Genomic DNA, 115,343 nt, shown 5'->3' on the forward strand with positions numbered 1-115,343 from the left:
TAAAAGAAATTAATAATAGCTTAGACATGATCCAAAGCGGAGTATAGGTATTTGGCAAAAATGGAACTTGAATAGACGCTTCACTATTGAATAAATTAGAAAATTGAAAAAATAGTAAAATAAAACCAATAGTTGTAATAACGGTTAAACCTCCAAATAGCAACATGTTTCTTTTATGTGCTTTTTGCTTGTCTTTCCAATAGGTTACGGGTGCTTCAAGTGAAAGCTTAGTTCTGTATATTTTCTCTAATTCTTTAGCTTGCTGTTTTGAACTTTCGATAACCTCTTTAAAAGCATCGGTTTGAGTTGCAATTTCTTTTTTAATGTTATCATTTTGAGATGCTATCTCTTTTTCAAAATCTTCTCTACGTTGATTCAAATCCTTAATTATTTCTTGGTGGTCTTCTCTGATCTCTTCAAATTGAATTTTATAATTTTTAAGAAATGTATCTATTATCCGTTTATTGGCTTAACAAGTGAACGACAATTGAGGTGTCTAATTTTTTTGAAATTAACGATTTTATTTGACCAACATAGCTATTCATTAACTATACTCACCAAAAAAGTTAAATTTCAATATAAGTCTTTAAGACATTATATATTTTATGCCATGATCATGCGCTAAACGTAATAATTTAAGGTTAGCTCCTCTTGGACGTACTTCACCTCTTTCCCATTTTTGATAAGTGGAAGGAGTAACATTTAATATTCTAGCCATAACTGATTGACTTAATTTTTCTTTAATACGCATTTGCTTTATTTCAGCAGCCTCAAGAATTTTTACCTCATCCAAATTTAATGATTCAATTTCTCTAATTGTAACTGGATTCATTCTTAAATCTTTGGCTGTTTCAAGCATTGTATTAATAATATCGCTTTTACTCATTGCTCAACCTCCACTAATACACCTTCTTTTATTAGATTTAAAATTTCAGATTCAGAATAATCAAATAATGATTTAGCAACTAATTTCAATGCTTTTTCCTCATTCGCTGAAATATTACTTTTGGCATTTTTCTCAAATCCATAAACAAAAAAACAATTCGTACCTTTTTTAAATGCTACAATTGTTCTGACACTACCACTCTTGCCCCTTCCTTTGGTTGCTATTCTTTTTTTTAGAATTCCTCCACCATAATTTGCCTCGAATTTACCATCTCTGATTTCTTTACCTGCTAAGATTAACGCAGTGTCACTCACTTCATTTTTATTTGCCCATTTAGTAAATAGTTTGGTTTTTATTATTTTCATTATGTGACTCTACTATAGTAATTTTTACTATAGTAAAGATTGCTATAGCAGTCAAGTCTAGAGTCTACTTTATTTAATAAATCTTTTTTTTAAATTTTAATTTTTTTTGAAAATTGAGTAAAAAGTATGTTTACTATAAATTTATAAGGATTATGGAATTCTCATAAATTTAAAGAAACATTAATTAAAAAAAGCCAAGAGCTAGATGAAATGGATATCAAAAAATATATATTGAAAATAATTAAGGATGAGGAAACCAAAAACAGGTATCTGGCGAAGTTTAAGATAACTGGCTTGTCAGAAGATCAAAAAATATATCTTATTGCTAAAATGCTAAGAAGCATGAATGAAGAGGAATCTGACAATAAAGAATTTGCAAAAAATTTCGATGAAATACATTTATCAAAATCACCAATTAGAGAGACCATCCTATTATCCCATATGGCCATTGAGCATTTTTTAGATAAATACTTAGATATATTACTTCCAAACAATTTTAAGATACCTAAACAACGCCTTAATTTCGACCTTAAACTTTATTTATGCAGCGCCTCAGACAGCGGAATAGGCTTTTTATATAATGAAATCAAAACAATTAATAATATGAGAAATAAATTAGCACATAATCCTAATTATAATGTTTTAAATGGTTTAAAGATGCTAGTTAACAGTGATTGGATTAAATCTATAATTTCTGAAATTGAAACAATTAAAGAAGAAACCGATATAATAAATCTTTCTTGCAGAGCTATCTGCTCCATTATTCATGGAATAATATGTGAAGCTCTTCGTGATAAAAGGGATAATAGGTATCCTTCTTATAAACAATTTGTTCAATAAAATTAAGCGAATAAATTCTCTAATGTTTCTTGAATCTCTTCTGCGCTGGGTTTGGCATAACGAAAAATTTCTTTAATTGAAACATTTCCACTAAGTTCTTGAGCAAAATGCACCCCATGTTTATCGGTGACTTTTTTTAAAAAGGTATGCCTCAATTTATGTGGAGTAAATTCAAATTTCTCATTCTCAGGCAAAAAAGCTAAAGCCTGTTTTAAAACTCGCTGGCATATTCTATAAACATCTAACGTTTGCAAGCGTGTCCCATAGCGCGTAATAAATAATGGTTCATCTTCTTGGGCATCTCTTTTTTCTAGATATTGATCTAGATACACCCTACTTTCTTGCGGCAAAGGAATTTTTTGACTGATACGTTTTGACTTATGGCGCAGTACATCACATAAGCCCTTTAGGCGGTATTGCCCAACATTTAATGAAACCACTTCGGATTCACGAAGACCCGTGCCTAATAATAAATAAAAAAGTGCCGTCTCCATTAATGGATTTTGACTCTTGCGAGTACAGCTTTTAATCCGTTGCTCACAAGCAGATTTCAGTCTCATTAATTGGCGAGATGTTAATCCATTCCAATCAGGTGCATCTGTCTGTAAATCTTTGACTTGGGCTAATGGGTCACCAGCTAACAAAGGTCGCTGTTGATGAAACCAGCGACCTACGTGGCGAATTGTTGCCATCGTTCTATTTATTGATGTAGCTTTGTAAGGTTTTCCCGTTTTCTCGGAAATTGTTTTACATAAATGCTTTTGAAAATGCTTGCTTACAGCCGGTGTCCAACTATCAACCAAGTCATGCCCTACTTCCATTTGAAAGAAATTTATAAATTTAGACAAGTCTTTCATTTTTGCTTGTTCAGTTTTTTCAGGAGCCCCCTTCACATGCACTGTGTAATAATAGGACAACCATGCTGAAAGTGAATTGGTGTCAAAATGAACATCAAGAGGATGGAAAATCTTATCTATCACAAACTTTCGATTTTTTGAATTTTGCTCATCGAGGAAATTCATAGGGTCTCTTTTTTATTTTTTCCTGATTATACCCTGTTTGTGATGGATAAGGTACGTTATTTATTGCAAATTGCATTTGGTATTAATATCACCAATTCTTATTAAGGCTGCTTTAATATCGCATTGCAAGGAGAGCTCTGGAATTAGTCCAGTAAACCTGCTTTGACTGGAAGGATAACCTCATTGTAAATGAGGTTATCCTTCCTTTTTAATGCGTTGCTTTAACATCTTTCATAAAGAAAGCAAGGATAGTCACAACAAGTAATGAGATAGGTAAAATGGAAAGGGCAATTTGGTAATCGACAACCGTATAAATATATTCGCCACCAACAATGCCTCTATCACCAAAGGTATCCAAAAGTTTACCAACGAGTGGTTGGAATACTACACCACCTAAGGTAACTATCATGTTAACTGCAGCGAAAACAGTTCCAGACAATTTTGCCCCGCTGTTTTCTTTACCCATAATAAAGACAATAATTTCTGTTGCACTGAATGCTCCGTATAAAAACAGGAGAACATTTAACCAAAAATACGATAGCCCTGGGTAATAAAGAACGAAGCTTATGCAAATAAAAGCTAAAACGGCCCCGATTGTTAAAGGAAGAACGCGACGGCCACTACGATCAGATAAATATCCCGCTACGGGTGCACCCACGGCCCAACCTAAAAACATAGCGGAAACTGTTCTAGCTGCTTCAACTTTTGTTAAGTGATGCGCCTGCTCCAAATAACTCTTACCCCATAGCTCGCCAAACACAGAGAGTGAAGTATACAAACAGGCCCCCACAAAACCAATTAGCCAAACCTGCGGCGAGGTTAAGACTGACCAGACATTCGAAAAAAACTCTGGTAAAGCATATTTATGAGAAGAATGCCCTTCAGGTCCATCACGAACGATAAAGAAAGTGACGAACGTTAAAACAGCACCAATAACTACCATAAGATTTAGCACATGGTGCCATCCCATAGTAATTGCTATATCGGTAATCTTAACTTCACCATAAACAAGCCCTAACATCCCCAAAGTCGTTATTAATCCCGCCACCAATGAAAAATACTGTCTTGGCAACCAATGCAAAGCGAGTGATAAAACCCCGACAAAAGCAAACGATGACCCAAAGCCCACCAGAAAACGTCCACTACCAGCAATGAACATGGAGGAGGTGATGGTAAACATCCAGGAACCCAAGGCACAACAAAGGCAGGCGAACGTCAATAAACGACGAGGCCCATAGCGGTCCATGAGCATACCTACAGGTAACTGCATGGGTGAGTAAGCAAAATAATAAAGGGCTGAAAGCTGGCCAAATGTCGTTGCCGAAATATGGCCAAACGCTGCACTTAACTCGCTTTGAAGAGCACCAGGAATAATTCTTAAAACAAATTCATAACAATAAAAGAAAGCCCCTACTGCACACATCAAGCTGCCGAATAGCGCTTGTCTTCTACTGATAGTAATATTATTAGTTATCTGCATTAGCATAAGTTTCTTTAAGGAAAAAGGTTAATATTGCAGCGATAATAATTCCTATAGGAATAATCGATAACGCGAACTGGTAATCATCTGCTGTATACATTTGCTGTAATTTATCGACAGGAATGTCTTGCAAAGGGATATTGGCTAAATGACTTGATAAACTTAAGTCGAGCAAACGTCCTACCAAAGGCTGTAAAAACATGGCACCGAGCATGACGATCATATTTGTCATCGCCATAGCAGTCCCCGCAGCTTCATTTGGGCTTAACTCGCGGCCTACTGCAAAAACGATACACTGCACACTATAAAGCAAACCTAAAACAAACATAAGCATATTAACATGCATTGAGGATAATCCAGGCAAATAAAGAATTATCATCATTATAATGCCTGCTCCTGTGGCACCAAACAACATAGGCGCTTTACGACGTTTTATTTTGTCAGAGACATAGCCCATTAGAGGTGCGCCAATAGTAAAGCCCAAGAATAATAAAGAGTTCGCAAAATCAGCAGCTTCGGGGGTAAGGCTGTGAGCATGCTTTAAATAAGGTATACCCCATAGTTCTGCAAATACTGTGGTCGGTAGATAAACCAAGCAACCAAACAAGCCATTGATCCAGATTTGCTTATTTTTAGCAATAATTCCTAGATCAATCATACTCTTTTTAAAATTATCAACTGTACTGCTTTTACGTTGATGACTTTTTTTGTCCCTAATTCCAAACCACAAGATGAAAGCCAAACCAATACCAAAGAAAGCCGTTAAATTCACCGTTTCCCGCCAGCCAATCCTTATGACAAGGCTTCCCAATAAATTATCGCCAATCATAGCGCCAATAGTGCCCAAAGCAGCGGCCATACCCGAAACCATGGCTAATTTGTCTTCAGGTAACCAAATAGTAGCTAATTTGAGAACACCAACGAAGGCAAAAGCAGAACCAAAACCGACTAAAAAACGTCCTAGCGCCGCAATCCAGAAAACAGTCGTACTAGCAAAAATAAAAGTACCTACGACACAAACAAGACAGGCCAATGTGATTAAAAGTCTGGGGCCATAGCGATCTAAAAGAACGCCAACAGGTAACTGCAAGGGGACATAAGCATAATAATAAAATGCCGAAAGCAAACCAAAACCAGTGGCTGATAAATTAAAATGATCACGCAGTGCATGTTCCATAACACTAGGTGAAATACGTAAAAAATATTCATAACTGTAGTATACAGCACCTAGAGCGCAAATCGCCCAGGCCATCAACATATAATGTCTTTCATTTTTACTATACAAAATGAGCTCCTTCATTTCTTCTAGGGTTAAGCACGGCTGATTTAATCGGCAGGCGAAACAGACCGGCTGACACCACTTGCTATGGCTGCTTTGGCAACAGCAAGCGCGACCCTTTCCTTCAGGCGAGGGTCTATAGGTTTGGGGATAATATAATGGGGTCCAAATTCCCAGTTTGTTACACCAGGGTAATTGTCCTTAACAATTTGAGGCACTGGTTCTTGTACCAGTTGACGGATCGCTTCAACAGCAGCAATCTGCATTGATTGATTAATGCATGTAGCACGAACATCTAGCGCTCCGCGAAAGATATAGGGAAAACAAAGTACATTATTAACCTGGTTAGGAAAATCGCTACGTCCTGTTGCAATGATTAAATCATCACGCACCTTGTGAGCAATTTCCGGACGTATTTCCGGATCAGGATTCGATAGTGCAAAAATAACTGGTTTTGGAGCCATGAGTTTCAACAGATCGGCATTGAGAAGGTCAGGTTTGGCTACTCCAATAAACACATCCGCATCTTGCAAAGCATCTGCAAGTGTACGGCGCTCAGTTTTTCGAGCAAAAGCAAATTTATAAGGGTTTAGATCTGTTCGTCCAGAATGAATAACGCCTTTACTATCCAAAAGTAACATCTTTTCTTTATCAGCACCTAAAGCAACAAGCAGGCGCATAGAGGCGATGCCTGCAGCACCCGCGCCAATACAAACAATATTGACCTCAGAAAGTTTCTTTTGCTGCAACTCAAGTGCATTGAGCAAACCAGCGGCAACTACAATTGCTGTGCCATGTTGATCATCGTGGAAAACTGGAATATTTAACTGTTCGATTAAAGCGTGCTCAATCTCAAAACACTCAGGGGCTTTTATATCTTCAAGATTTATACCGCCAAATGTGGGAGCTATCCGCTTTGCTGTAGCGATAAACGCTTGGGAGTCCTCTGCGTCAACCTCTATATCAAAAACATCGATATCGGCAAAACGTTTAAATAATACAGCTTTACCTTCCATTACGGGTTTACTGGCCAAAGGTCCCACATCCCCCAGACCAAGTACGGCTGTTCCATTTGTCATAACAGCGACTAGATTTCCTTTACTGGTGTAGCGAAACGCGTTTTCAGGATTTTCAGCAATAGCAAGAACAGGCGCAGCCACACCAGGTGTATAAGCAAGTGATAAATCATCTTGCGAATTGGTGGATTTAGTGACATGAACAGCCAGTTTCCCTGGTATAGGGAATTCATGGTATTCCAATGCGCGTTCTTTTAATACATCTTTATCCAAAATATTTACTCTCTTTGGTACATCTCGGCGAAAAATCATATAGAAAAATGTTAACGATGAACAGTCATTTTGAAAAAAAAAGGCGCACTTTTGTTGCGCCTGTAACATTTTTCATTAACCGTTAATTGAAATGATAGATAATTACTTCGCCTTATCTTTTTTAAGATTATAACGGTCACGGAATTTCTGAACTCGACCACCAGTATCTACCAGTTTCTGTTTTCCTGTGTAAAATGGATGGCAATTTGCACAGACTTCAATGGTTAAGTCCTGAGTTAAAGTTGAGCGAGTTTCAAAAGTATGGCCACAACTGCAGGTCACATTAATCGCTTTATACTCGGGATGAATAGACGTTTTCATAAATACCACTCTCTAAAGTTAAACGAGTATCGCCACCTGAACGCATGTCAGGCACCATACTCTTATACAAGACGCGCAACATTATCAGATTTTCAATTATAGATCAATTTCTCTTGGCAGGCATTGGAGCAAAATCATACTTTCACCGAAATATAAACAAAAACGGTGTCACCCTGAATGCAGCGTGAGCCGCATGAAGAATCCCCTTGAAATAAAATCCGAACCACATTGAGAGGATTCTTCACTTCGTTCAGAATGACGTTTTTATGGTTTTCCTACCTATTCGAAGTAGGTTGATTTTGATTTTTCTGGGTAGAAGGTATCAGCCGCTCTTCTTCAAAAAACGTTACTTTTCCTGTTCTTAAATCATGAACCCCAGCCACAATACCAATTTGACCTTTGTCGAGCAGATTGCGAATGATAGGACTTTGTTCCCGAATTTCGCGCGCAACATTTAATGCATTATTTTTAGCAATAGCATTAATTAACTCTGGTTTTGAACAATCTTTAATGCCTGTTTCTTTTTCTGTAGGACCAACAACCGGTTTTATTTTGTCCAGTACATGGTCCAAATGTCCTAGACTTACATCATTACATGCGCCCGCTACAGCACCACAAGAGGTATGTCCTAGCACCACAATTAAACGCGAACCTGCCGCTTTTGTTGCAAACTCCAGACTCCCTAAAATATCTTCATTTAAAACGTTTCCAGCAACCCGCAAAATAAATAAATCAGCTAGCCCCTGGTCAAAAAACAACTCAGGTACAGAGCGTGAATCCATACAATTTAAAACAACTGCCCAGGGAAATTGTCCATAAGAGGAACGTTTCGCTTGTGCAAGATAATCACGGCTTAGTTTTGTTTGACTTAAAAAACGCTGATTACCCTCTTTTAAGCGTTGGAGCGCTTCTTTGGGGGTCATGGATTGTTGTGTGGCAGCTGAGGTAATCTTTCCCATTGTTAATACTTCTTCGGCTGTTTCAGCAAAACCTGGCACGGTAAAGAAGCAAGTTAACAACCCTAACATTCCGCTGGCTATTATTTTATTCATTGAATTATTTCCTTATTTTTATTAATTTCTTGCCTAATTTGAAATTTCAATCCAGACAGGCGCATGATCAGAAGGTCGCTCCCATTTACGAGGGATTTTATCGATATTTGAAGAAGTACATAAACAATTTAATTCAGCACTTAATAACACATGGTCAATACGTAAGCCTCGATTACGCCTAAAAGCCCCTGCTCGATAATCCCACCAAGTAAAAGACTGCTCTTCCTGAGGAAAATTGCGAAAACTGTCTGTCAATCCTAAAGCTAACAAGTCTGCAAAAGCTTGTCTTTCTGCTGGACTAACCATCACGCAATTTTGCCATTCTAATGGATCATGCACGTCTTTATCTTCAGGTGCAATATTGAAATCACCCAAAACCACTAATTTGGGGTATAAGCTTAATTGTTGTTTAATAAATGCTTTCGTTTTTTCTAGCCAGGTCAGCTTGTAAGAATATTTTTCAGATGCCAATTCTGAACCATTAGGCACATAGAGATTGATTAAACGAATGTCGCCAATCGTTGCAGCCAGTACGCGCCTCTGGGAGTCTTCGAAATCAGGAAGATCTTTAATAATATCTGAAATGGGATGCCTGCTAACAAGGGCCACGCCGTTATAACTTTTTTGGCCAGCAAAAGTCACATGAAAGCCCAACTCAGTAAATATATTTGCGGGAAAGAGCTCATCAACTAGCTTCGTTTCCTGCATTGCTAGAATATCAATGTCGGTGGATTGCAACCAATTCAATACATGCTCAAGACGTATTTTAATAGAATTAACATTCCAGCTCGCGATCTTAAGCATACCAATCCCCTGCGTATTCAATCATTAATGGCGCATGATCAGACCAACGCGTATCGCGATATACTATAGCCTGCTTCACACTATTTGTTAATCCCGGTGTTATTACTTGATAATCAATTCTCCAACCCACGTTTTTTTCACGAGCGGTTGGACTACGATAGGACCACCACGTATATTGTCCTTCTTCCTGATTCACAACACGGAATGCGTCAATAAACCCCATAGAATCAAATAACTGATCCATCCAGGCTCTTTCTTCAGGCAGAAATCCTGAATTTTTTTGATTTCCACGCCAATTTTTTAAATCAATTTTCTTATGGGCAATATTATAATCACCACAAAGAATTAATTCACGCCCCTCATTTTTCAAGCTTAGCAAATGTTTGGCAAAACGCTCCAAAAAATCAAACTTAACTGCCTGACGAACTTCACCACTTGTACCCGAAGGGAGATAAAGAGAAATTACACTCAAATTAGGATAATCAAATTGCAGGTATCGGCCTTCATTATCACAATAATCAAACCCCAATCCTTTTATTATTCGTAATGGTTTATGGCGTGCGTAAATTGCAACACCACTGTATCCTTTTTTTTGCGCGTCATAATATTCACAAAAATACCCCTTAGGATAAAAAAGTTCATCTGCGCTTTCACTCATTTGAGCTTTTGTTTCCTGAATGCAAACAAAATCGACATCTTGCTCGGCTAGCCAATCATAAAACCCATTTCGTGCGGCAGACCGAATTCCATTTGCATTAAAAGTAATTACTTTCACTACTTCACCTAAAAGAAAAAATAGTCACCTTACTGACTCTTTTTTGCAATTACAAGTAATTACAATTATAAAGCTGTCCGCAAACTAACTGTTGCCAACCGTTTTCCTAGTTGTTTAGCCAGCGAAATCTCATCCTGACTCAAAGGATTGTTGCTTAAAGCCCCTGCTACATGAGTTACCCCATACGGTGTCCCCCCGGTTTGCGTGGTATTGAGCGCAGGTTCTGTATAAGGCAAACCTATTATCATCATTCCATGGTGTAATAAGGGTAATATCATACTAACCAACGTTGTTTCCTGACCACCATGCATGGACGCCGTAGAGGAAAAAACACAGGCAGGTTTATCTACCAAATCGCCAGCAAGCCATAAGGGTGTTGTTGTATCTAAAAAGTATTTCAAAGGGGATGCCATATTGCCAAAGCGCGTTGGGCTACCAAGTGCCAACCCATGACAATCGCGTAAATCATCCAAAGTAACATAAATCGCACCACTGTCAGGGATAGTCTTGTCCACTGCCTCACAAGTTGGTGAAACGGGGGGAACCGTACGTAATCGTGCTTCAACACCTTCAACCGCCTCGACTCCTCGAGCAATATACTGAGCAAGTTGTGCTGTAGCACCATGACGCGAATAGTATAGAACAAGTATATAAGGTTTACTCATGAACAAGCTCCCCTATTTTTTCAGGGGGACGTGCCAGAACCATTTTTTCACCTAAAACGGCAATGGGTCTTTGCAAAAGCTGTGGATGGTTTATCACCGCACGCAAAACTGTCTTTTTGTCTGCCGCAGACAAATTTAATTCCTTATAGATAGCCTCATTTTTTCGAATTATAGTATCCAGGCTTAATTTATCTGCAAAGTGCTCCAAGAGTTCATAGGACAAACCTTGACGCGTATAATCTACCACGGTTACAGGAATAGAGGCTTCTTGCAATAATTGCAAGCAAGCACGCGATTTAGAACAGCGTGGGTTATGATAAAGAGTCAACATCTTTTTTATTCCTTATTTTTCTGAGAGAAAATGTCAACATACCCTGATAAAAATAGCAAGGCTAAATGCTTTTTTCATTAGCTATTAGTGGCTGAATACCACTTTTCAAAAAGTTACATTAATTTGAATTTACTATTGACGAATTAAACTCATCCTAAGAATATGATCTGCTACGTTTTCTACATAAATGGAATTAACAATGTCTATCGGATCGTTATACTTGTCTCTATGTGCTATTTTTATATCTTTGTTTTTTCCTAGTATAACCAATGCAACTTTAAAAAATAACTGGTCCCCTTATGTTAATTTAGAGGGAGGAATGGGGGCGCAAAACGTTAATAATGTCATTTTTGAAAATCCGAGACAACCACAACTTATTCAAAATAGTAACCATTCTGCTATCCATTTGGGATCTTGTGCATTGGGAACTTATTTTTCTTCCATACCCTTGCATATCGAAGTTCGTGCCACCTTTAATAGTCAAAGTAATTTTAATCGTGAATACTTCTTTCCCTCTTTTTTCTCCGTAGTGGGCGTCCAAAAAATAAAAATTCAATCAAATTATCTAATGGCAAGAGGCTACTACAGCCTACCTCTGGAGATTATTACTCCCTATATCAGTCTAGGTGCGGGTACTTCATGGAATAAAACAACTGCAACCCAATACGCCCCTCAATTACCCGGGTGGATTTATAATTTTAAAGGCACCACTCAGTCAGGTTTTGTTTGGTCAGCCGGGATTGGTCTTTCAAAACCTATTCATGACAATTGGGTATTAAACGTTGGCTATAATTATGTTGCTTTAGGAACATTTGATACCGGAGTTTTACCTAAGACAGGTGATGAACATCTATTTGGTAAGATACAATCTAATGAATTAGTCTTTGGTTTTACGTATTTCATATAATTTGTACCAATGGTATATAAATTAAAAAACTTATCTATTTGGACATAAAAATTAAATCTACGATGAGAAACTTATTGAAAGCCTAGCAATTTTGGCTCGACTCATGCAGCATTAAAAATATCTTTTTCCTAATAAATCAATTTGGTGATGAATAATACGATGACTACTCTTTTCAAGGACTGGAAAACTGTTGCATACACTAAATTCCATGAAGCGAAACGCTTTGTGTTATTTGTGGTCGAACATTTTATTAATGACGATTGTACGTATAGAGCATCTGCCCTGGCTTTTACCAGCCTTCTTGCTGTAGTCCCTCTGATGAGCGTAGGGTTGGCACTTTTATCTTCCTTCCCTGTGTTTCAGAATTTATCAGGTCCTGTTCAAGATTTTATTTTTGAAAATTTTGTACCAACAACAGGCAAAATTATCCAGGATTATTTACAACAATTTTCCGCACAAGTTTCCAAATTGTCCATTTGGGGGGTCGCATTTTTATTTGTAACAGCTTTGTTAGTCATGGTTACGATAGAAAAAGCAATGAATAAAATCTGGAAAACACATACTTCAAGACGCGGTGTGGCTGCTTTTTTACTTTATTGGGCCATTCTATCCCTTGGCCCTGTATTGCTTGGTTTAAGTTTAGCCGCTAGTTCTTATGTGTTATCAATGCCTATCGTACAAACACATCAGGCACCCCCTTTTATACTCAACAGCGTGCCTTTTTTCTTATCACTGATTGGTTTTACTTTTTTGTATGTAGTGGTACCTAATTGTCCTGTCAAGCTTGTGCATGGTCTGTGGGGAGGTGTGGTGGCAGCGATCTTATTTGAATCCGCCAAACAAGCCTTTGCCTATTATTTATCCCAATATGATACATATCAGTTGCTTTATGGGGCTTTTGCAACCGTTCCGATTTTTTTTGTTTGGGTGTATTGGGTATGGGTGATTACACTTTTGGGTGCTGAAATAAGTTATGCGCTTTCAGTACATTATAAACGACGCCCAGGAATTCCCATTGATGGATTTTCTCATGCCTTACTTTGGTTACACCAACTTTGGCTTGCCCAAAAAAAAGGCGAAGGCTTAAGTCGTGAGGCATTGATTTATTCAAGCTCACAGCCCTTCGCTGTCAATGTGGATGATATGATTAATGAATTAATGAATGCGGGCCTTATTCATAACACCATTACAGACGAGTTAATGCTCAGCCGCAACCTAAGTCAGGTTAGCCTTTACTGGCTAACCCAACATCTACCTTATCCGCTCCCTACTCATGATGAGTTGGAACGAGAAGCATCACCCCAGTCAATTCCCTGGCGGCAGGTATTAAGCAAGACAGATATTGAACTACAAAAAACATTGTCTGTTAGCTTAGCCGAGCTTTTTAGCCAATCCCATGCAGACTCGGTTTAAGTATTAACTGCTTAGGAGAATGGAGTAGTTGCGCACAAACACGTAATGCTGAAGAAAAATCTTGCAGCACATTTTCTTTGCCTATTAGCTCAATAATTCCTGCCTTTTCCAGCTTAACCTGCACTTGAGGGTTTACCCCTGTTAACATGACATGGACATGGCGCTTGTGTAGATTAACAATTACTTCTTCCAGGGTTTGTAAACCGGTTATATCCATAAAGGGTACCCATCCCAACCGGATGATTAGAAATTTAGGTTCAGTGTGGGTATTTTCCAGGGCATATTCAAATTTTTCAGCAGCCCCAAAGAAAAAAGGGCCTTCAACTGCATAGACCAAAACATCTTGCGGCAGCATTGATAATCCCAGCTCCTGAATAGCCTGTTGCAATTTATCTTCTTTTACCGGCTGAACTTCTACACTCCGAGCCATGCGACGTAAAAATTGCACCATAGCCAAAAAGACACCTACATAGACCGCAATGATCAAATCAACACTGATGGTTAAAAAGAAAGTAACCAACAAAATAGCAACATCAGCACGTGGTGCACGTTGAAGCATTTTAATAAAATGTTTTGCTTCGCTCATATTCCAGGCGACAACAAATAAAATTGCGGCCAGAACTGCCAGTGGAACGTGAACTGCCAGTGGTGCAAGACAAAGAATAATTACAAGCAATGTAATTGTATGCACAATTCCAGCTAAGGGAGAATTACCACCGTTACGGATATTGGTTGCGGTTCGTGCAATTGCCCCAGTTGCAGCAAACCCGCCAAATAATGGGGCTGCGATATTTGCCAAACCTTGGCCAATTAATTCTTGATTTGAATTGTGCCTGGTCCCTGCCATGCCGTCAGCTACCACCGCAGATAACAGGGATTCAATGGCTCCAAGCATTGCAATAGCAAACGCAGGTCCCATGAGTTCACTTAAGCGAGTAAGGGTAATCTCTGGCCAATGAAAATTTGGCAACCCTTGGGGAATGCCGCCAAAAGTACTGCCGATTGTAGCAACCCCCTCAAAATGAAAAATAGCTTGCAAACTTGTCGCTACCACTAATGCCACTAAAGGCCCAGGAACACGTTTTAATCCCGGTAATTTGAATGAATATTTTACTAACAATAAGGATAAAAGAGCTAAAGCAGTCGTTGTCAAACTAAGTTGCGGGAATACCTGCAACAGATGCCACAGTTTTTCATGAAAATGCTCACCGGTTACTGCTGGCAAACCGAAAAAATCCTTCCACTGGCCGACCCAAATAATAACAGCAATACCCGCAGTAAAACCCACGATAACTGGATCAGGAATGAATTTAATGACTGAACCAAGCCTTGCGATACCAAGGACAAGCAAAATTATACCTGCCAGGATGGTCGCGATTTGCAGCCCATCAATACCGTATTTGGCAGTAATTCCTGACAGAATAACAATAAAAGCGCCGGTAGGACCTGCAATTTGCAAGCGGCTACCACCGAAAACTGAGACTAATAAGCCTGCCACAATTGCTGTATAAAGACCTTGTTCAGGCTTAGCTCCTGAGGCAATGGCAAACGCCATTGCCAGTGGTAGAGCAACAACACCAACAATAATCCCTGAAATAATATTACGCAACCAATGGTGTTTTTGTAACAATCCCGCACGATAAGCTTCCAATACAGCAATCATGATAGCCTTTAGATTTATCAAAATATTGCCATTATACCTGAACGCTTAACAATTTTGCGATAAATATTTACAAAAAAATACAAATCAGTCCACAGTGACTAATAAACTCTCTCTTGCGAACTCCGATTACGCAGCACAATTCTTCTAGTAGGTTTCATTTAGTTTTTAAGTCATCATTTTTTAATTTTATCTACTGCACACTCGTTCCACGTTGGATCGAAAGCACTTACTACAATCTTTAGAGATAAATGGGGGTGAGAAGGATAACGTCTTTAAATAAAGGTTATTCAAGAGGAAGTTAGGCCGCTTTCGACCCAACATTCTTGCTAACTGATTTAATTTATATATTGTATTTTTTATAAAATATAGCGCGTTAAATCATCATCATCGACAAGCTTGCCTAAATGTTTCTCAACATAAGCCGCATCAACATGAACTTTTTCACCTGCTCTGTCCGTAGCTTCAAACGAGATAACCTCTAGTAAGCGTTCCATAACAGTGTATAAACGGCGAGCCCCTATATTTTCCGTACGCTCGTTCACTTTCCAAGCTACCTCAGCAATACGGCGAATACCTGTTTTGTCAAATGTTAGCTCTAACCCTTCAGTCGCCATTAAAGCAGCATATTGTTCGGTTAAAGAAGCACTTGGCTCTGTTAAAATGCGAACGAAATCTTCAACATTTAATGCTGATAATTCAACACGTATCGGTAATCGACCTTGTAATTCAGCAATTAAATCAGAAGGTTTAGCGACATGAAACGCCCCGGAAGCAATAAACAAAATATGATCGGAACGAATCATACCGTACTTAGTGGATACCGTAGTTCCTTCGACAAGCGGTAAAAGATCGCGTTGTACCCCTTCCCGTGAGACATCACCGCCCCCACCATGCTCTGCCCGCTTGGCTACTTTATCCAATTCATCAATAAAGACAATGCCATTTTGCTCCACATTTTCAATGGCGCGCGTTTTAATATCTTCTTCATTAATTAATTTCGCCGCCTCTTCCTCACGCAAAATTTTCATGGCTTTGGCAATCGTCAATTTACGTGTCTTGGTACGTCCTGAGCCAATTTGCTGGAACATCGATTGTAATTGATTTGTCATCTCTTCCATGCCAGGTGGCGCCATGATCTCAACACCAACTTGTGAGGCTGACAATTCAATTTCAATTTCATTGTTGTCAAGAGCACCTTCGCGTAATTGCTTACGGAAAACCTGCCGAGTAGAAGAGTCTTTTTCGCTTGAGGTTAGACCCATTCTTGGTGGCGGTAATAAAACGTCAAGTACACGTTCTTCCGCCGCATCTTCCGCTAAATGCTCTACTTTCTTCATTGCTAATTCACGTTCTTGCTTAACAGAAATATCAATTAAGTCACGCAAGATACCCTCAACGTCGCGTCCAACATACCCAACTTCGGTAAATTTAGTAGCTTCCACTTTAAGGAAAGGGGCGCCCGCTAACTTTGCCAATCTTCTGGCAATCTCTGTTTTACCTACGCCAGTTGGACCTATCATCAAAATATTTTTAGGCATGATTTCATTGCGTAACACGGGATCTTTAATTTGCATGCGCCGCCAGCGATTTCGAAGTGCAATGGCTACTGCCCGCTTGGCTTCATCTTGACCAATGATATGTTTATCTAATTCTTGTACTATCTCACGAGGAGTCATAATTACTGTATTATTCACTATTGCTATCCAATTCTTCTATGGTTAAATTGTGATTCGTATAAATACAAATATCGCCTGCAATTGCCAGGCTCTTACGAACAATCTCAATGGCTGACAGTTTTGTATTTTCTAATAGAGCACGTGCAGCAGACTGAGCAAATGGGCCGCCTGAACCGATGGCAATTAATCCTTCCTCAGGCTCAATGACATCACCATTGCCTGTAATAATTAAAGAAGAATTACTGTCTGCAACAGCTAACAAGGCCTCCAAACGGCGTAAAATTTTATCAGTGCGCCAATCTTTAGCGAGCTCAACCGCAGCCCTTACTAAATGGCCTTGATGCATCTCAAGCTTTCGCTCAAAACGTTCAAACAAAGTAAAGGCATCGGCAGTACCACCAGCAAAACCAGCAATGACTTTATCTTTATATAACCTTCTTACTTTGCGGGCATTGCCTTTCATCACTGTATTACCCATAGTGACTTGTCCATCCCCGCCAATAACAACCTTATTACCTCGCCTTACAGAGAGAATTGTTGTACCGCGATATTGTTCCAAAATGGATATCCTTTGGTTAAAAATAGAATTCGTTGTAAATGGGGATAAGATATAAGAAATCAATAGATCATAATAAAATTTTTATCATTTTCTATGCGCTTTCTGTTTCATTACTAAACAACATTTTTCGCAAAACCCTTTTAATTCAATGGTCTCTTGTCCAAGATGAAAATGATGATTCTGTGTTAACTGTTTTGCCAAAATATGAATTTTACTATCATAGACTTCTTGAACCTGGTAGCAGTGATTACAAACCATCAATATTTCAGAGGATAAATGTTTTTCAGGTTCATGGCAGAGCGTATACGATTGAATGGATTCAATTTTATGAACTACTCCATACCGGCTGAAATAATCAAGCACTCTATAAACTGAAGGGGGAGTCGTATTTTGTTTTGTTAACGTAAGCTTTTCCAGAATCTCATAAGCTTTTAATGGTTTTTTACTTTCCCACAAAATAAATAAAACATTTTTGCGCAGTGAAGTCCACTTAAGATTCATTGAGCCACAGTAAGCAAGAAAAGAAGCTGGATAATTCATGTATTTTCCATGGTACTAAAGAATACTAGCAGTAGCAGTGGATTCACTGCTACTGATTATTAATAAAAGATACACCATGAAGTAAAGGTTGAATAGCCAAATGTTCGGCTAGCGTTTGACCAACATCAGCAAAAGTATCACGGCGACCAATAAATTGGCTCGGACAGGACGGGCCAAACATTAAAACTGGAATATGCTCTCGTGTGTGATCGGAACCCGGCTGGGTTGGATCACACCCATGGTCAGCAGCAATGATTACGACATCTTCTTCATTCAATAACTGTAATAATTCAGGTAAGCGTCCATCAAACTGTTCAAGTGCATGAGCATAACCTGCTACATCACGACGATGGCCATAAGAGGAATCAAAATCAACGAAGTTAGTAAAAATCAAACTACCCGCGGGCGCTGATTTCATTGCCGATAAAGTAGCATCAAAAAGCGCCATATTGCCGTCTGCTTTGATGGTTTGCGTAATACCTTGATGCGCGAAAATATCAGCAGTTTTGCCAATCGCAATCACTTCCCTACCCACTTTTTTTAATTCATCAAGTAAGGTTGGTGCAGGCGGTGGAGTGGCATAATCGCGGCGATTTCCGGTACGCATAAAAGTCCCTGGCTCCCCAATGAAAGGTCGCGCAATAACACGCCCAATTTGATATGCATCAACAAGCTCACGGGCAATTTCGCAAACCTCATATAAACGTTGCAAACCAAAATGCTCTTCATGAGCCGCAATTTGAAATACGCTATCCGCGGAAGTATAGACAATAGGTTTGCCCGTTTTAAGATGCTCTTCCCCCAACTCTTCAATAATAGTGGTTCCAGAGGCATGCTTTTCACCAAGAACGCCTGGCAATCGGGCTTTTTTTAGCAATTCATCGATAAGCGTTTGAGGAAAACAGGGTTCTTCATAGGGAAAATATCCCCAATCAAAACGGACAGGCACGCCGGCTAACTCCCAATGGCCACTGGGCGTGTCTTTACCTAAACTTTGCTCCACTGCATAACCATAATACCCTTCTGGTTTAGCAACTGTGGACAAATCGATTAAAGGAACACCTGAACTTGCTATGGCTGCATGGTATAAACCCAATTTAGTTAAATTAGGGATATATAGGGCTCCTTTGCGTAAATCCCTCTTATCGGCGCGATTTTTACTGCAGGCAATATGAATATGACCAAACGTATTCGCCGCTTCATCACCATAGCGATGTGCATCAAGACTGGCGCCAATACCCAAAGAATCCATTAGTAAAATGCAAGCTCGTCCTGGCATTTTTATTCCTCAACTTGTCTGCAACGCGTTTCTTTTAAACCGAATAATACCAACAATGCTAAAACTAATCCCAATGGTAAGATTATAGCGGCAAATTGGTAGTCTCCAAGAGAATACACAGGGATATCGTTAACCATATGCATCCCCCCATGCCCTATTAACAAAATGCTAAACAGGTTTTGATAAATGATATAACCACCTTGGGTCAAAATAGACACAACGCTCACGGCAGTTGCAGTCATCAATGGTGAACTGCTTTCGGCAACGAGGGCATAACTGATCACTTGTGATGCCGTAAAAAATCCCAATAAGAAGAATAGAATATTCATGGCTGGCAAAGATACAGGGAGATATAAAACAGCCAGAATAGTCACTAAAGAAGCAAGGGCACCCACTTTCATTGGTAATATACGAAGACCTAATTTATCGGAACACCACCCCACAACGGGACCGCCTATTATAGCACCAAGAAATAACATCGTATTGACGATTGCTGCGTCTTCTTTTGCTATTCCCAGGCGCTGAACAAGATAAAGAGAGCCCATCATTGCCCCAAACACAGCAATGGCCATATTCATCAAGCTGGTATATAACGCAGCTCTTAGAGTCTGTGGGTTCAAATAAGCTTTTTTAGCAGCAGTCATGATGGAGATTTTTTGACTAATTTTTTGGTGAGCAATTTTTGCTTTTTCAATAATACCGAAAGACATAAATAGCAACATCGCCATTCCGAGCCAGCCTACCTGCATCAAAGCATCCCGCCAGCCGACTTGTGCAACTAATTTTGTTAATGGGTATTGTGCTAACATACCACCGGTCATTGCCATGGTCACAATGACGCCCGTGACCATTGCCATGCGTTGGGGAGGAAACCAGCGAGAAGCAAGGCGAATAGGCCCTAGAAAACAAAAGGCACTTCCGATTCCTGTAACAAAACGACAAAACAATGCCAGATAAAAAGAGTGTGCATGGGCCAAAATAAACGTGCTCATCACACAAAGTAGCATGGCGAATAATATTGTTTTTTTAGTAGAAAAGCGATCAAGAACAAAACCGGCAACAAAAAGAAAAAGAACATTGGATAAATAATAGATACTGGACAGATAGGCCATTTTGTCAGCCTGGACATGGAAGTCATGCATGATATTATCGGCAATTGATGCAAACATATTGCCCTGAATGAATTCATAAAAGAAGAATAAGGACGCACTAAAACACACTAACCAGGGTAACAATGAAGCAGAAGCTCCCTCATCTTTATACTCTTCCACTATCTGCATTATAAACTCCTAAATTTTAACGTTTGCAGTAAGTTTCGCGGGTTAATAATACTGCCACTAAGGCGGCGACTGCTGTAAGAGGGAACATCCACATTGCATATTGAAAATCAGCTACCGCATAATTTTGAATGAAAGCGCCTGCATGATGTTGCATCAATAAGCCAAACAGCACTTGCCCAACACCAGCCCCTCCCATTATTAATACAGAGGCAATCCCCGTTGCAGCACCTGTATTTTTTAAGGGATTACTTTCTGCAATGAGAGGATAACTAATGACTTGGGTACTGGTGAAAAAACCTAAAGCAAAAAATAAAATGCTTAGCTCTGTCTGTGTTAAAGCAATATTCATGAACAGGGGGATTACCGTGAGCAGCGTTGCTAACGCACCAATAATCATTAACGGTTTACGACGCCCCTGTTGATCTGAAAGCCAGCCAACCAATGGACATCCAACGATACTGCCAATAAATATAAGACTGACCACATTGCTCGCAGCCATTTCTGGCAAGTGATGAACAACCTGTAAATAACTAGCACCCCATAAGGCACAAAGCACCATAATCGGTAAGTTAAGAAAACAGGTATACAATCCAGCAAACCAGTTTTGCCTATTGCTGAGGGCTTGCAAAAAACCTGGGACCACAGGAGTTCGTTCTACGTTTTTTGGTGATTCAACCTGACCAGGAGTATCATGGACAATATAATAAATCCAGACCAACAATACAGCACCGATAACCCCGTCTATAAATAAAGAGCGACGCCAACCGTAGTATTCATTTAAATGGGCAAAAGGGGTATGCGCCATCATCCCACCTAAAAACGCCATTGTCACTAAAGAACCTATTACTAATGCCTGACGATGAGGGGGGAACCACCGTGATACTAAAACAACACACGAGAGGAAACAAAATGCGTTGCCGATTCCTGAAAGAAAATGAAAAAAGCAGGCTAAGGTAAATGAGTTGGTAATAGCAAAACCTAGGGTGCCAATGACGCAAACTAACATGGCAATCAAAATGACCTTGCGCGTAGAAAAACGGTCCAGGATTACCCCTGCGGGCAATAGAAATAAAATATCAGCCCAGAGGTAAGTGCTTGACATCCAGCTTAATTGTGCAGCATCGAGATGAAAATCATCACGTAGCGGCTGATTAATGACATCAAAGATGTTCAGCTGAAAAAATTCATAGAAAAAAAACAATCCTGCAGATAGACATACTATCCATGCCATCATGCTACTGCGAAGTAAAACTACTTCCGAATCCACAGCGACAGAATTTGACAACGTTACTCCTTAAGCAAGGCCCCTGCAAACTGTCGCGGATTATAACAAAAAACGCACTGAATTGGTACCTTTATTGCACAGTTTAGCAAAAAAATTATTTTTGACTGTCGCTATCTGTAATTTTGTTGCGAGCAAGACTCCTGCTTTTATTACTCGTATCCCATGGAATCCTTAGGACCTTCTTTTTCGAAATTTGCTAAGGCTTCAATACGAGATTTAGTTTTATCACTAAGCTCCGTAGCCTTATAATCCTCACTTAAGAGTAACTTAGCCACGCTGTGATGCTTACTTGCAACACTAATAAGAGGGTTCTTTATATCAAAAGTATATCTTTGCATTGTTTTATCTAGACAATTGTTTTCCGCATATTGTTCTTCACTGTATGCTCTCTGAGTCCTTTTGCTGGCATCCCCCCATAAGGGTTGATTTATTTTGTCGACAAGATGAGGAGTTTGAACGATAAATAATGCTAGTCCTTCATGATCTTCAGCCAGGGCCGAAAGATCATGGGCATTCAGTTTGTCGAGCATCTCGGCCAATTTTGTTCTGGCCAACTCACCTAAGTTAGCTTTGTAGAACTTGCTAGTCTGTGACAACCTTGCAGTGTCTTTGGCATCTAAAAATTGTGTGGCAAGATAAAGAAGAAGTTCACGCGGCAGATCTTGAAGAGATGCTTGTTTTAATAGTTGCATAACAGGTTTCATTGCTTCTTTTGAGTTTTCTTCGGGATATTTAGATCTTGTCATGATCATTCCTAAAAGTTATTTGATCATAATTATACACCATGCTCTATTTTTTACCCAATACCCCCTTTTGTCCTGGATTTATCATAATGGGAACTGCAATTACTCGTTTGCATAACAAACTCACCATTTTTAAAAATAAGAAAAGGCAGGAGTTTTGCAAATCCTTACACTTGCCCCTATATTATATTTCCAGTAAGAATTTAACGATAAGGATAATCGCAATGATCCCAGTGAAAGGCTACGCTGCCTCTGCCGCAAAGGCTCCCTTAAAACCCTATTCTTTCGAGCGACGTGATGTGGGTGATAGTGATGTATTAATTGACATTCATTATTGCGGTATTTGTCATTCGGACATTCATCAAGTTCGTGATGAATGGGGAGGGGCTCTTTTTCCCATGGTGCCAGGACATGAAATCACTGGTGTCGTTCACAAAGTAGGTAAAAATGTTAACAATTTTAAATCCGGCGATCATGTAGGTATAGGTTGCATTGTGGATTCTTGCCGTCAATGCTCTAGTTGTGAAGAAGGCCTTGAGCAATATTGTGCGGAAGGTTTAACCCCTACTTACAATGGCATGGAGCGTGACGGAAGCCGTCTTACACAAGGAGGCTATTCAACGCAGATCGTTGTCAACCAAGATTATGTTTTGCGTCTCCCTAACAACTTGCCGCTGGATGCCTCTGCCCCACTTCTTTGCGCTGGTATTACGCTTTACTCCCCACTCAATCATTGGAAAGCAGGCCCTGGTAAAAAAGTGGCCATCGTGGGTTTAGGTGGCTTGGGCCATATGGGCGTAAAACTTGCGCATGCCATGGGTGCTGATGTGACGGTCTTGAGTCATTCCAATAAGAAACAGGAAGACAGCAAACGCCTAGGTGCCAATCATTTTTTTGCGACCTCCGACACAACCACATTTCAAAAATTGGCTGGTAGTTTTGATTTAATTATTTGCACCGTCTCTACAGGCATTGATTGGAATCAATACTTGGCGTTGCTGAAACGTGATGGCACGATGATCGTCGTGGGTGTACCGGATGATCATGTGCCTGTTAATGCCGTTCCTCTTATTTTTGGGCGCCGTAGTCTGGCAGGTTCCTTAATCGGTGGTATTCAAGAAACGCAAGAAATGCTCGATTTTTGTGGTAAACATAACATCACGGCAGATATTGAATTGATTCCTATTCAAAAGGTCAATGACGCTTATGAACGCGTCTTAAAGAGTGATGTCCGCTATCGCTTTGTTATAGACATCGCTTCTTTAGAAAAATAATAGGCTCTTTAATTTCCTACGCCCTGCGGCTTGTGCCGCAGTAGCCAAGAGTTTATATACCCAAGCTCGCATCAGCAGTACTTAGGAATGAGAACCTTTTGCCTTATTTAAATCCAGAGTATACATCCTGTAGCTTTAACTTTCTTTTTTACCCACTAATCCCATTTTTTGCCAAGATATTGGCTTTATACTATTTTAAGAGTAATTAAGCCAAGCGAAGGCTCTCTCTATGAATCGATTATGGAAAGCATGTGCATGCTCTGTCGCGTGTATTTCGACGTTACTATTTTATCCTCTAGCAACTTTTGCAAAACCCGCTACATCACTATCCGAATCTTCACAAACAGTCATTGAAGTTTCAGATAAACAGTTTCAATTAAATGAGAAAAGCAAAGCTACGAAAGCATTTGAACTCTTGTTTATAAATCCAGATGGCTCCACTACTAAAGAGGGCTATTTTGGCACAAAAGGAGAGCTTTTTAACGTGCTGGTCGTCAACAAAACGGCTGAGCCAATCACTATTCATTGGCATGGCCTTATTCTCCCAAACCCTCAAGATGGCGTTCCCGGCGTTACACAAACACCGATTAAGCCGGGAGAAAGTCGTCCTTATCAATATAAACTCGTCCAGTCTGGTACTTATTGGATGCATTCTCACGAGGGTTTTCAAGAACAACAGCAATTATCGGCTCCTTTTATTATTTATGATTCTGATAAGAAAAATCATGATACGGAAGAAGTAATCATGTTTTTAGAGGATTTTACATATCAAAATCCCTGGAAACTTTTTAAAACCTTACGTAACGCTAAAGTACCCGTGGAAAAAATATCAAAGCCAAATGATAAAAATAGGCAATCCACTATGTCCATGAAGATGGATACTGATTACAACGACATTGATTATGATGCATTTCTTACCAATAAAACTACCCTGGAAAATCCGCAAGTAAAACCTGTCACTGCAGGACAAACCGTAAGACTTCGTATTATTAATGCCTCTACTTCCACCAATTATGAAATTAACTTGGGAAAATTAAAGGGCAGTTTGATTGCAGTAGATGGAGAGCGGGTTAAGCCAATTGATGGTAGTCAATTTCCCATTGGCATCGGCAATCGACTAGATATCCTCGTTCGTGTCCCTAATGAGGGTGGCGTTTTTCCTATACTAGCTCAAGCGGAAGGAACCAATAAACAAACAGGGCTAATTATCGCTACCGTAAATCAGCCTATTCCCAAATTCAGTTCGATTGCCTCAGAAACTTCTGGGCGCATCCCCTACTATGAATTAGAAAAGCAACTCCAATCCTTAAACCCCTTACCCAATAAAAAGGGCGATATTAGCTTAAATTATACCTTACAAGGCTCCATGCAAGGTTATCGCTGGACAATGAATAACGAAAGTTGGCCTCATGTCATTCCTCTTATTATTACTAAAGGACAACGGGTGGAAATGATATTTACCAATAAAAACACCATGTCCCACCCCATGCATCTTCATGGGCATGTTTTTCATGTTACTGAGATTGATGGAGTGAAATTAACCAATGGAGCAATGCGTGATACGGTCCTAGTACAGCCCGACAGTACCATTAAAATTCAGTTTGATGCAGACAATCCTGGAATTTGGTTAATGCATTGTCATAATCTCTACCATTTTATGGGTGGTATGGGTACAACCATTGAATACGCAAACTATCCACGGCCACTGTTTTATCTAGAAACCATTGGGCAAGCAACAAAAAAATAATAATCACCCCTTTGAACTCTAAGGGGTGGTATCTAGATTAAGAATTTTAAAGATAATGTATGCCAAACTAATTCAAAAGGGCATTTCGCAATTGATGGGGTAAGGACCGCATAACTTTTTCGCTTAAATATTTTTCAAGTTTTTTAAGTATAGCATTTGCCCCCTATTGCTTTATAATTAAACATCGTCCCTAGCGTCCTCTACTCCACAGGCTCTGGCGCAATTTGCACAACAATAGTAATCGTTTCCAGCTTCAATGCCATGGCCAATAATACGGCACGAACAATGTTTACAAGTGGGAGCAAGCTTTTGAATGGCGCATTCAAACGAGTCAAAAAAATAACTGCTCCCCTTTTGTATTACTTCAAAGCAATTATCGTAACGGTTACCACAGACACTACATTTTTCCATAGGCATAATACTTTTCCTTAAGTCAATTACCTTAGTTTAAGTATAGGTAATTTTACCCATGGAAAATACAAAGAACTCATTGATACCATTTTCGACAATCTACAATGTTTAAAATAGGAAGTTTCAATGCAATTCACGGGCACCATTATCTCCCTTCCAGTTGACATTATTTGCTATTTAGCCTTCCAATATCTCGACTATAATTCTGCGTTTAATTTATTTATAGTCTTGATACCTGAGTATTTTACCCTTCAACATTCCTCAACATCTAAAAGGGATAGAACAGAAAAGATAATCACCTTCATGCATTCTTCCCCTGGTAAGGCGCTTACAAACATCTATAAAAAAATGGCGCCACTACCCAAAATCGTGGCCGAAGATAATACGAATTTTTATTTTTCTCCCCGAGAAGGTTGGTATACTTGGAATGAAAACATTGAGCAGCTTACAGTGGGGGAAAGCAATCCTCCTCAAAAATTTAATCTCACTCTTAAAAGCAATACTTCACAATTGTGGGAAGAAGTAAACTTAAATATTGCTGAGATTGTTAGTCGTAATTCACGAACTTTTTTGTTATCCACTGATGGCAAAATTTATCACAGTGGCCAGGACTTTTTCTTCATGAGTAACAAAGCCATTTTCAACCTCAAACCTATTAAAGAACTCGTTGATGAAAAAATTATTAAACTTGCTTTAGGTTGGGATCACATTCTTGCTCTAACCAGCAATGGCCAAGTCTATAGTTGGGGATATAATCATTTCGGTCAGTTAGGTTTGAGGCATCGAGCCCCTGATAGCACACCGCAATTAATTACAACCTTTAATGAAAAAATTACTGATATTTTTGCTGGCGATTATATTTCTTTTTGTCGTTCAGCAGAGGGAAAGATTTATGCTTTCGGCAAAAACCAATCTGGCCAATTAGGGTTGGGAACTACTGGAGATATCGCCTTCCCCCAAATTATTACTAATTTACAACACCTAAAAATCATCTCTATTGTCAGCAAAAATAGCCATACTCTATTTCTTAGCGAAGCAGGGGAAGTATTTAGTACTGGCGCAAGTTATAAAGGTGCATTAGGGCTTGGAAAAATTCATAATACAAAGACGCCGCTTCAAATCGATTCATTAAGCAATAAAGTAATAAAAAAAATTGCAACCGGTTCATTTCATTCGTTGTGCGTGGACGAAAATGGAATCTTGTATTCCTTTGGTGCCAATACAAAAGGGCAACTGGGTTTACATAAAAATCAAATACAGGGGGAAGCCTCTTTTGTTCCTCAGCCAGTTGGTTTTCTCGAAGAAGAGGCCATTACCGCAGTTGCTGCAGGAGAAGGTCATACTGTATGTCTTACTAAAAAAGGGGATGTTTACAGTTTTGGTAATCAATTAGACCATCCTCAAATCGGTCCTAATAAAGTCAATTTTTTATTTCCATTCAATAACGCCAGAATGCCTCAATCAACCATAAGTAAAATGCGATAGAGAAAAATAGCGTTAGGGTATATCCTACAATTAAACATAATAGTAGTTATAAAAATCACAACAAGATGTCCAGGAGACAACGATGTTTCGTGAATTAATCAATACACTCTCTGTGTGGCAACTCTTTTTAATTAATTTGGTTATGCTTCTTTCATTTTCCGTATTAGCCACTTATATTGCTTCCTATTTAATTTCAAAAGAATCGGTTGATACGGAATATTCACGTAGCACGGACAGTATTTTAAGCATTATGGGTAGTGGTTATGGCGTTTTCTTGGGATTTGTCATCATTACACTTTGGAACCACTATTTGTATGTACAAAAAAATGTTTACAAAGAAGCAGATGATCTTAGTGTCGTGGTGCGTAATTTAAACGTTTTTCCAGAAAAAGAGAGATTACCAATGGAAAACAGTTTAAAACAATATGTGCATCTCATAAGAACGGATGAATGGAAAATGATGCGAGAGGGCAAAGAAAGTGACAAAGCCTGGCGCGCCATGCATGCTATGTTACTGGCATTTCAGAATTACACCCCTAAGACAGCGAAGGAAGCACTATTTTATCGGCAAAATATGAATCACTTGGACTCTTTTTTAAAAGAGCGTCGTGATAGGCTAATTTCCATACATAGTATTCTTAATAATGAGTTGCGCACTGCATTAATTTTAGGAGCCATCGTTATTGTTTTTTTATCAAGTCTTTTAAAGGCTCATGAGGGTGGCACTATGCGTATGTTGGCTAATTTCTGTTTAGCCCTTGTCATTGGCTTTAACTTAACCCTGGCATTTAGTTTTGACTACCCTCTTTCCGGAAGTATCTCTGTCAGCAATGAACCTTTTTTTGAAGGCGTACTTAAAAACTTTTAGCGAGATACTGTATTAAATTTTCAATTCTTCAAAAACTTCTTGGGCAGCTAAAAGAGCATTGGTGGCTGCTGGAAAACCGCCGTAAGCTATCATTTGAGTAATAATTTCTACAATTTCTTCTTTTGTTGCCCCGCAATTAATGCCACAACGGACATGTACTTTTAATTGAGGGATTGAAAAACCTTGCACCGTCAGTGCTGCAATAGTTGCAAGCTCCCGCACTCTTTGATCCAGTGTACTTTCATGTGAATATAAATCGCCAAAAGGAAATTCCACGTTAATTTTTGCAAAAAAAGGTGCTATTTGTTCAATCTTTTTAAGGTACTCTTCGGTGATGTCTTTTCCCAAATGCTCTTGCATTTGCTTAAGACCTTTTTCGTAACGGTTCATTTATTATATCCTTGTTATGAATTGGTAATACTCCATGGTCCAGTACCAAGCAGCATAAAGAAAAAAGAAACGGCAGCAATAACATAATTTTTCTGAGCAGACGTAATATGCCCTACGATGCCAATTGCTTTTGCATCCGCCAATAATTTCTGATCGTCACTTGAAGCGGTTGCAGGTAACTGAATTGACTCGATATGGTGAACACAGGTGTAATGCGCATAAACACCGAGTAAAGAAAACAGCAAAGCGAGTGCCCCACCGATACGCCCGAAGATACCCAATAAAATAGAAATGCTGATTAGTAGCATCAAAACTAGCATGCTCACCGCTTGGAAATTGGGATACTTAGGATAAATTAGTGTTGCAGTTTGTTTTGCGGCCGGCCAATTTCGAACAAAACTGTAAAAAGCATAGATAAAAAAGCCAGCAAAAACGACTCTTAAGACCAACCAGGCGATTGCAGTCAACATGTTTCTTTCCTTAGATTACTTTATCCAAATCAATGGTCGCAAAAAGCTCAGGATTATCTCGATAATCAATAGGGACATCGATTAAGACAGGAACAGTTTTTTGTTCAGCTTCTTTTAATACGGGGATAATATCATCCGCACTTTTTAGGACATAACCTTCAGCACCAAATGCTTTGGCAAAATGCACCAGGTCCAGCTTGCCAAAATCAACACCACTGCGGCGTTTATATTTCATCATTTCCTGTTCCATGACCATATTGTAACATCCATCCGTCCAAACGAAATGGATAAAGTGTAATTTTTCCCTTACGGCTGTCTCAAGCTCTTGTGCCGAAAATAAAAAACCACCGTCCCCGGATATAGAAATTACTTTTTTATGAGGGTAAACCAGCTTCGCCGCCATAGCCCAGGGCATCCCCACCCCTAAGGTTTGTTGCCCATTACTGAACATTAAGTGATGCGGCTTATAAATGAGAAAGTAACGAGCCATCCACATGTATACTGTCCCAATATCACAAGTAATTAGTGTCTCATCATCGACATATTGGCGCAGCTCATAGATAAATCGGAGCGGATGAATGGGAAATTCCGTTTTATTTTTACCCTCTGCAATTTTTTCATTTAATGCGTCATGATAAATTTTGGCATGTGATAAGTCGCCATACACTTTATTTTTTGCAAGCGCCTCTTTAAGCAGAAGAATGTTTTCAGAAATTGCTCCTAAAATCTCCAGCTGCGGTTGATAGGTATAACGGACTTCTGAAAAAGTCGCATCGAGGTGAATAATTATTTTATCATTTTTAGGATTCCAAACTTCGGGATCATATTCAACAGGATTAAATCCTACTGTTAAAACAACATCCGCTTTATCAAGTAGTTTATCAGCCGGTTGATTACAAAAAAGGCCAACGCGTCCTGCGAAACAGGGAAATAACTCCCGTGAAACAACACCAGCCCCTTGGTAAGTACTTATAGTTGCTATTTTAGTCTGACCAAGCAATGCGCGAATTGCCTCTGCATTTTTAGGATTGCTTGCTTCTTCCCCCAGGAATAATACAGGCAGCTTTGCTTCGGTAAGAAGTTTAACCGCTTTGTCGATGGTATTCCCGCAAGCCATTGAAACCTCCATACACTCATGAGGGGCAATCACTGGACTGTCTACTTTTTCAGTTAAAACATCCTGCGGAAAACTAATAAAGCAGGCACCCGCACGTGGATTTAGAGCTTGTCTAAACGCCATTGCTATAATCTCAGGAATATTGGTCGCACTCATGGCTTCTACGCTGTATTTAGTAACAGCTTCCATAAGCTTAGTATTATTAGCTGCCTGGTGTGATTTTTTAAAATGCATAGCGCGAGAGACATTCCCCCCGAGAGCAATTACCGGGTCACCTTCTGTCGTTGCCGTAAGAAGACCTGTTGCCAAGTTGGCAACGCCGGGGCCAGAGGTCACTAACACAACGCCAGGCTTTTGGGTTAATCGCCCATAAGCAGCAGCCATAAAGGCAGCATTTTGTTCGTGCCTACATAAGATCAGTTTAATTTTCGAATCCAGCAAGCCATTAAAAATGGCGTCAATTTTTGCACCCGGAAGGCCAAAAATATACTCAACGCCATGCGCCTCGAGGCATTTGATAACTAACTCTGCTCCATTCACTTTATTTTCCCTTTGATAAGCCTTTTCTTCAGATTAGCACAAGATTCTATCCTCTTCATTTTTCTATAATAAAAGGAGGCAAAACGAGAATTCTTAACTTAAGTCTTATTCCTATGAGGAGATCCCTCAAGCAGCTTATGCTGCTTTCCAATCCTCTGCAGACAAAAATCCAATATTTAACTGCCAGCTACGCTCGTGATTTAAGTCCTGACTCATCACTATTCTGAGGGTATTGCAATTCTCTATCGGTTTTTATATGTTTCTTAAGTGGGAATAATCTAGGGCTATTTGTCTGTTTACCATCGTCTGATTGTTGTGTATGCGAACTATTTTTTGGCTCCAGAGTTGGACTATGCTGCCTTTTGGGCTGACGTTTTGGAGAAGCAATAATGTCCTTATCAATATCGTTTTTTGCACGATAAAGAACTACTGGAAATGTGGTATCCGACATTGATTTTGCGACACTAACACCATCAATATCCAGCAAAATATGATAGAATAAATCTTTAGCAATGCGGTGGACTATGCGCGGTTTACCTGGATTACTGGCGTCATTAGGATCCAGGAAATAAATATAACCACCGTTATCTAAATCTACACCAATGACTTTGATTATATGTGTATCTTCACCAGCGTCTTCTTCCTCTGCAAGAACAACCTCATAAACAAGATATCCTTCTTCATCAAAAGAAGAAAATTCGAGCGCTGGATTTATAGTAAATTGCTTAATTAAATTATAATCAATTTCTGCGAGAAAATGATTTTCATACCTTCTGAATTCTTCAAGTAAAGGCTCTAATCCTTTTGCTGGATGCCAACAAGAAGCAGCATAATGAAACTTCCAAATATGGTGAATCACTGCCCGCTCATAATAAGAAGCTAATTCACTGTTCGACATTTCCTGCGGATTTATATTGCTATTTTTTTCTTTGAGCTCTCTATTAACGACCTCCTCAACATTGAAATCAAGTTGCCGACTGACATTTACTGCCGCCTCAAAAATAGCTTTATCCTGACGACTTAAAATAAAATAGGTAAAGTCACTTGCTGTTCGGCATTCCAAAAACTCTCGCAGGAGGATTGGTATGTTATCAGACTTGAAAGTGTAATTTTGCAATATGAAGGCGGCAAAAACTTTATCTTTTGACACAGTAGCAGCTGCTTCAGAAATTTCACTTTGCTCCAATTGCTCATTAAACCAATCAACAATAGCATTTTCTTCGTATTTAAGTTTTTCTAAACGTTTACAAATTTTATGATAATCAGAAACAATTTTTTCAATCTTACGCTGGTTACCTTGAAAAAAAGGACCATAATATTTATGCTTAAAAGCACCAAACCAACAAATTTTTCCTGCAGATTCAGGTCTTGGTGCTTGATACTCAGGCAGACTAATTATTTCTTCATTTTTAATATAGGTTAAGGCAAGGGACGGTTGTCCAGGTATATTACGCTCAAGTTCCTTGACACCCGAAGCAGCAAGACTATTTTGATAAAGTTTTCCTGGCATAAATTTAAGAATAACTTTTGTTTTTTCATTGACATAAAAAGGCATATTCACACCAAATTTTTAATAGTAACCACTCCTCCTTGGCTAAAATTTCATCCTGCTAAAGTAATGGTTTGGCTTGTATCTGATAGTGATACATTTACCATCTTTTCTAAAAAAATGAGATAGTATCATAGAAAAAAATAAGTAGCATTCACATTATGGTTAGCTAGAATTCTGTAACATTACCGAAGTGGATAAACCATTTAAAAACATTTACTTTTGACCAGTTTCAAAACGCGTACCGGATGTTTAAGACGATAATCATTTGGATGTAATTGATAAATATCTTTCTCCCAATCCGCTTCCAGTTGATAGATGTGCCAATTTTCATCACTGGGTAAGATTCCTGAGTCCAATTGTTCCTTGAGCAACTGACATGCCTGGGTGATAGTACAGGTCCCTTCCCCACCACCGTAAGAACCATCGGCCTCTAAAAAAGATTGAGGTATGGCAGGAGGCACTTTATTCGCAGGTAAAGGCCCAAGTTTCATCACAACAACTTGTTGTTTAAAAGCTTCATCGTAAGCCCCAATCGTGTAAACTTTTTGACATTGATTGACCCAGACTTTGGCAGAACATAGGTTACTTGCTAATAACAAAATCCCAAATAGACCTTTATGCATCACTTAGATACCTATTCATAACAGAGTGAGGGCTAGACTAGACTGTCAAGGTTGATATATCAAGGGCTAAATGTCTTGAAAGGTCTAACTTTCTCTCGCACAGTATAATTGGAGTAATCTTATGCTTTTGAATGGCAACACTGTATTGCGGCACTTAATTTTTGTATTCCTAAACTAATTTCATCTAAAGTAGGATAAGTAAAACTGAGTCGAATGGCTTGTCGACCAGTAGGTTTCCCTACTAAAAATGCGGATTCCGGTATGTAGAGAACGTTTGATTGCTTAAACACCGCTTCATGCGATAACTGAACGTGCGTATTGGGTAATTCTAACCATATAAACATACCATGTTTTGGCATAACATAGCGAAAAGGAATGTCCATATATTCGTCTAGGGCCTTGGCCATATATTCTAGTTTATTTTTATAATGCTTTATTTGAGGATAGGTAATTTCCTCGATTGAATAGTTATTCAATATAGTATTTAAGGCTAAATGATTAGGATTCGAACAGTAAAGATCACTCATGTCTTTGAGTTGTTGTAGTTTTTGAATAATACTTTTTTCTGCAACAATCCAACCGACACGAATAGCCGGCGCAATTGTTTTTGAAAAAGAGCCTATATAAATGGCGTTTTTCGTGTAAGCACGCATTGGTAAAAACTGCTCATCAGTAAAACTTAAATAGCCATAAGGATCATCTTCAACAATAATAAAGTTGTATTTTTCCGCAAGTCCAGCAAGTGCTTTTCTTATTTGAGTATCCAAGGTCAGTCCGAGTGGATTATGACCATTACAGACTACGTATAAAAAAGGCAAGGGTTTGCGAGTTTTTAACAACATTTCCAGGTAATTTAAATCCAAGCCGCAATTAAATATAGAAGGTATAGGCAAATAGTTTAAATCAAACATATTTGCAATCTGCAAAAAGCCAGGATAAACAAATTCCTCAATCATTAAAGAAGCTTTAGGTTTTAAGAATAGATTTGCAGTTAAATAAATGGCTTGTTGAGCACCACCTGTAATCAATATCTCTTCTAAATCGCAGGGCACTGCTTGAGAAATCATCATTTTTTGTATTTTTAGTTTCAGTGCCTCATTAGGTGCCTGATATTGAAATGACTTGGAGTTCTCTACCGACAATTGTGAATAGGCTTCTTTTAACGCTTCAAGCGGCATTACAGAAAGATCAGGTAATCCCGCCGCAAAAGAAATAACGTCATTTCTTTGCGACAATTTGACGTACTTCTGTATTTCTAAGGGCTGAATTCGTTCATTCATCATAGCAGGACAACCTATTTCAATTGAAAGCTATTGCAGTAAGTCGGTTTCACTGCAATAAACTACCAAATCTTATCTTTAATTAAACTTCGAGTGTTTCGTAAAGTGCTTTAATATTTACTGTGCCAAAGCCCTCACAAACTTCACGTTGAACAAACTCCAGAAAAAGTGTTGGGCGTGTCACTACTGGTTTGGTAAATATTTGAAACAGAATTCCTTTATCATCTTGTTCAAGCATAATTCCATAAGGAGCGACTTTTTCTATACGCTTAACTTGTTCGGGATAAAGTTGCTTGACCTCATCGTAATAGCTTGGCGGAGCTTTTCTAAGCTCGCCAAAAAATTGTTCATAATGCTTCACCGAAGCAATAATATCATCCGTTTGAAATGCAATGTGATGTACTCCTGCGCCATGATTGTATTTTAAGTAAGTGTGCAGAGGTGATTTTTCCGAGCTTGGTTCTACCAACGGTAAATTTACCTTTCCATTCGGGGATTTCATGATGGTAATGTGCATTCCACTCTCAGCAGAATGGATGTCTTCATCGGTATTTTCAGAAAAGGAGAAAGTCTCTTTGTAAAATTTTACCCATTTATCAATGGTATTTTTCGGATGACAAGTTGCAATATGATCGATGTTATAAATCATTGGATGCTTATTGCAGGCGTGTTCATCATATTTAAATCCAGGAATTTTGTTATTAGAATTCATTGGTAGAAATTCATGCTCAACTTGATTGAAAACTTCCACTGACGCAGCATAGGTGCCGCTTATTTCTTGAGGTGAAAAAACAGGTATAGCTCCATTATTCACCGCCCCCTCAAAACAGGCAGCTACATCGTGAACAAAAAAACTGATTTTCTTAATACTATCACCGAACTCATTGACATGTTTAGCGATGGGTGTATCTTGATGTAAACTCGAGGTAATAACGATATAAATGTTCCCTTGCTTCATTAAAAAGGTAAGTTTATCGTCTGTTTTTTTCGACGCAATATGTTCAAACTTCAAAGCATTCATGAAGAAATTTTTGCTTTGAAAAATATTTCCTACATACATTTCTACATAGGCAATGCTTTCAATCACTGCGCCAACGGCATTTTGTTGTTTCATTTGATCACCTTACCAACTATAAATTCAGAAGTAATGTCTTTGGTTGTTGAACATCCAGATAAAATCATGGTTTCTTGAAGCTCTTGTTGCAGAATAGACAAGACATGGAAGACGCCTGCACTACCACCTACAGATAGAGCCCATAACGCTGTTCTTCCTATTAAAGTAGCGTCAGCTCCTAAAGCCAGTGCTTTAAAAATATCGCTACCGCGGGCTATGCCCCCATCTAAAAACAGTTTTACTTTGTGGTTTGCTTTTACTCGATGCTCATACATAATTTCCAGAGGAGACAGACTAGAATCAAGCTGTCTTCCACCATGATTAGAAATGACAATACCTTTCACGTTAGGAAAAGTAAGTGCAATTTCAGTATCCCTAGGGTCAATAATTCCTTTCAAAATAATAGGCAACTTAGTGACTCTAGCCAGCCAATCCAGATCATTCCAACTGATGGAGTGATCTAGCAAGGTTGAAAGATGTCTTTTGGATTTCAAACACGCCTCAAAAGGAATTCCTATTTTTTTAAGATGTGGGAATGAGGTGTTTTCAGGAAAGAGAAGAGGATGCGAGCGTTCTCGTTCTTTTTTTGCATAGACCGGAGCATCAACAGTCACAACAAGAGCATCAAAGTTAAGCTCTTCCATCCATTGAATAAAATTTCTATTAATTTCCCTGTCAGTCAGAAAATACATTTGCGACCACACAGGAACTTTTTTGTGTTGAGCTATTAACGCATAATCCATGGAGGAAAACATACTCAGAATCATTGTTGTATTGAATTGGTTAGCTGCTTCGAGCATATCCAACTCTCCATGCTTCGATAAGAGGCCTTGGTAAGCAGCAGGAGCAATGAGCACCGGTGCATTAAGGATATGATCAAACAACTTAATTTGTGTGGAGATTTCACCTAATCTTCGCAAAACCCGTGGAGAAATAAGCACATTATTAAAGCTTTCACGGTTTCTTTTTAAAGCCAATTCATCCAAGCTTCCTCCATCAATAAAAGAAAAAACATCAGGAGGTAAAAATGCTTTTGCCTTTTTATAAAAGGATCGAGTGTTCGTATATTCATCTAGCATGTAGTTACTTCCTTTTAGAAGATGACTCATTTAGGGGACTACGAATTCTTATTGCTACGTTGGTTATTTCTAAACAGAAACTACTAATATCGCGAACGACTAAACTTATTTCTGCAATCTAAAATAGTTTTTGCCACTGTAAAAACTGCAAAATTATACACATACATGACCTAAATAAAAGCATCGTGAATATTTTTTTTTGATAAATACTTGATTAAAGAAAATTTACATATCTTAAACTTAGTATTCTTAAAAGGAATAGTATGAACAAAAAACGCACTTGACATCAATTTAGATCTAAGATGATAATCGCCACGCAACATCTAAATAAGTCTGACTATGCCGCCGAGAGAGCTTATGATACAGGATTCCCACGTGGTTTTTTTGCATCATGAATGAATCCATCATAAATGCTCTTTAAGAGTAAAAATAGGCTAAATAATCCATTTATTAAGATGTTTGACCCTTAACATCCTCAGGAGAGTTATTATGGATAAAAAAGCGCTCAAGCAATTTATTGACGATTTCTATCAAGCCTGGAAAGAGCGTGATGCAACTAAAATCCCTACATTTTACGATAAAAATCTGAAAGCTTATTCTGATTTTACTGAGATAACGCTGGAAGATATTTTGAATCGTTTGGAATTTTCAGAGAGAAAATTTGCCGAGGTTAATTATGGGATTCAAGAAGTGTTTATTGATGAAGACCAAGGAAAAGTTGCTGTGAGAATGAAACAACGACATATTCCAAGAGATGGCTCTGATGTTGTGAAATGGGATGCCATCATGCTTTATACCATCGTTAATCATAAAATCACTGAACTGTGGATGTCTTTTTATCCAAACGCTGATTATTTAAATAATGCTTAATTATGATGTAATTATTGTCGGTGGTGGACCTGTTGGCATTGCTCTTGGTATTGAACTTGGTTTGCGCAATATTCGCACCTTGATTCTCGAAAAGCATGCCCAACCTTTGCGTACACCTCGAGCTCAATCTTTGTCTGCCCGCACCATGGAATTTTTTTTAAGATGGGGGATAGACAAAGCACTTGAAGACAACCTTTTACTCCCTAAAAATTTTCCACAAACAGGCATTTGGTGCTCTAACTTATGTGGAGATTCCTATTTTGTGAGTGCTTGGGGAGATAATCAATTAAAAGAAAATGCATCCCCTAAAGAAGGAGTGCGTATCCCGCTTTGGGTAACGGAAGAGGTTTTAAGAAAACGCTTACTGGATTTTTCTTGTGTTGATTTTTTAAAACATCATGAAGTGCAAGAAATGAGCGTCATTAATGACCAAGTCATTGTTCAAGCTTACGATAAAATAAATCAAACCACTCAAACGTATCAATCTACTTTTTTAGCTTGTTGTGACGGCGCTGCCGGGCCATCTAAAGAATTATTCAATAATCCATTTAACAAACTATCTGAGCAAACGAAAATGCTGGGGACTTTGTTTATTTCAAAAGAAATTATGAATAAAAAAACAGTGGCTGACGGAATCATGTACTTCGTGCTAGATGATGACGCGATGGCTTTTGTCGGACCTATTGATCTTGAGGAAGGCTTATGGCTTGCACAAATCGTTTGGACTGATTCTAACCTTAATCCTGATAAATCCACCTTATCTGCACTCATTGATAAAATGATTGGAACACCAGTGAGTAAGGTAATTGCTGATTCCTATTTTTGGGATATGCAGGTTCAACTTGCCGAATTTGCCAATAAAGATAATCGTATATTTTGGGTGGGAGATTCAGCCCATGCTTTTGCGCCCACAGGTGGCTTAGGACTAAATACTGGCTTTGGTGATGCAGAAAATTTAGGGTGGAAATTGGCGGCTGTTATCAAGCAAGAGGCTCCACTCCAATTACTTGAAACCTATGAGATTGAACGAAGACCCGTTTGGCAAAGTAATTTGAACTTCGCCAAACAAAATGCGGAGCAATTTGTCGAATTAAAGAAAAAATATCCCCCGGAGCACGATTATAATGCCTTTGTGCGTGCTTATGCAGATTTAGGCAATCAATTTTTATGCTCCTCCGGATTGACGCTAGGATATTCATACTTAGATACACCGTTAACTCAAAAATCAGCAGTGAAACAGCAAGAGCACTCTCCCTTTGAATACACACCAAGGGCTGAACCAGGCTATTTTCTTCCTCATGCTTTATTAAAAGAGGAGACAATTTACAAATACTTGTCTCCTACTCAGTGGAATTTGATTATTTGTGGCGAGCAAAAAATGCAAGAATCAGAGCTTAAGTTAATTAATGAGTGTTTCTTGTTAAAACACATCCATCTATTAAAAGTTGACCCGCAGACGTATCCATATACTTATTTGTTAGTCCGACCGGATTGGCATATTTCCAGAGCAGGAAATAGTTTAAACGATATTTCAGGATCTCTGTGGGAGATGATGTAATGAGCCTAACCTGCATCTTAATGGGGCAAGATAATTTATTGATTCAATGTGGTAACTATTTATTAGAAAACCAGCATCAAATTAAATGGGTTATTTCGCCAATAAAATCCATCCAAACCTGGTGTGATAAAAATAATATCCCTTGGGTCAGTTCTCTCGAAGAGTTACCTGATAACAAAGAAAATTTAGTCGACTACTTCTTTAGTATTGTCAATGGCGTCATATTAAAAGACGCTGATTTAAAAATCGCTCGCTTCGGCACAATTAACTACCATGATTCTATTTTGCCTAAATACGCAGGGGTCAATGCGACATCCTGGGCATTAATGAATGGTGAAACCACTCATGGCATTACTTGGCACCTGGTTAATGAAGGCATTGATGAAGGAGATATTGTTTATCAATCAAGCTTTTCACTGTCAGACAATGAAACTGCATTAACACTTAACTTACGTTGTTTTGATGAAGCAACAATTGGGTTTGCCCAAATTATTGAACAGATTCAATCTTCTTCGCTGATAAAGACAAAGCAAAATAGAGCAATGCGAAGTTACTATGGGCTTAGCCATCCATTACCTGATTTAGGCTTTATTAATTGGGAAACAGCAACAGCTCAACAAATTGATTTATATTGTCGTGCGCTTAATTTTGGAAACTACAGCAATAATTTAGGTACATTAAAATTGTATTTAAAAAAGGACTACCTCATCGTGGCCGAGGTGGAAAAATCAATTCTCCCCAACACTAAGATTCAAAGTGGTGTGATTCTTTCAATGGATGAAAAAGGATTGCTCATTTCGACAACGAGTGAAGCTATTTTGCTCAAAAAACTCATGACTTCAGAAAGTAAACTACTTGCTACAGAGGAGCTTATTCGACACTACGGTCTAGTCATTAATCAGCAGTTGCCTCTACTAGATCACGCATTCCTACGGGATGGAAAGGCTTTATACAGTCATGCATTAAGGCATGAGAAATTCTGGGTGAATCAATTAAGGGAGGTAGTCGATCATACAACCTATTGTGATCGCATTTTTGTTAAGAAAAACCAACCAACTGAACTAAAGTCGATTGCCATTGAGCAAGAGATTAAGAACTCAATAAACAATCCCAGTCATTACTTGCTGGCAAGTGTATTAATTTATTTATACCGATTAAATAATTATGAGAATTCTACTATCTTTTTAAGCAATGAGTATTTTTCTGATATTAAAACAACTTCTAACTTATGGGCTACCTTATTGCCAATAACACCCAGTTTGCAAGACAACTTTACTTGTAAACAAGTGTTAGAAGAACTAAATCAAACCCTTGCTTTAATATCTAAACGTGGGGCTTTGCTGAGTGATATTTATACTCGTCAACCTGCTTTAAAGCCTTTAATTAAAGACTGTATCATTACTGTGGATCTCTCAAATGAAACAGTGCATGTACCGAAAAACTCATTGATTCATTTTTATGTTGATCAGAAGTCTCATGAATTAAAAATAGCACATCGGATTGATACAAATTATCAGGGTGGAACGATAACTCCCTTAATTGAAAGAATGCCAGCCCATATTAATAATATTCTTCACTATATTTTGCATCAGCCTGAGACATTAATTAATGAACTCGTTTTTTTGACAGAAGAAGAACAGGAAAAACTATTCACGTGGGGAGTAGGTGAATATCTTCCTTTACCTAGTAATACTATTACCGACTTATTTGAACAATCGGTTTGCCGCACGCCGGATAATCCTGCTATTTATCAAGATAATCAATGTGTCACTTATCATCAATTATGGCAAAAGGCTGAAGCGATCACCTCGTTTCTTTATACGCTCGATTTACCATTACAAAGTCAGGTAGGGATTTATACGGAGCAAGGTGTTGATTTAGTTGCATTAGTCTTGGGAATTGCTAAGGCTGGTTGTATTTGTGTTCCCTTGCCAACAGAGTATTCTGTGGCTCAAATTGATGCGGTTGCAACAAATAGCAAGCTTAATCTAATTATCAGCTCAGAGTACTCTTTTGATAAGTTATCACAGCAACTTAAGGGTAATGCATCACAGTTCCTCTATAAAACTGAAGCGATTTTTTCTGAAAGCAGCGGTTTAGGTGTCTTGCCTAATCGCTCATTAGCTCATCAGCAGTTACTGGTTCTCATCGATAAAGAAAGTAATAAACAACAGATGCTAAGCCAAAAAAATATTATTAATTATGGTTTTTGGTTAAACCGAGCTACTGACTTTACTGCAAAATCTATTTTTGATTTATCTACACCTCTATCGTTTAATGTTTTGTTACCTTGTTTATTAGCGCCTTTATTTGTCGGTGGAATTCTCTCTATTGGTTCGTTCAATTTACAAACGCAGGCTAAACATTATTTGAGTTATTTGCAGATCCAAAAGATAAGTCATGTGAGATTAACTCCTTCCGATTGGGAATTACTGATGAAGTATTCAGTTAAGGTGCGCCAGCTCAATGCACTCAGTCATTTATTACTGACTGCTGATGTTAACCCTACCGAAAAGGTGGCTGAGTGGTTATCCATTTGCCCCAATAGTCAATTGGTCATATTACCTGAGGCTCGCTTTCATTAATTGAGACGAGCCTCTGGAGAAACCCTATGTAGTCCGCTCTACAGTTATCAAAGGCTCAGGATAAGACTGCAATACACTGCCATCGTATAAATAGAAAGAACAACGTTTATGTTTCCTCACATCTGCAATTACAGAAACCATTTGTGAGACGCTTTGTTTCACAGTAAGATCGCCACGTCCACCACCCATGTCAGTTTGCACTAATCCTGGCGATATAGGAAATGCACAAGGTCTATCGTCAGGAGAGTTTCCCTGAGCTAACCAAATGGATGATAACTCAATATTCCAGTTTTGCATGAGAACATTGCCAGCAGCCTTGCTTGCACGATAAGAACTATACCGCCCTTTAAGATTATGGGAGTAGCTGCTTAGTGTAGAACTAACATAAACAGCGCAGCTATTAGAGTGGAGTAATTTTGCAAATAAGGCACGCATGATATTATCATGGGCAAAGGTATTCACTTCCATTGTTTCACGCAGCTGCTCCTCAGTTTCTATAAGTGGATGAGAGCCTGAAGGGCTACGTATAATACCTGCATTCAAAATTAAAATATCAATCGTTCCATTGATTTCTTCGGCTAAACAAATAATCGCTTGTTTATCTCTGACATCTAAAGAAATCAATTCCAGACTGTTAGAATAACTCGATTTCAATGCCATTAACTCATCACGTTTGCTTTGTTCACGATAGGTTGCATACACGAAACAACCCCTGGACAGATATTCTTGAACAAAACCTAAACCAATGCCACGGTTTCCACCAATGATCACCACTTTAGTCGATTGATATTCCATATGTTTAACTCCTTTAACTATAGCTGGCTCCTCGCTCCGTTGTTTGCAATAGAGGTGTGGTAGGTTTCATAGAGCCCATAGAGGTAGCTACCTGTGAATTGTGAAATGAATTTCTATTGTAACCAAGGGGTTGACGCGGTGTTTCAACATCGATGGATGGTGGGCTTAAATCATCATGTTGCTTTTTTAAACTGAAAAAGGTGTGAAAATCAGTTTCAAACTGTTCAGGGTCTATACCCAAAGCACTTTGTTGATTGGAAGCATATTGGTTAATACCATGCATCAATTCCTCACCTTTCATTTGTTGCAAATAATGAACAATCAAAGACATCTTCACCAGCAGTCGAGCGGCAAGTGTATCATCATTTGCTAATGAACCAAATTTAGCTTGTGATTTGCGCACCACTAAACAAAAAAGATCCATTAAAGGAATAAACGAAAGGATTTGCAAGGTGGGTATTGAGATGCCTTCTAAAGCAGGTCTAATATCATCCCACATCTCATCGGCAAAAACAGTTTTAATGAGTTGCGTACCATTAGCAAATGCGAAAAAGGAAATATAGATGTTTACCAAAGTAAATAGCGCAAATGTTTTAGGGTACATTTGTATTTCCGGAGCCACTTTATCGCCAGTCCAGGTTGTAAAATAGCTATAAATTTGATTAAAAATCCCTGTACCATAAAATGCACATAAAACCGCTGTTGAATAAAGAGGAAGAGCGCCTACACCAATGCTTTCAGAAAGATTTAATCCCTCTAAGAAACCAATATAAATAGGATTAGCAATCCATCCCATACACCCAGCAATCATGATGCCAGCACCTAGAATACCAACTCCACCATTCGATAACATGTGATGCGCTTTATTAACAAAACGACGAAAATACGATTGCTGTACGGAAGGAGGAGGAAGTTCAGGCCTAAGTCTTTTTGCCAGCTCAACAAATTCAATGAATGAAGCACTTTCATGTTGAATTGTTCTTAATGGAGATTCCTCTAGTCCTGCATTAGATCGGCCTCTAACGATGGATTGTATCGCCTTCGAAAGCGTTTCTACGAGTTGATTTTTATATTTTGATTCAATGAGTTGTTGTTCACTCGCTAATCTCAATAACTCAAGCTCTTCTGCAGAAGTACGTGATTTTTTGATTAGAGAATAAAGCTTCTCAAAAGGTAAAACGGGAATACGATAATACCAATACTTCTCTGTAAGTATAATTCCCCAGGAAACTCCATGTAAAATAGCAGAGGACAGTGTTGAGTGAGAAACTGTGAGCCCGAGACACCAGGCTGCATCGCAATTAGGTAAGGGAAATAAATAAACTGCGATGGAAAAAGGCACGACACAAACCAAGGAACCTAAACCCATCTTTAGATATTTCGCAATCAAACTTCCTTTACTTGGTGAATTAATTAATTCCTTGATTTCTGGAGGTATATTTGATTCTGCTTGAATAGTATCAATCAAATTATCGGTGGCATTAATTAAAAATAAAGTATTACTGGCTGGGTTTGAGGCCGCAAAACTATAAGCCATCCAGGGAGCAAAATTTTTTCCGTATTCCCAAGCGGGTGGCCAAGCATAAATACCGCCCGTCCCACCTAAAATTTCTAACAATAACCCAATTTTCTCACTTTTACCGAAAGGGATAGGATCGCCATTCGTTTCTTTTATAAAATGATCATAAAGTGCTTCCAGACCATTAGTACGAGGAGCTAATGCTTTCACTTCGCGTGGGGAATTAATAAAGATTTCTTCTAAAGGATCTTCTTCAAAAGGCTGCGTTGGTTCATTAATTGTTGGTGTTTGCTCGGTTAGTATTTTTAAGGTGTCGGAATCTTTAGAATTGGATTTTTCTTTGCTATTAAACAACCTATACATGATAAAAATTTCCCAAACTGGCTCTTTAAAAAGGCGACAAGTATAAATTAAATTCAGCACAAATACTAACCTTATCCAACCCATAAAATGATATAGCTTTTCATTAGGTAACCAATCGGCACGCAAAAAAAATCACTTAAATTAGAATAAGTTAGCATTAAGTTCTGCCATAACCCGAAGTTACTTCCACATTCGGGTTACGCTTTTCATCCTCTGGTGAACAACCTAGATTGAAATGGTTTGAGGACTATCTAAAAAACCGCTTGCTATGAGGAAGTTAAATTGTTGCTCAATCATTTCGAGATAAGGCGGTGTTGTAATAGGATAATCAGGTGTTATTTCTAGTGTTTCCGCAGGCCCTTTATTCATTGATGAATGAAGTTTGTATACATGAGATAATTTATATAAGGCGTTTTGTTCATCTATGTCACTCATAATTCGATTCCATTCTTCTTTATCCGAGATAAAATCAAATCGATACCCTTTATGTTGAGCAATTTTTAAATAATCAAACCATGAAATTGATTCTGAATTATTTAAATTATAAGAAAAACGCTGTGGCGCTTTAGCTATTTCAACGATGGCTGCAGCTAACAAATCAACCGGCATCATTTCTACCCTGTCTTGGTCTACTATAAACCCTTTTTCAAGCTGTAACATTCCTTTAAGTCGCAACAAGGTATGATTTGTTTCAGGCTCATAAATACCATGCATGCCCGAGACAACATTGCCTGGGCGATATACATGAGCAACCACGCCTCTAATCGCTGCTTCTTGTAATAATTGCTCAGCAACCCATTTTGTAGTGAGATAGCCATTCATATTGAGATAGCCCTCCATTGAAGTACTATCTATGGAAGACAAACGTTCAATTGGAGAAATCAAGCGTGTTGCTAACGTTGACACAAAATGAATGGCTTTATTTTTGTTCGTAACTGCCATTTTAATGATTTCAATCACTGATTGAACATTAGTTTTATAAAGCGTGTTGTAATCATAAACATGATGCACCCAAGCTCCAACATGAAATATCGCATCGACTTCCTGCGTTAACCGCTCATAATTCTGTGCTGCCAAACCTAATTTGCGTTCACCGAGATCACCTAATACAGGAACTATTCTTGCCTTGCAAAGACGAGATTCGAGTCTATATTTTCGCAATTTACCAGTTAGCTTTTCTAAAGCCTCATCAACCGTAGCGGCTCTGATTAGACAATAAATAATGGCATCCGTCTTTTTCAGGAGCTCATCAAGTAAATGTGCACCAACAAAACCAGCAGCACCGGTTAGCAAAATAGATTGGGGATGCTGAACGCAAGGACTATCTGGCAATGGTTTAATTGCTGAATCCAAGACTACATCCTGTTCTAATTTCTCTTTAAACAAATGGATCCTTTGCATTGAAGTCAGGCTGGACTCAACTTGCGCTGCTAAGGATGTAATCGTTGGCATGGCAATGAATTGGCTTAGTGATAACTCTTTACCGATTTTATTGCTGACCAAAGTAAGCATTTTAACAACGAGTAAGGAATTGCCACCCAATTCAAAAAAGTTGGATGAGGCACCCAAATCGTCAATACGCAATTTAAAAATATCGGCCCAAACTGCTGCAATATCCACCTCAAGTGGCGTATTTAACGGCACTACATTTTTCTCAATATTGACTTTATCTTCCACAGTGCCGAGCACCTTTCTGTCGATTTTACCATTAACTGTCATGGGGAATGACACCAGTTCAGTAAAGGTACTGGGTACCATATATTCAGGTAAAAAGGCCTTAAGATGACTTTTAAGATTGGCTACATCAACCTGCACGCCAATCTTTAAGGTATAATAGGCAGCCAAATAAGCTGCTTCTCCTTCACCTTTTAATAGAACGGCAGTATGGGTTATCCCAGGATAACTACCAAGTGCGGATTCAATTTCGCCAAGCTCGATGCGAAAACCACGTAATTTGATTTGAAAATCCTTTCTACCGAGGTATTCAATAGAGCCATCTTCCATCCAGCGACCTAAATCACCGGTGCGATACAAGCGGGTATCTTCGGGCAAGCCTAAAAAATTAGCATAGGGATCTTTGACAAATTTTTCTTGAGTCAAGTCATCACGATAGAGATAGCCTCTTGAAAGGCCGCGACCACCAATACAAATTTCACCCACGATACCAACCGGACACCATCGTAAATGTTCATCCATAACGCACATGCTGAACTCTGCAAGTGGCCAACCAATATTATCCCTTCCTTTATCAATATCAGCTTGAGTTACAAATTTATTATTAGTATATACAGTTGTTTCTGTAATACCGTACATATTCGCTAAACGAGGCTTATCCACTCCGTATTTTGCAACCCAGGGTCTTAGAATTGAGACTTTTAAAGATTCACCAACAAAAGAAACGTATCGTAAATAGTTAAGTTTCTTACTGGATCGCAGGTCTTCATTAATAAACATTTGAAACGCAGACGCAGTTTGCGTCAAAACAGTTACTTTTTCAGAGTCAATGAGTTGATAAAATTGCTTGGTATCTCGCGTTACTTCATAAGGAATTACTAACAAAGTACCACCAAATAAAAACGCGCCCCAAATTTCCCAAACAGAAATATCGAAACAAAAAGTATGGAAAAGACTCCAAACATCCTGTGTTGAAAACTCAAATTGTTTTTTTAAGGACTCAAATAAACAAATCACATTTTCATGAGAAACACCCACACCCTTGGGTTTACCTGTTGAACCCGAAGTATAAAGAACATAAGCTAAATCCTGTGGTTTTATTTTATGCTCGAATGGTTGATCCACAAAATGTGGGGAGTTAACAATGCAATCATCATCCATATAGATAATTCGTTCCGCAGCAAAATCTAAATTCAAGGCATCATGTACTTTATGAGTTAATAATAAGGAGGCCTGGCTGTGATTGATAATGTAATTGATACGCTCTTGCGGATATTTTGGATCTACCGGTACGTAAGCCGCTCCTGCCTTGAGAATACCCAGCATACCAAAGATCATATCTTCATTTCTATCCACACAGAGAGCGACTAAAGTATCACCGCATAGTTCACAACCATAGAGCTGTTTGTATTGATGTCTAATATAGGAAGCCCATTGGTTACTGCGTTCTTCAATTGTTGCATAATCATAGCATTGAGACCCAAAAACCAAACCAATTTCTTTGGGGTGTCGAGTAACAGTTTCTTGAAACAATTCGGCCAGTGAGGTCGTAACGACTCGGTCAAGTTTTGCAGTAAAATACTTCTCTTTCATACGTTGCATTTCAGCTGCATCTAATAAACTTAAGGATTGTACTAATTCTTGAGGATTGTTAAGAATATTTTTTAGTAAAATAGTAAAACTACGGGCAATACGCTCAATGGTTTCACGCTCAAATAACGCATCTCTATATTCAAAATAAGCGGTAATATCATCTTTACTTTCTTCCAACATAAACAATGAAAGATCAAACTTCGCAGTCTTGGAAAAATAATGATGTACTGGCTGAACACTTATCCCCTCAAGCCTTAATGTCACTTTAGCTGTATTAGCCCACACGAACATTGTTTGAATAATTGGATGTTGTCCTGACGCTTTTCGGGCTAAATTTAATTGAGACGCTATATGCTCAAAAGCAACCTCTTGCTTACACAATGAAGAAAAAACGAGTGATTTGACACGTGAAGCCAACTCAAGAAAACTTTCCTGTTCTTTTATAGTAACTCGAATGGGGAGAGTATTAATAAAATATCCCATGATTTGTCGCTCAAGATCATGTTCTCTATTGGCAAAAGGAACACCCACAAGAATATCTTGGCTTCGCGTATATTGACTTAAAAATATGCAATATGCAGCATAAAGCACATGAAACACAGTCATTCGATGTGCTTGTGCAAACTCATTCAATCTATTGCAAGTGGTTTTATCTAGCTTAAAGTAGACACGATTACCTGAAAAAATATCAATTTTCTCTTTACCCTGTGGTGTGGTTAAAAAATTTAATCCAGAGTAACCTTTTAATGACTCAGCAACGGTATTTACTTTTTCCTGGTAAGCTTGTGATAAAAACTGCTTCTGCTCGGTTTGAATGTGATCAAAATAAGAGGGTTTGAATTCTGGTTGCTGAATAGCTTCACCGCGCATAGCCTGATTATAAAATTGATTTAAGTCATCAATAAGAATAGAAAATGAGGTACCGTCTGTAATAATGTGATGCAACACAATAAGCAAAGTAAATTCATCTTCATTCATTTTAACAAGCACTACACGCATTAACGGCGCTTGATCTAAGTGAAAGGGTTTGCTTATTTGCTGGTTAATATAATCTTCAAGTTGTTCATGATTGACTTCATTGGTTACAGTAAAATTCAACTCGGCTTGTTGATGCAGCCATTGAGAAACATTTCCTTCAGAATCTTTAACAAAAGAAGTACGCAAGATAGGATGTTTATCTATTAAAGCCTGAAATGCTTTTTTTAAACTATTGATTGACAAAAATCCTTTTAGCTTATAAATGAGTTGTTCGTTATAGGCCGCTTTCGCTGCACCATCCATAGAATGAATGAACCATAACTCTTTCTGCCCAATCGATAAGTCATATTGTTGTACTTCTAGATCTTGTCCATTTGTAAAAACTATATCAGACATGAGCCACCTTCTTTGTACTTAAATAATGAAGCATTTCTCCAAATTCATTATTTTGGACTACTTCTTCCAAATTCATATCAATGAGAAATGACGTTTTAATATGTTTGAGTAAATCAATAAACGATAAGGAGTCACCACCTAGTTCTAAAAAATGGGAATTTTCAGTAAGTTCTTCAGAAGCTACGCCTAGAACTTTTGACCACATAGCCTTTAATTGTTCTTCCAATGAGGAGTCTGTATCAGTTGAGATACTTTCGTTCTGAATGGCTGCTTCACTAACTCTAAATTTTTTAATTTCATAGTGTTTTTTTATAAAACAATAAGTCGGAATACTTATTTTTCTTGAATAGGTTGACGAACTATGAACGCTACTCCAGAGAACAGATAAGCCATTGGCCCATAACCAGCCCATCAAATGTAAGAAAGAAACGTCCGCATCTCGTCCTTTTTCGAGTTGTAGACTTGCAATGTTGAGCTTACTTTTGTCTAAAGTAGAACCTTTACCGAACTCAACATAAATAAAATGGGAGTGGTCCTCTTCTTTCATCAACTCGTTTTCATTGGCATAAAACTTAATACTTGGTTCGGTTAGTTTTAAGGATAAGACCTGAGTATTTTCTTCTAATAAGGCTGCTAATGCGTCCGCAAAAGAAAAATCACCCATAAGTGTTGTAGCCAAGTAAGCGCCATTACCTTGAGCGATTAATCCATAGGGTGCTATCTTTGTTGAAATTAATAATTGTGACAGTGCGTAATAAATTGAGAACGAAACCAGTATTGAATGTTTAACATGCTGAGCATTCAAAGGCTGCTTTATATCGACATGATACTTTTCTTGAATAATTGTCGCACAAGAATCAAAGGTTTCTTTAAATGCAGGATAATTTTTGTATAAACTTTCATATTGTGCCAATGATTCGGCTGCGAAATCTGCCAGGATAAAAATAACCCGTGGTATTTCATGATAGTCTTTATCATGAAGATAAGACAAATAGACACGCTCATTATCTTTTTGTAAGCGCTCATTAACAATGAAAAAACCTCTTTCTTTAAATTCAGCCCGACCTTCTTGCGCAGTAAAAGCAAGATTACCTAAATTAATTGGTTCAGCGCCATTAATATAGTTCTTTAATTGATTAGCCATTGAATACAGTGATTCGCGACTTTTCGCTGAAAATGGGACTAAAAAGTAATTTTTATTTTCGTGACTTAAATTAACTTGGCAAGATTCTTTGTTGTATTCCTCTAAAATAACATGCGCGTTGGTACCACCTAAACCAAACGAGCTTACTGCTGCACGACGAGGAACACCATTCGATTTCCAAGGCATTGTTTGATTGGAAACCGTAAATAATTTATTAAATGAGGCAATTTCGGGATTTAGTGTTTCAAAATTTAGAGTGGCTGGAAGTATTTTATTTTTTAATGCTAAAACAGTTTTCATTAATCCAAACACACCAGCGGCAGAGTCCGTATGCCCTATATTGGTTTTAACTGAACCAATCATGCAGTTGCCTTCCTGCTGTGTATATTTTTGATATACATTATGAAGCGCAGTCCATTCAATCGGGTCACCTAACTGCGTGCCAGTACCGTGTGCTTCAATGTAACTGATTTGATCAGCAGTAAGATGGGCATTTTTAAGGGCTTTTTCAATAACCGCGGCTTGTCCCTCAACGCTTGGTGCAGTAAAAGCCATTTTAGTTGAACCATCATTATTGATAGCGCCACCTTTAATGATTGCATAAATAGTATCTTTTTGAGTAATCGCATCACTCAGTCGTTTTAAAACCACAACACCCACGCCACTCGTTACCACAGTGCCTTTGGCACGAGAATCAAATGCACGGCAGTAACCATCTGGAGATTCAATCATGTCGTCTTGATAGTCGTAACCATAATTATAAAAAAGCGAGACACCACCAGCTAGGGCCATATCCGAACTATGACTTTTAAGGCTTTCACAAGCCATTTGCACTGAAACAAGTGAGCTTGAACAAGCAGTTTGTAAGGTAATACTCGGTCCTGTTAGATTTAACTTATAAGAGACCTTCGTACTCAAAAAATCTTTTTCGTTGCCAAGAATAGCTTGGAATAAATTAGTTTGTGCAAGAGGTGAACCAAAGATATGATTCATGAAATAATCATTTCTTCCTTGAGTAGCAAAAACGGCAATATCGCCATTAAATTTCTCAGGAATATTCCCGCTAAATTCTAAAGCCTCCCAAGCACACTCTAAAAATTGACGCTGTTGTGGATCCATGATTTCAGCATCTTTCACAGAATAACCGAAAAAATTGGCATCAAAACTAAATGGGTCCTCAAAAATAGCACCCCGTTTTACATAGGTATCACTTGTAATCGATGAGTCACTGACTGAATTTGCACGGAGTTCTTCAGTTGAGAGCTGACGCAAATTAGTCTCTTCGTTAATGAGAAGATTCCAAAATGACTCAGGATCTTTCACGCCTGGAATTCGACAAGCCATTCCTATAACAGCTATCGGCTCATTGAATATCGGCTCTGCAGCAGCACATTGTTCAAGCGGTTGTTCTTCTTGTTTAAACTGATTTTTTTGCGTTGACGAAATAAGCTCGGAAATTCGCTCTGTCAGTTGCGTTAGGGTTGTGTATTGGAACAACTCAACAATATTCAATTTTATAGCAAAGGCATCCTCAAGCTCTTTACGGACCATCATGGCTGCAAGCGAATTACCCCCTAAATTGAAAAAAGACTCCTCTTTACCAAAATTATTAAGATTTAAAATTCTGGACCAGATTTTAGAAATCATTTCCTCAATGGAAGCTGGCTTATCTTGGGAGCTAGACGTATTTTCTGGTTGACATTGAGGAACAGGTAATGCTTTTCTATCTAACTTTCCATTCGTAGTGACCGGTAAAGTATCTAAATAGATAAAGATACTGGGTATCATATAATCAGGTAAAATTGCTGCTAAGTGGTTTCGAAGCAGTTGGTCGTCCAATTGGCTATCAGCTACGTAATAGCCTACCAAAAAGGAAAGACTTTCGTTTTTGTGAAGTATTACAACACTATGTTTTACACCAGGATATTCTAACATCCTGGTTTCTATCTCGGCGAGTTCGATTCGATAGCCGCGTAATTTCACTTGGAAGTCATTGCGGCCAGCATATTCGAGATAACCATTGGGTAACCATTTGACTAAATCATTTGTTTTATAAATGCGGGGGTAATGTTCGCCGCTTTGTTGAAAAAAGGGATTCGAAATGAACCGCTCTTGCGTCAATTCTGGCTTATTTAAATACCCTCTTGATAAACTAGGTCCGCCCACATAGATTTCACCAATCATCCCAATCGGTACCAGTTGGAGATGTTTATCAACCACTACGCCTACGCGATTTGAGTAAGGTCTTCCGATGGGAACTGAATTCAATAAACTAAAATCTTCATTAAGCGCATAGGTAGTACAAAAAGTACTGTTTTCAGTGGGACCATAGGCATTAATTAAATTCTTGGGCTTGTAGGGGGAGTTCATTAAATTAAGCATTATATTTTTAGTTAATGCTTCGCCTCCGACTAATAAAAATTTTAATGGAGCAAATACGGTTTCATCCAGCGTATACAGTAAGTCGAACAATGCCCTTGTAATGAGAAGGATAGTAAGATTTTTTTTATCAATCGTTTCTTTAAATAGAATCGGATTAGACAACAGTTCAAAAAAATTATCTGGAATAAATAAGCGAGCTCCATTTAATAAAGAACCCCATAGCTCAAAGGTCGTCGAATCAAAAGAAACGTCGGAAAAAAAGGCCATCGTATCCGATTCGTCGGCGTAAAAATAATTCGCACAAATGACTTGTGCAATGACGTTAGCATGTTGCGCTAAAACCCCTTTGGGTGTGCCAGAGCTTCCAGATGTGTAAATAACATAAGCTAAGTCAGTTGGACTGAGTTGGATATATAAGTTAGCAGCGTTTTCGTTTAAAAATAATCGCTCATCAAGCACAATTTGTTTAAGATAACCATGATCACGCTTAAATTGTGCAGATGAAAGACGCTCGGTCAAAATAATTTTGCTATTAATGTCAGTTAATATATGTTCGATACGACTTGTCGGATAATCAGGATTAATCGGAACATAAGCGCCACCCGCTTTTAGTATGCCTAATATCCCTATAATAAAATCAGCACTGCGTCCGACACTGATTGGAATTAATGTATCGGCTTTTAATTCCTCTTGAGTAATTAATTGGTATTGCTTTCTGATATAACGCGCTAATTGATTCGCCAATTGGTTCAGTTGGGCGAAACTAAGCACGGTGTCTTTGTATTCAATGGCGATATTATTTGGCGCTTTAGCCACTCGTTCTTCAAACAATTGACATAATGTTTTGAATTCATAAGACATTGTTTCAACTGCTTTAGAATCATAAACTAGTTTTTTGTAAGATTTGGCTGACAAACAGGATTCATCAATGCCAATTTTTTCCATGAAATTTATATTATTTGATGACATTTAAAACTCTTCCTGATTGAAATTCCGATGTACTAAAGCCCTCTTGAGTTATCAACACTGCCTAAGACGATTGTCCATTAGCATTTGCAAGGCCTAGGGCTTTATTTTTTGTCATTGATTTACGCAGTGCAACGAGACTTAAAATGATGAGCAAAGCACAAAATAAAAAGGCAATGCCTGCCCCATAAAAATTCAAGCCACCGGTTAGTAAAGGGCCAACACCCCATGTAATGGAAGATAAGGCAGCAACTACACCCATCACTCGTCCTTGCCAATCACTTTCTGTAGTATCTGAAATAAGGGTTAACAGTGCGATATACATTAATCCCGTAAAAGCAGAAATGCAGGTAAATAAAATGACGTTTAAGGTAAAGGATTGAATACTAAGAGAGATAACAAGGTAGGCTAGCAATTGAACAAACAAAGCTAAAAAAATAACTTTTGTCTTTTCAAAATAATTAAAGAGATATTTACCACCAAACATCAAAGTAAGCGAAAAAATAATCGCTTCGAAACTCAATATAAGATCAGTGGATGAGTTTTGAGAAGGAAAATATCGGTTCAAAAAAACTGGAATATCGGAAAAGAATAAACCAAAAGCTACCATGGAAAATAAAACGGCTTGTAAATAATTGCTCAAAATTGGTTTGCAAAAAGCAACTTTAATATTTGCAAAGTCTTTTATTAAATTGAATTGATCTTTTGATTTTTTGGGTGTGTAAGTTTCTTTAAAGAAGAATTGAATACTTAAATACCCTAGGGCACTCATGATTGCTCCAATTAGAAAGGTAGAAGCACCAATAGGTCCCATATTAAAATGCATCAGCCCACTGCCCAGAATAGGTCCCAGAGAAAAGCCCAGGCAGTTCGATAACATTAAAATTGAAAGATAAAATGATTTATTCTGAGGTGTACTGATGTCTACTGCTGCAGCCTGTGCTACAGAGAGAGAGCCCGCTGTCATCCCAGAAATAATTCGACCAAAAATTAAAAACCAAATACTACTTAAGTAACAACCTAGTGCACTCAAAATAAAGCCACTGGTTAAACCTAACATGGAAATTTTTAATCCAGGCTTACGGCCGTAACGATCAGCAATACCACCCAGGACAGGGGCAAAGAAAAACATAAACACACTATAAATAGCTAATAAAAATTCATACAACATGTATCTTGAAGTCGATGACACTGTTTCAGGTATGATATTAGAATTACCTTTAAAAAAGAGTGCGGCAAAAATGGAGAAGGCTATACCCCATCCCATTGAATCTACAAAAACAACCCAAATTAGGGATGCTATACCTTTTTTATTATTCATAGTACATTCTCCATATGCATGCACTTTTTGAACAGTGCGTTCTTAGCGAAGGCATTATATACATTTACAACATTTAGTTGCAACGCAATTGTTCAAGCAGCAAACGGTTGTGAGAGTACATTTTTAGGGTTGCGAGCAGTTTTTTTTTTGAGTATGAATCTCAATGAACAAGGACTTAGCTCTAATTTTTTTGGCTTATGGATTTAATCATGACAAATTTATTTACTTCACAAATTCACCCTCCTACGGCATCAATCGAGCCTGCATTTTGGTTCATTTTTCACGGTGAAGAAATTCTTCTAAAGGCTAATCAAATTCCTCTGCTTTTAAGTCTTGACGAACTCAACCTTACTCTGGAACGTCAAATTTATTTAGGGATGTACGGCTCTATCTCTTGTTTCGCTGTGCAACTTAGTCATTTGCCTGTTTCCTTAGCGCAAGATTTAACTTTTCAGCATATTCGTCAAGCACATGAAACGCTGGAGAATGACGATTTATTTCAAGTGGTTTCGCGAAGTAAACAATTATTACACTGGGACAGGAGTACACAGTTTTGTGGGTATTGCGGGCAAAAAACGCACTATAGCAATAAGGAACGGGCAAAACTCTGCTCTGCCTGTCATACTTTAGTTTTTCCACAAATATCGCCAGTCATGTTGGCGTTAATTTGGCGCGATAATGAGATTTTATTGGCGCGATCTCCGCATTTTCTGCCAGGAATTTATAGTATATTAGCCGGCTTTGTTGAGCCCGGAGAAATGCTTGAGCAGACTGTAAGACGAGAAGTGAAAGAAGAAGTGGGACTTACCATAAAAAACCTGCAGTACTTTTCTTCACAACCTTGGCCCTTTCAAAGTAATTTAATGTTGGGATTTATCGCTGAGTATGACAGCGGGGAAATCCAAATTGATTCGACTGAATTGGAAGACGCACAATGGTTTTCTCTAGATAGGCTGCCTAAGTTGCCTAAACCAATTAGTCTTTCACGACAAATGATTGATAAGTATTTGGCTATTCGGATTAAATAAGCCTAGTCTTAGGCAGGCTATAGAGTGAGTTCCGTGTTCCTTTTTAAAGGGGTTAAATTAAGTTTTTGCTCGACTTCGTCAGGAGTCATTTCTTTATAGCGCACGATAAAATCCTCTTGATGAACAATGCGATAATTACCGTTTTTTAATTGGCATTGTACTAATTCATTGCCAGGAAGTAATTTGCCCACATAGTGTTGACTGACGACTTTTCCTTGAGCCATTTTTAGCTTTGTGGAAACACGACCTTCATTGAGTAAACGCGCATCGATATCTATTTTCATATCGTCTAAGCCAGAAAAAATTTGTAATGTATGAGTAACAGGCCCACGAGTATCATGTGGATCTTTAGCTTCAGTATTGGCATAACCAGTGTCTCCATTAATAAAGACGACTTGATCATCATCACTTCTTAAAATTGCAGGATGATCACCACAAGGTTGATGCCCGGTAAGCACTAAAGAAATCTTATTTTTGGTTAAATAGGTGCTGACCTCGGGAGGTATAGAAATAAATTTTCGGTTATCATCGAGCATTGATGCGGTGACTATGGTTCTAAATGGAGCAGGAATATTCATTGAGAATGTATCTAACGGGGAGCTGGCAGCACGTAATTGTAAAGGTAATTCTCCAGGGCATGAATCAGCCCATTTTTTAACCTCTGCTCGGAACCAGCAATTAAACTGACTTATCCATAGTCGAGCATTACTGATCGGCTCATCAGTAGGGATCATGCCAGGAATGCGACCAATGTTAATGGGTGTTAAGCCGCCATGAACAACTAAAATTTCTGTATTTGGAATAATGGCAGCAACTTGAGCGTGTTTCAGATAATCGCCGATCAGTCCATTGGGTGACGTCATCTCTATAATGCTGTTAAGTATCATACCCTCTGAAATCTCATCGATTCTTTTCCCTAATTGCGTTGCTAATTCTTGCGCATGGTAAGCAAAGGTATGAGAGCAACCTAAATTCTCCTCAAGCATCCAATTCAAATAAATAAGCTGACATTCTTCTATATTTAATGATTGTATATAATCGATTAGTTCAGTATGTCCCTGCGCTGATTTGCCTTTTTTAAGCATGTGCTTTTTCACATAATCTGAGGGAATTGTATGAGGGCGCGATTGCAACCAATAAGGGGCTGTGCCATTGATTAGACGCTCACGAATATATTTGGGGTGTAATTCCGTATGAAATCGAGTTTTACTGGCTTCTCGATTGCCCGCTAACAAAAATACTCGGTCTGGATAACGCTTTTTGAATGAAAGCAACTGCTTAAGTAATTTCACGTCTCCTGGGCCTCGATCAGTCAGGTCACCTCCATAAACAAAGAAAGGATTTACTGCGGAGGGCTGAAAAGTTAGCTGCCCATGCTTATCAAATTCTACGAGATGGCTGCGTGCAATGGAGTTTGCAAAGGATGGGTAATGACCTTCACTATCTGTTATATGAAGAACACTGGTCGAAATACGACGACCATTTAGGCCGACGCTTCGTCGATATACGGCTCGAAACATAGAATAAATCTCCTTAGCTCATTCTAAACCCAATAGCGTTCACGCGATTCTGGTACTATCCACTCATACCTATTCAAGCAAGGCTAGTTTACTTTTTTATTTAATCATTACAGGTCTATTGTCATTAGCAATAATATCTCTACATTAAAAACAACACCACGGAGATTAAGGACAAAATTTTTTCTGCCTTCCGACCGCGAAGTGCCATAAATACAAGACCTAAAAAAACTTTTTCCATTGGCAAAAAATTGTTTGGAAAAAGTGTTTTAAAGGTAGGTTCTAAAGCGAACGCCACTTTAGTGAAATCTATCATCAAAGACATGAAAGCAGAATCTGGGATCCCTGATGCACTAATTCATCACGGTAAATTTTTTAAAACAGAGAAAGGTTTTGCTTCTCATCGTGAACGTCTTTACTCAAAGCTTCTAAAACAAGCTGAACAATATGATCAAGATTACTTAACCTTGATCAATGAAATGTCAGCTATAGATATAAAATTGACCGTTATTAGAATGCAAATGATGAATGAAATTGAAGCACTACATTCTGCCGAACATCAACCGTTAAAAGCAAAAATGATGGCAGTCGATACACAACTGTATTCTCACTCTCGGCAAGTAGAAAAAATTTCGAAGGATATTGAACGTATTAAAGTGCTAAAGGATAGGCTAATTGAAATCCAACTTAAAAAAGATGATATCCGAGCAAAAAAAGTAATTTGCGCAAAAGAAAGCAATAAACTAACTCATGAAATTAAGACGTTGAGCAAACGAAAGGAAAAAATGCTGATCATGTAATTTCTCTACCGACCAGCGAAAGCGGTAAGCACTTTTTTATTGATGAAATTGATGTGCTACAACAAATTAAGGAAAACAGTAAAGGGCACACTAAATACCAATTGTTTGGTGAAAATTGTGCTCGAAATGTGAAAGGTTGTTTGTTGGCTGCTATTCGTAAAAACAAAGAATTAAACAATGCATTGGAAAAAATGGATGATTTACCTAAAGATTTCTTCAGATACAAATTCCTTGAAACCCCAGGCTCTGTCATGAAATGGGTATTGGAACTTTCTAACCGTTTAGACACATTAAATAAAAATTATGACCCTAGTTTAACTTCCTCAAACGGTTGTAATTAAATAATTTATATAAGAACATAAACACTAGCTCAAGATGTCCTTTATGCTACTGCGTCATTTTATTTAAACGCTTAGGGATATCTTATAAATTTATTACAACGGGTAGACCTTTTGATAAATTAATTAGAGATGAAACTTAAACTCTAATATTTATTCCTAAACGCAGTATATTATAATTAAATTTTGAATTTACACTGTATATTACCGAACCAGGCCTCAAAGAATCCGCAGGGGGAATGCTATTGTCTATAGTATTCACACGCAAGCTGCCCAAATCCACATAAAGATATTCTGCTTTTAAAGTAGCACGGTGGGTAATAGAATACTCAACCCCAGTTCCTACACTCAAGCCTGACTTATTCTTTGAAATAGCTCCCTCCGAACACACAAAACTTGCAGAGCATGGTAAACTTACTACTCGTTGATCAAATTTACTATTTACTCTACCAAAGGCTGGACCTCCTGAAAGAAAAATCAACATATTCGAAGACACTAACTTTCCAACTCGCCCACGAATTGTTGAAAGCCACAACAGATCTTTTTCTGTTGTGGTTGTAATATTAGATGTGGATAAGGTAGTGGCATTAGTTCCACCAATCGATGTATAGTTTAAATCCGCCTCAATACCCGCAATAAAATTATTCACTTGCCAGTTATACCCAATCTCCCCGCCTGCTAGAAAACCTTCACTTGACACATTCAGATTTTTAGGTGATCTATCTTGATTTGTAAGGATTAGTGCACTTGGTGAAGAGGGATTAATATATACGTTATTTGTGTTTATACCGTATCCAATATTTCCTCCTACATATAGACCTGGCCATAAATAAGAATCAGATTTAGTAGATAGTAGTTTTAATATATTATCATCCGCATCAAACCTGTAGTTGGTTTGTATCAGTAATCCATAGCTTTTTTGTATATCCTCACTAGGATCAGGTTGCCCACCGGCTGCTGTTTGTTCAAAACGTGTATATCCATTCGTTTTTATATACCAAATACGGCCGCCAGCACCAACGCTTAAATTATTAGACAACATCCAATTTAAAATGGCGTCAACTTGTGCCCCACTTCCTTTGCCATCATACTGAAGACCTTGAAGTGCAGGTCGAAGATTATGATTATCATCCGCTTTAAAATAGCTATAAATATAGGCTGCATCAACTAACACATTTAACGTTTCACTTAGTTGAATAGTCCCATTTGCTCCAATTCGCAATGAATTCCAGATAAGATCATAATTCATGATATTTACACTTTTTGGAATACTTGGGATACAAATCGCGCTTGGCCCCGCTTGGTTACAGCCAAAGGCATTTAAACGCTCGTTCCAAAAATGATAACCGATAAATCCTCCTAACTGCCAATTCATCCCTGAAAACAAAGCATAACCTATATCTGTACTTAGATATTTAAGAGAACCATGGTTTTGTGATGCAATGGCGTTGCTGTAAACATCAATACCGTTAGGGTTACCAGGAAAATCTTCGTTTTGGACATCACCATTATGGATGGAGCCCCCACCTAAATAACCTTTAAGGAAAAAACCATTTTCATGCTTTAATTGCCAAAAACCCTCTGCAGCATTCCCTGTTAAATTATCATAGGTAAGGCGAGACGCTAATAATGAGTTTAATCCAGTCGGCGCTAAAAAATTTCTAGTGGGTCCAAACAGTTTATGTTCGAATGTGTTGGTACTGAGCCAGTATCTTGGTCCAAACTCGAAGGTCCAAGGTGATTTGAAGGTATATTTTTCTCCCATGGTCCCGCTAAAGGTAGTTGAAGTGACTAAACATAAACCGCTTAAAATGGCAACTAACTTCATCTTATTTGTTGTCCTTAACTTCTACATCCTAGAGTTAACACGCATGTTCATTGAAATCGAAACTTATTAATAATCAAGTAATAAGTTTAAAAAAAACTAAAAGCATATAGTAATTATTTGCCTACATCAACAAGGATTTCCGGTAGTCCCCTTCTTTTGTAAGCAGGAATGAAAGATAGTCAAACCAGAAGATATTTCGGAGTACAATAAGTTTAGGATAAAAAAATAATTTAGGTTCTTTATACAGCTTGGCACGCACTTTAGCCAAGCTGTTAATAATTTTGTACTAGGAATTACGGAAATAATAGTACAGCTTCTCTTTAACCACTTACTGGAAAAGAACCATTTTCTGCGTTGCGATAATCGGGGAAAGAGCAGTGGGTATGAGCAATTTTCCAAACTCCTTCCTCTTTTTCAGCGATGAGCGTGCCTCGTAAATGCTCAAATGTATATTTAGTACCATCAATAATCACATAGGCAGTGCAAATTGCGGCAGTCCACAAAGCATTCTGCGACGTAGGTATAAATCTTATAATTTCAATCTCACTATACTCTGACTGATTCCAATCTCTAAGCAATTGCATTTCAATTCCTTTTAAGCCCTCGCGGTATTCATCAAGTCCTGAACCCCACATGGTTGAATTCCTGGTAAATAAATTTATTAAAAAATGTAAATCACGCTTTTTATATCCCTCACAAAACTGTCTAAAAAGTTGCTCTGTAGATTTTTCTACAATTTTCATAATGACCTCCACATCAATAAAAGTTGATGGAGTATGAAATATCTCAGAAGAAAAATCTGTCCGTAACGTATACGGACAATTACCCGTGTATAATCCGTTCAAGCTGAGAATAGGATATGTACCCTGTACGTCGTTTTAATCTGATAAGGTAAGTTTCCACCGTTCGTGGGGAAATTTCTAGTATGTCTGCGATTTGTTTGTAGGAAAATCCTTGCAGAACAAATCTTATGCAAGCCAATTCTTGGGTTGTTATATAAGTCAGTCCTGCTTTACCCCTGACTTGAATTTTTCCTTTACTCAAGCACATGTCTTGATAATTCACATCTCTATAAGCTTTAGGTAATGCAATAGCGCTCTTATCCATAATATGCAGTAAATCCTTATTTTGCTTGTCAAAATCATAAATAAACTGCTCTATGATCTTTACTTTATTTAAATAAAACGAACCAGGATTAGCATGCTCATAGGGTAAAGCAACGGCTATCATGTCGTAGTAGTTTTTAGTACGTCGCACCAAAGTTAAGCCATTATGAAAATTAAGTTTCTCTCTGGCCAATTGTAAAGGTGCTGTCGGAGGTAGCGCTTCATCCCATAGGAACCAATAGAAAGGCAAACTTTCATGCTCGTTTTCATACGAAGAAAAAACGATAGGTTGATCATGATACTCTTTAATGTGCTCAAAAAAACCTGGATTATTCGTTAAGCAGTTGATTGAACCATCAGCATAACACCGAAGGTATTGAAAATAATTAAACCCAAAGGTTTCAAGCAAAAAACAACTTGCTTCTTTCACTTTATCTTTCAGGGTAAAGATAGGATGATCTAAATCTATTTCAATAGGCATGATGGGTCATATTCTTCAATGGAGCTATATTATATTATGGAAAAATTTACCTATAAAAAAGTAGCTAATTAACGGCTAAAAAAAATCGCACTAAGAACTCAATCGTGAAGAGAAAAAAATTGATAGGCAGGTAAGGGGACTCTTAACTGCAGACTTTGGCATTCACGTTTGAACACTACCAAAACTCATCTTGGATAGAAACGTGAAATAAGCTACTTTGCTAAAAATCAGTTTTTTTGGCTGGAATAAACAAAACCGTTTGCAAGCAAACGGACTACCTTGCTGAACGAATTTCTATTTGACAGCTAAATTCGGTTTTTGTATTCTCATTCAGTATTCGCTCTTCCTAAGCGAGCACCCTTCCAGCGCAAAACTCTCAGAGAGTAGGAAATTTCGATTTTATATTTGAAAAATAAATATTAGGAAGGGGGTGTTTATTTTTCGCTAATATAAGGTCGAAGTTATGTCATTATCTAAAACAATTCCTTCAATACAGTCGCTGAAACAAATTGCAAAAAAAATATCGTCAACCAAAAATATTCATTTAAGCCAAGCGCTTGATTTGGTTGCTAATGATTATGGTTTTACTCATTGGACAACTTTGCTTAAGTACTTTAAATCAATTCGTATAAATAATATTGAATCTTTTTGGCAGTCTTTTCTACCTGGCGAAATGATACTATTATCAGCACCTGAAGGTGCAGGAAAATTGTCCTTTGCTTTAAATATTGCTGCATATGCCGCACAAAAAAATTTACACGTTAAATATTTTTCAATGCATATGAATGCCCCTTTCATAATTGAGCGCTTAAATAAAATTGTCAAGACAAAGTTAGTTGGTGATTGGCTAAATAAAGGGTATTTGGTAGTAGAAGAAAGGAATTTTGATCAAAAAACATTAGTAGAAGAAATAGAAAATAATACACCATATACTTTGTTAATTATTGATTATTTACAAGCCATTAAATCACATGGTGGCCGTGAACCGTATAATGATCTTTTACAAAAAATTAAATTAACAGCACAACAGCATGCATCAAGGGTATTAATACTCAGTCAAATTAATGAAGAATGCAGCGTTGATTCCCTGGATTATATTGCGGGGGGGCGATATATTGGTAAACATTTCAGCCATGCTATTCATATAGAACAAAAGCACATAGAAAACCAGGATCACCGGAGTTTAGTTTTGGTAAAATCAATACATTACCAAAAACAAAAATTACTTTTACAGTTTAATAAAGGTAATTATCGTTTTGTTTAATGACTTTCAAAGCTAAAGACAGCTGAGAGTAACAGGGTCAGATCTTGCCTTTGCCCTATCGAAACAGCTTGGGGTCCTGCTAGAGAAAGCAAAAAGCAAGAACTAACCCCCTTACCTTTTTTCCTACCTCCCGCCTCTAAAAACAAGCGACTATCATTATGTAGCGTGCTTTGATTGCCTTTTAATGCAAGAACATAATGGCTTTTTTGTCTATTATTTGGTTAGCATTTCTTTCTGCGACCCCATGGCGTCAATACTAACGATCATCCACCAGCGTATACAGAATGGGACTCTTTGCAGGAGATTTTTCGCTAGGCTCATGAAAGAAGGCATATTTTAATGGAATAGCCGTGACATAGCCCTTCAACTTATTCGACTCTTAGCTGAGTATCATTTTGATTTGAGCCCTTAGGCTTAACCGAAGAATTCGACTGATTAAAATGATGTATGAGCAAAATTCCCAAGAACGGGGCACTCGATTAGTTTAGGAAAAGCAATAATTTTCATTAAATCAACCCTGAAGATTTTGTGCTTTTTTTGCACGACATTCGAAACATGAAAGTGTAGATGAAGCAATCATCGATTTGAAAAAATTAATGAGGAGAATTGACTTTTTTTTTTCAAAATTTGCGATATTTCCAATAATGTCCTACGCCATTCTTCATTATCTATGCTTAACCCAACTTGTCTTCAAGCATAGATTGCAAGTTGTTTACCTTGCATGTCCAATTTCACTATTCAGGTTGTTAGGTTAATTTTAACTAGAATCCAATAGGTACTTTACCTAATAGAACAAGGATCAGATAGATAACCAAGATAAGTCCGATAATTCCCATCGGTGTATATCCCCAGCTCCTACTATACCCCCATCTTGGTACGCTACCCAAAAGTAACAGGATGAGCAGAATTAGTAAAATTGTTCCTAACATGATAACTTCCTTAAAAATCCATTCAAAGTAATTATAGCACAATTCGCATATGCACTTCAGGCTATACTTACATACATGTAGATAATAAAGGTAGGTAAATTATGGAAAATGAACGAATAAGGAAATCTCTTCAAGAGATTATTGAGTATTTGGAGCATTACGAAGAAAAGAACTCACGGGAAGATCAATTCGAAAGGCCAAAAAAAATCAGATTTTCTTCAATACGGGATGTCGTGCGTGAACTAAATGCAATTCTTAATTCATTAAATTAATTTGTAAACATCCCTTTCCTATAAAAAACTTATCTTGTCCTATCCGTTTGATTTCCCCCCTCATTATCCATGGCTCGTTTCGCTTCACTTTCTTCCCTTCCTGGTGTTTGAGTGGGTTCTTTGGAGGGATGATGAGGCATATCACAAACTGGACATGAAGAATGCTTGGATAGGCAAGCATAATGACAAAATCTATTAAACAGACACAGAACAACGCCCGCTGCAAATAAAGCGACTATTCCAAGACCATTACCAGTCGATATTGTCAAACCAGTTGCAATAGCCAATAAGATAACCCCTAGTACTTCAAAGCGCAATGCCCAGAAACATGTACTCATTTTCGAAAATTCCATTTTTCTCATGGTATTACTCCTATACTCTTGATACACCGATGTTAGTGGAAAAATGTCGGCATTGACCGCCGTTGCGACACACATCAACCGTGTGAACCAAGTAGTTTCCTGCTAATTCAAAGACCTCTTTCACGCAAGCCTCAAGGTTGACGGAGTCGGCCGCAATAGCGGTTAGGCCAAAATATCTTTCATTAATTTTAGACTAATATTTGATTTTTCGTGTGTTTACGCAAAAGATAGACCTCAGAGCAGAGCTTTACTTGCGAAAATACTGTTACATCATCTGATCTATTGTAAGACCTACAGGGTCAGATCTTGCTTTTTGTCTATCGAAGCAGCTTGTGGGTCTTTTAGAGAAGCGAAAAGCAAGATCTGACCCCTATCTCCGATAGCTGGGAAAAATGAGGAAGAGCCGCGTCCTATTGGTTTTGATTTTGAAATTTCAAAATACACCGAGAAGTACACCTAGCAGAATTTTTGATTTTTAAGGGGGGCTACAAAATATTCAAATTACTGATTATCTAGGGGGTTTGATGGTCGGGACGGAAGGATTTGAACCTTCGACCACTAGCACCCCATGCTAGTGACAACCAATTTCATTTAATTTCAAACAAATTCAATTATAACCATAACATCCTTTTAAATAAAGGATTATTTGCATTTCAATATTTCAAATGATATAAATTGATTTCATACAAGCAAACAAAAAAGTGTAGCCAGAAGTGTAGCCAATTTCTGATATCCTAATAAGAGCATAATTATGGAAAAGTTTACTCATAACAAAATTGCAAATTTAAGTGCCGAAAAAAATCGTTACCATATTACTGAGGGTAATGGCTTTTGTTTAAGGGTTTCTCCTAAAGGTACGAAAACCTGGTTCTACCGTTATAAATTTGGCGGTAAAGAGAAATGGCTCACTATTGGTAATTTCCCAGTAATGGGTGTTGCTGAAGCTAGAAAAGCCTTTAATGATTTATGGGAGATAAGGCAGTCTGACCAAGACCCAGAAGACATTATCCAAAAAAAATTGCTCCAAAAAAATAATAATGTGAAAACGTTAATTTCTGATTGGTACAACAATTATATTGTTAAACACCGTAAGCAACCTCAACAGATTAAACAACAAATTGATGCTGACATTATCCCTCTATTAGGAACATTAGAAATTGAAAAAATACAGCCTCGAGACATAGCAAAGGCCTTGGATAATATAGTTCAAAGAGGCTCCCCTGTTCACGCCAATAAAGTGCTTAGTACCTTGAAACAAGTATTTAATTACGCGGTAAGTCGAGGAGAAATTACAATTAATCCAGCCATAAATATTCGAGCAAGAGACATAGGTGGAGTAGAAAAACCTCGTGATCGCAATCTCGATCTTGATGAAATAAAAAAAATATGGCTATTTTTGGATAGTGATAATCACTCGATGTCAATTCAGATTAAAAACGCCATTAAAATCATATTATTAACTGGTGCAAGGACTGGTGAACTAAGACTAGCAAAATGGTCTGAATTTAATTTCGAGAAATCTCTTTGGATTATTCCTCCCGAGAATAATAAAATCGGACTTAGCATGAAGATTCATCTGAGCGAGCTTACTAAAAAACTTCTGTTGGAAATAAAAGAAATCAGCTTATCTAATTTTGTTTTAGCTGGGGTCGATGATGATTCCCCACTAGGCGATAAATCGATATCTAAAGCTATTCAACGCATACAAAAACGAGTAGGTATCCCACAATGGACTGCCCATGATCTCAGACGCACTTTTGCCACTCAGCTTGGAGAAACATTGCGAATCGACCCAGTAGTTATAGAAAAATGTCTTGGACATAAAATGCCTAAGATCATGGCGACTTATAACAAAGACGAAATGCTGTACCAGCGCAAAGAGGCTTTAGATAAATGGAGTAGCCTGATAGAAGAACTAACAATAAACAAATTTGAATTTGTGCAACTATAGTGGTACAATTATAATGAATAGAGATATTGAATATATTGCCTATCAAGGCGAAAAGTTTACGATTGAATGGTACTTTGACGAAAAGAAGCATAGCCAATCTCAAGAATATTATTATTCTTTGAATAAAGACGAACGCATTCAGTTGTTGAAGCTATTAAAGAGAATGGGCGATGCCGGTATCATTCACGATAAAACCAAGTTTAGACATGAAGGAGACAAAATTTATGCCTTCAAACCTAAGCCAGATAGATTTTTATGTTTCTTTTTTGAAGACAGAAAAATAATTTTAACTAATGCCTTTAGGAAGAAGCAGGATAAGTTACCTTTAACCGAAAAGGAAAAAGCCTTAAAGGTTATGGATCAATATACCAGTAGAGTAAAAACAGGTGATTATTATGACTAAGAAACATTTATCTACTTTTGAACGAGAAATGCAGGACCCTCTTTTTCGTGAACAATTTGAAAAAGAATATGATGAGTTTCTATTATCTGAAATCATCAAAGCACTCATGAAGAATGGCAAAATGACCGTGAGAAAACTGGCCGAAAAAGCAGGGCTTTCTCCAACTGTAATTCAAAAAATTCGCTCCGGTGAGCAAGAAGATGTAAAGCTTAGTAACTTCCTCAACATCTCTCACACTTGCGGTTTTAAAGTCATTTTAGAAAAAGGGGATGATAAGTATTACTTATAAACCTTTAGAAATTAATCATTGTCTAAAGCAGTCATTGACCACTTCAGGCAATGAAAATGGATTTATCTGACATATTGATTAATCCAGTTATCAATCACGTCTTTATGCCAGGCTAAAGTTCTGCCATGTAATTTTACTGGCTTGGGAAATTTCCCTTCACTCCACCAACGGCGTAAAGTCAATCGGTCCTTTCCGATAATGACTTCTACGTCATTGATAAACAGAATCTGTTGTGTAAATAGATCATTAACTGGTTGCATCATTGATTCTCCAAATCCCTCTGTTATTTAAGTTGTAAACGAGCCTTCCATTCACCCTTGTGTTCCATATCAATGACTGTGATAAACAGCTTCAGCAAATTCAATTCAACCTTACTTTCTTTAGGTAAACGATTGTGCTGGTAGATTAACTGCAAATGAGCAATTGGGGAGTTTGATAAATTAGCGATTCGTTGTAGAGAATAATTGGTTGAATCCAGTAGATACTGAATAATACCCTTATAGATGGTGATCTTTTGATCGTAAAACATGCGATATACTCCTGTAAAACATGTGTAATAAAGTCCAAATCGCGCAAAATGAACATTAAGTATCATTTATCGAAACTAATATTAAAACGATATTAAAATAATTATCAATATGTATTTTTAAGAAATTTAAATTAAGATACGATATGATATTGAATGATACCGTTTTATATGATAATTTTTTTACGACGTTCGATTAAAAGGATAATTTTATGAGTAAGGGACCCTATCAATCGTTTGCAAATCGCTTGATCCATACCCTCAAAGATAAAGGACATACTGCATCTCGTTCACCTAATGGGATCTGTATTAAAGCCCTAGCAGAATTTACAGGTGCATCAGAACAAATCTGCCGTCGCTATATAAGAGGTGATGCTCTACCTGATTATGAGAAAGTTAAACAATTAGCTCATCATCTTCATGTAAACCCAGGCTGGCTATTATTTGGTGAGGAAGGACATGCAGCTCCTAAGAAAAATGAAGTCGATGAAACACTACTTCATTACATCTTGAAGCAAAGCCATCATTTATACCCTGTTTCTCATGGAAGTAATGACGATTACGCCGATTTTGTGTTAGGATTAATCAAAGAAGTACGTGCAATTGACACATCGGAAAATAATTTACTAAAAATCATTGACTTGGCCATTGGTTCCATTTCTTCCTACGAAGAACAAAGAAAAAAGCACAGTCATGCCGTTTAAGAAGTTTGTAGATATGGATGTAACAGCTGTTGAAGTAAGGCTTCACCCTAAAGCAAAAGATTTTCTCTTTGAACATTATATCACCATGCGAAAAGTGTTCTCTGACGTACTCGGGCAAGTAGAAACAGACTATGCTTCCATTGCCCTCATCAATCAAGCAGGACAGATCTTTTTCATGTCCTCCAACCCAGCTATAGAGCAAAATTTAATTGAGAAAAGTCTCTGGCTATTTGATGGTTGCTATCAACCAGAGTTCATCAGCCAGGATCAACCGAAATTATGGAGCGAACTTCCTCATATAGGCTGTATAGAAGCAATTACAAAATACAAACAGATAGAACCTGGACTCATCACAGGTATTTCCATCCCCACTGAATATGATTCTCATAGAGCAATCTTTTCATTTGGATTAAAACGAATAAATCCCTATATCCAAAACAAAAGCTCCATTCATTGCGAAAAACTGTTAGCCATGGGCAAGTTTGCGTTAAGGCAAATTCAAGAGTATTTAACTTTACCAGACAAACAGTCCTGCATGAAGACTAAGCCCAAACTCACATTAATCATCAACAATCAGGTGAACTATGAACACACTCCTGGATAAAAACGATCCTATTTTAAGACAAACCGCTGAGCCAATTAAAGAATCAGAATTTGGTAGCAGTTGGTTAAAAGAGCTGATTAAGACTATGTTCGGCATTATGGCTGACAAAGGTGCCGTAGGGGTAGCTGCTCCCCAAATTGGCATCAGCAAACGAGTTATTGTATTTGGTACTAATTATACCAAACGGAGAAAACCAGAATACCCGATCCCCGATACTGCATTAATTAATCCTGCATTAAAAATCCTGTCCCAAGAAATTCAAACTGGCTACGAGGGATGCCTTAATTGCGGTGAATTAATGGGAGAGGTTCCAAGAGCCATGGAAATTGAATATTCAGGCTTTGACATAGATGGAAATAGAATTACCAAAAAAGCTTCCGGCTTGGAAGCCCGTATTCTTCAGCATGAAATTGATCACCTGAATGGATTTTTATTTTTAGACCGAGTAGAAGATCAGGACTCACTAACCACTCTATCGGCAATGCAAAGTAAAGGATAATCCTATGAAGCATCAAACCCGAATCATACTGGCAGGCACACTAGGCAATTTAATAGAATCTTTTGATATGGCCATTTGCGGCCTACTCTCAGTCTACATTGCCAAATACCTAATTGGTGATGCTTCAAAGGGTTTATTTCTAGTATTTCTTACTTTCTTTGCTGGATATCTAGCCAGACCTATTGGGGCTATGATAATGGGCTTATTATCCGATATCTATGGCAGAAAAATTATCCTTGCAGCGTCCATCTTAACGATGGGCGTGTCAACAACCCTTATCGGGTTTATCCCCCCACACAGCACCATAGGTACTTTTTCTGTTATAACCTTATTAGTGTTAAGAGTTATTCAGAGCTTCTCCTGTGGTGCAGAATATCTAAATTCTTCAGCTTATCTGGTTGAAAATGCAGAAGCCTCCAAAAAAGGCTACTCGGGCAGCTGGGCTTCGTTTGGTGCCATGTCAGGAATGCTCGTAGCATCATTGGTAGCATTATTAGTTACTTATTTTACCAATCACTATCCTGAACACGATTGGCTAGTCTGGCGTGTACCTTTTGTCCTTGCACTACTAGGTTCTTCCATTGGCTTGTATATCCGGTTGTGTATTCCTGAGAGTATGGAGTACATCATGTACTATGCAGACAGGCCAAAACCTAAATTTAAGAGTCTACTTTCAGAATCAGTCAACTACATCAAGGACAATAAAATTCAATCTCTTTATGTATTTGTTTTAAGTTGCCTAGGAGTAACAACGACTTTCCAGATTTACATTTATGGTCCTATGCAAGCCCATTTATATAGTCATTTTCAGGATCATGAAATTATCCTATCAAATATACTTTCATTAATTGTTTTATTAGCTGTATTTCCTTTAGTTGGAAAACTATCTGATAAAATCAATCGAGAAAAAATTGTGATCTTTGCTAGTGTTGGTTTATTGATTCTTTCCCAGCCATTTTTTTATGTTTTATCGCACCATGATATTTATGAGCTCTTATTAGGACAAGCATTAATTGCAATTCCTGCTGGAGCTTATTATGCAACAGTACCGGTGATGTTAGCTGAAATGTTTCCGATTAAGTTACGATGCACTGTTTTATCAATTTTATATTCAACTGCTGCAAGTTTATCAGCTGGACTTGCTCCGTTAGTTTCTTTAATACTGGTTAAAAAAACAGGTATTGCATCATCGCCTTCTATATTAGTATTTACTTTGGTGGCTAGTGCTTTTATTACTATGTATGTGAAGCATTCTAATAATAGACAAAAATACTCTCAGTTACCTGCATAAAATAGTTTAACGATTACATATGCTAAATTTGCACACTCCCCCCATTATTTTTTATATTGGTACATTCATTGGTTAAAGCTGACAAAACCTATTATATTATTCAATCATCGCTTGGGTGGTGATATGAGCATGTTATAGATAAAATATACCCAAAATTAAGAGCCTACAAAGCCAAGACAGAGAGCACTGAATGAACTATATTCCAAGACGAATAGAAATTATTGATGATTCAGACAAGAAAAAAATTTGCTCTGATGCGGATTTTTTTGCTATGGATGGTCCTTTAATCCTACTAGGTGAGCCTGGCAGTGGGAAGTCTACTCTATTAAGAGAATTCAAAGAAAGAACAAATTCTATCTGTTATGATGCAGTATCCATAATGTTATCTCCAGCAATCGAAGCAGTTTCTAAGCCCTCTAAAATTATCATTGATGGAATTGATGAGGTAACAGTATATAAAAAAGAGCTTATATCCGATAATATTTTATCAAAAATCTCGCATCATCATAGCCCAAACTTTATATTGGCATGTCGCACTGCTGACTGGAAGGATGCGGTAAATAGTAAAATCATTCAAAACAGATGGAATAAAAAACCAATTCTTGGGCATTTATTATCCTTAAATGACCGAGAAATTATAGAGTTCATTAACAACGAAGGTAAAGAAATAGATGGTAACGACTTTTTTATAGAAGCTCAAAAACGAGGTGTTGTAGATTTACTAAGAAATCCTAATAATTTGTCATTATTTTTAAAAGCACATCAACAAAATGGTGGATGGCCGAGCTCTAAATTAGATTTGTATGAAAATGCTTGTTTGACTCTTCTTGAGGAACATAGTGAAATTCATGCATCTATTAAAACACCTCCAAATATCCATAAGCTAATTGAAACAGCTGGTTGTATTTGTGCTCAACTTTTGCTTTCAGGAAAAATAGGCGTATCTATTAATAATAAAGATTTATCTGCACCTAAAATTGAAGAATTTTTCGATGAGAATAGTTCTAATGAATTAATGCAACATATCTTATCAACAATGTTATTCCGTTCAGATTCTAATAATATTTTAGTGCCATGCCATAGAACAGTAGCAGAATTTTTAGCTGCAAAATGGCTCGGCAATAAGTTAAATAATAAATTATCTATACGACGTCTAGAAGCGTTGCTTTATGGTGATAGATATATAGTTCCTTCTGCTCTTAGAGGACTCCATGCTTGGCTTGCAGTTTTTTGTCAGCCAGAAAGGAATAGTTTTATTAACCGAGATCCTTACGGATTCTTAAAATATAGTGATCCCACAATTTTAACTACAGAACAGTTAAAATTTCTTCTGAAGTCTTTACAAAAAATTGCAAAGGACGATCCCTATTTCCGAGCCGAAGATTGGCATATCAGCGTGGGAGACGGTCTGTTAAGACCTGAGTTGCGAGACGATGTTTTAAGTATTTTACATACTAAAGATACGCCGTTTCAATTATCTTATTTAATTATTCAATCCATTGAACATACCGCATCTCCTAATTTTATTGATAGTATAAAAGATGAGCTCATATCTATTTTATTAGAACAAACTGTAACTCTTGTAGAAAGAGAAGCTGTTGTAACAGCTTTAAAAAAATGTACGATAGAACCCAATTGGATAATAATATCTGATAAATTACATCACCATGACGAAATTAATTCTCTATATCTCATTTTAGATATATTTAGAGTTGCTACCAAACTGTATAATTCAGACAAAATTTCAGAAATTTTCTTAGAAATATTAAAAAAATCAGCTGAAGATAAACAAATATCTTTGATAGCTTTAGGTTATAAATTATTCGAACAATTGTCTATTGAACAAATTGAAGGATGTATCCGATCTTTTCTGAAGGAATTAGGCTCAGCATCATCAGAAAAAAATGAAAAAATTCAAAACAAAATAAAGAGATTAGTATTACAGTTTACTCAAGAGAGAATGAAACGAATTTCTAAACCTGTACCTCAAGAATTATGGACTTGGTTAAGCATAATTGAAACAAATGCTTCTCGGCATCATAATGAGTATGATGAAATTACTAAATATTTGTCTGAAAATACTGATTATCGTAGATCTCTTCAATCAGTTGCAATTAAAAGCTCAAAGCCAGATAAACTCTGGCTAATATTCTGTTTAAGTCATACATGGTTATGGGTAATAGAGGAAGACATAATATTTCATCTCGATAATATTATGGGACTGCATACGTCGGATAACGAATTAAAATGGAAAGAACTAGTTCGTTGGATATTTGCCTATCAGCCTTTTACTGGTGCTGCTTTGAAACATGCTCAGGATCAAGCCATTCTAAATATAAATTTAAAAAAACATATACATGATATAGAACTGCAAAGAGCTAATGGAAAAAAAGAAATTGAACAATATGAAAAAAAGCAAGCAGCTCATCGTAGTAGACAAAAGAAAAAAGTAATAGAAAGACACCAACAATATCATGAAATTAGAGATCAGTTAGTTTCAGGAAAACATATAAATGGCTTAAATCAAATAGCGAAAGCTTATTTAGGTTGGTTTAGTGATATTCAGGGAAATGAACCGAAAAAACGTGTAGTTGAACTTTTAGGTATAGAGCTCTTACCACTAGCAATAAATGGAATCTGTTCAGCTATTGAAGAAAATAACATACCAACCGTCCATGAGATAATACAACTACGTATTAATCAAAACTTGATTTCCCCCTTTGAGGCTATTCTTTTAGCATACTGCGATATTATTTTATCTCGCAATGAAAAGTTAGACGAAATTCCATTAAATATTGCTCATTCAGCTCTAGCTGCTTGTCATTGGGGAGCTAGCTTCAAAAGCAATGATATATCCTCTTCTGTACAAAAAGAGCTTGAATTTATTCTTTTCAAAGACTCATTGTCAAAAGAAAATTTTATTTATGAAACGATAGAACCTTATTTATATTCTGAAGAAAGATATGTTCCTGGATTATATCGAATTCAAACTGACAGTTTATTCCAGGATATAGCAGGAAAAGTAGCTTTAAAATGGCTTAATAATTACCAAAAATTAGCTTATGATAGCTTGAAAACAGTCCTTACCATAGCTATTTGTTACTCACCTAATGATGTTATTAAGTTAATTCGAGAACAAATTAGTAAGCAAGAATTTGATAAATGCCCTCAACGGGATATTTGGATAAGCACTTGTTTTCTTCTGGACTTTGAATCTCATTTTGAAATACTCAATCAATATACTTCAGAAGATAAAATAAGTATTTGGGTATTAAGTGAGTTTATCTTCGTTGATAAGAAAATTTCAACTTATTGGCCAAAGATGAATGCACAGCAATTATATTTTTTTATTTTGAAATTTGGTTCAATATGGCCACCGGTGCCATACCCCACTGGCAGTTGGGAAGGAAATCAACATCCGTGGGATGCATCCAGACTTATTAAAGGATGTATAACTGAACTTTCTTTAATTACAACGCAAGAAGCACAAGATTTAATTTCTGATCTCATTAACAAAAACGATTTATGTCAATATTGCGATGAACTTAAACATGCGTTAACTGAGAATAAAAAGCATAAATCAGAAAGCTATAAAAAATATTTTTCATTACAAGATGTACAAAATATCTTACTGAGCAAAGAACCCACCGGACACAAGGATTTACAAGCCTTACTAATTGACCAATTAGAAATATTACAGTTAAGACTCAAAGGTAGTGAAACAAGTGATTTTAAATTTTATTGGGATAACGAAAACCCACATAAAGAAAATTATTGTCGTGATCTAATAGCATCAGCACTAACACCGCATCTTGAAAAATATAATGCACGCGCGCACGTAGAGGGCGCTAGATCTGATGATAAACGATGTGATCTTCTTAGTACTTATAATTTATTAGATGTGCCAATAGAAATAAAAGGTCAATGGCATACTGATCTATGGTCTGCCGCAATAGATCAACTACAAAATTATTCAACAGATTATCATGCCAACGGATTTGGTGTTTATTTAGTATTATGGTTTGGAAATAAAACCACATCTAAACTCCCAAAAGCTTGGAAAAGAAAACGTCCTCAATCTCTACAAGAAATGAAAAATAAACTCAATGAATGTTATAAAGATATTTCTGATAAAACTAAAATATTTGTTCTTGATCTTTCAAAATAAGCTCTTGTGAAAACATTTACTCGTATTTTGTGTTGGCAATTATGCTCTTTTCAACTCGTTCACCTAATGGGTCATCTGTCAAACAAAGCAACCAAGAAGCCGCAACCTGCAATTCCTTAGACAAGCTCTTAGCCTCTTCCGGCCCAGGACTCCTGGTTCCCTGCTCCCAATTCCCAATCCTGGCAGCCCCAAATCCTGTCCTATCAGCCAAAACCTTAATCGTCAATCCATTCGCCCTTCTTGCCTGTGCAATCCTACTGCCAATAATTTTTTTCATGTTCATTTAGGTTCATTTGCTATCAAACGGAAATACCCCATTGACACTAAAAAGTGCTTATTTACAATGGGTTATCAACAACACACTTCGTGTTATTGATTGATACTAATTGAAATCATTTGATAGTGCAAGCGCTGTTTTTTGATGGTGCTTTTGAAGGGATGAAATAGAAAAATGGGATTTTTGTTTGTTAATACCGATGAATTATCAGCTCTGATGGGGTTACCTTATATCCAGCAATCAGCCTATTTGCTGGGGATTCGTCCGTATATGGACCGTAATACCTTTCTGGTAGGTGTTAAGCGTAAAATCAGCTATCAACAGCTTGCTGAAGCCCTCTATGTTGAACCCCACCAAGGTTTTGAACATTCAGGTAGCCCTAGTCGTCCGCAATTACGCCGTATCATCTATGCGCTTGAGCGCGCTGGGTTAGTGGAGATCAAATCTATTGGTAAACAACTCATTTTAAAATGCTTATTAGCCAATTCGGATTTGTCTGTTCAAAATAAACCCGACACAAACCCGACACTTCAACCCAGCACAAACCCGAACGATAAAAATAATATTAAATCATCAAGTTACGACAAAAAATATCAAAAACCCAACACAGCGCAAAACACAAAACCCGACACACCTCATAACTCCAAAGATCGTTTTATTTTTTTACAGCAGCAATTTGAAAAATTTTGGTCTCTTTATCCTTTAAAACAAGACCGAACTAAAGCCTGGCGTGAGTTTGGTTATCTGCAACCAGATGAACAGTTGATTGAACAAATACTAACAGGCTTGCAAGCCCAAATTAATAACCGTGAGGAAATGGAGTTTTTCGGCGAGTGGCTGCCAAACTGGAAATACCCAGCCACCTGGCTTTCACGCAAATGTTGGAACGATGAATTACTTACCTTAAAAACCCAAGAGGAGCAGCAAAATGAAGCCAATCAAGCGCGTTCTCGAAAAAAATCAGCAACAGATATCCTTACTGAATCCTGCAAAGATGCAAACTTCGATTTCGACTTTGATGAACCCCCAGAGTCAGGAAGCAATGTCCTCTCATTCGACAACTCCAGAGTACGATAAGAGAATGGATACACTGTTTATGCGCCTTGCAGCAATTTATGGCTATCTGTGGGTCTCAACTTACAGCAACACTAATTTTCTCGAGGTCTCAAAACGTGAATGGTCAGAAGGCTTGAAAGAATTTGACAATCAAGTGTTGAAACTTGCTTTAGAACAAATAAAGAAAAAGCTGGCTGTTCCTCCTTGTCTGCCGATTTTTTATGAGTACTGCACCAACATCCAAAAAGGCATCCAAGCCCGTCAAGAAGTGTTAAAACAAAAAACTGAACCGCATATCCCTACCGATCCCAAAATCGTCCAACTTCATATCGACCAAATGAAAGACTACCTCTTCAAAGAAGCTAAGGAGAAAACATCATGCTAATTCTAATCCGTCGTATGGGCGAAGCAATTTACATTGATAAAGGCAGAATCAAAGTACTTCTTATCTCTGAAAAGGAAGGACTAATCAAATTAGGTATAGATGCTCCCAAACATATTGATGTTGAACGTAAAGAGGTCTTTATCCAAAAAGCAATGGAACAACATGCCCTGGCTCAAAAATTAAGGGATAAATCCACAGAATCAGGAGGCAATCATGCTTAGAAAATTTCTGCTTTGTAGTTTTGTTTTATGTAGCCTAAATGCTCAGGCAGCTAATATAACCCAAGTCGGTCGCTATGCCACGCTCAACAATCAACCTTTGGCAGCTCAGATAAATCCATTGAAAACTGTTCAACAGATTCATTTTCCTGCATCCATACAAACTATAGGAGAAGCAGTGAATTACTGGCTTCGTTATTCAGGGTATCACCTTGCTCCAAAAGAAAAACAAAGCGAAAGCCTACAACAAGTATTTCAACAACCACTACCACAGGTTAGTAGAAATTTAGGACCTTTAACGATTACCGATGGATTGACGGTATTGGTCGGTCAGCATCTATTCAATCTCAAGCAGGATGACCTGTTAAGAGAAATCAATTTTAGTCTGATAGCAAGGAGAGCAGGATGAAAAAGTATTTTGATGCCAAATGGCTTAGTCTTCTTTTGTTAAACGGATTGTTGGTCGTATTCATTTGTTTAAAAAGCCAACCCTCTATTGAGAACAATAAATTTAATACGCTGGATGAGCGATTAACCACTATACAAAAACAACTCAATCAACCTGTTGAACAACCGGATTTATCGCCTATTACCAAAAACATAAAACAATTGGGAGCGTTCATTCAACAAATACAAAATAAAGATGAACACCAATTAGGTGAAATGTTTACAACTGAACAAATCGCAATTAAGAAACAGCTTGAAGGCATTACTGATTTATTACGCCATCTGGATGAGAAAAAGCAACCTGTCAAAATGCTTCCTGCAAATCAACTACCGTTTAAAGTATTAAGCATAGACAGTATCCAAGAAGTTTCTGTTGCCTCTGTTTCCTACCACTACAAAACCCAAGCGTTGGAAAAAGGCGATTCCTTGGCAGGATGGACTGTCTTTGAGATCGACTTTGCGAAGCAAACCATAGAATTTGAAAATGCTGACAATGCGCATCTGCGGGTTCATCTAAGTCAACAAGAGGTGAGCCATGCTTAAGCTGTCCACACTGGCAATCGGGTTACTCCTGGGTCAACAGGCAATTGCCGGTTTGTATATCCCAGGTATTGCCACACCACCTATGCTCAGTGCTGATAATGCGTTGACGAAAGCAGGTCTGGCCGAATTTCATGATGAAGTTATTGAAGACAAAGATTTTCAACTTAACGACTTACAAAAACAGGAAGCCAAAGCATGGGGATTAAGTGAGGCAGAAGAAAAACGCTATCTGCAATTAATACAAAGCAGAAGTGGTATTTACTACAAAGACCTACGTATGACACCCGTTGATATTCTTGGACTAAATGCCAAGAATGACGCTGAACGAGCTCATTTCGCCGAACTTGCTGCCCTTCAAGAAGCCCAAAAGGTCGCGCAAAACATAGCCTGGAATAATGCCTTTTACAAAGCCTATAACCAACTGTTTAAAGATGTGCCTGTAGTCGGTGATTTTGATCCATCTCCTTACTCTCCCTATGCACATCAACCCATTCAATTAAAAGAAAGTGAAACGCTCTATTTCTTTATAAGAGCCGATGACGCTGTAACCACCATTGTACTGCAACTGGTCGATGCTATTAGCCGTACACCAAACACCAAGCTCAATCTTCTCTTTCTGGATATGGACAATAGCGCTATCCAACTTTGGGCTAACAGACATCAAATCCCTATCCATTTGGTGACCAGTCAACAAATCACCTTGAACCCAGGTAGCCAACAGTATGAGGGCTTAAAACTCGACAAGAAACAAACACCCTTGCTCTTACTGGCAAAAGGCAAAACTTCGCAAGTCGTCGATTTAGGGAGATTTTAATGATTAGGATTTTGCTCTTGCTGTTGGTCGCTTTAAATGTTCATAGCATGAATGTGATTCCTTTAACGCTGTCACAAAGTGATGCGTCATTAAGACTTAATCTGTCTAGCCCTATTGGCGTACCAGCAAAGAGCAAAGCCACTGTTGGCAAAGTAAGCCGCAAAAAATTGGATACCAATCTGTTAAACATGGCTCTATTTGTCATAGGCGCGGATAGAGAATCCATCAAATGGTTAGAACAACATCAAGAGCAATTAAAATCCATGCAAGCCACTGGGTTCATCACCAATGTGAATGACTTTGAAACCATTGTAGCTCTGCAAGAAAAGTTTAAATTGCCACTATTACCCGTCAATGTTGATCCATTGCTGAATTACATCCGTGAACAACATTACCCCTTAATCATTGCTGAGGGGGCTGTATGGCAGTAAAACAATATTCCAGACAAATGACTATGCAGCTGACTTTAGTTCTTTTCTTGGGTTGGTTAGCGTTGCTTATCTGGGCTGTAAGTCAATGGATGCTTCATGGCTATCCATTTGCCTTTGATAAGGTCAATGTCCTTGTAAATACTCAACGAGAAGCCATCACCCCTGTTTATCAAGGTTCACTATTGGCAGCCCTACCCTTAGATGCCAAACCTAGCTGGACGCTGACTATTCCCTATTTAAACAAATTAGCGATTAATGAATTTGCAGCAGACTTACTCGAAAAATCACAACAGTTTTTCCAGCTGGTTTTATTAAGCAGTCAATGTCTATTAATCAAACTTATTATTTTATTCGCTGCCATGCCTTTATTTGCCCTGACTATGGTTGCAGGTCTAGTTGATGGTCTTAACCAAAGAGCAATACGCACCGCTTGCTTAGGCCGTGAATCCTCTTATTTATTCCACAGACTTAACCACTATTTAAAAAAGGGACTTGTGATTTTACTCATGCTCTGGCTTGCCCTGCCTGTCAGCATCACCCCTGCTTATGTCTTTGTTCCTATCAGTTTATTGATGGGATTAATGGTGGCCATGACGGCCAGTCGCTTTAAAAAGTATTTATAGGGAGAAACCATGAAACGATTGCTTTGTTTGACCTTTATGATGATAAGCCTACACAGCTGGGCGAATAACCCTGATTTAAATGAAACGCTGGTGCGCATCATTAACCAGATTAACGCCATCATGCCCCTGCTTGATGAAGCACAAACACAGATAACCCCCAATACCCGTATCCAATTACAAATTGAAGGATTTGAAGATGTCCAAGGCCAATATCATGCAGGTTTAAGAGAAGATTTACTGAATATTCGCAATGGCCTGATTGATTACATCAATCAACCAATCATTGCACCACGCAAGATCAAGGCCTTGGAAATGGACTTTGTGAGGAAACCCTAATGAGTAAAGACGAAATAGCCAGAATGTTTGCCACCACCTTTAAACAAGCAAGCAATAACATATCGGCACAAGTCTTTTCCGGCAGTATCCGCTTTATTGCCATAGCCCTGGTGATATTAGCGGTGATGTGGTCTGTCAACCACATGATGGACGCAGAGGAAAAACAACAACATGGATACTTACTGCGTCTGGGTTCTCGGCTCATCAGATTAGTGATTGGTCTGATGATCTTCATTTTAGTTTTATTTGTTAAGGAGACAACATGAAAACAATGCTTCGCTCAATCTGCCTTGGAGTAGTAAATATCTTATATGCCCCTGTGCTATTGGCAGATAACTGGTTCCCTAAAATTTCCGACGCGGACAACATCGGGGACGGCTCTAAAAGCATGATGACCGTGACAGGGAATTACGTCAAACAAGGTCTGGGTTTATTGCTCTTCATTACCGCTGTTGTGACCTTTATTAAATTCATTACCACGGTACAACACGGTATTGAAGAGTCTAAAAAGAACGAAGGATCCATGGTGGCCTTCGGTACTTTTGCCGTAATGGGCATCACCTATTTAGCCATTAGCATTGCTTCTGGTTATGTGGGTTACACCATGATTACCAAGTTCAAAATATAGGAGGTGAAATATGAGTCAGCCTTCTTCGCGCCATCTGTCACACGACTTCCCAGCCTGGAAAGGTTTAAGTCTTCGTGAATTATTTTGGATTGTTATCACCACAACCCCAGCAACTACCCTGTTCTTCGTTCTCTTAGGAGCAATGGTTGAGTTTCCGCTGGCCTCTGGCTGCATCGGTTTTGTGATTGGATTCATTCTGTCTATTACTGTGTGGCCTAAAGGAGTTTCCCGCATCAAAGCAGGTAAGCCCTATGGTTATGTGATGAAGAAAACGATTCAGTGGATGGTGCGATTAAGGCTCAAACATTCACCTTGGATTCATTACCAGGGAACTTGGCAAAAGAATAAATCTGTTGGAGAGCCGCATGTTTAACTACTGGAAAAAAATCGACAGCCTACAACATCACAATCGTTTATTACTGGCTTTTATCGGTGTGTTATCAATCATCATCTTAGCATTAATTATTAACCTGATGATCATGCCCAAACGCTATGAATTCTGGCTTAGTCCTAATATGGCTGCTAATGGCGGTTTAATGAAGGCAAGCGAAATACCGAATGAATACGTGCAAGGATATGTGACTTCCTTAATGCCGACACTCTACAGCTGGTCTAATAAAGGCAAAGAAGAATTCAACCTAAACATTAAAGCCTTTCATTATTACTTCACATCACGGCATGAGCAGTTACTTCGTGAAACCCTGGCAGCTTATAAAAACGCTCAACTCTTTGACCGCACTCAAGTAGCAAGTCTCTATCGCTTTATGGAACCGCAAGACATTAAAAAAATTGGTCCCGATACCTGGGAAGTCAAGCTGATACTACGCATTACGCAAAGGCTCAAAGACAACTCTGCCATGGTCATTGCTGACAAAGTAGTGGCTTATCACCTTCGTGTGGTCAAGCTCAACCTGTCGCGTCTTCACAACCCTTTTCAATTAGCTCTGGATGGCTATACCCGTCCTGAAGAACGTTTACAAGATTTACTGGTCGACACGGAGGAACACCATGAAACTCATTAAAATTAGCTTATTCGCTCTGTGCTTTGCTGTGATGCACCTAAGCCATGCCCTGCAAAGTGAACACCTGGTTTGGGAAAAAGTTCCTTTAACAATTGAATTACCGATCAATAAAGAGCGGTTAGTCCAGTTTCCCCAAGCCATTAAGGTGATTGATCAACAACTCAGTGCCAGCCTCGATATTCTGAAAGTCAAAGGTAGCTTGTATCTTAAAGCCAAAGAATCATTCAAAGATTCTCGCTTGATTGTCCAGTTATTGCCTGAAGGCGAAGTGGTTATTCTTAATCTTAATGCCAATGAGAAAGCAATCAACACCACGCCGATTGAGATTCTGATAGATGATCCCAAAATCAACCTTAATGCAGGAGCCAGTCAATATGAATACAACGCTATTCAATTAACCCGTTTTGCCATTCAAGCCTTGTATTCGCCTGAACGGGTCAGAGAAATTCCAGAGGGAATTTACCGCTCACCTATGCAAACCAATAAAACCATCCCTTTGTTTTATGGTGCAAGCATTGAAGCTCATCCTCTGGCTTCATGGCGTGGCGGCAATCTTTACGTCACCGCAGTCGATTTAAAAAATTTGCTGAATCAACCTATAAAGCTGCCATTCACCAAACTGATGGGGCATTGGCAAACCGCGAGCTTCTATCCCAAAAATGAATTGCCAGCACGCAACCAGCATCAAAGCACCACTGTCTTTTTAGTCTCTGATCAGCCTTTTGCAGCAGCTTTAACTCAACAAGCGAGGTACAGCCGATGAATAAAAACAATGGCATTAAAATTCTGGCAGGCTCGGTGGTTTTTGCGGTCATTATGATTCTTATTAATAGCCGTCATAGCGCACCGGTTAACAACAACACGCCCAATCCTAATAATTTTGGCGAAGCTATAGCAAGCCAATTCAATGACAATATTCGTGATGTTTCCGCGCGATTATTAGAAACAGAAAAGAAATTAGATCAAATGCACAAAGAGAATAAATCGCTGCAAAAACAATTAAAACAACCCAAACAAGAAGCCAGCCATACACTGCAAGATGAGTTACAAGCGCTTAAAGAACAACTGACTGCACTGACTGAACATCAATCACAATCTTATCCAATGGAAGGAAAACCAGTGCCCTTAACAGGTCAAATCAAAGATTTAGATACCTTGCTAGATAAAGCCCCAACTGAAAGCAAAATCTTCAATGAACATGAATCCCCTATCAAGGAAGAAGGTCCAACAAAAACGCCATTCTATACTATTCCAGCTGGCAGCGATTTCAGCAAAATCACGCTCTTATCAGCTTTAATCGGCGAAGTTCCTGTTGAAGGCAAACTCATGCAGCCTTTATTTCCCTTCACAGCAATTGTCAGTCGAGGGGATTTAATGACAGCCAATGGGATGCAACTACCCGAAGAAATCACTGGTATGAAAATCAGCGGTTATTCGATTGGCGTTGGTTCCTTTCTCGATAACATCAGCTGTGTTCGTGCCTATGTCACCTCAGCCTTATTTGTCTTTGAGGATGGGCATTTTGTGAATGTCGGCCAAGAACAAATGAAAAGCTCCGCAGAGCTGGTGAATAACGACAGCATTGGTTACCTGACCACGCAATTCGGTAATCCTTGTATCAAAGGACAATACATCACCAATGCCCCTAGAGTATTAACAGCCTTCATGGCAGCTGGCGGTATTCAAGGTGCAGGAAATGCCCTATCTAAATGGCAAATGAGTTATCAGGCAGACGGAGGTTCTGCCATTGCCACACCTACAGGCGACTTAGCACACTTTGCTGCTGGTGGCGCAATCAACGAAGGCAGCCAAAAGATTACTGACTGGCTTGAGAAAAGAATCCAGGGCAGCTTCGATATGGTCTTTGTTCCTGCAAGTATCCGCGGCCATACAGGGTTTGTCCCTAATCAACTCAGTTTACATTTCAGCCAAACCATAGCCATTGATAAAGAACACCAAGGGAGGGTATTAGATTATGGTTACCATCAACAAAAAAACTTTGATAATGCTTTGCGCTAGTCTGGCATTAAGCGCTTGTTCCACTGCCAGGATGTCGCAAAACGCCATTCCTGAGCAGGGCTTAACAGTCAGCCAATTGTATCAGCAGAGCCTGCAACAACCAATACAAAAGCCTGTTTACCAACAGATGCGTCTTGATGATTCGGGAGAAGAATTTAAGCAACTGCCTAACCCCGAAGTGCCTATCCATGTTTTTGCGCATGTGGCGCAATTGGGTGATGAACAAATCATCAAGCCTGCCTACACGACTCGCTTTTTCCTTTACAAGCAAAACCAGTATGCCTTGGCATCAGAACTGTATTAAGGAGACATGATGAAACGATTATCTAACTGGTTGCTTGGAGAAATGAATCCCCAAGCTATAAAAGAACAAGCTGTTAAAAAGCGTTACGCCAATCCTTTACCTTCTTTTGCCGATAGATTGACTATTGTTGATTTTAATGAACAAGAGCAGGTCTTTTTATTTGCCGATGGCAAAAGTCTAGGCTCAGGATTTGAATTAGGTGATATTCAGGCAGAAGCAGCCTCCTCTGAGTATTTACAAGCGGTATTTCATAAAATTCGGGATACCTTTGCATCCGTAGTTCCACTACATGCCGTTGATCCTTGGGTCATGCAGATGTTTGTTCAAGACGAATATTGCCTTGATCCCGTTATTACTCATATTAAAACCCAAATCCCCCAACAATTTAGAGACAGTCCATTAACGCAAGATTATTTAAAACGCCTGCACGATCTTTACAATAAAATGACCCGACCCGAAGGCTTATTTATTGATCCCAAAACAGGCGCACCCTACCGTGGACGAAGACGAAGAATCAGAGTTTTGTTTTATAGACAATTACACCAAACCAATCTACCCCGAGAGCAAATTCTTCTCGAACATCAAGAAGTCATTAGTCAGATTGAAACCAAACTGCGCTCACCAGGGCTGGAAATCAAACGCCTCAAAGGGCAAGATTATTACCAGTGGTGGATACGTTGGTTTAATCCCAAATCAGCTGACGAGATATTAGAACAATACCCTTATCCGAATCCCATACCAGCAGGATTTAACCTAGCGCAAAATGTATTCTTTACGCCACCTGTAAGCGATGAAGATGGGTTTGTTTTTGAAGGAAACAAACAAAGAATTCTGTATGTTGACGGGTTAAAAGAAGCGCCTATCATTGGATTAGTCTCACGAGAAAGACAGCAAGCTAATCCCAAACATCGATACGCACTTTTAGATACCTTGCCAGAAGGAAGCATCTACACAATCCAAGTCGTCTTTAGTCATGATGAAAATCTTGATTCCCATTTAACGCGATTGGAAAAAGGAATCGTAGGAACCAGTCTAAAACCTCAGGAAGTCCGAGATGATATTAGGACAGCCCGTAATGAGTTAAGTATGGGCAATCGATTGTTCTGGGTTAATCAGGCCATTTTCTATCAAGCTGAAGATGAGCAACAAGCTCAAATCATAGAAAAAAATCTGCACGCGATTTTCAACGATGCCAAAATGCCCTTGATTCATTCCAACTATGATCTCCATCCTCTAAATTCCTGGCTCAATGCTCTGCCCTTTAATTTTGATCCCCACTATGCCCGTAAATATTTATGTTTTGATCGTCTGATGTATGCCACTGAGCTGGCAGCACTGCTTCCGGTCTATGGACGCAACCAAGGTGCAAGGCATTTACCTTGTTTCCCCTTTTTCAATCGTTTGGGTGAACCTGTTTTTTTTGACTTACTGCATCATGATTTTGTTAGCCAAAATTCTCATTGCGCTATTTTTGCAAACTCTGGTGGTGGCAAGTCGGTTTTAACGGGTTGGATGATTCAATCTTTATTAGCCATGAAAAATGCCCGAATAGTGCTTTTTGAAATGGGGAACTCTTTTGACAGGATACTCATTCACGCCAAAGCGCACGGTAAAAAGACCAAACAGTTATTACTAAGCAATAAGAAAGATGAAGCAGTCCCATTAAATCCATTTTGTGAAGCATATAAAGCTATTCCCGAAATCACAGATAATTTAAGTACAAAGCAGGCTACCTTAATTGCTCAAAAAATCATGGAATTAAAGAGCAACCTTCAAGAACCTGCTAATTCAGAAGACGTGGTCTGTGGTGATGGTCACCGCTCCTATCTGGCCGAGCTTGCTTTAGCTTTACGTACCATGATTACTGAGGCTAATGCTTTGGAAGAAGAACAATTTACTTTGGCTGATGAAACTCTATTAATCGAAGTGTTAAGTGATGCGATTTTAACGTCCTTTAACAATGACATACCGCAAATGCTCACTGAGCATATTGTAAGTGCTTTTAAACGACGACTTGATAGAGAAACAGTTGCTCGCAAAAAAGACCGCATCCTTGATATGCACGATCGACTTAACAGTTATGTGATTAACAGTGCCAAATCTCGTTTTTTTAATGTGTCGACAGAGCCTTTAGGTGACTTTGATATTTTTCATGTTGATATTTCAGCCATTAAGGATGATACCGGAAAGCTGGCCTTGGTAATGGTTTCATTATTGCCAAGAATACTGGCTATGGCAGAAGCTACTCAAAACGATAACAGACCAACCTTTCTCTTTATTGATGAATCCCATTTGCAATTTCAAATCCCTTCTGTTGTGACCGTTTGTTTACTGATTGCCAAAGTAGCAAGAAAGCTCGGTCTTTGGCTGGTTGCTATTACCCAAAACGTCACGGACATGAATTCAGAAAAGGCCACCAAAATTTTATCGTTGATTGAAACCTGGATTTTATTGGGACTAGATGAAAAAGAAATCACTGACGTAAAACGCTTTAAATCCCTAACACCACAGCAGGAAACATTAATCAGAGATATTGATTCGCAAAAAGGCTTGTATGCAGAAGCGGTTTTATTAGGGTCACGTTATCAGGGTTTGTTTCGCGTCATTCCACCTCGCTACCTACTAGCACTGTTAATGACCGAAAAATCAGAAAAAGCTCAACGTCACCTTCTGGAGAAAGAACATGATGTACTTGAAGCAGCCGAAATCATGGCTAAAAAACTCGAACAACCTAAAACTGCTATTCACAATAGGACTTATTTTTATGACTAACTTGTCCTTTGCTTTAGAAAGCACTAGCCCTCCTCACCCAGTGAACACCTTCATCATAGCCACACGGGTCTTGCAAAAGCTATTTCAAAACAGCCATTATAAAGTGATTGGTTCTTGTACCTGGGCTGTAGGCCGTCTACCGCCCAGGCTTGAAGTCACGCCCGCGGTTGAGCAATTCTTGCCTGATCTAATCATTACTGTCAGCAATAAGCCAGAAGAAAATCCCTGGCTTGAGGCACGAACGCTTTACGAAAATAAAGCAGCAAGAACACTGTATCAACAAGCTTATAAAGCTGCGACTGGTTCTGAATTAGGTTTTGGCAATGACAGCGGCCAAACCACCGATCTTCATATTAATGATGAACGCACCCGTATCGTTGATGTTATTGGCAGCCCTGCTGCTTTCTATCGTATCCCTTACCTGTCACATAGACCTGAAACAGGTTTTGGTGTTCCTTATTATCTTGCCGAAGCTGATGCAGTCATGGATAGAACAGAAGCCGCTGAGTTGTTGTATATGGGAACTCATCCATACCTATTAATTAATCATGACATTGGCACATTCACCCAAAATTGGGGTTCTGAAATTCCAAGATTAATGCGAGTGACTCAGCCCTATAACTATAGAGCCTCAGTTGTAGCGGCCATGCACGCAGCGGATATCGTCACCAATAAAAATCCCTTACATGTCACCAAATCAACTCGTAATTCCTGTGGGAGAAACTGTGTAGTAGCTAATGCCATTTATGACCCCAGAAACACCAAGGTCATCTGGCAGGAAATCTACCCCATTAACCGAAATATTCACCCAGGGGATGCACAGGACTTTGGTACAGAAGATGACAAAGCGGGTAATGGTAATTATGTATTTGTCCTCTGGCGTAAATACCGCGGCTGTATCCAGCACGAAGGCAAACTCGTGAACTTTTTAACCTTTCCCAAAGTAGAACAACCTCAAAAACGATAGGACGATGCCATGAAGAAATCACTACTACTTAGTTTACTAATCCCCTCTCTGATCCAAGCTGGCAGCTTTATGCCTAGCCAATCTGATTACTATTACGAATTAGGAGGAACATCTAATTTATTTATTCCACCCGTCAATAAAGATCAAACACTGGTTATTGGTGCAGATATAGATGGCCGTATGGGCTTTTCCTGTAGCGGTTTTAATCCTGTGGTATCCATTACCAATACTTTTCAGGATTTAAAGAAATCAGCATTAAATATCCCTGGCGGTGTAATTGATAATTTGAAAGGCTCTGTCGCAGGATTTCCGCTTTATAAGCTACAACAGTCCATGCCTGCTTTATACAATGTTCTACAAAATGCTGCATCTAGCGCGCAAAATGAATTTACCCTCAAAGTTAAAGATTGTCAGGAAGTCAAACAAGCATTGGAACAAAACCAATCTCCTATGGAAGGCATCTTATCAGTATCAGATAGTCAGGGATGGCTCGATGCTGCCAAACGGGCTAAGAAGGAAAACGTCGATGTGACCGAAACGTCAAAAAGTATTGCCCAAAAACGAGATGAATACGGTCTACCCTGGATAGGCAGCGATAAAGGCAATGCTGGCGGTAAATTCCAACGCCCCATTAAGGTGATTAATGATGTAGTCATTGCTGGGTACAACATTCTTTTGGAGAGAAAACCTTTAAATTCCTTGGAGAAACCAAGTACTAAAATCCCTATGACACTAAGCTGGCCAACGCCTACTGATGCTGCCAATTGGGCAGTTAAGGTTCTAGGTGATATTCAAGTCAGCAGCAGTGAAAACAAACAAAATCACGATGCTAAAGCAGGGATAGGCTTATCAGCCTTATTGCAAAGCTGTGCGAACGCTAATACCTGTAGTCAGAACATTGCCAAAGCCTTATGGAATTTAGTCAATGGTACATGGACACTGACCGAAGAAAATCTGCATAAAGTCAGCGCCTCCAATTTACTGATTACTGATGAAGTCATTATCACAATTCAACATTTACCTCGTGAAGAACAGATGCTCACTGTCTCGAAGTTAGCTGAGGAAATTGCTGTCCAAAACATGTTGGATAAAGCCTTAATGATGCGTCGTATTTTACAAGCAGGACTGCAAGTACAAGAAGTACAAAACTTAAAACCTGCTATGAACATGGTCCTTTTTGCACTGAAAAAACTGGATGATGACATTCACTCATTGTCATTTGAAAACGATGTCCGCAAAAAAATGATGAATGAGACTTTGGGAACCATCATGGACATTCGCCACCAAGCACAAAACCAAAATATCCCAGGCCAGGATCATGAACAGCCAACAGTAAAAAATGGTGCAATCTACGTCAAAGAAAATAAAGGAGCTTAATCATGATCGTCTTTAACCCTTTATCCCTCTACACCACCTATCTAGGCTGGCAACAGTATGAGGTTCTATTTAACGCCCTGTGGCAAACAGGGCTGTTATATCTTGGCTTTTTGGCCATTGGCTATCGCTTTCTTAAAAATGTGCTTAATCCAGCTGGCGCTTTTTATGCTGTGGAACATGCTTTAAATAATTTCCTTTATGAATTGGCAGTCACTTTCCTGATATGCAGTTTATTTGTCTATCCTTGCGTACCATTGGAAACCAAAGCCTTACAATTTAAACCCCTATGTGGACTAAAGAACCCAACGACTGCGGTCATTGGCGACAGCGGCACAACTTATGATGAAGCCTTTGCAGATCTACTGACTAACCAGGTCAAAATTCCTATAGGCTTTGCCATTATCCAGAATTTCATGTCGAGCTTCACTTACAGCCTTATGAAGGTAACGGGTTGCACCGATAGTTTGCAATCTATTCAAGGCGATTTGGTATCAACCTATCTACCCCAAAGCGTTCGCAAACAAGCATTGGATTTTCATAGGCAATGTTTTATTGAAGCAAGAACTCAATTCAATAGTGAAAAGCATGAAGCCAGTGAGTTAGATCCTATGCTCAAACGCTATGGTGGTGAAGATGATTTAAACTGGATGGGTTCTAAAATTCTGCAAAAGATGTATTACAGCAAACTTCACGCTCGCCAACCCGTGTCAGGATTTACCTTTCATCAAGCCCCAAATCGCAATCTTGAAAAAGCAGCTAATCGTGGCGATATTCCACCCGAACGATTGCCAGAAGATGGATATCCAAGCTGTCAGCAATGGTGGAACAAAATCAAAACTGACCTGGTTGAAGTCTCTAATCAGGCCAGTGTTTTTAACAAGCATCTAAATTACTACGCCATGCTCGATAGAGTTCGCCAATATAAAGTGAAACACCCAAAAGCCTGGAAAGCAGACATCAGCGCAGAAGATTTTATTGCGAAAATGCTCTTGCAAGAAAGCAAAGACATGCAGACCAGTTCTGTGCAAAACCTCATGGATAATAACAATGGAAAGGTCGCATCTGCCATTACCCATAGCCTGGTCAATGTCGGACAATGGACAAAATCATGGACATCCACCCCATTAAAAAGAGAAGCAATCATGCAAACCCTGCCCGTCATGCAAGCGTTTTTCATGTTCTTTTTAATCATTTTAACGCCAATGGTATTGTCCTTAAGTTGCTATAGTCCAAGAGCGTTGGGCAGTCTGTGCGCCTTGTTTGTTATGGCTATCTTTCTTCAATACCTCTGGCATCTGGTCGGATTTCTCGAACGCTCTGTGCTTGATCCATTAGGGGAAAACGATGCTATTTCGGCCATGAAGAATATGGCTGTAATGTTTTACTTTGTAGCACCCGTTTTGTTACTCAGATTATCTAGTCATTTTGGCGGTGACGCTGGTGCAGGTCTTATGGATTTAGTCAGCGGTACTGAACGCCATAGCGATAACGTAAGTCAATCAGGTATGCAGGTAGCTAAAACAGGCGTTAAAGTGATATCAGGAGGTCTTCGATGAAGACCTTATTTAGACTCAAGGGATTCATTGTATTCACGAATACTAATCAAGCCCTTATCAAATTTTTCTTGAGCCTCATAAACAGTCAAATAGCGTTTAGCAGGTTTATCCTCGGCTACGCCAACAAGGGCATCAAGAACTACCGCCAACAAGCGAAATACCTTTCTCATTTGGAGCTATCCCTATGATTAAACATTACATCCGTTCATTCATTATAGTACTGATTCAAGCCATTTTACCAATCATTGGTTTATTGATAATTGCTCCTTGGATTATCAATACAAATATTCTTACTCGTTGGCAACATACATTCGCTAATATACAACCGTTGTTTCTAGGCTTACATGGACTACTTTATCTGGCTTTGATTTTGTTATGGCCAAAGCTGGTCACACGCATACAGATTAATAATCAACTCTCATCCGAACAACTCAAAACAGCCCTCAAAGTCCGCTGGTATCTACTGGCTATTTTCTTATTTATTGATGCACTGATGATTTGGAGAATGTTATGAGCGAATATCCTATTAATAACCTATTTCGGGAACCAACCGAAGCCTGGTCAGCGATTACCTGTTTGTCTTTGGCTCTACTCGCTTATAGCCAACCACATCTGTTCTTGCTTACGCAAACAATGAGTCTATATGCAGCGATTACACTATCAATCCCTGGTGTCTTTAGAGCATGGCAAGCAATAAAGGTTAAGCGATATCAGCACAGACTTTTAGCCATGCCAACCTATGCCCTATCCACCACAGAAATTCCTTTATCCAAAAACTGGCTATTTCTAGGTAAAGGTTTCCGCTGGCGACCAAGCCATACCCAAAAGCTGCATCAAATCAAACAGGTCAAAAATGAAAAGTTCATGCAAAGGAGCTATAGCTATCAGCTGGCCAGACAATTCTGCCAAAACCATGAACACACTCGATTAGCAAAATGGCTTAACAACCGCTCCAAGTTAAATCCATTCAGACCCGATCCTCCCGTCGGAGGAAGTCCTTTCCTTCACGGAGTTGGAGAAGAAGATAAACCAGTTTACATTCCTCAAGATGTACGTGTAGGTCATACTTTTGTGGTTGGTACTACCAGAGTCGGCAAAACTCGATTAGCCAGTATTCTGATTAACCAGGACATCCGAAACGGTGATGCCGTTATTGTTGTAGACCCTAAAGGCGACCAGGACTTGGTTAGAGACATGATGGCTGCCTGTAAGGTATCAGGCAGAACAGAAGATTTCAAAATCGTTCACTTAGGCTTTCCAGAGAAATCCGCACGATATAATCCTCTCAAAAATTTCGACCAAATCAGTGAAGTGGCTACACGAATCACCGATGCAATATCCGCAGAAGGTGAAGGGAAGCAATTTGCAGCCTTTGCATGGAAATATGTTAATATCGTTGCCATTTGTCTTGAAGAAATGAAACAACCCATTACCTACCAATCCATAGCCTTTTATATCAGTCGATTAGATCAACTATTGATGACATATGCCGACACCATTCTACCCAATCACTATCCCAAATATCATCAAGAGATTGAAGCTATTATAGAGGAACATGACAGCAAGATTGGTAAAAACAATAAAACCAAATCCCCTATGGAACGCCACCAGGCAGTCATTCAATATGTCAAAGACCACATCAACAAAACCATCAAAAGCAACAATGCCGAAGCGCTTCACGACCAAATCCTGATAGACCTTTATGATGCAGCTATTATGGATAAACACTACTATGAAAAAATCACAGCCAGCGTCGGCCCTGTATTGTCTGAAATCAATAAAAGTAATGCTTCAAAAATTCTATCGTCAAAGGCCAAAGCAGGTGACATTGAGCTGATGGATGTGATTAAAAATAAGAAAGTGCTTTATATTGGTTTAGATAGTTTAACTAATCCTAATATTGCCCAAGCAGTGGGTAAAGCTTTTTTGTCAGATCTGGTTTCTACAGCTGGTAAAATTTACAAGGAACCCAATGCTCGTTATATATTGAATCTGCATTGTGATGAGCTGTCAGAGATTATCCAGGATTCTTTTGTGAAGATTCTCAATAAAGCGGGCGGTGCTGGTTTTCAAGTGACCGCTTACGCTCAAACTATTCAAGATATGGAAGTTGCACTGGGTTCCAGGGCTAAAGCAGAAGTATCCGAGGGAAATTTTAATACCCTAATTATGCTGCGTGTTAAAAATGAAGAAACAGCCAATTTACTGGTTAAAGTGCTGCCTCAAGTTGGAGTTATTGGACATACCCAAGTTTCTATGGTTAATGATACACCTCATGGGGAAGATGGGGTTTATTTTAATACAACCAATGAGGACAGAGTACAAACTTCTTCTGTGCCTATGATTGGAGTAGAGGATATTATTTCTTTGCCAAAGGGGCAGGCTTTTGTTTTAGTAAATGGGGGAGAACTTTATAAAGTAAGAGTTCCTTTACCTTTAAGCCACAAAGATAAGTCATCTGATATCTATTCAATGAAATTGAAAATCAATCAACTACCAGAAAATTAACCCACCATGCCAATGGATGGTTTCTCCAGTTTTATTTGTTCAATATGAGATGAATGGATTCGTGATTCAAGTGATGTATCCAGTATTGCGGATCTAATATTGCATTGTATTTTTTACTGGGATTCCAAACGGGGCAAAAAGTGTTTTCCCATTAATTTGTACTTGGGTGAACAATTTAATAAATCCCGCTTTATTGGGCTCAATATGAAATTGTAATTCGGGTCCTCCACGTTCAGCCTTATTTTGGGGTTCTTTCCACATAGGATGAACGTGGGTAACGGTTTTAAAGTCTTCATTAAAACCAACGATGTGAGCATAGGCACCCATAATTGGTTCTAACGTATGAACTGGGTTTCCCTTGGCATCAACAATATCTATTTTACCCATGGCTGGTTGCCCCACTTGTAATGGTGTTTTATCAAAAGATAATTTGAACTGATAGCCATCAACAGTGCTTTCAAATAAAGGCTGGTGATCAATATGACCTCCTAATCCCTTAATGTTTTTAGGAGATGGAAAATCAGCAATAATATATTCCTGAATTTTTGTATTCGCAGGCAATAGATCGGCCCATGCACGATAAGAAGCATTTTTGAGGATAGGCTGCCACTCAAATTGGTAAACACCGGGTGTCGTTGTTTCAACTGGATGAACATGGCTGTAGTCCATGAGATTGTCATCAATAATCAATAAATGAATCTTTTGTGTATGTGCCTCAACAAGATCGTTTAGGGTAACTGGGTTATTATTTGTTGTTTTAGATAACTTGAGGAAGACTAGTTTCTTATCCTTTTTTTCAATTATCCTCTGAATTGATAATCGCATGGTAGCACTTTGCTGTGACTTCGATGAATTTTTTGAGGGATTTTTCATCGCATGATGATGTGAATTTCCAGCAATAGCAATTCCATAATACGAATTGCTTAATAGCAAACCAATGAGGGCAATGATAAATTTTTTCACAATAATTTTGGCTCCAAGGACACTCAACCGTTCTGTATCATTATATCGTAGATAAACACTAACTACCTAGGTTTCAATTAACCGCTTTATATGATTACTGTTTTTTTTAGAGTTTATACAACATCTCATTCAATTGCTTAAATCAGTTTAGCGAATTAAAGTATAAGAAAAATTAGATATGCTTAAGATAATTCACTTTATTTTAAGTTATTATTAGGTAATCTATTTATCGATGGAACTATCATGAGTGATATGGAGATCTTGGAGTATTTTCCTGAAGCAAGAGCCGAAGAGGAAAAAGAAAAAGCTCTCTGTTTTCACCCAAAAAATAGTAATCATGCACAAAATAATCTAGTCTATCTTTTGGATTGGGAAGAAGAGTTTGATGTTATCCGTTCAATCAATTAGAGCTATTTATTTTGACTGGTGATTGAATGACAGTCTATATTTTAATTATTTCCTTTTAAAATCATGGATAAAAATCATCATAAAACAAAGTCATTGGTTTATTTTAGCCTGCTGTTTATTACTTGCTGTTTGTACAAACAGTGGAGCTGCCAACGATAGTACAAAGAATTAAAATATTCATGTCGCGCAAGGCCATGGAGGTGGCAGTGGTCGTTAACATCAGGGGCTTTAGACTGAATTGTAAGGGTTTGTCATGAGTATTGATTCTCTTATAATACCAACTTAGGCGTTTGAATTTTTAGGGAAATTAAACTCACATGAATAATAGGTGAGCAGATTCAAAGGATGGACAATGACGCAGATTTGGCATGACAAGAAGCCCCAAGAAGTGGCCAAAGTACTTAAAACTGATTTATCAGTTGGTTTAACTGAGGAAGAAGCACAACGACGCTTAGAAGAGTCTGGCGCTAATGTATTGGTCAAACAGAAAAAAACTTCTTTTTTGAAAATTCTTTTCCAACAAGTAAACAGTTTAGTCACCTGGGTTCTTTTAGGCGCTGTAGTCATTTCATTTTTACTTGGTGAAACAGTAGATGCCATTGCCATTTTTGCCATTGTGGTTTTGAATGCCATTATCGGCTTTATTATCGAATTTCGAGCTGATCGTGCTATTTTAGCGTTGCAAAAATTGGCTTCCCCTAAAGCCAGGGTAATTCGGGATGGTCATGCCAGGATAATCACTACTTCCGATATAGTGCCAGGCGATATTCTTCTTTTTGAAGGAGGAGATTTAGTTACAGCTGATGCTCGTCTTTTTGAGCTGTCTTCCTTAAAGACGGAGGAAGCCCCTTTAACCGGTGAATCATTGCCTATTGAAAAAAATCTCAATTTTTATAGTGCTGAAACACCGCTGGCTGAGCGCAAAAACATGGTCTTTATGGGAACATCCGTGGCGAATGGTACAGGTCGAGCCATTGTAGTCGCAACCGGTATGAGTACCGAAATGGGACGTATTGCGACCATGTTGAATGAGGCTTCTCGTGATGAATCCCCATTACAAAAAAGGCTTAATCATGTGGGTTCCCGGCTATTATGGCTTTGTTTTTCCATTGTCCTACTGATTTTTATTCTCGGTTGGTTACGTCGTATTCCATTTTTTGAATTGTTTATGAGCTCCGTTAGTCTGGCTGTAGCGGCTATTCCTGAGGGTTTACCTGCGGTAGTCACTGTTGCTTTAGCCTTAGGTGTTCAACGCATGGTACGACGTGCTGTCTTGGTAAGGCGTATGTCAGCTGTGGAAACTCTGGGTTGTCTCCAAGTCATTTGTACGGATAAAACCGGGACATTAACAGTGGGTGAGATGACAGCCCGTAAACTCATTACCGCAGAGGAAGTGTACAGTATCATAGGTGAAGGATATCACTTGGATGGTCATTTTATTTCCCAAGGTCAAGAGAGTGATGTCGCCAAAGATAATTTGTTACAGACTGTTTTGAGCGCCGCTTCGGCGTGTAACAATGCAGAAATTCGTTTGCAACAAGGACAACTATCCACTGTTGGGGACCCAACAGAAATTGCACTATTAGTAGCGGCTGCCAAAGGAGATATTTGGCGTGATATTCTGGAGTCGACTTTTCCTCGCATACGAGAATTGCCTTTCGATTCAGAACGAAAACGTATGACGATAATCCGTAGGCAAGCAGAGCAACTGACTGCGTTTGTCAAAGGGGCACCTGAAGTGATTTTCGAACGCTGTAGCCATATTTTGACTCGAGAGGGCATCAAAAAATTAACCCCTAAAGAACGTGCCCGTATGCAACAATCCTGTCAATTGATGGCCAGTGAAGCATTGCGAATCTTGGCCTTTGCACAACGGCAATGCGATTCTTCATTATTGGAGGCTGCTGATGAAGACATTGAAAATAATCTTGTTTTACTAGGACTCATAGGACTCCAGGATCCGCCGCATGCTGATGCAAAAGCATCGGTTAAGCGTTGTAAAATGGCAGGCATTAAACCAGTCATGATCACAGGCGATCACCCCGATACCGCCAAAGCAATTGCTCGTGAATTAGAGATACTGAATCCAGGCGATCGCCTGATGACAGGTAATGAACTGGATAAGATGTCTGATGATGACTTTATGGCGTGTGTGAAACAGATTGCTGTTTATGCTCGCGTTACTGCTGAACATAAATTAAAAATCGTTCGTGCCTGGAAAAAACATCACATGGTGGTTGCAATGACTGGTGATGGTGTAAACGATGCACCGGCACTAAAAGAAGCTTCGGTTGGTATCGCAATGGGGCTCACAGGCACTGAAGTGACTAAAGAATCTGCCGATATTATTCTCATGGATAATAACTTTACCTCTATTGTCGATGGGATTGAAGAAGGGCGGACAATTTATGACAATATTGCCAAAACGCTTGCTTATTTATTAGCGGGAAATATGGGTGAACTGCTGGTTGTTTTTAGTGTTCTTTTAATCGGCTGGCCCTTACCACTATTGCCAATCCAATTGTTATGGATAAATTTAGTGACGGATGGTTTGCCGGCATTGGCTTTGGCAACCGATCCGGCTGAGCCTGGAATTCTTAAACGTCCGCCAAGATCATCACAACAATCTCTGATGAATTTTTCATTTTTCAAGCAGGTATCTTTTATAGGTTGTTTAACGGCACTGGTCACCTTTGGTGTATTTGCTTACGAATATTTAGTCAATGCGGATTTGATACAGGCTCAGGACGCTGCTTTTTCTGTTTTAGTGACTGCAGAATTATTAAGAGCCTTTGGGGCTCGTAGTCAAACCAAGACCATATGGCAAGTAGGGCTGTTTTCAAACATGCGCTTGTTTTTTATTGTCAGCATTAGTTTTGCGTTGCAGATCTTCATTCATCATGTCCCTTTTTTGCAACGTCTTTTTGGAATTAGTCCAGTGACTTTATCTGAATGCTTGCTTTGGATAGTCTTAGGAACCATCCCTTTACTGATTTTGGAATTGAAGAAAATGATTAAATTAAGGAATTCACCTCATGAGGCGTTTTAATTTTAAAAAAGGCTTCTGGGTCATCCTGATTACCAGCTTGATCAATTACCCTGTTTTCTCTTTAAGCCATGCTGCGCCATTACCAGTTTTAGAGAAGCTGATTGAAGAGGCTAAGGGAAATAACCCACAAATTAAGGCGGCTCATGCGCGCTGGATCGCTGCCAATCGTGTTGCACCCCAAGCCCGTTCACTCCCTGATCCTAAAGTCAGTGTTGGTTCCCCGATGAATATTGATCCCATGCGGCTACAAATGATTGGTGCAAGTCAGGAAATTCCATTTCCAGGGAAGCTGGCAGTTCGTGGGAAAATAGCAGTCGAGAAGGCAAAACGGGCTGCCGCGGACTTCCAGGCCACGTGCCTGGTTGTTATTGCCCAATTAAAGCGTATCTATTACAACCTTTATTCGGTTAATAAATCAATTGAAATCCTGCAAAAAACCCTACTGCTTCTGCAAGAGCTTGAAAAAAGTGCTCAAGTGAATTACAGCGTGGGAAAAGTTCCGCAACAAGATATTTTTCGGGCACAGACCGAAATCGCTCGCCTGGATATGCGTTTGGTTATCTTAAAACAAGAGCGGGAATCGCTTGAGGCGGATATTAACCGTCTTTTAAATCGACCCTTGGATATTGCAATTCATACCCCATCGCAGTTATCTGTAACCCATCATCGTCATAATTTGGCATTTCTCAATAACCTCATCAAACAGCGCTCTCCACAATTAAAAGCACGCGAACGAAGCGTTGAGCAACGACGCCAAACGGTTAAATTAAGTAAAATGAATTATTTTCCTGATGTTGAAATTGAAGGAGGAAAATTACATAACACAGTAACGAATAATGACGGATATATGGTCAACTTGAAAGCCACTATTCCTTTGTATTTTATGGAGAAGCAAAATAATGGCTTGCGAGAATCCCTTTCTCGTTACAATGCTGAAGTAGAAGATTTGCACACCACCTATCAAGCGCTTCTTTTCCAGGTCAAAAACGCTTTTTTAGTGGAACAGCGTTCTGCAAAGTTAATTGAATTGATCCAAGGCTCCATCATTCCTTTGGCCACACTAACGTTTAATTCATCACAAGCCAATTATGGAGTTGGTAAAGTGGATTTTTTAACCTTGCTTAATAACCTGCTGACGTTACAAGAAAATGAAATTGAATTGCATAATGAGTTGGCAAATCACGAAAAAGCCATCACGCAGATAGAAGAAATTACAGGGAAGCTCACATGAAGTCTAGAAAGCCAATCGTCTTATTTATTGTGTTATTGATCGCCGTTCAAATAGGTATTGCGCAATCAACAACAAGTACTCATGACAAGATGGATATGAAAAAATCCACCTCGGACAATTTAATCATGATAGACCCAGTTCGCTTACAAGCCATAGGCATTACATCGGAGCCGGTAAAAAGCCAATGGATTGAAAAAACGATTCGTACGGTGGGTTATGTTGAAGCAGATGAACGGTTGGTTGCCCATATTCATGTGCGTTTTGATGGTTGGATAGAAAAATTATTCGTCAATTTTACCGGAGAGAAAGTCAAAAAAAATCAAGCTTTATTTACTGTTTATAGTCCTGATCTGGTTTCTACTCAACAAGAATATTTATTGGCTTTACAAGCCAAAAAAATTCTTGGTAAAAACAAAAACACTTCAATTATATCAGGCTCTCAGGCGTCTTTTGAGGCAGCCAAACAAAGACTTTTGCTGTGGGGAATTTCTGAGAAGGAAATCGAGCATTTGACAAAAAGCGGTAAAATTACCAATACGATGACCATTAATTCTCCAATTAATGGAACGGTTACTCATAAAATGGCATTAGTCGGCATGCGAATCAAACCAGAAGATGAACTGTATACCATAGCCGATTTATCTCGTTTGTGGATTTTAGGCGACATTTATGAGTATGAATTACCTTATATTAAACTCGATCAAACAGCGGATGTCACCTTGTCGTATTTGCCTAATCAATTGTTTAAAGCCAAACTTGATTTTATTTATCCAACGGTCGATATGAAAACTCGTACCGCCAAGGTTCGTTTTGTGGTGGATAATGCCAAGGATCAATTAAAACCGGGGATGTACGCCAATATTGACTTAAAAATTCCTTTAGGCAAGCGACTTGTAGTGTCCAAAAATGCTGTTTTGATAACGGGTGAGCGTGCCGTGGTGTTTATTTATCATGGGGATGGAAAAATTGAGTGGCGCAATGTGACATTGGGTGTGCGTGCTGGTGATTTGATCGAGGTGGTACAAGGCATCAAAGAGGGAGATAACATTATTACCTCTGCTAACTTCCTCATTGACTCTGAAAGTCAGTTAAAGGCTGCGATGGGTGGTATGCAGCATTAATACGATAAAAGGATTTACATGGTTGAGAAAATAATTGAATTCTGCGCAAACAATCGATTTATCGTGTTGCTATTTGTCGTGGGGTTCTCCTTGGGCGGTTGGTGGGGTTTAAAAAATACTCGCATGGATGCTTTGCCTGATATTTCAGATACGCAAGTGATTGTGTATACCACATGGATGGGCAGAGCACCGGATCTGGTGGAAGATCAAGTCACTTACCCCATTGTAACGGCATTGTTATCCGCACCGAACGTTGTAGCAGTTCGCGGTTTTTCTGATTTTGGTTTTTCTTACGTTTATATCATTTTTAAGGACGGAACCGATATTTATTGGGCGCGCTCACGTGTCTTAGAATACATGAGCCAATTGAGTGGAAAACTGCCTGAAGGCGTGACCCCTCAATTAGGCCCTGATGCCACACCAGTCGGTTGGATTTATCAATACGCCTTAGTGGATGAAAGCGGGAAGCATAATCTGGCCGATTTACGCACTTTTCAAGATTGGTATTTAAGTTATTGGTTAAGAGCTATACCTGGTGTATCAGAGGTCGCCACCGTGGGTGGTTTTGTTAAGCAGTATCAAATTAATTTAGATCCCGTCAAAGTACTTTCCTATAAACTTTCTGTACCCCAAATTATTGAAAAAATTCGTATGAGCAATAATGATACTGGTGGGCGTGTCATTGAATTTTCAGGGACAGAGTACATGGTTCGTGGACGAGGCTATATCACGTCGACAGATGATATTGAAAAAATAGCCATTGGTACGAATGCCAATGGGACGCCGATTTTATTACGAGATGTGGCAACCGTGCAGCTAGGCTCAGACATGCGTCGTGGTGTGGTCGATTTAAATGGTCAAGGCGAAACCGTTGGTGGCATCGTCATCATGCGTTTTGGGGAAGACGTTTTGGAAGTGATTGGTCGAATCAAGGATAAGCTCAAAGAATTGGCTACTGCCATTCCAGAAGGAATAAAAATGGTCAATGTGTATGACCGCAGTAATCTGATTCGAGAAGCCATTTCAACGGCCAACTGGAATTTGATTGAAGAACTTGTGGTGGTTGGGTTATTAATCATTGTTTTCTTGGGGCATTTTCGTTCCGCTTTGATTCCAATTATTACTTTGCCGCTTGCTATTTTGATTTCGTTTATTCCCATTTATTTTTTCAATATTGGCCTTAATATCATGTCCATTGGCGGCATCATTGTGGCGGTTGGGGATATGGTGGATGCGGCCATTATCATGGTCGATAACGCACACAAACGGTTAGCCGATTGGGAAGCAAAAGGAAGTCCCGGCGATCGCAACAAAGTGTTGATTGATTCAGCGAAAGAAGTAGGCCCTGCCATTTTTGCATCATTAGTGGTTATTGCCATATCGTTTATGCCGGTTTTTACCCTGGAGGCCCAAGAAGGACGGTTATTCTCACCCTTGGCCTATACAAAAAATTTAGCCATTTTTATGAGTGCTTTGCTGGCCATTACTTTAATCCCCATGTTATTACCTATTTTGGTGCGTGGGCGTATCATCCCCGAGCAAAAACATCCCATTACCCGCGTGATGCAAAAAATGTACGCACCAGTTTTGAAATTAGCACTGCATTACCGTGGTGTTGTAGTAGCGATTGCTGTGGTAGCAGCATTAGCCACGGTTCCCCTCTATAAACTCATTGGCTCAGAATTCATGCCGCCTCTGTATGAAGGTACGATTTTATATATGCCTGTTACTTTACCTGGCATATCGGTCACACAAGCCACAGAACTGCTCCAGGAAATGGATAAGAAATTAAAATCATTCCCGGAAGTGGCTTATGTGTTTGGAAAAACGGGACGGGCTAATACGTCAACCGATCCTTCTCCTTTTAGCATGATGGAAGTGATTGTTGAACTTAAGCCTAAGAAATTTTGGCGCAAAAGCGTGACCTATGAAAGCCTGGTCGCTGAGATGGACAAAGCCTTGCAATTTCCCGGTGTGAGCAATGCCTGGACTATGCCCATTAAAGCGCGTAATGACATGCTCACCACAGGAATTCGAACCGCTGTAGGGATTAAAGTTTTTGGTCCTGACATTAAAAAAATTGAAGCCATTGGCAAAGAAATCGAAATGGTAGCCAAAGAAGTACCGGGGACAAGTACGGTGTATGCGGAACGGGTGGCTGGAGGGTATTTTCTTGATTTTGACATCCATCGAGACGAGCTTGCGCGCTATGGTTTAACCATTATGGATGTCAATCGTATCATCGAATCAGCCGTGGGTGGTGAAAACATAGCGACCACAATTGAAGGCCGTGAACGTTATCCTGTTAATGTGCGTTATTTGCGAGAATTACGCGATGATCCGGATAAGATCAATCGTATTTTAGTGAAAACACCCAGTGGTGCTGAAATACCTATTGCTCAATTGGTGACTTTAACCTTTCGTTCAGGTCCTGCCATGGTTCGCGATGAGAATGCGATGTTAGCAGGTTATGTGTTCATTGATATTAGCGGACGAGACATTGGAAGCTACGTGGAAGAGTTAAAGCAAGTGGTCAAGGCAAAAGTCACATTACCCCCGGGCTACACGCTTGCCTGGTCAGGTCAATACGAATTCATGCAACGCGTGTATGAACGACTTAAAATTTTTGTACCACTCACCTTAGCCATTATTTTTATTTTGTTTTACTTTACCTTCCGCACCATCACTGAGACATTGATGGTGATGCTAGGTGTACCCTTTGCTCTACTTGGCGGATTTTTGCTGCTCCTTCTATTAGGGTACAACATGAGTATCGCGGTCTGGGTTGGGATGATTGCACTTGCTGGAGTGGCTGCTGAAACGAGTGCGGTGATGCTCGCTTACCTTGATTCTGATTACAACGAGCAAAAAGAAAAAGGATTACTCAAAACCTTGCCGGACTTGATTCAAACGGTGCAGCAATGCGCCGTATCGCGTATTCGCCCTATGGCGATGGCAGGGCTTGCGAATATACTGGGTTTGTTACCGGTGATGTGGGCGACAGGTATTGGTGCTGATGTGATGAAACGCCTCGCGGCTCCCATGGTGGGTGGGATTTTTTCAGCACTATTGCTGACTTTAATTGTGATTCCCGTGGTTTATGTGATGTGGCGCTGGCAAGTGGATTTGAAAAAACAAGGAAGTCTAATGGAGGCAAGATGAAATTAACGTTCTTAGGGGCAACCCAAACCGTTACTGGTTCAAAATACCTTTTGACCATCGATTCTAAAAAAATTCTCATCGATTGTGGTCTTTTTCAAGGGTATAAAGAATTACGATTACGTAACTGGGCTTCATTGCCTATTGACCCGCGCGATATTGATGCTGTGATTATCACTCATGCGCATATTGACCACACCGGTTATTTGCCCCTATTAGTAAAAAATGGATTTCAAGGAAAAATCTATGCAACACCCGGCACAAAAGCATTGTGTGCTATTTTATTACCGGATAGTGGTCATCTTCAGGAAGAAGAAGCACGATTAGCCAATAAATATGGTTTCTCGAAACATAAGCCAGCGCTTCCTCTTTATACCGAAAAAGACGCGAGAACGGCATTAAAACATTTTGAAACCGTTGATTTTAATGCGCCGCACCAATTATTTAATGGATTTAGCTTCGAATTTCATCGTGCAGGACACATCGTGGGTGCCGCGATGATCAAAATAAAAACAAGCAAGTGTTCCCTTTTGTTTAGCGGGGATGTTGGTCGACCTTATGATCCGGTCATGAAGGCACCAACCCCCATTCAAGAAGCGGATTATCTGATCATGGAATCCACTTATGGCGACCGATTGCATGATGCAACTGATCCGTTGCCGCAAATGGGGCAAGTGATTAATACAACCATCAAACGAGGGGGTTCTGTCGTCATTCCAGCCTTTGCCGTAGGGCGTGCGCAAAGTCTTCTTTATTTTATTTATCAACTGAAACAAAAAGGAGAGATTCACAAAGACGTTCCAGTGTTTTTAGACAGCCCAATGGCCATCAATGCGACCCATTTGCTCTGCACTTATAAAGAGGATCATCGTTTAAATGAGGAACAATGCCATGGCTTATGTAACGCAGCTACTTATATCAATACCCCTGAGGAGTCAAAAGAACTCGATCGTCATAAAATGCCTCAAATCATTATAGCCGCCAGTGGGATGGCCCAAGGTGGTCGTATTGTGCATCATTTGAAAGCCTTTGCCCCTGATCCTAAGAGCACCCTTCTTTTTACCGGCTTTCAAGCAGGAGGCACTCGTGGTGCCAGGATTGTCAATGGGGAACGTGAGGTCAAAATTCATGGTAGTATGATTCCTATACGTGCCAAGGTCGTTGTCATGAGCAGTACTTCTGCGCATGCCGATTATCAGGAGCTGTTAGGTTGGCTAAAGCACTTTATTCGGCCACCCAAAAAAGTCTTTATCACTCATGGTGAACCTCACAGTGCACAATCGCTCAAAGACAAGATTGAACAGCAATTTGGTTTCACCTGCATGATTCCTTCTTACCAGCATGTGGAGGATTTGTCGTGACAAAAGAAGTGGGTCATGCCTTGCGTTTAAAATATTTAGGCATCAAGACGTATCATGAAGCCATTATTTACATGCGAGAGGATTGTCATGTGTGTCATGCAGAAGGCTTTGAAGTGCAGACACGTATTCAAGTGACCCTTGGAAAACGCTCCATTATCGCAACGCTTAATGTCGTTACCTCAGAGCTGCTTAAGCCCGGGGAAGCCAGCTTGTCACACTATGCCTGGGATTCTTTAAATGCTAAAGAAGGGGATGAAATCCAATTATCCCATCCTAAACCTCTGGAATCATTAAGTTATGTGCATACGAAGATTTATGGTAATGAACTCTCTTTTAAACAAATCAAAGCCATCGTGGATGACGTTTTAAGTGGTCGTCTTTCTGATTTGCAAATTTCTGCTTTTTTAGCGGCCAGTGCCGCAGAACGTTTAAGCAATACTGAAATCATGAAACTTACAAAAGCCATGATTGACAGTGGCGATCGCTTATCCTGGTCATCTCCTTTGATTGTAGACAAGCATTGTGTTGGTGGTTTGCCAGGAAATCGCACCACCCTTGTTGTGGTTCCCATTGTAGCTGCTTTTGGGTTAACTATCCCAAAAACCTCTTCACGGGCAATTACTTCTCCAGCAGGTACTGCAGATACAATGGAAACTTTAGCACCGGTGTCACTGAGCCCAAAGGCTATGTGTCACGTGGTTGAAAAGGAAAACGGTTGTATCGTTTGGGGAGGTGCTGTGAGCTTAAGCCCTGCCGATGATGTGCTTATTCGGGTGGAGCGTGCTCTTGAGTTAGATAGTGAAGGTCAATTGGTCGCCTCAATCCTTTCTAAAAAAATTGCTACAGGAGCAACCCATGCCGTTATTGATATTCCAGTGGGACCTACCGCAAAAGTCAGGAATAAGTCCAGGGCTTTACTTCTTAAGCAATCCCTTGAAGAAGTAGGAAAACAGTTAGGCCTTGTGGTCCATACTTTAATTACTGATGGCGCACAACCGATAGGAAATGGTATTGGCCCTTCCCTGGAAGCACGCGATGTGTTGGCGGTATTACAAGGATTGCTTCATGCCCCAAAGGATTTGCGCGAAAAATCATTAACTCTTGCAGGAGCAGTACTGGAATTTTCATCAACAGTACAACCTGGCTCAGGTCAATCGATAGCCAAACAATTATTAGATAGCGGCGAAGCGTTTAAAAAATTTCAGGCGATTTGTGAGGCACAAGGAGGCATGCGGGAATTGACGGCGGCACGTTTTACTAACCCTATTGGTGCTGAGAAAGCAGGTAAAGTATCTCTCATTGACAATCGAATGCTCGCAAAAATTGCCAAGCTTGCAGGGGCCCCTAAGTCTAAATCAGCAGGGGTTGATTTGCATGTTCATATTGGCGACCAAGTTGAAAAAGGACAGCCTTTGTTCACCATCCATTCAGAGTCTTCAGGAGAGATGACTTATGCTCGCGATTTTATTCGCGATAAACAAAATACCATTGTTCTGGGAGAGAAGCCTTGAAGCCCATTTTATTTTCATTATTTGATGCTTCAGAAATCAGTAGACACTTAAAAAAAGCGCTTCAAGTGGAGGTGGGTGATGCCACGTTGCATCGTTTTCCAGACACGGAGTGGTACGTAAAAATTAATTCGGAAGTTAAAAATCACAGCCTCATTGTAGTGGATAGCTTAAACCGACCCGATGAAAAAATACTACCTTTGTTGTTTTTTGCTAAAACAGCCAAAGAATTAGGAGCTAAAAAAATTGGTTTGATTGCCCCTTATCTTCCGTATTTACGTCAAGATAAACGTTTTCATCAGGGTGAAGGGATTACCTCGCGTTATTTTGCTGAGTTACTCTCTACTTCATTTGATTGGCTCATAACCATTGACCCCCATTTGCATCGTTATAACTCTTTAGATGAAGTCTACTCCATTCCTACTTTTGTCTTACATGCTACTTCAAATATAGCGAGATGGATTAAGGCTCATGTTATTAAACCAGTGCTTATAGGCCCTGATATGGAAAGTGAGCAATGGGTTGCCGACATTGCAGAAAAGGGCGATTTTCCCTATGTGATTTTGGAAAAAAAGAGACGGGGTGATAAAGAGGTGGCTATTTCAGTACCCAATATTCCGAAGCTTCACTCCTCTACCCCAGTATTAGTCGATGACATCATCTCCACGGCCAGAACCATGGTGGAAACGGTGAAGCATTTGCAAGATTTAGGGGTTAAGTCAGTGACTTGCATTGGTGTGCATGCGCTTTTTGCAGAAGATGCCTATTCCCTATTATCGGAAATGGAAGGTATGCAAATCATTACTTGTAACACGGTAAATCATATAACCAATGCCATTGATGTGAGTGATTTGGTTGTGGATGAGTTAGTAAAACACAATTTGGTAAAGGCTTTAAAAGGATAAGTGGACCAACATTTATTTTCAAGGAGTATCAGATGTCAATTTTTAAAATAACTATGGCATTTATTGTTTTTATTGGGTTAGTTGGGGCAACACTCTTTTTGAGCTCCTGTGATGGGTTGAGAAAGCATAGTTCACAGGAGGTTGATGGAGGCTATGGGGGACACGGTGCTGGTGGCCACGGTGGCCATGGCGGTGGGCATTGAAACGTGTTCTCTGCTTAAGTGAAACTACTAATACGAATAGGTGATCAATGAAACACGACCATCATCAACAAAAGCATACAAATACTGGAAAAGAGGACGCTTGTTGTCATCAGGAACATAGAGTACAGAAGTCACGCAATGCTTCCTCCAAAACAGAGGGTGTAATCATCTATACTTGCCCCATGCATCCTGAAGTACGTCAGACTAATCCCGGGATTTGCCCTCTTTGTGGTATGGCCTTAGAGCCGGAAACAGTGACAGCCGAAGAAGAAACAAATCCTGAATACCTCGATATGAGGCGTCGATTTTGGATGGCAGTAATTCTTACTTTACCTGTTGTGGTATTGGAGATGGGCGGACATTTGTTGCAAAACTTTATATCTGCCAGTGTTTCAAACTGGATTCAACTGCTATTTGCTACACCTGTTGTGTTTTGGTGTGGTTGGCCATTTTTTCAACGTGGCTGGCAAACTCTTAAAACACGTCAATTGAATATGTTTACTCTAATAGCTATGGGTATTGGGGTAGCATGGGTTTATAGTATGGTGGCAGTACTTCTGCCCGGGGTATTTCCCATGACTTTTCGAAGTCCAGAAGGGGTAGTCGCTGTGTATTTTGAAGCCGCAGCTGTTATTACGACCCTTGTCTTATTAGGACAAGTGCTGGAATTAAAAGCAAGAGAGCAGACAGGCAGTGCTATCCGTGCTTTATTGAAATTAGCACCTGACAGTGCGCATCGTATAAAAGAAGATGAGAGTGAAGAGGAAGTATCTCTGGATAAGATTAATGTTGGCGATTTGCTGCGTGTTCGCCCTGGTGAAAAGATACCGGTAGATGGTGAGGTACAGGAAGGCCGAAGTTTTGTAGATGAATCTATGGTGACTGGAGAACCTATTCCGGTTACTAAAGAAGCAGGTGCTAAAGTTATTGGTGCGACAATTAACCAGACGGGTAGTTTTGTTATGAAAGCACTTCACGTTGGTAGTGACACCATGCTTTCACGTATTGTTCAGATGGTGAGTGATGCTCAACGAAGCCGCGCCCCTATTCAACGTTTAGCAGATACTGTATCTGGATGGTTTGTGCCTGCCGTGATTTTAATTGCCATGCTTTCTTTTATTTTGTGGGCATTGTTGGGGCCGCAACCATCACTTAGCTATGGCTTAATTGCTGCTGTATCTGTATTAATCATCGCTTGTCCCTGTGCCTTGGGCTTGGCAACTCCGATGTCTATCATGGTAGGAGTAGGGAAAGGTGCTCAGACTGGTGTATTGATTAAAAACGCGGAAGCGCTTGAGCGAATGGAAAAGGTGAACACGCTTGTTGTAGATAAAACAGGAACACTCACTGAAGGGCACCCCAAATTGACGCAGATTGTATCTGATCAAGGCTTAAATGAGGAAGAGGCATTAGCGCTAGCGGCATCACTTGAACATCAAAGCGAACATCCGCTTGCCAAAGCCATCGTGAGGGCTGCAAAGGAAAAACAGTTGGCTCTTGAACCAGTCCAAAATTTTGACGCCCCAACTGGGAAAGGAGTAGTGGGTAAAGTAAATGGTCATCGTGTTGCCATTGGTAATATCAAATTAATGCAAGAGCATGGGAACGATAATACTTCTCTTTTTACAAAAGCAGATGCGCTCCGTGCCAAAGGTGCCTCTGTGATGTTTATGGCTATCGATGATAAAACAGTAGCCCTTTTGGTAGTGGAAGATCCAATTAAATCAACAACCCCTGAAACCATCCACTCACTTCAACAAAGTGGCATTGAAATTTACATGCTGACAGGGGATAGTAAAAAAACAGCAGAAGCTGTGGCAGGTACACTTGGCATAAAAAAGGTAGTGGCTGAAATCATGCCTGAGGATAAAAGCCGTATTATAAGTGAATTAAAGGATAAAGGACTCACTGTTGCAATGGCAGGAGATGGGGTGAATGACGCACCGGCACTGGCACGAGCTGATATTGGTATTGCCATGGGAACAGGGACTGATGTGGCTATTGAGAGTGCTGGTATTACATTATTGCATGGGGATTTGCGTGGTATTGTCAAGGCTCGTCGTTTATCAGAAGGGACCATGAGTAATATACGCCAGAATCTCTTCTTTGCTTTTATTTATAACATCTTGGGTGTACCTTTGGCTGCAGGAATCTTGTATCCATTCACAGGCTTACTATTAAGTCCAATCATCGCTGCACTTGCTATGGCGCTTTCTTCTGTATCCGTTATTATCAATGCGCTGAGGCTACGGCGGATAACACTGTGAAGAATGTAATTTGGCAAAGAAGATAAAAAGTTGAATTAAAGATAGATGCTAATACTGGTAAAATCACTCACGAATAAAATATTGATTAAACGTCCATTACACACAAAAAACAATACTGTTATCGTGCACCATTCATAGGGCATGGCTATGGAATGTCATTGAAAAATAAGCGAAACTAGAAAGATAGTGATGAGCATTAAAATCTCTATTAATTAACGTTGACTTAACCTAAATACTTAAATATTTTTGGCAGGAGGTATCTATTTATGTGCCATATACGCTCATTAAAAACAAGTCTTTTTTTCATTCTCTTATTCGTTATCTCTTTATGCTCTTCTTGTGCGTCGGTCGACTCCAAAGAAAGCCAAAATAAAGAGCCAAGAAAAGGACGATTTGGAGGTTACCATCCCCATGTGCACGGTCCTGGGCGCCATTAAAGTGAATTTAACCAAAATTTATTGAATCCAGAGAGACGTGTTTTCTTCATGGATACACTAATGGTTTTTTGAAATCATGTTACTTTGATCATAAGCTCTATATCAAAACCAAAGAAATGGCCTTTATCGGCATTTATAGCAAAGGGGGCGTGTCGTCTACCCCAATAATCAATGGTTTGGCCTCCACTATACTGGCCAACACGAGAAATACATCACCTAAAAAAAGAATCCGCATCGAATCATCACCTGGATAGAGCTGTTAATTATTCACTGCATAAAAGAAATTCAATGATTCCAGTGAATTATTAAGCTAATTTTTGCCATTCTATAGGGTACAGAGGGTATTCTCTTAAAGCAAATCAGGATACACTAAATAAGTGATACTGGGCATGGTATTTTTTAAAAGGTGAGGGATGCGTTACATCGGTTTAGCCATTATTCTATTAATACACTTCCTTTGTAATGAAGTGATGGCTGCTGCTCCACTAACGTTTAAGCAAGCATTAGATATTGCTTACCGAAATAACCCTGAATTGCAAGCAGAAATCGATAGAGCCCAAGCGATGCGCGGGGTTTTTATTCAAAGCGGTCTTTATCCCAATCCGCAATTAACTTTAACTGCCGAAAATTTTGGTGGTTCAGGTAGTTATAGTAGTTATGAAGCAGCAGAAACAACTTTTTCCGCCACTCAACCCATTCCTTTGGGGCATCGCCTTCAGTATCTAAAAAAAGCAACTTATGCGGATTACTTAGCATCTCTTGCCCAGATTAAAGTGCAAAAGGCCACCCTGTATGTGGCGGTTGGGGTAGCTTACGTGGACGCGCTGTATGCGGAGCAATGGCATCGCGTGACGAAAAAACTAATTCGACTGAATCTAGACATTGTGGCAGCCATTGAACGACGGGTTAAGGCAGGTGCTGGGTCTGAATTGGACTTGCGATTAGCCCAAATACGGTTGGGTGAGGCTCGAATTCAGGAAAATAAAGCGGCACGTGACGCGTTGTTCCAACGAGCCAAACTGGCTCGGTCATTAGGTGACGGGCTAAGAATAGATAGACCCTTGGTGGATAAGGGCTTGCCGGGCATTTCACTTAATTGGCCCAAATTATTAAAACACTTACCTCAAAGCCCGCAGCTCCTGCAAATGCAACTGCAATTGCAAGCCAAGCGTGCGACGATTACGGCAGTAAAAAAGTCCGTTTGGCCGGATTTAAACATACAACTCGGTGGCCGTCATTTTTCTGATGACGGCAGTAATGCTGCCGTGATGTCCGCTTTTGCGGAAGTGCCAGTTTACAATAGAAATCAAGGCAAAATCCTGACTGCAGAGGCGCAATACACGCAAACGTCCCATGACTTTCAAGGAACGCGACTTGATGTGCGTCAAAATGTGTACAATGCCTTTTTACAAGCCCAGCAAAGTCACTATGAAGCGAGTTTAGTCACCGATTCACTATTACCTTTAGCACGTAAATCAATAACACTCGCGCAAGAGGGTTATCAAATGGGGCGTTACACGTATATTGAGTTATTCACAGCACTCAATACCTTGTATGAAGAAGAGCGTCATTACCAGCAAGCCCATGCGGATTATCATAAAGCACTAATTCAGCTGGTAGGGCTTTTAGGATTAAATCCTGTTAAGGAGAGTCAATGAAATTTCTAAAGTTATTCATTCTCCCGATTCCATTACTGATTCTTTTATTTGGTTTAAGTTCCTTTTCATTATGGGCAAGTGGAGATACTCATGCGGTTGAGGAAAACAATCACCAAGACACCATGGAAAAAGGGCCCAATGGGGGACGTTTGCTAAAAGAAGGGAACATAGCCCTTGAGCTGTTAATATTTGAACGAGGGATGCCTCCTCATTTTCGTGCTTATCTTTATCAAAATGGAGAGTTGATTTCACCCGATAAGGCCCATTTAACGGTTCAATTGCTCCGCTTCAATGACAAAAAAGAAGAGATTACCTTTATTCCTGTTGAGCATTTTTTACAAAGCAATCAAGTGATTCGAGAACCTCATTCTTTTGATGTGACGGTGCAATTAGAGCTTAATGGAACACGTTACAATTGGCGTTACTCAAGCTATGAAGGTCGCGTAAAAATAGTATCAGGCATTCTAAAAGCGGCTGACATTCAAATTGCTACAGCTCAGAGCCAAACCATTAAGACCCAATTAAAGGTGGTCGGAAAAATTGTTCCTAATCGCGACACCCTAACTCCTATTTATGCACGCTATTCGGGCATCATTAAATCAATGACTAAAAATCTCGGTGATGAAGTCACTAAAGGAGACGTATTAGTCACCATTGAAAGCAATGAGAGTTTGCAAAACTACAGCATTACTGCCCCAATGACTGGGACTATTGTGCAAAAATATGCAACGAATGGCGAGTTGGCTCAAAACACCAAACCCATTTATGAGGTGGCCAATTTAGCCACGGTGTGGGCCGATTTTACCTTGTATCGCAAAGAGTCCCCTCTTGTGAAGCAAGGGATGGAAGTGACTGTCACGGGCGATGAAGGACAACCAAAGTCCACCAGCACGATTTCTTACATTGCACCTTTAGGCATCGAAGACAGTCAAACCACGTTAGCACGTGCGGTTTTATCTAACGAACCACGAGTCTGGTTACCAGGAATGTATGTGAATGCGGCCATTACCATTAAAGAAAAAAAAGTACCAGTGGCGGTCCTTCTTTCGGCCATCCAGCGCATGGATAAACAAGAGGTGGTTTTTGTCCAGCAAGGGGATTATTTTGAAGCGACACCCGTTACTTTAGGTGAAAAAGACGACCAATGGGCAGAAGTGGTGTCAGGGCTTGATGCTGGCCAGCGTTATGTCAGTAAAAACAGCTTTTTTATGAAGGCTGAGTTAGGCAAGGAAGGCGCGAGCCATGAGCACTAAGGATTGAGATGCTTGAAAAAATTATTCGCTTTTCTCTAAAACATCGTTGGTTTGTTCTTTTATTCACCTTGGTGATTGCAGCGCTCGGCGTCTACAACTTTCAACGTTTGCCCATTGATGCCGTTCCTGATATTACCAACGTGCAAGTGCAAATTAATACTCAAGCTTCAGGCTATTCGCCCTTTGAGGTGGAGCAACGCATTACTTTTCCTATTGAGTTAGCGATGAGTGGGCTACCTAATCTCGATTATACGCGTTCTTTGTCGCGTTATGGGTTATCGCAAGTCACGGTGGTCTTTAAAGACGGCACGAATATTTATTTTGCGCGTCAGTTAATTAATGAACGTTTGCAAGAGGTTAGGGATAAACTACCGCCCGAAGCGGAAACCACTCTAGGCCCCATATCGACAGGTCTTGGTGAGATTTTTATGTATACTGTCACCAATAAACCTAATGTGCCTGTGTCCCAGCGTTACAATCCCACTGAACTTCGTACCATTCAGGATTGGATTATTAAGCCTCAACTACGAAATGTGGAAGGCGTTGCGGAGGTCAATACCATTGGTGGTTATGAAAAGCAATTTCATATTACGCCCGATCCCATGAAACTGGTTCGCTATCGTTTAAGTTTGAACGATGTGGTAGAAGCGCTTACGCGCAATAATGCCAATGTGGGCGCAGGTTACATTGAAACCAATGGGGAGCAAAACTTAATTCGCGTGCCCGGTCAAGTAAAAAATATTCCGGACATTGAAAATATTGTGATTGCCAGTTTTGAAGGCACACCGGTTCGTATCCGTGATGTGGCAGATGTTGCTTTAGGTAAAGAGTTGCGTACAGGCGCTGCAACAGAGAACAGTAAAGAAGTGGTTTTAGGCACGGTGTTTATGTTGATGGGAGAAAACAGCCGAACCGTTTCTGAGCGCGTGGCCGCCAAAATGAAAGACATTAACAAATCCTTGCCTCAAGGTGTTGAAGCAGTCACGGTGTATAATCGAACCTTGCTGGTGAATGCCACGATTAATACGGTGAAGAACAATCTTCTTGAAGGCGCCTTATTAGTTTGTGTCATTTTATTTTTATTTTTGGGAAATATTAGGGCCGCCCTTATTACGGCGATGGTCATTCCTTTATCCATGTTACTCACCATCACCGGCATGGTGAGTAATCAAATCAGTGCCAATTTAATGAGTTTAGGAGCACTTGATTTTGGTTTGATTGTGGATGGTGCGGTCATTATCGTTGAAAACTGCATTAAACATTTAGGTGAGCAACAGCATGCACTGCAGCGAGTTTTAAATCTGGAAGAGCGCTTAAAAGTGATTGCCTATGCGACCACCGAAGTCATAAGGCCCAGCATCTTTGGCGTGTTCATTATTACGGTGGTTTATTTGCCGATTTTAACGTTAACGGGTGTGGAAGGAAAAATGTTTTTACCGATGGCTCAAACCGTCATCATCGCCTTGTTGGCCTCCATGCTTTTTGCATTGACGTTTATTCCTGCAGCCGTTGCAATTTTTCTTCGAGGACGTGTCCAGGAAAAAGAAAATTGGCTCGTGCATCACCTGTCAAAAGTCTATGCTAAAGTGTTACGCCGTAGTTTTCATGCAAGGCGATGGGTCATTAGTGCGGCAGTGGTTTTAGTGGTCATCAGTTTGCTCCTTGCTTATCGCTTAGGTGGGGAATTTATTCCAAGCCTGGATGAAGGCGATATTGCGATGCATGCGATGCGCATTCCAGGCACCAGTTTGACTCAAGCCCTGGCCATGCAAGATTTGGTGGAAGAACGGGTGCGGCAATTTCCTGAAGTCAAAAACGTGTTTGCAAAACTTGGAACGGCAGAGGTAGCCACCGATCCCATGCCACCGAACGTGGCAGATACTTTTATTATCTTAAAACCTCGAAAAGAGTGGCCCAATCCCAAAAAAACCAAGCAAGAGTTAGTGCAGGAAATTGAACAGGCGGTACAACAAATTCCTGGTAATAATTATGAGTTTACCCAGCCGATTCAAATGCGTTTTAATGAACTTATTTCTGGGGTGCGAAGCGATGTGGCGGTGAAGGTATTCGGCGATGACATGGATACCTTGCTAGAAATAGCTGAATCGATAAGTGCGCAATTAAAAAAGGTACCCGGGGCTGCAGATGTCAAGGTCGAGCAAGTCAGTGGCTTGCCGCTTTTAACCATTGCGATTAATCGCGATATGCTCGCCCGTTACGGTTTACAAATAGGTAGTGTGCAAGATGCGATTGTGATTGCTACAGGCGGCAAAAAAGGTGGGGAGCTTTTTGAGGGAGATAAACGTTTTGATTTAATTGTACGCCTACCTGAATCATTGCGCTCCGATCCGAATGTATTACGACAAATCTTTATTCCTTTGCCTCCTGCTAAAGACGGTGAGCGCCATTTCATTCCTCTGAATGAAGTGGCGAAAATGGTGAGAAGCGAGAGCCCTAATCAAATCAGTCGCGAAAGCGGTAAACGTCGCGTGGTCGTCAGTGCGAACGTAAGAAATCGTGATTTAAGTTCGTTTGTCAATGAGGCCAAACAACGCATTGAGCAAAATGTCAAAATACCCAGTGGGTATTG

General features: G+C 39.1%; 104 protein-coding genes (1 of these 104 cut by a window edge). 58 read left to right on the forward strand and 46 right to left on the reverse strand.

Annotated elements, in window-relative coordinates; genetic code table 11:
* From Ljam_RS07120 to Ljam_RS07130, 3 genes are all read right to left on the reverse strand, one after another.
* Positions 1-379, reverse strand: a 379-nt coding sequence (locus Ljam_RS07120) for a DUF6161 domain-containing protein (RefSeq protein ID WP_193786984.1), incomplete at its 3' end; no start/stop codon positions are given.
* Positions 380-586: 207 nt separating this feature from the next.
* Positions 587-886, reverse strand: a complete 300-nt coding sequence (locus tag Ljam_RS07125; protein ID WP_058449427.1) for a helix-turn-helix domain-containing protein — start codon at positions 884-886, stop codon at positions 587-589.
* Complete coding sequence (locus Ljam_RS07130; RefSeq protein ID WP_082651597.1) at positions 883-1,251, reverse strand: type II toxin-antitoxin system RelE/ParE family toxin; 369 nt, start codon at positions 1,249-1,251, stop codon at positions 883-885. Before Ljam_RS07130 ends, Ljam_RS07125 begins: the two co-directional genes overlap by 4 nt.
* 210 nt (positions 1,252-1,461) lie before the next feature.
* On the opposite strand from Ljam_RS07130, the gene Ljam_RS07135 reads away from it, so the two are divergent.
* A complete protein-coding gene (locus Ljam_RS07135; RefSeq protein WP_058449429.1) occupies positions 1,462-2,091 on the forward strand; it encodes a hypothetical protein in 630 nt (209 codons plus the stop codon).
* A gap of 2 nt (positions 2,092-2,093) precedes the next feature.
* On the opposite strand, the gene Ljam_RS07140 is transcribed toward Ljam_RS07135, so the two are convergent.
* From Ljam_RS07140 to Ljam_RS07185, 10 genes are all read right to left on the reverse strand, one after another.
* On the reverse strand, positions 2,094-3,113 hold the full coding sequence (locus Ljam_RS07140) for a tyrosine-type recombinase/integrase (RefSeq protein WP_058449430.1): 1,020 nt from the start codon (positions 3,111-3,113) through the stop codon (positions 2,094-2,096).
* Between the two features lie 208 nt (positions 3,114-3,321).
* Positions 3,322-4,593, reverse strand: a complete 1,272-nt coding sequence (locus Ljam_RS07145) for an MFS transporter (RefSeq protein WP_074881791.1) — start codon at positions 4,591-4,593, stop codon at positions 3,322-3,324.
* Positions 4,580-5,878: an MFS transporter gene (locus Ljam_RS07150; protein ID WP_058449432.1), complete on the reverse strand. Its 1,299-nt coding sequence runs from the start codon at positions 5,876-5,878 to the stop codon at positions 4,580-4,582. The genes Ljam_RS07145 and Ljam_RS07150 overlap by 14 nt, the downstream gene beginning before the upstream one ends.
* Before the next feature lie 41 nt (positions 5,879-5,919).
* Positions 5,920-7,161: a malic enzyme-like NAD(P)-binding protein gene (locus tag Ljam_RS07155; protein ID WP_058450758.1), complete on the reverse strand. Its 1,242-nt coding sequence runs from the start codon at positions 7,159-7,161 to the stop codon at positions 5,920-5,922.
* A 141-nt stretch (positions 7,162-7,302) separates the two neighbouring features.
* Entirely contained in the window at positions 7,303-7,521 is a 219-nt protein-coding gene (rpmE, locus tag Ljam_RS07160) for a 50S ribosomal protein L31 (RefSeq protein ID WP_058449433.1), read from the reverse strand.
* Positions 7,522-7,796: 275 nt separating this feature from the next.
* A complete protein-coding gene (locus Ljam_RS07165) occupies positions 7,797-8,573 on the reverse strand; it encodes a carbonic anhydrase family protein (protein ID WP_058449434.1) in 777 nt (258 codons plus the stop codon).
* 33 nt (positions 8,574-8,606) lie between these two features.
* Positions 8,607-9,377 (reverse strand): exodeoxyribonuclease III, encoded by a 771-nt coding sequence (gene xth / locus Ljam_RS07170; protein WP_058449435.1) that lies wholly within the window; start codon positions 9,375-9,377, stop codon positions 8,607-8,609.
* Complete coding sequence (locus Ljam_RS07175) at positions 9,370-10,152, reverse strand: exodeoxyribonuclease III (RefSeq protein ID WP_058449436.1); 783 nt, start codon at positions 10,150-10,152, stop codon at positions 9,370-9,372. Before Ljam_RS07175 ends, xth begins: the two co-directional genes overlap by 8 nt.
* Positions 10,153-10,217: 65 nt before the next feature.
* A complete protein-coding gene (wrbA, locus tag Ljam_RS07180) occupies positions 10,218-10,817 on the reverse strand; it encodes an NAD(P)H:quinone oxidoreductase (protein WP_058449437.1) in 600 nt (199 codons plus the stop codon).
* Entirely contained in the window at positions 10,810-11,148 is a 339-nt protein-coding gene (locus tag Ljam_RS07185) for an ArsC/Spx/MgsR family protein (RefSeq protein WP_058449438.1), read from the reverse strand. Before Ljam_RS07185 ends, wrbA begins: the two co-directional genes overlap by 8 nt.
* Before the next feature lie 199 nt (positions 11,149-11,347).
* Between Ljam_RS07185 and Ljam_RS07190 the strand changes: the two genes are divergently transcribed.
* Entirely contained in the window at positions 11,348-12,055 is a 708-nt protein-coding gene (locus tag Ljam_RS07190; protein ID WP_058449439.1) for an outer membrane protein, read from the forward strand.
* Positions 12,056-12,214: 159 nt separating this feature from the next.
* Entirely contained in the window at positions 12,215-13,468 is a 1,254-nt protein-coding gene (locus Ljam_RS07195) for a YihY family inner membrane protein (RefSeq protein ID WP_058449440.1), read from the forward strand.
* Here the strand turns inward: Ljam_RS07195 and Ljam_RS07200 are convergent.
* The 8 genes from Ljam_RS07200 to Ljam_RS07235 form a co-directional block, all read right to left on the reverse strand.
* Entirely contained in the window at positions 13,440-15,131 is a 1,692-nt protein-coding gene (locus tag Ljam_RS07200; protein ID WP_082651599.1) for a SulP family inorganic anion transporter, read from the reverse strand. The genes Ljam_RS07195 and Ljam_RS07200 overlap by 29 nt on opposite strands.
* A 356-nt stretch (positions 15,132-15,487) precedes the next feature.
* Entirely contained in the window at positions 15,488-16,807 is a 1,320-nt protein-coding gene (gene hslU, locus Ljam_RS07205; protein WP_058450759.1) for an ATP-dependent protease ATPase subunit HslU, read from the reverse strand.
* Positions 16,808-16,817: 10 nt separating this feature from the next.
* Complete coding sequence (hslV, locus tag Ljam_RS07210; protein WP_058449441.1) at positions 16,818-17,366, reverse strand: ATP-dependent protease subunit HslV; 549 nt, start codon at positions 17,364-17,366, stop codon at positions 16,818-16,820.
* An 84-nt stretch (positions 17,367-17,450) separates the two neighbouring features.
* Positions 17,451-17,906 (reverse strand): Fur family transcriptional regulator, encoded by a 456-nt coding sequence (locus tag Ljam_RS07215; protein ID WP_058449442.1) that lies wholly within the window; start codon positions 17,904-17,906, stop codon positions 17,451-17,453.
* A 49-nt stretch (positions 17,907-17,955) separates the two neighbouring features.
* Positions 17,956-19,185 carry a phosphopentomutase gene (locus tag Ljam_RS07220; RefSeq protein WP_058449443.1) on the reverse strand — a complete coding sequence of 410 codons (1,230 nt, stop codon included), beginning with the start codon at positions 19,183-19,185 and terminating at the stop codon, positions 17,956-17,958.
* 2 nt (positions 19,186-19,187) lie between these two features.
* The gene (locus Ljam_RS07225) at positions 19,188-20,465 is read right to left on the reverse strand and encodes an MFS transporter (RefSeq protein ID WP_058449444.1); all 1,278 of its coding nucleotides are present in this window, start codon (positions 20,463-20,465) and stop codon (positions 19,188-19,190) included.
* 16 nt (positions 20,466-20,481) lie between these two features.
* A complete protein-coding gene (locus Ljam_RS07230; protein ID WP_058449445.1) occupies positions 20,482-21,750 on the reverse strand; it encodes an MFS transporter in 1,269 nt (422 codons plus the stop codon).
* 149 nt (positions 21,751-21,899) lie between these two features.
* Positions 21,900-22,496, reverse strand: coding sequence for an F-box protein (locus Ljam_RS07235; RefSeq protein WP_058449446.1), 597 nt, complete (start codon positions 22,494-22,496; stop codon positions 21,900-21,902).
* A 221-nt stretch (positions 22,497-22,717) separates the two neighbouring features.
* On the opposite strand from Ljam_RS07235, the gene Ljam_RS07240 reads away from it, so the two are divergent.
* Together Ljam_RS07240 and Ljam_RS07245 are read left to right on the forward strand one after the other, a co-directional pair.
* Entirely contained in the window at positions 22,718-23,767 is a 1,050-nt protein-coding gene (locus Ljam_RS07240) for an NAD(P)-dependent alcohol dehydrogenase (RefSeq protein WP_058449447.1), read from the forward strand.
* Between the two features lie 229 nt (positions 23,768-23,996).
* Positions 23,997-25,514 carry a multicopper oxidase family protein gene (locus Ljam_RS07245; RefSeq protein ID WP_058449448.1) on the forward strand — a complete coding sequence of 506 codons (1,518 nt, stop codon included), beginning with the start codon at positions 23,997-23,999 and terminating at the stop codon, positions 25,512-25,514.
* Positions 25,515-25,714: 200 nt separating this feature from the next.
* On the opposite strand, the gene Ljam_RS15585 is transcribed toward Ljam_RS07245, so the two are convergent.
* Positions 25,715-25,849 carry a hypothetical protein gene (locus Ljam_RS15585; RefSeq protein WP_255305229.1) on the reverse strand — a complete coding sequence of 45 codons (135 nt, stop codon included), beginning with the start codon at positions 25,847-25,849 and terminating at the stop codon, positions 25,715-25,717.
* Between the two features lie 202 nt (positions 25,850-26,051).
* Between Ljam_RS15585 and Ljam_RS07250 the strand changes: the two genes are divergently transcribed.
* Both Ljam_RS07250 and Ljam_RS07255 read left to right on the forward strand, forming a co-directional pair.
* Complete coding sequence (locus tag Ljam_RS07250) at positions 26,052-27,410, forward strand: RCC1 domain-containing protein (RefSeq protein ID WP_058449449.1); 1,359 nt, start codon at positions 26,052-26,054, stop codon at positions 27,408-27,410.
* Positions 27,411-27,492: 82 nt separating this feature from the next.
* Entirely contained in the window at positions 27,493-28,278 is a 786-nt protein-coding gene (locus Ljam_RS07255; protein WP_058449450.1) for a bestrophin-like domain, read from the forward strand.
* Between the two features lie 12 nt (positions 28,279-28,290).
* On the opposite strand, the gene Ljam_RS07260 is transcribed toward Ljam_RS07255, so the two are convergent.
* From Ljam_RS07260 to Ljam_RS07295, 8 genes are all read right to left on the reverse strand, one after another.
* Entirely contained in the window at positions 28,291-28,668 is a 378-nt protein-coding gene (locus tag Ljam_RS07260) for a carboxymuconolactone decarboxylase family protein (RefSeq protein WP_058449451.1), read from the reverse strand.
* A 14-nt stretch (positions 28,669-28,682) separates the two neighbouring features.
* A complete protein-coding gene (locus Ljam_RS07265; protein ID WP_058449452.1) occupies positions 28,683-29,138 on the reverse strand; it encodes a DoxX family protein in 456 nt (151 codons plus the stop codon).
* Between the two features lie 10 nt (positions 29,139-29,148).
* On the reverse strand, positions 29,149-30,795 hold the full coding sequence (gene alsS / locus Ljam_RS07270; RefSeq protein WP_058449453.1) for an acetolactate synthase AlsS: 1,647 nt from the start codon (positions 30,793-30,795) through the stop codon (positions 29,149-29,151).
* 187 nt (positions 30,796-30,982) lie between these two features.
* Complete coding sequence (locus Ljam_RS07275) at positions 30,983-32,350, reverse strand: hypothetical protein (RefSeq protein WP_058449454.1); 1,368 nt, start codon at positions 32,348-32,350, stop codon at positions 30,983-30,985.
* A 200-nt stretch (positions 32,351-32,550) separates the two neighbouring features.
* Positions 32,551-32,970 (reverse strand): DVU_2496 family lipoprotein, encoded by a 420-nt coding sequence (locus tag Ljam_RS07280; RefSeq protein WP_058449455.1) that lies wholly within the window; start codon positions 32,968-32,970, stop codon positions 32,551-32,553.
* A gap of 119 nt (positions 32,971-33,089) precedes the next feature.
* Positions 33,090-34,253, reverse strand: a complete 1,164-nt coding sequence (locus tag Ljam_RS07285) for an aminotransferase-like domain-containing protein (RefSeq protein ID WP_058449456.1) — start codon at positions 34,251-34,253, stop codon at positions 33,090-33,092.
* A gap of 79 nt (positions 34,254-34,332) precedes the next feature.
* Positions 34,333-35,364, reverse strand: coding sequence for a VOC family protein (locus Ljam_RS07290; RefSeq protein ID WP_058449457.1), 1,032 nt, complete (start codon positions 35,362-35,364; stop codon positions 34,333-34,335).
* A complete protein-coding gene (locus tag Ljam_RS07295) occupies positions 35,361-36,443 on the reverse strand; it encodes an alpha-hydroxy acid oxidase (protein ID WP_058449458.1) in 1,083 nt (360 codons plus the stop codon). Before Ljam_RS07295 ends, Ljam_RS07290 begins: the two co-directional genes overlap by 4 nt.
* 489 nt (positions 36,444-36,932) lie before the next feature.
* On the opposite strand from Ljam_RS07295, the gene Ljam_RS07300 reads away from it, so the two are divergent.
* The 3 genes from Ljam_RS07300 to Ljam_RS07310 are packed head-to-tail and all read left to right on the forward strand — an operon-like array spanning position 36,933 to position 41,456.
* Entirely contained in the window at positions 36,933-37,313 is a 381-nt protein-coding gene (locus Ljam_RS07300; RefSeq protein WP_058449459.1) for a nuclear transport factor 2 family protein, read from the forward strand.
* The gene (locus Ljam_RS07305; protein ID WP_058449460.1) at positions 37,306-38,871 is read left to right on the forward strand and encodes an FAD-dependent monooxygenase; all 1,566 of its coding nucleotides are present in this window, start codon (positions 37,306-37,308) and stop codon (positions 38,869-38,871) included. The genes Ljam_RS07300 and Ljam_RS07305 overlap by 8 nt, the downstream gene beginning before the upstream one ends.
* Positions 38,856-41,456, forward strand: a complete 2,601-nt coding sequence (locus tag Ljam_RS07310; RefSeq protein ID WP_131762318.1) for an AMP-binding protein — start codon at positions 38,856-38,858, stop codon at positions 41,454-41,456. The genes Ljam_RS07305 and Ljam_RS07310 overlap by 16 nt, the downstream gene beginning before the upstream one ends.
* A gap of 24 nt (positions 41,457-41,480) precedes the next feature.
* Here the strand turns inward: Ljam_RS07310 and Ljam_RS07315 are convergent, their stop codons facing one another.
* The 5 genes from Ljam_RS07315 to Ljam_RS07335 form a co-directional block, all read right to left on the reverse strand.
* A complete protein-coding gene (locus tag Ljam_RS07315; protein ID WP_058449462.1) occupies positions 41,481-42,251 on the reverse strand; it encodes an SDR family NAD(P)-dependent oxidoreductase in 771 nt (256 codons plus the stop codon).
* A gap of 13 nt (positions 42,252-42,264) precedes the next feature.
* Positions 42,265-44,133: a hypothetical protein gene (locus tag Ljam_RS07320; protein WP_131762320.1), complete on the reverse strand. Its 1,869-nt coding sequence runs from the start codon at positions 44,131-44,133 to the stop codon at positions 42,265-42,267.
* 225 nt (positions 44,134-44,358) lie between these two features.
* A complete protein-coding gene (locus Ljam_RS07325) occupies positions 44,359-48,774 on the reverse strand; it encodes a non-ribosomal peptide synthetase family protein (RefSeq protein WP_058449464.1) in 4,416 nt (1,471 codons plus the stop codon).
* A complete protein-coding gene (locus Ljam_RS07330; RefSeq protein WP_082651601.1) occupies positions 48,767-53,269 on the reverse strand; it encodes an amino acid adenylation domain-containing protein in 4,503 nt (1,500 codons plus the stop codon). Before Ljam_RS07330 ends, Ljam_RS07325 begins: the two co-directional genes overlap by 8 nt.
* A gap of 61 nt (positions 53,270-53,330) precedes the next feature.
* Complete coding sequence (locus Ljam_RS07335) at positions 53,331-54,587, reverse strand: MFS transporter (RefSeq protein ID WP_058449466.1); 1,257 nt, start codon at positions 54,585-54,587, stop codon at positions 53,331-53,333.
* Between the two features lie 209 nt (positions 54,588-54,796).
* Here Ljam_RS07335 and nudC point away from each other — a divergent pair, with 209 nt between their 5' ends.
* Positions 54,797-55,615 carry an NAD(+) diphosphatase gene (nudC, locus tag Ljam_RS07340; RefSeq protein WP_058449467.1) on the forward strand — a complete coding sequence of 273 codons (819 nt, stop codon included), beginning with the start codon at positions 54,797-54,799 and terminating at the stop codon, positions 55,613-55,615.
* A 17-nt stretch (positions 55,616-55,632) separates the two neighbouring features.
* Here nudC and Ljam_RS07345 read toward each other — a convergent pair whose 3' ends face one another.
* Positions 55,633-57,135 carry a metallophosphoesterase gene (locus Ljam_RS07345; protein WP_058449468.1) on the reverse strand — a complete coding sequence of 501 codons (1,503 nt, stop codon included), beginning with the start codon at positions 57,133-57,135 and terminating at the stop codon, positions 55,633-55,635.
* Between the two features lie 248 nt (positions 57,136-57,383).
* Between Ljam_RS07345 and Ljam_RS07355 the strand changes: the two genes are divergently transcribed.
* A complete protein-coding gene (locus tag Ljam_RS07355; protein WP_131762322.1) occupies positions 57,384-57,932 on the forward strand; it encodes a hypothetical protein in 549 nt (182 codons plus the stop codon).
* A gap of 53 nt (positions 57,933-57,985) precedes the next feature.
* Positions 57,986-58,273, forward strand: a complete 288-nt coding sequence (locus Ljam_RS07360) for a hypothetical protein (RefSeq protein WP_058449471.1) — start codon at positions 57,986-57,988, stop codon at positions 58,271-58,273.
* A gap of 136 nt (positions 58,274-58,409) precedes the next feature.
* Here the strand turns inward: Ljam_RS07360 and Ljam_RS07365 are convergent, their stop codons facing one another.
* The 3 genes from Ljam_RS07365 to Ljam_RS07375 form a co-directional block, all read right to left on the reverse strand.
* On the reverse strand, positions 58,410-60,098 hold the full coding sequence (locus Ljam_RS07365; protein WP_058449472.1) for an outer membrane protein: 1,689 nt from the start codon (positions 60,096-60,098) through the stop codon (positions 58,410-58,412).
* 320 nt (positions 60,099-60,418) lie between these two features.
* Positions 60,419-60,841 carry a nuclear transport factor 2 family protein gene (locus Ljam_RS14770; RefSeq protein ID WP_065235530.1) on the reverse strand — a complete coding sequence of 141 codons (423 nt, stop codon included), beginning with the start codon at positions 60,839-60,841 and terminating at the stop codon, positions 60,419-60,421.
* A gap of 79 nt (positions 60,842-60,920) precedes the next feature.
* A complete protein-coding gene (locus tag Ljam_RS07375) occupies positions 60,921-61,685 on the reverse strand; it encodes a helix-turn-helix transcriptional regulator (protein ID WP_058449473.1) in 765 nt (254 codons plus the stop codon).
* Positions 61,686-62,148: 463 nt separating this feature from the next.
* Here Ljam_RS07375 and Ljam_RS07380 point away from each other — a divergent pair, with 463 nt between their 5' ends.
* Positions 62,149-62,949 carry a DnaB-like helicase C-terminal domain-containing protein gene (locus Ljam_RS07380; RefSeq protein ID WP_058449474.1) on the forward strand — a complete coding sequence of 267 codons (801 nt, stop codon included), beginning with the start codon at positions 62,149-62,151 and terminating at the stop codon, positions 62,947-62,949.
* Positions 62,950-63,710: 761 nt separating this feature from the next.
* On the opposite strand, the gene Ljam_RS14775 is transcribed toward Ljam_RS07380, so the two are convergent.
* Positions 63,711-63,878: a DUF3309 family protein gene (locus tag Ljam_RS14775; RefSeq protein ID WP_065235531.1), complete on the reverse strand. Its 168-nt coding sequence runs from the start codon at positions 63,876-63,878 to the stop codon at positions 63,711-63,713.
* Positions 63,879-63,979: 101 nt separating this feature from the next.
* Here Ljam_RS14775 and Ljam_RS15175 point away from each other — a divergent pair, with 101 nt between their 5' ends.
* Positions 63,980-64,150 (forward strand): hypothetical protein, encoded by a 171-nt coding sequence (locus Ljam_RS15175; protein WP_156411920.1) that lies wholly within the window; start codon positions 63,980-63,982, stop codon positions 64,148-64,150.
* Between the two features lie 29 nt (positions 64,151-64,179).
* On the opposite strand, the gene Ljam_RS07385 is transcribed toward Ljam_RS15175, so the two are convergent.
* Positions 64,180-64,488: a hypothetical protein gene (locus tag Ljam_RS07385; protein ID WP_238583707.1), complete on the reverse strand. Its 309-nt coding sequence runs from the start codon at positions 64,486-64,488 to the stop codon at positions 64,180-64,182.
* 775 nt (positions 64,489-65,263) lie between these two features.
* Here Ljam_RS07385 and Ljam_RS07395 point away from each other — a divergent pair.
* Genes Ljam_RS07395 through Ljam_RS07405 form a run of 3 tightly spaced genes read left to right on the forward strand, consistent with a single transcriptional unit; the run spans position 65,264 to position 67,155 of the window.
* On the forward strand, positions 65,264-66,463 hold the full coding sequence (locus Ljam_RS07395) for a tyrosine-type recombinase/integrase (RefSeq protein WP_010652890.1): 1,200 nt from the start codon (positions 65,264-65,266) through the stop codon (positions 66,461-66,463).
* A gap of 13 nt (positions 66,464-66,476) precedes the next feature.
* On the forward strand, positions 66,477-66,866 hold the full coding sequence (locus tag Ljam_RS07400) for a type II toxin-antitoxin system RelE/ParE family toxin (RefSeq protein WP_010652889.1): 390 nt from the start codon (positions 66,477-66,479) through the stop codon (positions 66,864-66,866).
* Positions 66,859-67,155 (forward strand): AsnC family protein, encoded by a 297-nt coding sequence (locus tag Ljam_RS07405; protein ID WP_010652888.1) that lies wholly within the window; start codon positions 66,859-66,861, stop codon positions 67,153-67,155. The genes Ljam_RS07400 and Ljam_RS07405 overlap by 8 nt, the downstream gene beginning before the upstream one ends.
* 62 nt (positions 67,156-67,217) lie before the next feature.
* Here the strand turns inward: Ljam_RS07405 and Ljam_RS07410 are convergent, their stop codons facing one another.
* Together Ljam_RS07410 and Ljam_RS07415 are read right to left on the reverse strand one after the other, a co-directional pair.
* The gene (locus Ljam_RS07410; RefSeq protein WP_010652887.1) at positions 67,218-67,415 is read right to left on the reverse strand and encodes a helix-turn-helix transcriptional regulator; all 198 of its coding nucleotides are present in this window, start codon (positions 67,413-67,415) and stop codon (positions 67,218-67,220) included.
* Positions 67,416-67,438: 23 nt separating this feature from the next.
* Positions 67,439-67,684: a hypothetical protein gene (locus Ljam_RS07415; RefSeq protein ID WP_010652886.1), complete on the reverse strand. Its 246-nt coding sequence runs from the start codon at positions 67,682-67,684 to the stop codon at positions 67,439-67,441.
* A gap of 209 nt (positions 67,685-67,893) precedes the next feature.
* Here Ljam_RS07415 and Ljam_RS07420 point away from each other — a divergent pair, with 209 nt between their 5' ends.
* From Ljam_RS07420 to Ljam_RS07440, 5 genes are all read left to right on the forward strand, one after another.
* Positions 67,894-68,385: a helix-turn-helix domain-containing protein gene (locus Ljam_RS07420; protein WP_010652885.1), complete on the forward strand. Its 492-nt coding sequence runs from the start codon at positions 67,894-67,896 to the stop codon at positions 68,383-68,385.
* Complete coding sequence (locus Ljam_RS07425) at positions 68,375-68,989, forward strand: hypothetical protein (protein ID WP_028389628.1); 615 nt, start codon at positions 68,375-68,377, stop codon at positions 68,987-68,989. Before Ljam_RS07420 ends, Ljam_RS07425 begins: the two co-directional genes overlap by 11 nt.
* Positions 68,970-69,488, forward strand: a complete 519-nt coding sequence (gene def, locus Ljam_RS07430) for a peptide deformylase (RefSeq protein ID WP_010652883.1) — start codon at positions 68,970-68,972, stop codon at positions 69,486-69,488. The genes Ljam_RS07425 and def overlap by 20 nt, the downstream gene beginning before the upstream one ends.
* 4 nt (positions 69,489-69,492) lie before the next feature.
* On the forward strand, positions 69,493-70,779 hold the full coding sequence (locus Ljam_RS07435) for an MFS transporter (protein ID WP_010652882.1): 1,287 nt from the start codon (positions 69,493-69,495) through the stop codon (positions 70,777-70,779).
* A 190-nt stretch (positions 70,780-70,969) separates the two neighbouring features.
* On the forward strand, positions 70,970-74,947 hold the full coding sequence (locus tag Ljam_RS07440) for an NACHT domain-containing protein (protein WP_010652881.1): 3,978 nt from the start codon (positions 70,970-70,972) through the stop codon (positions 74,945-74,947).
* Positions 74,948-74,963: 16 nt separating this feature from the next.
* Here Ljam_RS07440 and Ljam_RS07445 read toward each other — a convergent pair whose 3' ends face one another.
* Positions 74,964-75,230 carry a helix-turn-helix domain-containing protein gene (locus Ljam_RS07445; protein WP_010652880.1) on the reverse strand — a complete coding sequence of 89 codons (267 nt, stop codon included), beginning with the start codon at positions 75,228-75,230 and terminating at the stop codon, positions 74,964-74,966.
* 168 nt (positions 75,231-75,398) lie between these two features.
* On the opposite strand from Ljam_RS07445, the gene Ljam_RS07450 reads away from it, so the two are divergent.
* The 20 genes from Ljam_RS07450 to Ljam_RS07545 are packed head-to-tail and all read left to right on the forward strand — an operon-like array spanning position 75,399 to position 90,722.
* Positions 75,399-76,301 carry a hypothetical protein gene (locus tag Ljam_RS07450; protein ID WP_010652879.1) on the forward strand — a complete coding sequence of 301 codons (903 nt, stop codon included), beginning with the start codon at positions 75,399-75,401 and terminating at the stop codon, positions 76,299-76,301.
* Between the two features lie 4 nt (positions 76,302-76,305).
* A complete protein-coding gene (locus Ljam_RS07455) occupies positions 76,306-76,665 on the forward strand; it encodes a hypothetical protein (RefSeq protein WP_014842587.1) in 360 nt (119 codons plus the stop codon).
* Positions 76,659-76,886 carry a carbon storage regulator gene (locus Ljam_RS07460; protein WP_010652877.1) on the forward strand — a complete coding sequence of 76 codons (228 nt, stop codon included), beginning with the start codon at positions 76,659-76,661 and terminating at the stop codon, positions 76,884-76,886. Before Ljam_RS07455 ends, Ljam_RS07460 begins: the two co-directional genes overlap by 7 nt.
* Complete coding sequence (gene pilL2 / locus Ljam_RS07465; protein ID WP_010652876.1) at positions 76,879-77,292, forward strand: PFGI-1 class ICE element type IV pilus protein PilL2; 414 nt, start codon at positions 76,879-76,881, stop codon at positions 77,290-77,292. Before Ljam_RS07460 ends, pilL2 begins: the two co-directional genes overlap by 8 nt.
* The gene (locus tag Ljam_RS07470; protein ID WP_014842588.1) at positions 77,289-77,873 is read left to right on the forward strand and encodes a hypothetical protein; all 585 of its coding nucleotides are present in this window, start codon (positions 77,289-77,291) and stop codon (positions 77,871-77,873) included. Before pilL2 ends, Ljam_RS07470 begins: the two co-directional genes overlap by 4 nt.
* Positions 77,866-78,687: a TIGR03759 family integrating conjugative element protein gene (locus Ljam_RS07475; RefSeq protein ID WP_010652874.1), complete on the forward strand. Its 822-nt coding sequence runs from the start codon at positions 77,866-77,868 to the stop codon at positions 78,685-78,687. Before Ljam_RS07470 ends, Ljam_RS07475 begins: the two co-directional genes overlap by 8 nt.
* Positions 78,687-79,118 carry an integrating conjugative element protein gene (locus Ljam_RS07480; RefSeq protein ID WP_010652873.1) on the forward strand — a complete coding sequence of 144 codons (432 nt, stop codon included), beginning with the start codon at positions 78,687-78,689 and terminating at the stop codon, positions 79,116-79,118. Before Ljam_RS07475 ends, Ljam_RS07480 begins: the two co-directional genes overlap by 1 nt.
* Entirely contained in the window at positions 79,109-79,741 is a 633-nt protein-coding gene (locus Ljam_RS07485) for a TIGR03747 family integrating conjugative element membrane protein (RefSeq protein WP_028389630.1), read from the forward strand. The genes Ljam_RS07480 and Ljam_RS07485 overlap by 10 nt, the downstream gene beginning before the upstream one ends.
* Positions 79,742-79,750: 9 nt before the next feature.
* Positions 79,751-80,077: an RAQPRD family integrative conjugative element protein gene (locus tag Ljam_RS07490; RefSeq protein ID WP_014842590.1), complete on the forward strand. Its 327-nt coding sequence runs from the start codon at positions 79,751-79,753 to the stop codon at positions 80,075-80,077.
* Positions 80,077-80,343 (forward strand): hypothetical protein, encoded by a 267-nt coding sequence (locus Ljam_RS07495; RefSeq protein WP_010652870.1) that lies wholly within the window; start codon positions 80,077-80,079, stop codon positions 80,341-80,343. The genes Ljam_RS07490 and Ljam_RS07495 overlap by 1 nt, the downstream gene beginning before the upstream one ends.
* On the forward strand, positions 80,340-80,705 hold the full coding sequence (locus Ljam_RS07500) for a hypothetical protein (protein WP_010652869.1): 366 nt from the start codon (positions 80,340-80,342) through the stop codon (positions 80,703-80,705). Before Ljam_RS07495 ends, Ljam_RS07500 begins: the two co-directional genes overlap by 4 nt.
* A 10-nt stretch (positions 80,706-80,715) precedes the next feature.
* Complete coding sequence (locus Ljam_RS07505) at positions 80,716-81,078, forward strand: TIGR03750 family conjugal transfer protein (protein WP_010652868.1); 363 nt, start codon at positions 80,716-80,718, stop codon at positions 81,076-81,078.
* The gene (locus tag Ljam_RS07510) at positions 81,071-81,727 is read left to right on the forward strand and encodes a DUF2895 family protein (RefSeq protein WP_014842591.1); all 657 of its coding nucleotides are present in this window, start codon (positions 81,071-81,073) and stop codon (positions 81,725-81,727) included. Before Ljam_RS07505 ends, Ljam_RS07510 begins: the two co-directional genes overlap by 8 nt.
* Positions 81,714-82,490: a TIGR03749 family integrating conjugative element protein gene (locus Ljam_RS07515; protein WP_014842592.1), complete on the forward strand. Its 777-nt coding sequence runs from the start codon at positions 81,714-81,716 to the stop codon at positions 82,488-82,490. Before Ljam_RS07510 ends, Ljam_RS07515 begins: the two co-directional genes overlap by 14 nt.
* Complete coding sequence (locus Ljam_RS07520; protein WP_014842593.1) at positions 82,487-83,746, forward strand: TIGR03752 family integrating conjugative element protein; 1,260 nt, start codon at positions 82,487-82,489, stop codon at positions 83,744-83,746. The genes Ljam_RS07515 and Ljam_RS07520 overlap by 4 nt, the downstream gene beginning before the upstream one ends.
* Entirely contained in the window at positions 83,703-84,050 is a 348-nt protein-coding gene (locus Ljam_RS07525) for a hypothetical protein (RefSeq protein ID WP_010652864.1), read from the forward strand. The genes Ljam_RS07520 and Ljam_RS07525 overlap by 44 nt, the downstream gene beginning before the upstream one ends.
* A gap of 9 nt (positions 84,051-84,059) precedes the next feature.
* On the forward strand, positions 84,060-86,822 hold the full coding sequence (locus tag Ljam_RS07530; RefSeq protein WP_028389631.1) for a conjugative transfer ATPase: 2,763 nt from the start codon (positions 84,060-84,062) through the stop codon (positions 86,820-86,822).
* The gene (locus Ljam_RS07535) at positions 86,815-87,789 is read left to right on the forward strand and encodes a TIGR03756 family integrating conjugative element protein (RefSeq protein WP_014842596.1); all 975 of its coding nucleotides are present in this window, start codon (positions 86,815-86,817) and stop codon (positions 87,787-87,789) included. Before Ljam_RS07530 ends, Ljam_RS07535 begins: the two co-directional genes overlap by 8 nt.
* A 9-nt stretch (positions 87,790-87,798) precedes the next feature.
* Entirely contained in the window at positions 87,799-89,166 is a 1,368-nt protein-coding gene (locus Ljam_RS07540; RefSeq protein ID WP_014842597.1) for an integrating conjugative element protein, read from the forward strand.
* Positions 89,167-89,168: 2 nt separating this feature from the next.
* Positions 89,169-90,722 carry a conjugal transfer protein TraG N-terminal domain-containing protein gene (locus tag Ljam_RS07545; RefSeq protein WP_014842598.1) on the forward strand — a complete coding sequence of 518 codons (1,554 nt, stop codon included), beginning with the start codon at positions 89,169-89,171 and terminating at the stop codon, positions 90,720-90,722.
* Positions 90,723-90,727: 5 nt separating this feature from the next.
* Here Ljam_RS07545 and Ljam_RS15360 read toward each other — a convergent pair whose 3' ends face one another.
* Complete coding sequence (locus tag Ljam_RS15360) at positions 90,728-90,892, reverse strand: hypothetical protein (RefSeq protein WP_010652859.1); 165 nt, start codon at positions 90,890-90,892, stop codon at positions 90,728-90,730.
* A 14-nt stretch (positions 90,893-90,906) separates the two neighbouring features.
* On the opposite strand from Ljam_RS15360, the gene Ljam_RS07550 reads away from it, so the two are divergent.
* A complete protein-coding gene (locus Ljam_RS07550; RefSeq protein WP_014842600.1) occupies positions 90,907-91,236 on the forward strand; it encodes a hypothetical protein in 330 nt (109 codons plus the stop codon).
* Positions 91,233-93,230: a type IV conjugative transfer system coupling protein TraD gene (gene traD, locus Ljam_RS07555; RefSeq protein ID WP_014842601.1), complete on the forward strand. Its 1,998-nt coding sequence runs from the start codon at positions 91,233-91,235 to the stop codon at positions 93,228-93,230. Before Ljam_RS07550 ends, traD begins: the two co-directional genes overlap by 4 nt.
* 93 nt (positions 93,231-93,323) lie before the next feature.
* Here traD and Ljam_RS07560 read toward each other — a convergent pair whose 3' ends face one another.
* The gene (locus Ljam_RS07560; protein WP_028389632.1) at positions 93,324-94,193 is read right to left on the reverse strand and encodes a hypothetical protein; all 870 of its coding nucleotides are present in this window, start codon (positions 94,191-94,193) and stop codon (positions 93,324-93,326) included.
* 243 nt (positions 94,194-94,436) lie between these two features.
* Here Ljam_RS07560 and Ljam_RS15185 point away from each other — a divergent pair, with 243 nt between their 5' ends.
* The 13 genes from Ljam_RS15185 to Ljam_RS07615 all read left to right on the forward strand — a co-directional run.
* Positions 94,437-94,601, forward strand: coding sequence for a hypothetical protein (locus Ljam_RS15185; protein ID WP_154080663.1), 165 nt, complete (start codon positions 94,437-94,439; stop codon positions 94,599-94,601).
* A 352-nt stretch (positions 94,602-94,953) separates the two neighbouring features.
* Complete coding sequence (locus Ljam_RS07565) at positions 94,954-97,650, forward strand: cation-translocating P-type ATPase (RefSeq protein WP_014842603.1); 2,697 nt, start codon at positions 94,954-94,956, stop codon at positions 97,648-97,650.
* Positions 97,637-98,881 carry a TolC family protein gene (locus tag Ljam_RS07570; RefSeq protein WP_014842604.1) on the forward strand — a complete coding sequence of 415 codons (1,245 nt, stop codon included), beginning with the start codon at positions 97,637-97,639 and terminating at the stop codon, positions 98,879-98,881. The genes Ljam_RS07565 and Ljam_RS07570 overlap by 14 nt, the downstream gene beginning before the upstream one ends.
* Positions 98,878-100,002 (forward strand): efflux RND transporter periplasmic adaptor subunit, encoded by a 1,125-nt coding sequence (locus tag Ljam_RS07575; RefSeq protein WP_014842605.1) that lies wholly within the window; start codon positions 98,878-98,880, stop codon positions 100,000-100,002. Before Ljam_RS07570 ends, Ljam_RS07575 begins: the two co-directional genes overlap by 4 nt.
* A gap of 18 nt (positions 100,003-100,020) precedes the next feature.
* Positions 100,021-103,164 carry an efflux RND transporter permease subunit gene (locus Ljam_RS07580; protein WP_010652852.1) on the forward strand — a complete coding sequence of 1,048 codons (3,144 nt, stop codon included), beginning with the start codon at positions 100,021-100,023 and terminating at the stop codon, positions 103,162-103,164.
* Positions 103,161-104,522: an MBL fold metallo-hydrolase RNA specificity domain-containing protein gene (locus tag Ljam_RS07585; RefSeq protein ID WP_014842606.1), complete on the forward strand. Its 1,362-nt coding sequence runs from the start codon at positions 103,161-103,163 to the stop codon at positions 104,520-104,522. The genes Ljam_RS07580 and Ljam_RS07585 overlap by 4 nt, the downstream gene beginning before the upstream one ends.
* On the forward strand, positions 104,519-106,033 hold the full coding sequence (locus tag Ljam_RS07590) for a thymidine phosphorylase family protein (protein ID WP_014842607.1): 1,515 nt from the start codon (positions 104,519-104,521) through the stop codon (positions 106,031-106,033). Before Ljam_RS07585 ends, Ljam_RS07590 begins: the two co-directional genes overlap by 4 nt.
* Positions 106,030-106,935, forward strand: a complete 906-nt coding sequence (locus Ljam_RS07595) for a ribose-phosphate pyrophosphokinase (protein WP_014842608.1) — start codon at positions 106,030-106,032, stop codon at positions 106,933-106,935. Before Ljam_RS07590 ends, Ljam_RS07595 begins: the two co-directional genes overlap by 4 nt.
* Positions 106,936-106,967: 32 nt before the next feature.
* Positions 106,968-107,138 carry a hypothetical protein gene (locus Ljam_RS15365; RefSeq protein ID WP_014842609.1) on the forward strand — a complete coding sequence of 57 codons (171 nt, stop codon included), beginning with the start codon at positions 106,968-106,970 and terminating at the stop codon, positions 107,136-107,138.
* Between the two features lie 47 nt (positions 107,139-107,185).
* Positions 107,186-109,405, forward strand: a complete 2,220-nt coding sequence (locus tag Ljam_RS07600) for a copper-transporting P-type ATPase (RefSeq protein ID WP_014842610.1) — start codon at positions 107,186-107,188, stop codon at positions 109,403-109,405.
* Positions 109,406-110,255: 850 nt separating this feature from the next.
* A complete protein-coding gene (locus Ljam_RS07605; RefSeq protein WP_014842611.1) occupies positions 110,256-111,500 on the forward strand; it encodes a TolC family protein in 1,245 nt (414 codons plus the stop codon).
* Complete coding sequence (locus Ljam_RS07610; protein WP_014842612.1) at positions 111,497-112,753, forward strand: efflux RND transporter periplasmic adaptor subunit; 1,257 nt, start codon at positions 111,497-111,499, stop codon at positions 112,751-112,753. Before Ljam_RS07605 ends, Ljam_RS07610 begins: the two co-directional genes overlap by 4 nt.
* A gap of 8 nt (positions 112,754-112,761) precedes the next feature.
* Positions 112,762-115,343 carry the 5' portion of an efflux RND transporter permease subunit gene (locus tag Ljam_RS07615; RefSeq protein ID WP_014842613.1) on the forward strand. Its footprint extends 571 nt past the window's final position, so 2,582 of the gene's 3,153 nt are visible here — the first part of the coding sequence; its start codon is at positions 112,762-112,764; the stop codon falls past the right edge of the window.

The sequence above is a fragment of the Legionella jamestowniensis genome (genome assembly GCF_001467745.1).
GTDB classification, from domain to species: Bacteria; Pseudomonadota; Gammaproteobacteria; order Legionellales; family Legionellaceae; genus Tatlockia; species Tatlockia jamestowniensis.

What these genes read in the sequence shown, in the direction of transcription:
- Ljam_RS07125 (WP_058449427.1), bottom strand. Translation starts at nt 886, where the DNA reads ATGAGTAAAAGCGATATTATTAATACAATGCTTGAAACAGCCAAAGAT.
- Ljam_RS07130 (WP_082651597.1), bottom strand. Translation starts at nt 1,251, where the DNA reads ATGAAAATAATAAAAACCAAACTATTTACTAAATGGGCAAATAAAAAT.
- Ljam_RS07135 (WP_058449429.1), top strand. Translation starts at nt 1,462, where the DNA reads ATGGATATCAAAAAATATATATTGAAAATAATTAAGGATGAGGAAACC.
- Ljam_RS07140 (WP_058449430.1), bottom strand. Translation starts at nt 3,113, where the DNA reads ATGAATTTCCTCGATGAGCAAAATTCAAAAAATCGAAAGTTTGTGATA.
- Ljam_RS07145 (WP_074881791.1), bottom strand. Translation starts at nt 4,593, where the DNA reads ATGCAGATAACTAATAATATTACTATCAGTAGAAGACAAGCGCTATTC.
- rpmE (WP_058449433.1), bottom strand. Translation starts at nt 7,521, where the DNA reads ATGAAAACGTCTATTCATCCCGAGTATAAAGCGATTAATGTGACCTGC.
- Ljam_RS07165 (WP_058449434.1), bottom strand. Translation starts at nt 8,573, where the DNA reads ATGAATAAAATAATAGCCAGCGGAATGTTAGGGTTGTTAACTTGCTTC.
- xth (WP_058449435.1), bottom strand. Translation starts at nt 9,377, where the DNA reads ATGCTTAAGATCGCGAGCTGGAATGTTAATTCTATTAAAATACGTCTT.
- wrbA (WP_058449437.1), bottom strand. Translation starts at nt 10,817, where the DNA reads ATGAGTAAACCTTATATACTTGTTCTATACTATTCGCGTCATGGTGCT.
- Ljam_RS07185 (WP_058449438.1), bottom strand. Translation starts at nt 11,148, where the DNA reads ATGTTGACTCTTTATCATAACCCACGCTGTTCTAAATCGCGTGCTTGC.
- Ljam_RS07190 (WP_058449439.1), top strand. Translation starts at nt 11,348, where the DNA reads ATGTCTATCGGATCGTTATACTTGTCTCTATGTGCTATTTTTATATCT.
- Ljam_RS07195 (WP_058449440.1), top strand. Translation starts at nt 12,215, where the DNA reads ATGACTACTCTTTTCAAGGACTGGAAAACTGTTGCATACACTAAATTC.
- Ljam_RS07200 (WP_082651599.1), bottom strand. Translation starts at nt 15,131, where the DNA reads ATGATTGCTGTATTGGAAGCTTATCGTGCGGGATTGTTACAAAAACAC.
- hslU (WP_058450759.1), bottom strand. Translation starts at nt 16,807, where the DNA reads ATGACTCCTCGTGAGATAGTACAAGAATTAGATAAACATATCATTGGT.
- Ljam_RS07215 (WP_058449442.1), bottom strand. Translation starts at nt 17,906, where the DNA reads ATGAATTATCCAGCTTCTTTTCTTGCTTACTGTGGCTCAATGAATCTT.
- Ljam_RS07220 (WP_058449443.1), bottom strand. Translation starts at nt 19,185, where the DNA reads ATGCCAGGACGAGCTTGCATTTTACTAATGGATTCTTTGGGTATTGGC.
- Ljam_RS07225 (WP_058449444.1), bottom strand. Translation starts at nt 20,465, where the DNA reads ATGCAGATAGTGGAAGAGTATAAAGATGAGGGAGCTTCTGCTTCATTG.
- Ljam_RS07235 (WP_058449446.1), bottom strand. Translation starts at nt 22,496, where the DNA reads ATGACAAGATCTAAATATCCCGAAGAAAACTCAAAAGAAGCAATGAAA.
- Ljam_RS07240 (WP_058449447.1), top strand. Translation starts at nt 22,718, where the DNA reads ATGATCCCAGTGAAAGGCTACGCTGCCTCTGCCGCAAAGGCTCCCTTA.
- Ljam_RS07245 (WP_058449448.1), top strand. Translation starts at nt 23,997, where the DNA reads ATGAATCGATTATGGAAAGCATGTGCATGCTCTGTCGCGTGTATTTCG.
- Ljam_RS07250 (WP_058449449.1), top strand. Translation starts at nt 26,052, where the DNA reads ATGCAATTCACGGGCACCATTATCTCCCTTCCAGTTGACATTATTTGC.
- Ljam_RS07255 (WP_058449450.1), top strand. Translation starts at nt 27,493, where the DNA reads ATGTTTCGTGAATTAATCAATACACTCTCTGTGTGGCAACTCTTTTTA.
- Ljam_RS07260 (WP_058449451.1), bottom strand. Translation starts at nt 28,668, where the DNA reads ATGAACCGTTACGAAAAAGGTCTTAAGCAAATGCAAGAGCATTTGGGA.
- Ljam_RS07265 (WP_058449452.1), bottom strand. Translation starts at nt 29,138, where the DNA reads ATGTTGACTGCAATCGCCTGGTTGGTCTTAAGAGTCGTTTTTGCTGGC.
- Ljam_RS07275 (WP_058449454.1), bottom strand. Translation starts at nt 32,350, where the DNA reads ATGCCTTTTTATGTCAATGAAAAAACAAAAGTTATTCTTAAATTTATG.
- Ljam_RS07280 (WP_058449455.1), bottom strand. Translation starts at nt 32,970, where the DNA reads ATGCATAAAGGTCTATTTGGGATTTTGTTATTAGCAAGTAACCTATGT.
- Ljam_RS07285 (WP_058449456.1), bottom strand. Translation starts at nt 34,253, where the DNA reads ATGATGAATGAACGAATTCAGCCCTTAGAAATACAGAAGTACGTCAAA.
- Ljam_RS07290 (WP_058449457.1), bottom strand. Translation starts at nt 35,364, where the DNA reads ATGAAACAACAAAATGCCGTTGGCGCAGTGATTGAAAGCATTGCCTAT.
- Ljam_RS07295 (WP_058449458.1), bottom strand. Translation starts at nt 36,443, where the DNA reads ATGCTAGATGAATATACGAACACTCGATCCTTTTATAAAAAGGCAAAA.
- Ljam_RS07300 (WP_058449459.1), top strand. Translation starts at nt 36,933, where the DNA reads ATGGATAAAAAAGCGCTCAAGCAATTTATTGACGATTTCTATCAAGCC.
- Ljam_RS07305 (WP_058449460.1), top strand. Translation starts at nt 37,306, where the DNA reads ATGCTTAATTATGATGTAATTATTGTCGGTGGTGGACCTGTTGGCATT.
- Ljam_RS07315 (WP_058449462.1), bottom strand. Translation starts at nt 42,251, where the DNA reads ATGGAATATCAATCGACTAAAGTGGTGATCATTGGTGGAAACCGTGGC.
- Ljam_RS07320 (WP_131762320.1), bottom strand. Translation starts at nt 44,133, where the DNA reads ATGTATAGGTTGTTTAATAGCAAAGAAAAATCCAATTCTAAAGATTCC.
- Ljam_RS07325 (WP_058449464.1), bottom strand. Translation starts at nt 48,774, where the DNA reads ATGTCTGATATAGTTTTTACAAATGGACAAGATCTAGAAGTACAACAA.
- Ljam_RS07330 (WP_082651601.1), bottom strand. Translation starts at nt 53,269, where the DNA reads ATGTCATCAAATAATATAAATTTCATGGAAAAAATTGGCATTGATGAA.
- Ljam_RS07335 (WP_058449466.1), bottom strand. Translation starts at nt 54,587, where the DNA reads ATGAATAATAAAAAAGGTATAGCATCCCTAATTTGGGTTGTTTTTGTA.
- nudC (WP_058449467.1), top strand. Translation starts at nt 54,797, where the DNA reads ATGACAAATTTATTTACTTCACAAATTCACCCTCCTACGGCATCAATC.
- Ljam_RS07345 (WP_058449468.1), bottom strand. Translation starts at nt 57,135, where the DNA reads ATGTTTCGAGCCGTATATCGACGAAGCGTCGGCCTAAATGGTCGTCGT.
- Ljam_RS07365 (WP_058449472.1), bottom strand. Translation starts at nt 60,098, where the DNA reads ATGAAGTTAGTTGCCATTTTAAGCGGTTTATGTTTAGTCACTTCAACT.
- Ljam_RS14770 (WP_065235530.1), bottom strand. Translation starts at nt 60,841, where the DNA reads ATGAAAATTGTAGAAAAATCTACAGAGCAACTTTTTAGACAGTTTTGT.
- Ljam_RS07375 (WP_058449473.1), bottom strand. Translation starts at nt 61,685, where the DNA reads ATGCCTATTGAAATAGATTTAGATCATCCTATCTTTACCCTGAAAGAT.
- Ljam_RS07380 (WP_058449474.1), top strand. Translation starts at nt 62,149, where the DNA reads ATGTCATTATCTAAAACAATTCCTTCAATACAGTCGCTGAAACAAATT.
- Ljam_RS14775 (WP_065235531.1), bottom strand. Translation starts at nt 63,878, where the DNA reads ATGTTAGGAACAATTTTACTAATTCTGCTCATCCTGTTACTTTTGGGT.
- Ljam_RS15175 (WP_156411920.1), top strand. Translation starts at nt 63,980, where the DNA reads ATGGAAAATGAACGAATAAGGAAATCTCTTCAAGAGATTATTGAGTAT.
- Ljam_RS07385 (WP_238583707.1), bottom strand. Translation starts at nt 64,488, where the DNA reads ATGAGTACATGTTTCTGGGCATTGCGCTTTGAAGTACTAGGGGTTATC.
- Ljam_RS07395 (WP_010652890.1), top strand. Translation starts at nt 65,264, where the DNA reads ATGGAAAAGTTTACTCATAACAAAATTGCAAATTTAAGTGCCGAAAAA.
- Ljam_RS07400 (WP_010652889.1), top strand. Translation starts at nt 66,477, where the DNA reads ATGAATAGAGATATTGAATATATTGCCTATCAAGGCGAAAAGTTTACG.
- Ljam_RS07405 (WP_010652888.1), top strand. Translation starts at nt 66,859, where the DNA reads ATGACTAAGAAACATTTATCTACTTTTGAACGAGAAATGCAGGACCCT.
- Ljam_RS07410 (WP_010652887.1), bottom strand. Translation starts at nt 67,415, where the DNA reads ATGCAACCAGTTAATGATCTATTTACACAACAGATTCTGTTTATCAAT.
- Ljam_RS07415 (WP_010652886.1), bottom strand. Translation starts at nt 67,684, where the DNA reads ATGTTTTACGATCAAAAGATCACCATCTATAAGGGTATTATTCAGTAT.
- Ljam_RS07420 (WP_010652885.1), top strand. Translation starts at nt 67,894, where the DNA reads ATGAGTAAGGGACCCTATCAATCGTTTGCAAATCGCTTGATCCATACC.
- Ljam_RS07425 (WP_028389628.1), top strand. Translation starts at nt 68,375, where the DNA reads ATGCCGTTTAAGAAGTTTGTAGATATGGATGTAACAGCTGTTGAAGTA.
- def (WP_010652883.1), top strand. Translation starts at nt 68,970, where the DNA reads ATGAACACACTCCTGGATAAAAACGATCCTATTTTAAGACAAACCGCT.
- Ljam_RS07435 (WP_010652882.1), top strand. Translation starts at nt 69,493, where the DNA reads ATGAAGCATCAAACCCGAATCATACTGGCAGGCACACTAGGCAATTTA.
- Ljam_RS07440 (WP_010652881.1), top strand. Translation starts at nt 70,970, where the DNA reads ATGAACTATATTCCAAGACGAATAGAAATTATTGATGATTCAGACAAG.
- Ljam_RS07445 (WP_010652880.1), bottom strand. Translation starts at nt 75,230, where the DNA reads ATGAACATGAAAAAAATTATTGGCAGTAGGATTGCACAGGCAAGAAGG.
- Ljam_RS07450 (WP_010652879.1), top strand. Translation starts at nt 75,399, where the DNA reads ATGGGATTTTTGTTTGTTAATACCGATGAATTATCAGCTCTGATGGGG.
- Ljam_RS07455 (WP_014842587.1), top strand. Translation starts at nt 76,306, where the DNA reads ATGGATACACTGTTTATGCGCCTTGCAGCAATTTATGGCTATCTGTGG.
- Ljam_RS07460 (WP_010652877.1), top strand. Translation starts at nt 76,659, where the DNA reads ATGCTAATTCTAATCCGTCGTATGGGCGAAGCAATTTACATTGATAAA.
- pilL2 (WP_010652876.1), top strand. Translation starts at nt 76,879, where the DNA reads ATGCTTAGAAAATTTCTGCTTTGTAGTTTTGTTTTATGTAGCCTAAAT.
- Ljam_RS07470 (WP_014842588.1), top strand. Translation starts at nt 77,289, where the DNA reads ATGAAAAAGTATTTTGATGCCAAATGGCTTAGTCTTCTTTTGTTAAAC.
- Ljam_RS07475 (WP_010652874.1), top strand. Translation starts at nt 77,866, where the DNA reads ATGCTTAAGCTGTCCACACTGGCAATCGGGTTACTCCTGGGTCAACAG.
- Ljam_RS07480 (WP_010652873.1), top strand. Translation starts at nt 78,687, where the DNA reads ATGATTAGGATTTTGCTCTTGCTGTTGGTCGCTTTAAATGTTCATAGC.
- Ljam_RS07485 (WP_028389630.1), top strand. Translation starts at nt 79,109, where the DNA reads ATGGCAGTAAAACAATATTCCAGACAAATGACTATGCAGCTGACTTTA.
- Ljam_RS07490 (WP_014842590.1), top strand. Translation starts at nt 79,751, where the DNA reads ATGAAACGATTGCTTTGTTTGACCTTTATGATGATAAGCCTACACAGC.
- Ljam_RS07495 (WP_010652870.1), top strand. Translation starts at nt 80,077, where the DNA reads ATGAGTAAAGACGAAATAGCCAGAATGTTTGCCACCACCTTTAAACAA.
- Ljam_RS07500 (WP_010652869.1), top strand. Translation starts at nt 80,340, where the DNA reads ATGAAAACAATGCTTCGCTCAATCTGCCTTGGAGTAGTAAATATCTTA.
- Ljam_RS07505 (WP_010652868.1), top strand. Translation starts at nt 80,716, where the DNA reads ATGAGTCAGCCTTCTTCGCGCCATCTGTCACACGACTTCCCAGCCTGG.
- Ljam_RS07510 (WP_014842591.1), top strand. Translation starts at nt 81,071, where the DNA reads ATGTTTAACTACTGGAAAAAAATCGACAGCCTACAACATCACAATCGT.
- Ljam_RS07515 (WP_014842592.1), top strand. Translation starts at nt 81,714, where the DNA reads ATGAAACTCATTAAAATTAGCTTATTCGCTCTGTGCTTTGCTGTGATG.
- Ljam_RS07520 (WP_014842593.1), top strand. Translation starts at nt 82,487, where the DNA reads ATGAATAAAAACAATGGCATTAAAATTCTGGCAGGCTCGGTGGTTTTT.
- Ljam_RS07525 (WP_010652864.1), top strand. Translation starts at nt 83,703, where the DNA reads ATGGTTACCATCAACAAAAAAACTTTGATAATGCTTTGCGCTAGTCTG.
- Ljam_RS07530 (WP_028389631.1), top strand. Translation starts at nt 84,060, where the DNA reads ATGAAACGATTATCTAACTGGTTGCTTGGAGAAATGAATCCCCAAGCT.
- Ljam_RS07535 (WP_014842596.1), top strand. Translation starts at nt 86,815, where the DNA reads ATGACTAACTTGTCCTTTGCTTTAGAAAGCACTAGCCCTCCTCACCCA.
- Ljam_RS07540 (WP_014842597.1), top strand. Translation starts at nt 87,799, where the DNA reads ATGAAGAAATCACTACTACTTAGTTTACTAATCCCCTCTCTGATCCAA.
- Ljam_RS07545 (WP_014842598.1), top strand. Translation starts at nt 89,169, where the DNA reads ATGATCGTCTTTAACCCTTTATCCCTCTACACCACCTATCTAGGCTGG.
- Ljam_RS15360 (WP_010652859.1), bottom strand. Translation starts at nt 90,892, where the DNA reads ATGAGAAAGGTATTTCGCTTGTTGGCGGTAGTTCTTGATGCCCTTGTT.
- Ljam_RS07550 (WP_014842600.1), top strand. Translation starts at nt 90,907, where the DNA reads ATGATTAAACATTACATCCGTTCATTCATTATAGTACTGATTCAAGCC.
- traD (WP_014842601.1), top strand. Translation starts at nt 91,233, where the DNA reads ATGAGCGAATATCCTATTAATAACCTATTTCGGGAACCAACCGAAGCC.
- Ljam_RS15185 (WP_154080663.1), top strand. Translation starts at nt 94,437, where the DNA reads ATGAGTGATATGGAGATCTTGGAGTATTTTCCTGAAGCAAGAGCCGAA.
- Ljam_RS07565 (WP_014842603.1), top strand. Translation starts at nt 94,954, where the DNA reads ATGACGCAGATTTGGCATGACAAGAAGCCCCAAGAAGTGGCCAAAGTA.
- Ljam_RS07570 (WP_014842604.1), top strand. Translation starts at nt 97,637, where the DNA reads ATGAGGCGTTTTAATTTTAAAAAAGGCTTCTGGGTCATCCTGATTACC.
- Ljam_RS07575 (WP_014842605.1), top strand. Translation starts at nt 98,878, where the DNA reads ATGAAGTCTAGAAAGCCAATCGTCTTATTTATTGTGTTATTGATCGCC.
- Ljam_RS07580 (WP_010652852.1), top strand. Translation starts at nt 100,021, where the DNA reads ATGGTTGAGAAAATAATTGAATTCTGCGCAAACAATCGATTTATCGTG.
- Ljam_RS07585 (WP_014842606.1), top strand. Translation starts at nt 103,161, where the DNA reads ATGAAATTAACGTTCTTAGGGGCAACCCAAACCGTTACTGGTTCAAAA.
- Ljam_RS15365 (WP_014842609.1), top strand. Translation starts at nt 106,968, where the DNA reads ATGTCAATTTTTAAAATAACTATGGCATTTATTGTTTTTATTGGGTTA.
- Ljam_RS07600 (WP_014842610.1), top strand. Translation starts at nt 107,186, where the DNA reads ATGAAACACGACCATCATCAACAAAAGCATACAAATACTGGAAAAGAG.
- Ljam_RS07605 (WP_014842611.1), top strand. Translation starts at nt 110,256, where the DNA reads ATGCGTTACATCGGTTTAGCCATTATTCTATTAATACACTTCCTTTGT.
- Ljam_RS07610 (WP_014842612.1), top strand. Translation starts at nt 111,497, where the DNA reads ATGAAATTTCTAAAGTTATTCATTCTCCCGATTCCATTACTGATTCTT.